Genomic DNA, 111,754 nt, shown 5'->3' on the forward strand with positions numbered 1-111,754 from the left:
CATTAGGCTATATGACGCCTGTTCAGTATCGCCAAGAAGCCCTTAAAATAGTTGTCTGAATTACTGTTGACAATCCACGCAAATTAGCCTTGGCGCCTTGGAAACTCAACTGTGGAATAGGGGCATAACTTGTATCCCACTTTGGCGCGTTTGCGTTGGAGAACTTTGCCCCTGCGAAGTTAACATCCACCGTTTTCTGTCCCATTGCAGCGAGTGCTGCGTTCAGTGGCTCAAGCATTCGTTTGACACCAGCCTCCGACGCTTCGATCAAAAGATTCCAGGCACTTTTCCCGATCCATACGATGGAATCAAACAGAAACTTATAACCCCGCAAAATTGTGTTGGCATAACTGATATATAAGTTCACTCCCCATTCCGCTGCATCTACCATGGCGTTCCATCCCTCGCGCAACTTCAAAGAGACGGTGTCCCAGTTTCGCCAAAGAGCGACGCCTATTGCAATAAGAGCTCCTATACCGAGGATAACGAGCCCGATTGGATTAGCAGACATGGCTAAGTTCAGCGCCAACTGCTTAACGGTCAGTATCGCAATCGTCGTTTGCAAAGCCGTGTATGCACCAGCAACGCCCCATACAATTGGTTCAATCCATGACCAGTTGTTTACAAAAAACATACTGACGGAGTAAATTTGTTGCCCGACAGCCTTTGCCCCTTCATAAACCTTGACCAGTCCTAAAGACAGTTCATCTGTCCACTTCTTACCGGAACCACCGTCCATCATTTGCTGAATGCTTTGCAGATCAGACTTGATTGCAAGAAACAGAGGTTTCGTCAGCTCGCCGAGCATTTGGACGCCAGTCTCTTTGATATTTGCCAGTGTATAAGTGAACGTATCGGACATCTCCTTCATGGAACCCCCGAAACGATCCTTTAACCCCTTCATTATCAGCGGCAAGGCGGTATCAGCAAACAACTCTCCATTCTCGCTCATCTTCATGATCTCTGCTGTGGACTTACCCATTTCCTTCGCCAGCATCGCCCAAGCAGGAATACCACGCTCAGCCAACTGGTTCATTTCTTCCGCGCTGACCTTGCCTTTGGACTTGATCTGTCCGAGTGCAAGAGCGATACCCTTCAACTCGTCAATCCCTTTTCCTGTAGCAGCTACAGAATCCCCGAGAGTATACAGCATGGGGATGATTTCTTTGCCTGCATACCCCATACCGAGCAGCGTTTTTGCTGAGTCTTGTAAGCCTTCGAACTCAAATGGCGACTCCACTGCCATCTTTCGCAGGTCGGAAACCATTGTTTTTGCTGCACTCGCCGAATCAAGTAAGATGTTAAATGATTTCTCCGCTGTCTCCGCGCTTGCGTTTGCCTGGATACCCAGGCCGACCAGGCCAGCTCCTGCAACTGCCGCAGTTGTTGCCACAACAGCAGAAGCTGACTTTATCCCGTCCTTTACTGACTGCCAGGTTTCCATACCCTGCTTTTGAAGAGCTTTAAGCTCTTTCTTATATCGGACAGTGCTCGCTGCGATTCGCGACAGTACACTTGTTACGCCGTCTTTCAGGACAAGTGTTTTTGAAATGTCCTTCGCGCTCAAAAGGTCCCCTCCTAACAAAACAAAAAGAGACGCCTTCGCGCCTCTTCTTTCCTTATTTCGACAAGGGGTTCTTGACACTCATCAGCAGTTTATCCCCTTTACCGTATACCTCGATCATATCCACTTGTCCTTGTAGCATCGCTCCATTTGCATTGACCAGGCCGAAAAACGGGTGTGTCAATTTGTCAGCGATTTTCTTACTCTCTTCCGATTCCGGCATTTCGGTGTGAAGGCTCAACTTATAGTAGCCCTGATCGCCCTTGCTGATTTCAAGTTTCAACTCTTTCTGGTACCAGGTTGTCATCGAGAAGTTGTCATGATAGTCCGTTAACAAATTCTTCTCAAGTTCAGTCAATTTTTCGGTGGTAAAAACAATGGCCTCATCCACTTCGGTAACTGAAGCAGCTTTGTTCATCGGTTCATCTTCCCTGCTCAGGCCAAAAAGACCAAGCACCAGCGAAACAATACCTACTGCCATAAAAGTCTTCATTCGCTTATAAATTCGTCTCGCAGCATCCTTCTTCTGCTGGGCATCCTTTCGCATCCCTACGAACGCCATCACAATCGCAATGAAAACGGCAATGAACCCAATTGGCAATAACAGTACAAAAGACACGTTGCTCCCCCCGTTTTTAGATTTTTCCCGCGTCTTCTCTTATTGCTACCTGCATCGATTGTACCATTAACCTCTTGGTAAGGAAATCCAGCCCTAACAAATACTCCGGAGTAAAACCTTTTTGTATGTAGTGGTGAAGAAAGTAAAAATCTTCATCACCACTACAAATCAGTTTTTTATTTCATCGTCGACCGCCCTGACGCCAGTTGCGAAGCCGGCAAGTTTCAGGGCAAAACCGCCGATCATGGAAACCTCCCCAGGCCGAAAAATCATATCAACGATATCTGTTGGTTCGGTGCAGCCGAACTCACTTTGCAATACCGGGTCTTTCAAGTTTGGTTCGACGACGCAATGATAAACAAGGTATGGGTCTGCCAAATCCTCTCTTTTACTGTCTTGCGCCATCTGCAAAGCCTCCAGAGCTACAGCACGTTCCGGCTCCTGGATCGTAATCACCCCATCAAGGGATGCAACAAACAAGGTTTGTTTTTTTGGCTCCTTTTTCTTGATCTTATCTTTTTGAGCAAGCAAATCAGCAATGGTAATTTTTTTGGACATCATAACCCCTCCTATGAACCCGGAATAGTGTCGATCATATCGTAATCACTGAACTTGAATGGTACTTCTTCACTACCAACTGTTTTCGTCTCAAACTTCATTAATGTAAACTCGTCGAAGGTGACATCATGAAGGGCCACGCGTTCGCTACCAAAAGCGTCTGGATCAGCCAGTTTACCAACCAATTCAACGCGAGGATAAGTGCCTTTTTTTACGGACTCTGACATTTTTCGCTGCACACGAGAATAAACTTTCTTGAGCCTGAAGCTTCCCTCGCCAGACCAACCAAGACCTTTACGGTATGTTGCTGGCTCATTGGCAAAGTTCACATCTTCGTAGGCAATAGTGACCTTGGACTCGAAACTGTCCACTTCCGCCCACAGTTCCCCGTCTACCCACAGCCTCCCATATGTTCCGTTAATGACTCGTCTTGCATCGGGTTTTGCCATTATCTACTCACCTACCTATACATGTATTCTCATTTGCAGGTCTTCTACGGCATCCAAAAACTTCAAACTGCCTGAAAGGAAAACGTTTGATTGGAACGTCTTTTCTTTTATCCTCTGATCGTCCCAGTCACTTGTGTCTGTTCCGATACTCTCCCACGCCTGACGCTGCGCTTCCACGTCCACACCAACGATATTGTCCGCTGCCGGATCAAGCACATCGCCTTCCAAACTGCGGAGATAGGCATTGACTGCCGTGATGAAAAGAACCTGATTGTCATAGCTGTTATTTACCTTGCCAACGTACTGATCGTTAAACGTTCGGGTGATATCCTCTTGGACAATGTCATGTCCCTCAACAATCTTAATTTTTTTAAAGTCGGCAGCTTTTTCTGGTGTCGTTGTAGTTAGGCTATTCACACCGCGTGCAATCTTCACCTTTTCACCGTCGTTTATCAGGATGAGTTTGCCTGCGTCGATGTCCGCATCGGGATCAGAACTCTCCTCGATCGCTTCCACCTCTGGAAGTACATAGTAGGTCGCACTGCGCGTCAGCGGCAAGCCAGCAAGTACCCCTGCGATGCGGGCCGTATATTCGGAGGCCGAGTACGTGTTCGAGCCCACCTTGATCCCTTCAGTTGTGAAGTTGATGATTCCCTCGTGGTCGGCCGTGACATTGGGCAGCACCGCCTTAACGGTCTTTTTGTTCGTGTCACGCCACGTTTTGATCTGAGTTGCAATTATTGAGGCGTCCGCAGCCGTAATGCCCGGGATGGCCAGATAATTCCACCGCCTGCTGGTCAAACGGGTAAGTGCCTCATTGTAATCCGTTGCGGCGACGGCAATCCGCTCGACAATCACCTTCGATGGTGTGCCAAGAAATGTCCGCTTGATATAGTCCAGATTTTCTGCTGTCCAGTCTGTGCTTTTGACTTCGGAAACGTTTTTATACTCTTTTGTGTCAAACGAACCCGTGTCGTCCTTGAGGATAAGTGCCACAATCCCGCGCTGGCTACGCTGAATAGCCGAGACAGCCAATGATGAGAAAGTAATGGATATATCAGGTAGTCCCATCGTCCAGTCCTCCTATAACTTTTTCAAAATTTTGTTGTACTCTCGCTCCAAGATGCTCGGCCAGATCAAGTTAATTTCCCTGGCAGCTTTGTCGAACACATGAAACCCAAGGACAAATCCCAACTCTTTCTTCTCAGGCGCATGACCAACCATGCGGTGCCCATACTCCAGTAAGTGAGCGTGCGGGCTGCGACTGTAAGTTCGCACCTTGTACTCGCCTGACATTTCGTCTACCCATACCTTGCCGCGCTTGATTGACCTGAAATATTCGCCTGTGTCTTCGATGACCGACTGCTTCGCTTTTTTCAATACGATCTTCCGTGCCTGATTGCCGGACAACCGCATCAGTCTTTTTGCTTCTGTCGGAAAATGGTAGATTAAGTCATCCAGGTCTTTGCGGAATCGGTCAAGCTCTCGTGCATCCAGTTGAAAGTCACTCACGGAAGTTCAGCTCCTGCATTTTTTCTTGGTTTGTGCCAGCGTCAGGATCGATTGCCGGGTCGTCGTAATACGAGAAGTCAAAGTCGAAATGCACAACCTTATCGATCACGTCCGCCGTTGCGCTGTCAATCGTGATCGTCCGATCTTCTACAGTAAAGGACAACCCGAATAACTTCTCAAGCCGATCCATGACGTCATACGCCTCTTCCATGTACTGATACCGACTTGTAGGAAAAAACAAGATTCGGCAAGTCATATCCCGAAGGTTGCTGAATTGAAAGCCTTCTCCCCGGTTCGTCTCAAGAGACACGAAAAAAGAAGGGCGAGAGAACCCTTCTTCGACGTCGCTGCTTTGGATCGGGATGGTTGGAAACTCCGCTTTTATCTTGTCGTTAATCGCTTTATTCAGCTGTGCTCGAGTTAGCATGTCATTGTCTCTCCCTACACATCAACTGTAGTTCCCGCCTGTTGAAGTCGGGATGGATGATGTACATGATCTCAAACTCCACACCGTCGCAGCGAATCGTCATCGACCGGTCAATATCAGTTCGGTAGCGTATCCGAATTCGGGTAGTAACATCGGCTTCGCTCCGCTGTGCGACAAAAAACTCCTGCCCTCGTAGGGGTTCAACGCCAGCCCACACCGTCACGTAGTCCTCCCAAGCCTGTTCTCGCGCCCCCATGCTGTTGTCTCGCCAGATTTGTCTGCGAATCGTCGCGCGCTTGTTCAATCGGTTCACCAGCAGTCTCGACTTCATGGCGCCTCCTCCGGCGCGTAAGCATGCTGCAGCTGGGCAAGGATGGACTGGACGGTAAAGCGCAATTTGTCGGACGGCTGCGCGCCGATCAGGTCCCGATTCTCGTACCAGTCGGCACAGAGCACCAGACAAAACAGTTTCGCCAATTGATTCGTGCTGTCAAATTCAACTTCCACGGCATTGTGTAAGTATGCTTCTGCAGCCCACATCAACGTCTGAATGAGCGGCTCCTCATCCGATCCATCTACACGCAACCAGACCTTGGTTTCCTCAAGCGTCAGAATCGCCATCATCGGTCACGCCCTTTTTCCTACGCCGCGGCTTGTCCTCTGGCTCCGCCCCGGCTTCATTTCCTTTCAACAAAAAGCCCTGACTGGCCAGATACTGGACACGCTTCTGGTCATCATCCGGGTATTCATCGCCGATTCGATATAGCTTCATGCTGTGAAATCTTTCACGGAAATTCTTGATTACCGTTGCCACAAACTCACCTCCGTAATAGAGGGCCAGTATTCCGGCCCTCTCATCAAATCATTAAGGCGTTGGCGTGATGTCCAACTGACCGTAGACGGCAGCCGCAGCATCCCACTGGACGTAATCGTCGCGCATGATGGTACGCAGCTCCGTCGTGTCGCGGCGCCATGCGTCACCTCCCTCGCTCGTGCTTGCCAGCTCGAAGAAACGACGGTTGAACAGCACCAGGAACTGCTTCAGATTGCCAATAAACAGCGGTGCATTTCCTGTAGTCGTATCATTTGGCAGATTTCGATTGCTCACTACGGCAATCGGGCGACCCTTAAACAGCTTGCGGCCAGGCTGCGTAATGTCGTCCATCAGGATTGGGCGGCCCATTCCGTCCACCTGATTGTCAAGCCAGTTGAATCCGTCCTGGTTGGTCAACAACACAGCAGAACGGCTGATAGCCGGGTCAAGTTCCACATTTAAAACGGTATTTATCGCCTTGAGATCGGAGAGAGCTTTCGGAGTCAACGTCTGAAGTTTGGCAAGGATATGAACGTTTCGCGTATGCGCGGCCTTCCGGGCAATCCAGTTGGTCACATACCCCAGCAGGTTAGCATCGTTGTCAGCCAAAAGTTCATTGGTCAGCGGCAAGTAGCCAGCCCGCTTTTTGACTTTGTAGCTGATCGGCGTGAATTTCGGGTTATCCGTCGCTTGGATCACCCCGTATTCATCCACGTCTGCAAACGGCGTCATATCAGCATCGGTCTCCAGCACACGGGAACCGGAGAGAGCCGTGACATTTTCGACCGTCACGTATTGCGAGAGATCGTTCCAGTCACGCATCAGCGTATTGATCCGAGTCTGGATGTCCTGCGGCACCACAATTCCTACATTGCCGTCAGGGGCCGCAGGGTTCGTGTTCCCTTCGTTCATCACTGCGCGGCGTTCATACTCTTTGATTACAGAGCGCATCTCGTCATTGATTCGCTGACGGCGAATGCCTCGCAGCACAATGCCGGTGTATTCTTTCTCCAGTTCCTGCATGTCTCGCTCTTCGACGTTCCCGTCGTCGTTCAACTCCTTGCCGCCAAGACCGCGAGCTTCGGTTTCTTCAAGCTCGCGCTGCAGATCCACTTTCGCTTGAAGGGATCGGACCTCGTCCATCTTCTCTTTTGCTTCAGTCGTCTTGTCCTCGGCCAGCAGGGACCGAACTTCTTGTTTCGCGTTGTCCAACTTTTGGAGCAGCGCACGCAATTCCTTGGTCATTTGATCACCTCATGGGATATTTGGCAAAACAAAAGCTCAACCAAAAAGGTCGAGCTCGATCAGCATCTTTTCTTTTTCGTATTGGTCCGCAGCACGCTTCTCGGAAGCCTTGAACTCCTCCAATGACCGTGCTACAACTTCATTCGCCGGATAGGCCGGAAAAGCCACCGGGCTAATCTCATACAGCTCCGCATTCAAGATCAAACGTTTATAAATCCGCTTGTCATCCCGTTTTTCGCTAGTCCACTTATCCTTCGTGACCCGCATTCCGAACGACACGCCGTCCACATCGCCGCGCTGGATCAATTCCCAGGCGTCGTTACCGACCGTTGTATTGGGAATGTCCAACTCAAAGCGAAGCTCCGTTTCTGTGTTCGTCAGCCGCAGCGTGCCGGATTTCGTGTTCCCAAGTACCTGTGCTGTGTCATGGCTCCATAGGCCAACAACGTTCCGGGAGGCAATGCTGTCCTTGAATGCCTCTTTATCGATCGTCTCAACAAAGGTGTCTCCGTACCAATCACGCATTTCCGCGCTATCTGTGTTGTACTTGATCGATCCCGTGATGGTTCGTTTTCCTTCCTCCCCTTCACTTGACCGAATCTCAAGTTTAGCTGGAAGCGCCCGAATCTCCTTCGTCTGAATCGTCTTTTTCTCCTGTGCCAGCTCCTCCACCCCCTTTCCCTTGATATGCCTTGCCAGCGTCGATGATTGGCACCATACTGCCGTTTACCAGCAATTGATCGCCGCCTTCAAGCGGTGGAAGCTCCTCCTTCGCACGCGCCTCATTTGGCGCGAGGAATCCGCCTTGCACGCCGATGCGATAAGCTTCATACCTGGTTTTGATGTCGCTCCGGAGAATAGCATCCACGTTGAAACGGAAAAAGTAGCCGTCCCGGATCTCGTCATCCAACAAAAGCTTGTACGTCAGCTCCTGCTCATACATGGTGAGGATCGGCTGCAGCGTATCGGTGTAGAACTCCTTTTGTTGTTCGGCCACGTTTGTATGCGTCGCCCGGCTCAAGTCGTTGAGCTGGTGCATTTTGATTCCAAAAGCAGACGCGATTTGCCGGATTGTCAGCTGGTTGTTTTCTAAAAACTGCGCATCGTGCATGTTGAGGGCGATCGGCACGAACTGGTAGCCAACCGGCATAAGTGCAATCCGATGACTGTTGCTCAATCCAGAGGACATAGCTTCAAATTTATCCCTAAAATTACGCTTTGCCTTTTCGTCGAGGTCGCCCACATACTGAACGATACCTTTTACTTGTAGCCCCTGCTTGTAGAAGTTGTTGACGAATTTGTTCGCTGATGCCCCATTTTCAAGCGTTGCACGTAAACATTCCAACGGTGACAACCCGACAATACCGTCCAGCGTCACGCCGCCTTTGAAGTGCAAGAGCTCATGCGGCAACAGCTTTCGCTGCTCGTATCCGAGATTAACTTCATACCAGAGTTTGGACCGATTGGTGATGACACCGCTCGCACTCGAGTCGTTGTCCACCACGATTTTTACCCGACCAGCATCCATCGGCCATAACCCGACGATCCGGCCACGCTGATCCACCTCGATCGATGCGTATGCGTTGCCATACATACTGCTCTGTGCCTCGATGCACTTCCAAAAATCAAAGGCGCTCATATACGGATTGGGGCGCAATCGAAGCAGTTGAAAAGCAGGGTGCCGGGTCTGCTTTTGGATACCAGACTCGTCCTCCTGGAAAACCTTCAAGGGTAATTTTGCCACCGATTCGGACCGAATGCGCACACAGGAGAACACCGTGTCAACCTTGAGCGCGTTTTTTCCGCGCACATTTACATCACCAGTATCGATCCCTAGCACTTCAAGCAGACGGCGGTCGTTGACGTTCAACTCCAACGTCTCCCGTTTTTCGGGCAGGCCAATCATTCGCCGCGCTATGTTCATGATCTTCACATCTGCACCTCCCTCCCTTCAAAATCACAAGCGCTTGGGGTTTTACCCCCAGAGCTTGTTCAAAAACGCCTCATCCGCAAATTCGGAGACGTCCAGGCTGATCTCCTCGAACAGCATGGCTGTCGCCATCGCGTCAATCAGCGCAACTGTCAAGTCGATCCGATCGGCCGACTTGTTTTTCATCGGCTTGATATTCTCGTTCCCGTCTACAGCTACCACGACGTTCCCCCAGCACCATCGAGCAACCGGATTTTCCTCGTGCGTCATCAGGCCACGCTTCATCAGCTGCTCGATCAGCTTCATGGCCGGACTCATGTTGGCCATATTCTGCGGGATCTCCACGACATCGATGCCCTGTCGCATGAGCCGCTGCGTCAGCATGCGGCTGTTCCACGGGTCCGCCCCGGCCGTATGCAGGTTGTATTGCTTGCTGCTTGCGACCAGACGCGCCTCAACGAAATCGTAATCGACGACGTTACCTGGCGTAGCGTGCAGATACTTCTGATTCACCCAACGATCATACGGGACGTGGTCGCGGGCGACGCGCTCCCGCATGTTGTCTTCAGGAATCCAGGCATCATGGATGAATCTCCAGTCCGGAATGCCCTCTTGCGGCGGGAACAGATAAACGGCTGCCGTGATGTCCGTCGTACTGGAGAGGTCCAAGCCGACGTAGCATCGCTTGCCCACCAACTCCGCCAGTGACCATTTGCCGGTTGTTTGATCCCAGAGTGTGAGTGGCAGCCACCCGACCCGTTTGAGCGATACCCATTGATTGAGCCGAAGCCAACGAAAAAGACGCTCGGATGCCTCGCTATTGCGAGCAGCCAGCGCCTCTTGTCTGACGGATTCTATGCTAATCGTGTGCCCGAGCGATGGATTTGCCGCGAACCAGGTTGCTTCGTCGTAAATATCGGCGTCTTCCGGCGCACCGTAAATCTTCACGTACCAGTACGGGTCGACAATCTCGCCGGAGAGAATCTTCGTCGCCTTCTCATGGATTTCCCAGCCGATCGAATTGCGGTCTGGGTCATCCCCCGCCGTCGTAATGACCCACCAAAGCGGCTCTTTACGCGCCGCGCCTGCGCCGAACGTCATGACGTCCCACAGGTCGCGTTTCGGCTGCGCGTGCAGCTCATCGAAGATGACGACGGTCGGGTTGATGCCGTGCTTCGTGTACGCTTCGGCGGACAGTACCTTCATCACGGTGCCGGTGACCTTGTTCTTGATCTCTTTACGGCTGTCCGTTACCTTCAGGATCGCTTCCAGCTCCGGCTCCTGCTCAATCATCGCACAAGCGGCCATGTAAACCAGCTTCGCTTGTTCACGGTCGGCGGCGCAGCAATAAATTTGACCGCCTGGACCATCGCAGGTCAGGTGATACAGCGCCAGGCCCGCGATAAGCGAGGTTTTGCCGTTTTTCTTCGGCACTTCTAGGTAGGCGTAACGGTATTGCCGATACCCCTGTTCGTTTACTGTGCCGTAAACATCCCAGAGCAGATCATGCTGCCAGTTGAGCAGTTGGAACGGTTGGCCGTAAAAATCGTCGACGGCGTGTAGCATCTGTACAAATTCAATCGGCTCAAGCGCTCGCTTCGGATCATGGGGCATGGCCGCCAGCTCTTCTGTTCAAAAACTGTGCCATAGCAGATTCCTTCTTCTCCTCCGGCGGCGACTTCGGGATAGATTTGATCCGCGCCGTCGGGTTGAGGAACATCCGGTCTTCAAGTTTGAGCAGCATGTCGCGCGTCTTCATGACCTTGTCGGTCACTCCCGCGATCGACTCGTATATGCGCAGCCGGTCCTCTACTTCCTGGACCTCGTCAATATCCTGTCGCATGCGTTCCGTCATCTTCGCCAATGCCTGCTCCTGGCTGATTAGCATGCAGTACCGATTGATGATCTGCTCGTCCAACCCGTCGACGAATTGGATGGACTTGTAAAGCTTCTTGAGCCGAAGAAACTCGCGGTGTGCAATCGGGTCTGCCTTCACGGCGGGCGACTCCTTGAAAGTCGTTCCGGTGTAAAGGGACTTCTCGGCCTTCTCCCGATGCTTCAGCTCGTCTTTTGTCCGGTGACTTCTCCCCTCCAGATTCAGCAGCTGGACCGGTTTACTGGGTCGTCCTGCCATGTAATCACCTCCAAAAATTTTTCATTTTGGGAAAAAAGTTTGCGCGAAGGGGCCGCGTCGGTCTCCGGCGACGCGGTCCAAAATTTTTGACCCTCCCCCTGCCCCTAATCCTTTACACAAATAAAGCGTTTTTAAGACGGGTACCGCTTCTTGTCCTCCGCCGTCTTCCGGTTATGGTGCGGATGGCATAATGACCGTAAGTTATCTAAGCACAAGCGCAGATGCCAGTATGGTTGCACGGGTTTAATATGGTCCACGACATCGGCTGTTCGGATGTGTTGCTGATCCAGACAGTCCTGGCATAGCCCGTGATCGCGCATCAGCGCTTGCTGCCTTAGCCTCTCCCACTCGACACTGTGATAGAAGTCTCTGGCCTGCTTGTCTCGCTGCTGCAGATCATACTGCTTATTTCGCTCTCTCTTCTGCTTGTTCACAAGCGGCATGTGATCCGGGCAATAGCCTCTGTCTGTCAGGTTGCGACAGCCCGGTGCCGCGCATGGTCGTTTCGGTTTAATCGCCATATAGATCTCCCAGCACAATCCGATCTCTGTGCTGTTTTGCCCACCGGATCGCTGCCGGCAGATCAATGTGATGTCGGCCGTAGCAGGTGTGCAGCGTGATCACGGTGTTCGTTATGCTGTACCTCCACCAAACGCCGTCAAGCTGGAGATACCCTTTCTGCCGGTAGTGCCCGGGTTGCAGTTGATCGCCAATAAGAGACAGCAGCGCTTCCCTGGTCACTGGCTCCACCCGTTGGCAGTATCGCTTATACGCATGTTCTTCTACGCTGAATTGCAACTCATCAAGTCTCATAGCTCCTCTCTCCTCTGGGAAATGAAAGAGCCACCCGAACACCGGATGGCTTGTCCACATCTTTGAATAATTTTCCACGCTATCAGATTACCACGGATTTTGGGGCCAAAAGTGCAAAGATAGTGCAGATGTTTATCTCCATCCAATCTTCTCTGCGATGGCTCTTACAATCTCATCCCGCCAGTTCATGGCAGTGCGGCGGCTGACATGCAGCTCGGCTGCAACTCCATCCCAGGTCAAGCGCTGCGGCTTTTCCCAGTAGCGCAAGCGAATCAGCTTTTTCCGGTCTTCGGTGAGCCGGTCGACTACGCTCTCGATAGCGTCCACGATGTTTCGCAGCTGCTCCAGCTTCTTGTGGCTTGACAGCAGGATCGCTGTCCGGCTTGTCGGATCGCCCGGCAAGCTCCCTCGTCCTCCTCCGACATTCTCGTCCGTTGACCCGCTCGCGTACAAGATTTCGTTTTTCAAGCGGACAATTTCTTTCCTGGTTTCATGATAGGCGTACAGTTCAGACTCCACATGTTGAAAGGTGCCTTTGCGAATTTTTGTGACTGACATTCCGCTCACTCTCCCTTGATCCGGTCAATTCGTGCTTTCACTGCTTGCATCAGCGCTTCTTGCCCTGCCGCTTTCCGCTCCAGTGCCATGACCGCTTCCTCGTCCATCGTCCCCTCTGCTACCAGCCGCATGACCACAATCCGGCGCGTCTGTCCTTGTCGGTGGACGCGGGCGTTCGCCTGTTGGTCCTCCTCCAAGCTCCAAATCTGGTCGTACCAGACAACCGTCTGGCAGCTCGACTCCTGGAGGTTCAATCCATGCCCGGCTGACTTCGGGTGAAGCAGCAGCAGGGGGATTTCGTCGTTGTTCCACGCTCGGATGTCCTCATTGCCGTCCTTGCCCTTTCGCAAGACGCGGGCTTGCGGGAAACGCCGCTGGAGCCGCTCCAGGCTGTGCTTGAAGTTGTAGAACACCATGACGGGCTTGCCGTTCGCCGCCTCGATGATGTCCTCCAGTGCGTCCAGCTTGGCCTCGTGGATCTCCTTCACGCCGCGTTCCTCGTCATACACCGCGCCAGACGCCATTTGCAGTAGCTTGTTGCTCAAGACAGCTGCAGTGTTTGCCACAACATCCGCGTCAGCGAATGGAAGCAGAAGCTCTCGCTCCAGTTTGTTGTACAGCTCCCTTGCCTGGCGCGAGAGTTTAACCGGGATCACCCGGTCAATCCGCTCCGGCAGCTCCAGCCAATCCTCGGCCTTCATGCTGACGGCGATGTCGCTGATCGCCTCGTAAATCCGCGCCTCTGACTCCTTTTTCTGGCGCCATTTGTACACAACATGGCCGCTACGTTCGCCTGGCGTAAAGTACCGATCACGGAAACCAGTGATCGTCTTGCCCAAACGCTCGCCTTGATCCAGCAGGTAGATCGGCGCCCACAAGTCCATCAAGCTGTTGGGTGCAGGCGTGCCTGTCAGGCCAATGACTCGTTTCATCATCGGGCGGACACGGCGGAGTGCCCGGAACCGTTTGGACTGGTGGTTTTTGAAGCTGGACAGCTCATCGATCACGACTGTGTCAAACGGCCACTTGCTGCCGTACTCGCTGACAAGCCATTCGACGTTCTCGCGGTTAATCACGTAAATGTCCGCCTCGGCTTTCAGCGCCCGCCGTCGCTCCGCTACGCTTCCCAGCACTTTGCTGATACGTAGATGCCGCAGGTGGTCCCATTTCTCGATCTCGCGGGCCCATGTGTCGTCTGCTACTCGCAACGGCGCGATCACCAGCACGTGGCCAGCATCGAAATAATCGTTCAGCAGCAGGTCAATCGCGGTCAGGGTGCTCACTGTTTTACCCAAGCCCATCTCAAGCAGCAGGGCTATATACGGCGTGTCCAAGATTCGCTGTGTGGCATATTCTTGGTACTGGTGTGGCTTATATTTCACGCGCGGCTCACCTCTTGGATAAAGCGGTCGATATCCTCGTCTGAATCGAGTTTGTATACTCGGTGCCCCATTCCGCGTAGCGTTCGCGCCCACTTCTCTTGTAGAGGCTGTAGCGGTTTCCCCGGGGCCTTCATCTCGACGTAGACCGTCTGGCCATTGGGTAGGATGACAAGTCGGTCAGGCACGCCGCGATTCCCCGGGCTTGTCCATTTCAGGGCCAAGCCGCCCATAGCTTTGACCTCCCGGACCAAGCGTCGTTCCAGGGTTGATTCTCGCATTTTGATACTCCTTTCTGGTTGTTGCCATTTTGACCTCTACGCACGCGTATAGGCGAAATGGGCGTTTAACCCTATATGCCCATCGTCGCTATATGGGTTATTTAATACCCCCAATACTTTTAAAGAATATACGGCAACCTTGGCAACCATCTGCCAAAAGCCTTGATGCTGTAAGTGTCCGGTGGTTGCCTTCTCCTGGACTGTTACGGCAACCACCCGGCAACGATGGAAACCGCCTACGGCAACCGGGGCAACCCCTTGGCAACCAGCTACGGCAATCGCTCAAAGACTCTTTGGACTCCGTAGCCGGGAACTTTCGCTTTTCCTTTTCGCTCAACCCAGCCTGGAATACGTCGCATGATGTCCAGAATATCCTTACCGTCCCATGGCCGCATGTCACCCCTTTTCTTACCGAGGCATTCCACCCATATCTGGGCCGCGCACACGCGCTGCCGCAGTTGGTCCGAAGGGCCGTCCGCCCACTCGTCCTCGATCGGCGTTTCCAGCCATTCCTGGATAAGTCCTTCCCGTGGGTCGCTCTCCATGTGTGCCGCCTGCTGGCGCTCCGCTTCCTCGCGGGCTTCCTGGTCCAGCTCCAAGGTTTCCCCCGCCTTGAACCAGCACAAAACCTCCGCCCAGATTTGGCTCACCACATCCTCGGTCAAGTGTGTCCAGTGGCTCAGCTCCGCCCGATCCGGATCAACTTCTACAGGCCAGAAGCGGCGATTCCCTGTCGCGTCCCTCAAAAAGTCACGCGTGTTCGTCGTCCCGAAAAATACGCACTTACGCGGGAATTCCGATACCTGCCGGTCATAGGCCACCCGGTATCTATCTTCCGTCTTCGATAAAAACGCCTTGACCTCTTCGACCTCGCTCTTCTTCATGGCCGACAGCTCACCGATCTCGAAAATCCATCCGCTCTGCAGGTGCTCCCCGGCCTCTTTATTCTCAAACGTCCGCAAACTGTCGCTGAACCACTCCCGGCCCAGCTTCGCCAGCAGGCTGCTCTTGCCGGCCCCCTGAGGGCCAACCAGGACAAGCATCTGGTCGAACTTGCAACCAGGCCGATACAGCCGGGTGACCGCCGCCAGCAGCATCTTCCGCGTCACCTGCCGGACGTAGTACGTGTCCGGCGCCCCCAGGTAGACGGAGAAGATCCGCTCCGCGCGAGGCACTCCGTCCCACGTAGCGCTCTCCAGATACGCCTTGATCGGATGGAACGTGTTCTTGTGGACCACTTCCGTAAAAGCGTTCTGGATCAGCTTAGCCGAGCTGATGCCGTACACCTTGGAAAACCAGTGCTGCAGGCGCTTGTCGTCCGCCCCGAGCCACGGCTCATAGTCCCGGCCTGGCCGCTCGAGTCCCCGCCACGGCAGCGGCTTCCGAATGACCTCCGAATTTCCAAAAGCGTCGTAGGCCAGCACGCCGCGCCAAACGTCATGCGTCAGGATCAACTCCACGTTCCCCGCTGTCGGCAGCGGCATGCCGGTCTTGTGGTGCTGCTCCAGTTTGGTCTGCCAGTCCTCGTCGACAGGATCGGCGGCGGGCTCGTCCTCCTCCGCCGCCGAATCGTCGTCAAACGCTGCTGCCATCTCGGCGAAGCCAGCTTGGCGCTCCGCCAGTGCGAGCTTTTTTACCTCCGGCCTGTCCGCCGCCCACCGCTCCATGGCAAGATGACTTGGCTTTTTGGCGTCAGGCGTGTAATCTTTCACCTTGTCATCCAGATGGCCAAATTTATGTACGCGGACCAGGTCAAACAGATTGTATGTCCGTCCGTCTGCGATCGGATCGCTGTCTTGGTGCGAGTACACCAGCTCCTGATCCGGATAGACCTCCAGCCCGTTCGCGGATGAACCATGGACGTAGGTGTACCGGTTCGGCATGGAGCCGGGGACGTAGATGTCCGACAGGAACGTCTCGATCCCCTCCTCGATCGTAAACGCCCGGCAGAATAGGCCAATGACGCCCTGTTTCTCTCGTGGGTCCTGCGCCTTCGAGGCGGATACCCGGCGTGCCTTTTTCTCCTCCGGATGGCGGGGCCAGCTCATAACATCCTGCCAGTCCTCGTACTCGGCCAAGACGTCATCCGCGCTGATCGGCTCCCCTTCAAACTCCTCAAATACAGGCACCGCATCTTTCGAGCAGCTGGGGAAATACATCAAGCGATGGGCCTGAAAGGTCGTCTTATCGAAATAGTGCATGCCGATCTGCTCGGCAATCTTCCGGCTGATGGCCGCGTACTCATCTGGACTCATGGTGCGATCCACCGGAGCAATCAGGCGATATTTTGGCTTATGCGATCGATGGCTGTGGGTCGAGTAGACGACATAGGCTCGTCCACCCAACACCAGCTCCACGGCGAAAAGGAAGTCGTCATCCGCGAAGTCAGCATCCAGCGTAATTAGGCTGCGCGTGTCAACGTTCTCCTTCTTCCGGCGTCCGCCCCGGATGAGCCCGCCGACGAACGCCGGGCCATCCTTCGCCTTGCCTTTTCCGTTTACGTCCATCTTGTCGTACTGGGCCATCGTTTCAGCTGTTCGGCGTACCTTCCGTAGCCGGTCAACGAACTCTACCCACGTCAGGTATTCCGGCTTCCAGTTCGTGTCTGCACGATGCTTGCCGAAGGAGATATCAAGTTCGATGTCGTGCATGGGAGGTTCACCCTTTCAAATAGCAATTGACAATCTCTATTCAAGCTTCCAAGAATTGTTTCGCAAAGCGCAATTGTTGCTCAATATACGGATCATCGTCACTTCCGCCACTTGCAAGCCAATCCCCAATGCGACGATAGATGTCGTCCAAAACTTCGCGAGGTAACCGGGCCGCGATCGCGAGTAATTGATCCATCGGTGACATCCCCATCCCCATCCCCTCCCCTTTCCAAAATTACCGTTGTGTTAAGAAATTTATTGACATCATTGCTGCGACACTTGAAAATTTAGGTAAATTCACACTAATTGGAGGATGACAATGTCTGAAGACTTCTATTGTGACGAAGTATTAAGTGGGCGGACTATCGTAAACAAAGTATTTGAAACTGAGAACGTTCTAGCCTATCACCATACTCGCCCGTTTTATCCCGTACATATAGTCGTAATCCCCAAAAAACATATTTTATCGCTCTTAACCTTGGACCAAGCTGATAACACTTTATTTTTAGAGCTAATGGATGTCATAAAACAAGTTTCAACTCAAGTAGTTAGTGATTATGGGGCTTGTCGAGTATTGACTAACTTAGGTAATTATCAAGATTCAAAACACTTACATTTTCATGTTTTCTTTGGTGAGCCTCTAACAAAAGGGTAATTACTATAAAACTTCTCCCATTTACCACATCGTGTGTTGTGTTACTTACTTTCGAAGAAGCCCGGCACATTCTTGTGTTCGTCACACGCTTGAACTGGTGTTCAGCCTAAGCAGCCTGGCCCGGTGTAGTCCCGGGAGCTGGAGGTCCAATATCTCCTTGTCACCCATCCCTTGATCCCGATAAGCCAGATACTGCTCTTTCGTGATCTGCGGCTCAACGGACGGGGAGCTGGCCATCTTTCGATGCCGCTTCCCGAGGATCGGCCCATACTTCTCAATCAGTTGCAGCCGCTCCTCCTCGCTTAGGAAATAGGTCACCACCTCGCTAGGTGGGCTGCCTTTCAGGTGGCTACGGTTCAAAAGACCTTCTGCTCCGATGATCGATTCATTTTCCAATTTTCGCCCCATCTCGTCTCGTCTCACCTCACCCTAACATCTCGTCGAAGGCCTCATTCACTGCCATTCGAAGATTGTTCACAGCCACAGTAAAGTAGCTCTCCTTGAGTTCCACCCCAACAAACCGCCTTCCCATCTTGATCGCTTGGTATCCCTCGCTACCAATACCAGCAAACGGCGAGAACACGATATCTCCCGGGTTGCTCCAGAGCTCCACACCGCGGGCGATCACGTCGAGCTGCAGTGGGCAGATGTGTTTTTCATCCTTCTCGTCTCGCGCGGACCGATACTGGAGAGTGTTGTTCGGGTTGATGTCCATCCAGACCGGGCTGGCGTATTTCTGCCAGACGAACACGCTGCGCCACATCTCAAACGGCCACGGCTCCCTGCCGGATGCCCGAACCTCTGCTGCGTGCCTGTCGTAAGCCTCTCGGCTAACATCCAGCCCCTCCCCGATAAATTCCTCGAATTCGCCGCTGATCGGCTCTGGGTTGATGCCTGGCTTACGCATCGTGACGAGATAGTCCGGGATCCCCTGCCGGCTCATGGCGCTATCCTTGACGACTTGCTTGTGCAGCAGGCCGAGCGCCTTCGTCCGCTGCTGGGCGACGACCGGGTCCTTCCAGATGCAGACTTCTGAATGGAAGATCCACCCTTCTGCCTCAAACGCGCGGATCAGCTCACCGCGGAAGTCCCGGATGCCGATGTAGCCGTGGTGAGCTTTACTGGTCGGCAGATTCATGCAGTGAAAGCTGATCAGACGTCCCGGGATCGTTACGCGATACAGCTCCCGGATCAGAAAGCGAAAGTGCTCGAAAAACTCATCGTCGCTACGACAATTCCCCATATCCCGGTAGCTGTTGCTGTACGTGTACAAAGAAGCGAACGGCGGCGAGAAAATCGAGTAGTGAATGCTGTCGTCCGGCAGACCGCGTGTGATTTCCACGCAGTCGCCGTTGTAGATTGCAAATTCCGGTTCGATGACCTGATCGATTGCTTTAACTTGCAAACTTCTCACTCCTTAACCAGGCAGGGATGGTAATTGGCCGTTCTGGCGTATATTCGGCGACGTCACGGTCTGCCTGCCGGACTGTCTCTGACGTGATGTCTTTCGTGTATTGGACCATTTCAGAAACCATCTTCCGGAAGTCAGATTCCTTGCGTTTGATGTTCTCCGCCGTGGCCCCCTCTCGGCTGGACGTAATCATATGCACGTTGACCGTGCTGGTCTGGCCGAAGCGGTAGCACCTGCGGATTGCTTGAAAGACCTGTTCAAAGCTATCAGACAGCCCCACGAACGCCATGTCAGCGCAATGTTGCCAATTCATTCCGAAACCAGCGATCGACGGCTTAGTGACCAGCACGCGGATTTTCCCCGCGGCGAAGTCGAGCATTGCCTGCTCTTTGTGGACCGGCTTGTCCGATCCTTTCACTTCGACGGCACCCGGGATGGCCGCGGTGAGCATTTCCGATTCAATATTTAGATCGCACCAGACGAGAAACGGCTTGTCCGTCGCATTGACGATCTCGGCGCAGGCCGCTACTCGCTCGGCAACTGTCTCCCGCCGGGCTCGCTGCCGCTGGGAAAGCGTTTTGGCAGGCTCCCCTTCCACCCCGATGACATGGTCCGTAATCATAAGCGGCGGGAGGATGTACCCGTCGTCCGGGTAGCCAAGGTCAGATGGCTTTTCCAGCACCACGCCCCAGCTGGCCACCCACCGCCAGAACGCGTCCTCTGCGTGGCCCTTCAGCCGCCACTTCTGTGTCTCTCCGCCGTCGTGGACAAAGAACATCGACAGCATCTCGGTCCGGTTCATGACGCCCAGGAACTCCGCGTGGTTGCCGATCTCCATGTAGTCGTTCGGCGCTGGCGTCGCTGTGCAGGCGAGCCGGTACGGCGTAAAGGCAAACGATTCGATCAGCTCAGTGCGGAGCTTGCCGGTGAACGATTTGAGGATCGACGACTCGTCCAGCACCACGCCGTCGAACAGTACCGGCTCGAACTTGTGTAACATCTCGTAGTTGGCGATGTTCAGCCCCGGCCGGACGTCGTCCTGGCTACGGCACATTGTGATCTCATATCCTAGGTCTGCCGCCTCTCGAATCGTCTGGGATGCTACCGCGAGCGGTGCCAGCATCAGCACATCACCACCTGTCTGTTGGTGTATGTTCATGGCCCATTCCGTCTGCATACGCGTCTTACCGAGACCGGTTCCCGCGAAGATCGCCGCCCGGCCCCTTTGCAGGGCCCAGCGGACGAGATCCCGCTGGAAGTCGAATAGACTGGCATGCAGTGAGTCACGCTCTACGGTGAAGCCTGCAGGCTGCATTTCTGCGCGTTTGCTTTCGATGAAGGATACGTAAGATTTCAATAACGGCACCCTTTCTGTATAAAAAAATGGTATTGTGGTACAATTTCTCTAAAAATGACTAAAGGGGAAAAATTATGGATTTTTCTGTTGCCTTTGACCGAATTAAGGATTCCGTTTTCAACCTGTTGGTCTTCGCCCCGGGTAACCGCATTGTTTCTTCAGGTACTGGAGTTTTGATCGGAAACGGTGATTTTGCTCTGACCTGCTCTCATTGCGTAATACCTACACTTTCAAATGGTGCCCGCTTCTCCGGACAGACGTCGGCCCAAATTGGACAAGTGGTTTTTAACGATACAGTGAGGGACATTGCGGTTCTGCAATTCCCAAGACCATTAGGAGCAGGAGTCCCAATCAAGAGCTCATCATCAGTAAAAATTGGTCACGAATGTTTTGTAGTGGGCTTTCCTTCCAACATCGATAAAATTACCGCTTTGTCGGCTAATATAGCTGGCTTTGAGCCATCAAATGGCTATGACCACATCAGAATTGACTCATCGGTAAACCACGGGAATTCCGGCGGCCCACTTTTTAATCAGAACGGAGAATTGGTAGGTATCGTGAACGCAAAACACGGAAACCTATCCGCGTTTTTAACGCGGATACAAAATGTACAACCGGCAGGCTCAGTGAACATTTTCGGGATTGACCATATCCAAACAATTCAGACACTCATTAGTGAGATGAAGAAGAACTTGAATCTTGGAATTGGTTATGCAATTCCTACCGACTACATCGGCTCGTTGTATCAACCTGTCCGTCAACTAATAATCCCTTAATTCCCGAAGTAGCGTCCTATTTAATCCTTCTGATAAAAGTCGCACTCAAACGCCGCCGCTGAAAGCGGCAACCCCGGCGCCCAATCAATCTGGCGCCCCATCACAGCCGTCACATGCTCTAAAGACCCGGCCCCGATTGGCACATCCAGCACAACCTCATCGTGGACGTGCATTGCGATTTTGTAACCCTCTTCGTCCAGTCTCGTCAGGCTTTCCGCCAGGCAGTCCCGCGCGATCGCCTGCACCAGATTCTCCACCAGTCGGCCGCCGTATGTACGGTGGCTCATCCACTTTTTCTTGACCTGATCCATTCCGTCAAACACGAGTCCGTCTTTGCCGAATTTCGGGTCGGGCTTGATTCGCGGATTGACATAGGCCAGGCTCCGGCCACTCGGCAGGTCCGCGAATAGGACGCCGGGGGCGTATCGGTATTGCACGCCGTGTGCCAGCTTGACCGTCGTTTTCTCTCGGACGGCGGTGACGGCGGCATCCTCGGCGGCGTACCACAGCTTGACGATATTCGGGTTGGCTTCGCGCCACTGTTTGACCAACGCGGGTAGCTCATCTTCTGGAATACCACTCTTGAGCGCCCCCATGGCGATCAGCGCGTTCGGTCCGCCTTGATAGCCACAGTTGTGGACCAGCCTGCCGGATACGGTAAATCGATTACGCGGACCGGCGTTCAATATGTCATAGACGCGAGCTTTTCGGCGATTCCCCGCCAGTTCTTCCGTCGTTCGTACACCGCCGACCTCGCTTCCTCGATGATTTGCTCTCGTGTCATTCCCGCTGCGAGCTTCCGCACCACTACCGTCCGCGCATAAGGCCACTCGTCTGGATTCCATTCGGCCAGTACCGTGATTCTCCGATTCCCGCATTGCACCTTCCGTGTCGCCCAGCGGAGATTCCCCGGCTCGTAATGGCCGTCGTTGTTCACGCGATCGATCTCCATATGACGCCCCGGAAGGCCAAGATTGTCGATCACCCACAGGCCCGCTTCCAATACCGACGGGAAGTTGAACCGTATCCCCCGGGCGCCGTAATTGTGGTACTGCTGATCGTTCGGATTCTCGCAACGTTGCTTTGCTGCGGTCAGCCGACGATCCAGCCAAATCGGAATCCTCCGAGGCTGTGAACACTCCTGGCACCCCTGTGACTTCCCTTGCCTCAAGTTGTAGTAGTGAGTCCATTGCTCCGTCCCGCAGCAAATGCACCGCGTCAGCACCATTGGGTCCTTCCACCCACGCTTCCAGCGCTTCTCTGAACTGATGATCACTACCCACCCGAATAGGGTCCCGACCATCTCCGGACTGAAGGAGACGTGCTCCGCTGGCGGCAGCGTAGTCAAATCGTACTGGCCGCGATTCCCCTTCAATCCAGACGATATGATCGGCGGTCGCTGTAAGCCCGTCATAGTCGAAAACCTCCTTCTCTCCGCGATCGATAACGCCATCATGTGGGACCCACTCCTCGCCATCCCAAAGTAGATGGCCAATTGTGACCTTCTCAATCGGCACCAGACCGACATGAGTCAGGACCATCTGCCCTTCGGCGATGCAGGCCAACGTAGCTACCTTCCCTTTTGCCCGCAGCTCGTAATTGGAATGCCCCTTCACGATCGTCTCCAACGGCACTTTGAACATCTGAGCTGCCGTGGCCTCATAAATTTTGCCGTGACCACGGAATACGTCGAGCACCCAATGCTCGTCGGCCAGCCAGGCGATCACGCGGGCCTCGATCGCGGAAAAGTCGGAAACGATGAACCGACAACCGGGCGACGGGATGAACGCCGTCCGAATGAGCTGGGAGAGCACGAAAGGCGGTGCGCCGAACAGCATTTCCAGCAAGTCGAAGTCTCCACTCCGCAGCGTCTCGCGGGCAAGCGCCAGATCTTCAATCTTGTTTTGCGGCAGGTTTTGCACTTGGATGAGCCGCCCGGCCCAGCGCCACGTCCGGTTTGCCCCGCAGAACTGCAGGAGCCCGCGTGCCCGGTCGTCTGCGCAGATGGACCGCTGCATAGCGTTGTACTTGTCGACGCTGGTCTTACTCATCTCCTGCCGCAGCTCCAACACACGGCGAGTCTCGTCATCCGGGGCAGCGTCGAGCAACGCGGGCATGAATTCCTTGGACAACCCGTCTGGCGTTTCCAAGCCTCGGTCAGCCAGCCATTCTTTCAACTGCGTCAGGCTGTTTGGGTTGTCAAGGCCAGTGAGTTCCTTTGCTTCCTCTATCAATCGCGCTTCGTATTGCTCGTCGCAGGCGATAGCCTGGCGAACCAGTTCAGGGTCCAGACGGACGCCGCGGTCATTGATCCGCTGATCCAGCGCCCACAACTTCCATTCATGGGCGGGCACTGGGAAGCGCGCCAATTTCCGGCGGACCTCCCGCTCCACAACAACGTCCTGTCGGTTGTATTCGATGTACTGCTGCCATTTCTCCGGATCATGGTGCGGGTAGTTGCGAGTCCGGCCGCCGTTTGCTTTCGTGGGCTTGCACGGCTCACTGAAGTATTTAATCAGTGCCTTACCTCTCCCGTCCTTCTTCACCGGCAGCTTGAGCACTTCTGCTACGCCTTCCAGGTAGCCGGGGAGGCCGAGGGCGAGGGTATGCACTGCCGTGCAGCGCCACTGGAGCGGATCGCACTCGATGCCAAAGTGCCGGGCGATTGCCGTCCGTTCAAAATTGGCATTGAAGGCTGTTTTCATGACAGTAGGGTCAGTCAGGTCCCGCAACACTCTTTCCGGCAAATCCTCAAATGCGGTCAGGTCGACCACGGTCACCGGATCATCGTCGTATGCGTAGCCGAAAAGCAAAATCTCGAAGTCAGGCGCTTCGACGTATCGATAAACGCCACACTTTTTCAAATCGACGCTGCTGTATGTCTCAAGGTCGATCTGGAGAACAGTCATACTGTCCTCTCCTGGCTTGCCTTCTCGCTAAATCCCACAGGGTATCGCCTTTTTAGCTTGTCGATGTTTTTCATTGCCACTGTTGCCAGATCGATGTCTGCCCACGCAGCCAGCTGCGAAACGTACCAGAGTACATCCCCCAACTCCTTCGTTAATGCTTCTCTGTCAAGCCCGTGGCCGTGGAATACGACTTTCTTAATCATGTCGGCCACCTCTCCGGCTTCTCCCGCAACACCCAGGGCGAAATTCGTCAAAGCTTCTCCCTTTGTGTTTGCCGTTCTTCCAGCTAGTTTTTGGTACGTGTTCATATCCATCGCCTGAACCCTCCCGATTCTTTGGATAAGAAAGGGGAACCCTTGCGAATTCCCCATGCTGATTAGCTCAAAAAGTCATCGTCCTCGCCGTCGTCGTAAACATCGAAATCTTCGTTCGCAAAGTCGTCGTTGACGCTGCTCCGGCCGCCCAGGAAGTCGCCGTCTTGCACTTTTACAACGTTGTTCAATCCCGCCGCGACGCCGCGATTCCCCTTGGCGTCGAACGGGTAGAAGTTCAAGCTGACCTTGGCGTAGCAGCCGCTGTACACCTCGGTACTGTCGGTGATCTCCTGGAACTTGGTTTTGCCGTCCGGCCCCTTGCCAATCGGCTTGGCAATCCCTGGCTTGTTCTTACTGGTGGCATTCAGGAAGTAGTGGCCGACATACGCCTCGTCGTCTGGGCGCTCCTCGTCACCGTCGCGCAGCGGCTTCTTGAGGTTCGCCGGGATGCGGCCGCCCCATTTGCTCTTGCCAAGCTCCACGGCCGCGTCAACTGCCGCTTTGATTTTGCGGAGTGTTTCCTTGTCAGACTTCGGGATCAGAATTGCCGTGCTATACTTGTCATTGCCGTTATCGTCTTGCTGCGGCTCGAAGATATGTACGTAAGAGAGCCGCACCTTGCCTGTAATTACTTTCGTTGTTTGATTGTCGATTGCCATGAGAACATTCTCCTTTGACTGATTTTTCAACGGGCACCGTGGGTGTGGCTTGTCCCGCCACGGCTCTACACCGATACCCTCTTCTTTGCCTTTATCCCCGACCAGGCCGCAAAATGAACGAGTAGACACATAACCAACCGACCTGGTTATCAAATGCCTGCAGTCCTTACACAGCATCTGAAAATTCCTCGTTTGCGAATTCGTCATCGATGCTGTTTAGGCTGTTTAGCTCGGGTCGCTTGTCCGATTCAGGGACCAGGACTGGCTTACCTGGAGGCTTGACGATCAGGCCGTCAAGCATTTTTGCCAGCTTCTTTTTACCGACCTGCTTTTCAAGGTCACCAAGCGGCAAAAGTTTCGTTTTTAAAAATTCAGTAACCCCTGCGCTCCCGAGGCGCCTTACGGCTTCTTCCTCGTCAGCAATCTTTCTATTGCTCCGGCCCTCGACCAGCTTCCACTGCGGGATTTTGTGCCCGGCCTTCGCCTGTTCAAAAGCGTACTCCTCGACGTCCTTTGCCCAAGCCTTGAGCTGCTCTGCGACGAATAAGATCGAGCCGATCTCCGCCAGTGTAAGCAAGGCAGGGTCCCGAAACTCGTATTCCAACGCCGCCATATTCGCATCGGCGCGCGCCCGGCAAGTAGCCTTGACCTTGCACCAGCGGCAGTGATCGCCCGCTTTGAACTCGCCCTCTCCGGCGTCTGCCAGGACGGCAGCAGGCTTGACCACTGTGTCTGCCCACTCCAGTAGACCATCTGCCGAAATGACATCTGTGCTGATGTTATCCAGCCGAGGCTGGACGATCGTCATGCGGATCTCCTGGATGTCATACAGATAGCTGTAACCAGACCAAGCGCCGAGAGCATACAACCGCATCTGCGCGTTGCCTATAGCACTGACAGGTACGCCTTTGCCGTATTTCAGGTCGATGATCTCCAGCACGCCGTCAGAAATGAAGACGACGTCCCCGGTGCCGTAGCCGTCCGGCACCCATTCGGAAAAGTCGAGCTGCCCCTCCAGCAGCACCACCGCGTCACTGGACCGGGCCTTGGCCTCCATGAATCGCTCGTTGACGAGGTCCACGTAGTCCTGAACGGCATTCTCCATTTCAGGGCCGTAATAGGGGTTCGTGGCCTTGAACTGCTCCAAGGCGTCCGCCAGCCGTTTCCGCTCTTGTGAGTTGCAGGGGTAAAGGCTACGGCGCAGCTTGATCTCTGACAGCTCGTGCGCTGCTGTGCCCTCATCGGCGTACTCACTCCGTGTATCCGGAATGTGTTCAGTAAGCCGAGCGCTCGGGGGGCAATTGATCCAACGGCTTGCCCCCGACGCGCTTAACAGGGCGTGTGCCCGTTCTGCGTGTGCTTGGCTCATACCATCGCCAGCTCGTCCATGAATTCTGCGCGCTTCTCTTCCGGCAAGTCAGATAGCGATTTGCTGCCGAACTTGTCCAGAAGCGCCTTGATGGCTTTTTTCCCTTCGGCCGTCTTGCCGATCTCCTGGGCGCGGGCTCTCAACTCCACAATAGTCGGGATGGGGTCGCCTCCGGAATCATCCCCGGTGCCCTCGCTGGCATCGTCAGCCGGGTCTCCCCCTACCTCTCCAACTTCCGGCTCTTGTACCGGAGCAGCTGTAGGCTTATCCGCAACAGGCTCGCTTTGCCGCGCGGAGCGCTGGCGCTTCGGTCTTTCCTCCTGTTGCGCCTCTGCAGGAGCTGCGGCGATGGCTGGAGTAGTTACCGGCACGAGAGTGAAATGGGCAGCCAGGCTGGAAAGCTCTCTTACTGCTTCTGCGGCGTTTTCGCCGTTGATACTGATCTGTACGGACATGGTTATTCCTCCTTGTTTTTGTGCCTCCAGGAATGTACAATGGGGGCAATTAGGATTTGTTTTGTTCTGGACTCAGCGTTGCCGCGCTGGGTCTTTTTCTTTTACTCATCCAAGGAAACGTCCTCCAGGCTGGTCCAGTATTCTTCGCCCCGATCATCCCTGACACGAATGTCGACTCCAAATCGACTTTCCTTGGCGTCAATTACCGTGAAATTCCTGGTAATGCTTCCGGTCTGACCGACCGATAAGGTCTTCCCGTTTCTTTGCTTCCATCGAACCTCACCTCCTCCCCCCTATGTAGTCACGAGGCCGCCAGCAGCCCAACCTCTCTGCCAGCCGTTGCAGCTCCATCGGCTGCGCCACGCTTTGACCTCGCATATGTAGACCTGTCATCAGTTTCCCGATCCGCGTGAGCGGTCGTCAGTGCCGGGAGGTCATCCCCGACAGACCGAGGCCCAGGGCCCCAGTTTCGACTCATACTCGCAAGGTGACAATTTGAATTCCGCTCTCCAGGCAGGAGCGATTGCAATACATTTCGCTGCCGACTTTCCACACCACCTGACCACTGTAGATCGCTTCTCCGCAATGATCGCAGATGTCTACGTCTTGGTCGTTTTCGCTGGTGATAGCTGATTCTTTGAACCCGCCCATTTGTCCACTCTCCTCTCAAAGCTTGTCCAACCAATGAAGCTGTGGTACGCTGAAAGTACCCAACATTTACATTTTTGGAGGTGCCACCTGTTCGCTGCAGGTGGGTTTTTCTTTGAATCGCCCGAGGATGCGCGCGGCCTGCGCCGTTTCTCGGGCTTTTTTGATATCCAGAACCTTATCAGCGGTGATCCGCATTTTAATGGCTACCATGACCATCCCCTGCTGATCGTACCGAGTTGCCGTCTCCTGGAGTGCGGAGACGATCATGGACAGCTGCTCCTCGTCTACGCCGTCCAGCATTTCTTTTACGCTTGACCCATTCACCTATTCTCACCTCCCATTTTTGTAGGATTATCCAACTTTCTGTCGAATTGTTTGTTGTCCAGCATTTCCAACTATTAGCTGAAAGGGGTGAAACTTTGAAAGTTGAACATAGTTCCAAATTTGTACCAATTGAACCGAACCTTAACTTTTGGTCCGTTCTAGTTGCCGTGGTAGGTACTGTAAGTTCGATCGTGACTATCTACTTCGCTTTAAAAGTATGGACTTTGACTGCGACGTTATTAGCGGTAGCCTCTGTCACTGTACCAACATTGCTTATCTTGCTTGTGATTGCTTATAACAAACTAAAAAGCTCTTCGACTCAATACAATAACCTTCAGAAAGAGTATTCTGAACTTCAAAAATTACATGAGGCTTTAGCTACCAGATACGATGATCGGAATCAATTAATTGAGGACTACAAAAAGCTCACAAGTCATATCAGATACTACCTCATTGCCGCTATTTCTGATCCAACCGAGAAGGAACGCCAACAGCTTTTAACCTTAATTGAGCTGATGGATAAGCTTGAATCGAACCTAAGGGAGAGATAATGAAAATGTCAGATTCATGGAAAGTAGTAAAGATCATTGATGAATACAATATTGTAGTTAATGCTGGAACCAACCATGGCATCAAAAAAGAAGACTGCCTTGAAATTTATGTTCCCGGAGAAGAAGTTATTGATCCCGACACAATGGAATCACTTGGGACACTTGATTCCATTAAGGCTTATCTCGAGGTAAAGCATGTGTTTCCGAAGATGTGTATCTGTGAAAATGCTGAAACCAGATTGCTCAATATGATCTCCTTTTCAGCAAATTTCACGAAAGAGGAGCCAAAACCCTTAAACATTGATTCAACGCAAATATCCGGAGGACTCAACAAAACAGACCGGAAAATTCGAATTGGCGATTTGGTAAGGATGTCCAACGATTAAACTGGCCACCTCTTCAAACAATCGACTTTCATATCTTTTGGATAAAGAGTACGAATGGTTTCTCGATGCTTCAAACGACCAATAATTTTTTCAATCTCATATGCTTTGCATGCTTTAATGATTTTCTTTTTCAAATTGCCGTCATCTTGGTGGAAATTGAAGCTTGTCAGAATTTTTTCGGCTTTTAATAACGCTCGTTGTGTGGCTAGCTTTTGGTAATATTCCTCATCTTTTTCAAAAGCTAGCCTTGCCATTAACTTGATATCCATCCCCATTCACCTCCCCTCAAATTGCTGCAAGATCGTCTCCCGCTCCTGACGTAACTGCTCAATGCGCGCTTTGTACGATTCCTTTTCCGCGTCTGTCAGATGCTTGTTGACGGCTAAGTCACGAGCCAGCGCAGTGTGTTCCTGTGTGATCTCCACCAGTCGGTCGCCGTGTTCAGAGTTAACCGCGAGCCAGATGGCTCTTTTGCTGTGGGTGCTCATTTGAGCAGCTAAGTATTCCATGCCTCGTTCCTCCCCTTCACTTGGTAATTCAATTCTTCTTGCTCCCGAATCCACCGACCCAAACTTGCCGTGCTAAACCAGTATCTCGGGTTCTTCGAGCCGTCTGCGCCATATGTCCGATGCGGAATCCGCTTCTCCCGGCACAACCGCCGGAGCGTGTATTCGGACATCTGCAGGTATTCGCAGGCTTCTGTGAAGGAAATTGTGCGGTCAGGAGACACTGCCATTTCCGAGCGCAATTCTTCCCGCAGTTCCTCTTTGAGTTGACTGCGCAGGGCAACGAGCATTTGAGCAAACAATTCTTCTAGTGTCATGGATTTTTGCATCTCCACATCCACCCACCCTTTATGTGGTTTTGCTTCTTTTCCCCGTGATCTCTATTTCCAGATCAAGTGCCTCACAAGCCCTATAAATGGTTGTTTCATTCCAGCGCTTCTTTCCAGACAAGATTTCATGAATGTATTGAGGCGTGTAGCCAGTCATTCTTGCGAGGTCAGACGGTGTTAATTCCTTGTTTTTCAAGGCGCCCTTAATTGCTTCCGTGAAGCTCACGATTACCACCTCCTGGTATTAATATTAATCTAATAGCTTCATAGAAACAAAGAGAAAAATGAAGCAAATAGATTCATTTAGGAGGATTATCCATTAAATTTCGCTATTTGCTTCATATCGCTTAAAATTACTCCATTTTTCAACTATTAGCTTGTTGTTTTTTAAGCTAACAGCTGATAGATTTATAAGCAGATGGTTTCAATAAATAGTGCTTTACGTAGAAAGGTGACTATTAAATGGGGAATCGAATACGTGAGATTCGTAAGGCAAAAGGAATACCGGGAACAACAATTGCTGAGTCACTGGGAATCACGCCACAGTATTATTATGAAATCGAGAGAGGAAAGAAGCGGCTAAGTGCTGATATGGCTTCAAAACTTGCGGACATCCTCAAAACGAATACAGACTATCTGCTTGGTCGTACTGATGATCCCGAAGGCAGTGTAGTACATAGGCAAGAAGATAATCTGACACCCAAAGAAGAACGCGACATCGTAAAAGAACTGGAGCGCATCATGGCAGATCTAAAAAACAATGAGGCACTCGCATTCCACGGAGAGCCGATCGACGAGGAAGAAATGGAGTTGCTCCGCGCTTCTCTGGAGAACTCACTTCGGATTGCAAAAATGGTGGCAAAGAAAAAATTCACTCCGAAAAAATACAGAAAATAACGGGTTGGGGAGATGCACACATGCAGTCTACTAAGCAGACCGTGCAACGGCTCATCAAGCAACATGGCACCAACGACCCGACAACTATCGCGCGCAAGATGGGCATCCTTATTTTGTTTGAAGATTTCAAAAACATTTGGGGTTACTTCAACATGAGCAAACGCGTCCCCATGATCCACGTGAACCGTAACCTGGACGAGCACCTGCAAAGATTTGTCATCGCCCATGAACTCGGCCACCGCATTCGGCACCCTAAAGTTAATGTGCCGTTCCTGCGGGCCAATACCTTTCTGTCTGTCGACCGGATTGAGCGGGAAGCCAACGAATTTGCAGTTGAGCTCTTGATGCCGGACGACCTGCTGTACGAACACCGGCACACCCGCATGACAATCGCTGAAGCAGCAGCTACTTATGGCGTGCCGGTCGACGTAGCTCACTTGAAAAAGTTCTGATTGGTTCTTCGTTTCAGGGAATTCTTACACCCCGAAACCGAACATATATTCTCGTTGAAAGGAGAAAAATCACAATGGCATCCATCGAAAAACGTGGCACCAACTCCTGGCGCCTGGTTGTCGAAGCCGGGTATGACGCCCAGGGCAAACGAATTAAACGGTACAAGACGATCCGAGTAGAGGACAAAGCTCTTCTTAGGACGACAAAGAAGCTTCAGGATTATTTAGAAATGGAGCTTGCAAAATTCAAACTGCAAATCGAAACCGGTGAATATCAGAAACCGGAAAAGATGGCATTTGAGGCGTTTGTTCACAACGAGTGGCTGCCAAAGTTCGCGCAACGGAAATACTCTCCCCGAACGGCAACGATCTATCAGACCCACTTGAAAAATCACATTATGCCTGTATTCGCAAATCGCTATTTAGATCAAATTAAGACAATCCACATTGTTGACTTTATCAATAGCCTGGAGGATAAGGGGTTATCAAACTACACAATCCTCTACATCTACAAAGTGCTCAAAAGTATTATTGACAAGGCTATTGAGTGGAAGTTCATCGATAAAAAACAGAACCCATTTGAAGGTGTGGAACAGTCCAAGGTTCCGAAGAAGAAAATGAATTATCTCGACGAGGTTTCTGCGAAGGGAGTAATTGCCGCTCTTTACAACGAGCCGACGGTCTGGAGACTGTATTTTCTTGGCTGCATGTTAGGAGGGTTTAGGCGTGGAGAACTCCTGGCTGTTGAATGGAAACACATTGACTTTGAAGCGAACACGATCACTATTGAACAAAGCATACCCCAATTCGACGGCAGCATGCCTATCGTAAAAAAACCGAAAACGGAAGATTCAGAACGGGTCGTAATAATGCCGGAATGGTACATGAGGGAGCTTTTAGCGTTTCAGCAGGATTGGGAGAAGAGAAGAAACCTGCACTCGAATAAGTGGAAAGACCGTCAATATGTTTTCTGCAATGAATCGGGCGGACCTTACTACTACACAACGCCTACATCGACGTGGAGAAAATTTCTGAAACGTAATGGCTTTGAACATATTCGGCTTCACGATCTACGACATACTGCGGCTACCCTACTGATCGAAGCTGGCGCGGATCTGAAAGCCGTACAAGAGCGACTGGGGCACTCAAAGTATCAAACCACTGCAGACCTGTATGCGCACGTTACGAAAAAGATGAGCCAAGAGACAGCGAAGAAGCTAGAAAAATTCGATCCCCGAAAAGCCACCCTGTGAATTTCGTCCCCAATCCGTCCCCAATTGATGTTTCTCACCCCATCTCGTCCCCGATTCCCGCGACCAGACAAAACAAAAAAACCCCTGATTTCTCAAGGGTTTTCACGCTCTACTACTATGGAGCGGGTGATGGGAATCGAACCCACGCCGCTAGCTTGGGAAGCTAGAGTTCTACCATTGAACTACACCCGCAAAATGTAATAGCCGGCACGTCCTGTATGTTACTTACATTAAAAATGTTTCATTCCTCTGTTATTAATTATAGCAGCAGCATCCTCCAAGTCAAGGAAAAGATATCCATAGCGGGCTTGCTTGGGAAAAAGGACGAAAAATGGTACGCAAGCCTGTTCACAGGGCTGTTGGTGACGGGGATGCAGGTCAGGGTTAGAAGTAGACTTAATAAAGAGAAAGCACTTTTTTTCAAGCATTTGAAGTCATGTTCAGAACAATCGGTTTATTAGCCGAGAGATTTTTATGCATCGCTAGCGATTTCTCTTACTCCTTTAGAAGACTGATGGAGAAAACTTCGTCAGTGGTAATAATTGCAAACTTCCCTGACTGATCATTTCATGCTTACAACAGAAGTCTTTTCTTTCAACACCGTTCCTCATTCCTTATGTTTGATTCTTCCTGCTCCAAAAAATATCCTTGAAATACAAGAAAAGCCCTCAGGATCTTCATCCCAAGAGCTGCTTGTTTCATATGTATGGTGCCGGTGGAGGGACTTGAACCCCCACGGTTTCCCTCACGATTTTGAGTCGCGCGCGTCTGCCAATTCCGCCACACCGGCATGCAAGAAAAAACTGTAGTTATATACTAGCACATTTTCGCTGAAAAATCAAATGGTGGGGAGAGACGGATTCGAACCGCCGAACCCGGAGGGAGCAGATTTACAGTCTGCCGTGTTTAGCCACTTCACTATCTCCCCAGTTGCGTGTACGTCTGTCGATGTTCACTTGCATCCATCAGAGACGACGCTTTTCAATCTATCATGAACAAGTTGATTCGTCAACCGTTTGGCCTATGGGCTGGCGATGCGCTGCAAAATTTCTTGCGCCCACTGCTGGAAAACGGCGAGAGCCTGCTCCACCTCCGCAAAATGACGTTGCTCCTCACAGGCGTAGTCGGGAAATTCCAGGATGCGGTTTTTGCGAATCAGCACTCCCCCTGCTTCGCACTTGATTTCCAAAAAATACGGTACTGACTCGTCGATGCCGAAGCGATTCTCCAAAAACTCGTAGGTGCGCACCCACTCCAGAATCTGTACCTCTGTTGGTTGCAGGCGCAAAACCTGCTCCAGGGACATAATCGTTTCGTTTCCGTAATAGTGCATGCCATTTTCCGCCTTTCTGCATGAAAATGGACGGAGCCGCAACTCCGCCCAGATATCCGCCTATTCGCTTCTTGTCTTAGATCGAGGAAAGCAGCTCCTTCAATTCCTTGACAATGACTTGCTGATAGCCGGTTCCTTCGCCGTACTGCTTGAGCATTTCTGCACGCGCCAGCTTGAGCTTTTCTTCGTAGTCCGGCGCGTTGCGGTCGGGGTTTTGCTGCTTGAATGCCGTCATGATTGCCTGAACGTGGCTTGGGCGCGGGCCCCATTTTGCCAGGACATGTCCGCCTGTATCCGCGAAAATCACAATCGGGATCGCGCGGCCGCCCATGGTGAGAAACTCATCCATCAGGTCAAGATGCTCTTCCAGAACCATGATTTCGACAGGCATGTCCGTTTCTTTCAAGGCGTGAAGAACGACGGGCAGGTTTCGTACCACGTCCCCGCACCATTCAGCGGCAAGAATCAGGCATCTGAGGTCATCCCGATGTTGCAGCGAGGCAAAAAACGCCCGGTCCTGCTCATCTGCCCAGGCAAACGCTTCCGACCAGCTTTGGTAAGCCTCCCGATTTTTGGTCATGCCTTCGACGAACGCTGTTGGAGTCAGCCCCGTGCGAAACTTGTGTGCGACATTTGCAGCCATTTGTTTGCCTCCCCTATATGTATCAGGACTTGTTTGTCTATCTGTTCCACAGCACTTGCCAAAAGTCCTTCGTCTCTGAAACCGCCTCGACGTTTTTCCTGGCAAGAAGCTGCACGCAATCGCTCGCAGTCGCCAGGCCAACGAAGCGCGGTTTCGCTTACTCGGTTGGGCCAGACTCTGGCTTGTCTGCTTCCTGTTCCTGCTTGGCCAGCTCCATCATTTTTTGCAAAAGAATGTGCTGCGGCATGTGCATCAGCCGCTCCAGGGGAACATTCAAGGCTTCGGCGAGCTTCACTGCCGTTTCCGACGAGATTTGCAAGGGACGCATGAATACAGCTCCTTTCGGTTACGAAATGCGGTCTTTTCAGTATAATACATGGCGTCCCAAGCTGCCAGAGAACGGGAGCGGCAGCGGGCAAAATCAAAAAGAGATAATCGCCTGCTTCAGTCTGCTGGCAGGGATTATCTCCTGACGAACGGGTGCCTGTTTTCGCCTATGCCTTTGGTTTGGTAAGAATACAGGGAACCCCGTTTCCAATCGCACCGGGCTGGGACATGCGCTCCAAATACGCCAAGCCGCGCGCGCATTGCTGCTTGCACGCCAGGCATGTGCCGGAGGTCACGATTTTCAAATTCAGTTGATTGGGATGCTGCCGACTATTTTTCTTCTTTACCTTTTTGCCCTTGGCCATCCGATTCCCTCCCTCTGCCCTGGTTCACTCCAGTCTATGAGGGAGAACAACCCTATTCTTTAGGCAAACATCCAAAACGCGATCGCTACAGGCAAAATGGGCCGACGTTCGCTTGGGCGGCAAAAGAAAACCGCCGGGCAGCGTGCGCCAGCGGTTCGGATTTTTCGTTCCTACTTTTTCTCGCCCAGAAGCTGCCGAAGCTCCCGCTCCAGCGTGCCTGCGTCTATCATTCCGATGATTTTTTTGCGGACGATGCCCTGCGCGTCGATCAGGTAGGTCGTAGGAAACGCCTGGACGAGATATCGGTTGGACACCGAGCCGCTTACATCCATCGGGATGGGAAAGGTCAGCTTGTAAGATTGCACGAAGGCTTGCGCGGACTCGGGGTTGTCACTGCTCGTCACGTTCACCCCGTACATGTCGATCTGTCCGCCGTACTTCTCATAGATCTTCTGCAAATCCGGCGCTTCCATCCGGCATGGCCCGCACCAGGAGGCCCAAAAGTTGAGCAGCAACGGCTTGTTTCTTTTGCCCTCTACCTTGTACGTCTGATTGTCCAGACCTGTCAAGGTAAAGTGAGGCGCCAGGAAGCCTGGTTCCGGTTTCTGCACATCTGCTACGACTGGCGCTGACAATAGGGGCTTTTCCCATACCGCGCTTCCCGCTCCCGCAATCACTAGCCCCGCCAGCAACAGCTTTTTCATTTCGTCACCTCGCCTGACTGATCTTAAAAACCTGTAAAGCCCCCGAACAATTGAATAAGCACGCGGGTAATGTCTGTCAATTTGTCTGTGTACAGCAGCACGCCGAACAAAACCATCACACCGCCGCCGACTTTCATGAATCGATCCGAATACTTGACAATGGCGCTCACTTTACTGATGAAGAACGTCATGACGAAGAAGGGAACGGCAAACCCGATCGTATACGCCAGGGTGTACGTCAAGGCACGGGACGGATCGGTGACTCCAAGCACGATAATGCCGGAGAGAATCGGTCCCACACAAGGCGTCCATCCGGCCGCGTAGGTCATTCCCACCAGTATGGACCCAGTATACCCCAAAGGACGCGATTTTAAATCGATCTTGAACGACCGCATCATCCAGTCCATTTTAAACACTTGCAGCATAATGAGGCCAATCACGACCAGTAAAATCCCGCCCAGCTGCCGGATCAGGTCCTTTTGGTTCACGAACAGATTGCCGATCCACGAGGTCGACAGCCCCAGGGCAATGAAAATAATGGAAAAGCCGAGGATGAAAAAAAACGTATGGAAAAGGGCCTGCTTTTGGAAGACGGCTCTCCCCTTTTTCACTTCCTCTACCGTCACTCCTGTTATGTAGGACAAAAAGGACGGATACAGCGGCAGACAGCAAGGGGAAATAAACGAGAGAAATCCCGCCGCAAACGCCAAAAACACCGTAAGATTTCCAGTCATATGTACCTCCGAATGGTTGATTCCTCCACTATATCCTTATTGTAGCGAATCTTTCCCTTCTTCAAAAGCGAACGCGGCACTTTGCCTTGAATCCGTGACATTTAGGTTGACATAATATTTATTATGTAAAAACAAATCTTGTCCTATGCGGCTACTGGCACACCTCCCCGTACTCTCGTCAAAGCCGACTCATACCTGGGCGCATTTGGTACTCCTCTTCTCCATCCGCAGGATTGCGCCAGGGAGCTTTGCCCCTGCCCTTGCAAAACCCGGCTGCGCCAAGCGCATTTGCGCAGCCTCGTTGCACGAATACGTATCCATTCTTCTCTGTAGACACAAAAAAGAGACGGCAAAATCGACCGTCTCTTTCTTTTCATGCCTTATTTTCTTTCTGTTACTCCTGAATGCTTACCTTGCTGCCATCCTGCAGCATCGTGATTCCAGTCACGACGATCTTGTCGCCTTCTGCCAGCCCACTCGTTACTTCGATCTTGTCGCTGGACGATTTGCCTGTGGTTACCTCTACCTGCTTGGCGATGTCGCCCTCCAGCTTGAACACGTATTGCTTTCCGTCGCGATCAAAGACCGCTTTGCGCGAGATGACGAGAGCTTTCGCGCCGCTCGCTCCATCGGATGGGAACGTCACCGTAACGACCATGTCCGATTTCAGCTCATTGGCTGGATTCGGGATCGTAATCTCGATCGGATACGCTTTGAGGGCGGAATCCATGACAGGGCTGACAGCCGTTACTTTGGCATCAATGGTTTTGCCCGTCGATTGCACGTTCACCTTCACGACTGTCCCAACTTTTACTTTCGTGATGTCCGCTTCGGACAGGTTCGCTTTTACCAAGAGTGGATTGGTGTTGACCACCACCACGACCGGCTGTTGCCCTGCCATTTGGCCAACTGCTCCGTTCACGCTGGAGACATAGCCGTTGATCGGGGACGTGACGGTCGCGTTCGCCAGTTGCTCGCGGGCGTTTTGCAAACTGACCGCGGCCTGCTTCGCCGAAGCCGCCGATACTTGCACGTTCGCTTTTTGCTGGGCAACCTGCAGGCTTTGCTGGGCGTTGTCATAAGCAGTCTGCGCGTTCGTCAGCTGTAGGTTCGCCTGCTCCATTTGCTGTGCGGAGATCGCTCCTTGCGTAAACAACTGTTGCATCCGCTGTTGGTTGCGCTTCGCGTCCGCCAGAGCGACTTCCGCCTGCTTCAGTCCGTTTCTCGCCTGAACCAGTCCCTGATCCGAGCTGCTTCCGGCCTGATTCAAACTCGCCTGGGCCAGTTCGTACGCAGCTTCCGCCTGTTTGACGCTGTTCAGCAAATCTTTATCGTCCAGTTTAAACAGCACTTGGCCTTTTGTCACATACTGACCGAGCTTCACGGGCAGCGCTACGATTTTTCCGCCCATTTTCGGAGAAAGCTGTACTTCTTCGCTCGGCGCCAGCTTCGCCGTAAGACCGGACTCGGTGGTGACAGAGCCGACGCCCACTGTTTCAATCTGGACAGGGGTTGCCGATTCCACCGTCTCTGCCTGCGGCGTTTCCGCTTGCGGGCTGGAACAACCTGCCACGAGGCTTGCGGCCAAAACGGCCAGTATGACGGGTTTTATGCTAAATTTCATGAATGTCCCTCCTCATCCCACAAACGCTTCTTACGTTTCCAAAGCGGGAACGTTTTTCATTTGTTTCTTTGCTTTTCGTTTGTTGCGTCTCTCGCGGCGCTTTTTGCCCAGATCGTCAAACCACGAGGTGACGACCGGAACCAAGACCAGCGTAATGAGTGTCGCAAAGCTCAGACCGAAAATGACCGTAATGGCCATCGGCGCCTGTGTCTCTGTACCCGATCCGCGGGAAAAAGCGAGCGGTCCAATCGCGAGAATCGTAGTCAGCGTCGTCATCAAAATCGGACGCAGACGGATCGGTCCGGCATGGAGAATCGCGTCACGCAGCTCCCAGCCTTTGGCCCGCAATTGGTTCACGTAGTCGATCAACACGATGGCGTTGTTTACGACCAGACCGATCAGCAGGATGTACCCGATCAATACGGAGACGCTGATCGTCGTTCCCGTCACCAGAAGCCCCAGGAGAACCCCTGTCACTGTCGGCGGCACCGAGAACATGATGATAAATGGGCTGTAAAACGATTCGAACTGCGCCGCCATCACCATGTACAAAAGCACGACAGAAAGCAGGATCGCCAGCGCCAGGCTACCGAACGACTCGGCCATATCCTGGCTTTGTCCGCCGAACTCGACTTTGTAGCCGTCCGGCAGATTCAGGCCGTCGAGCTTCGCCGTAATCTCCTGTGTGACGGAATTGAGGTCGCGTCCCGCCAGATCACTCGTAATCTTCACTTCGCGCGTCAGGTTGGAACGGTTGATCGTCAGCGGCACGTCCACCTTGCTGATCGAGGCAACCGAGGACAGCGCGATTTGCGCCCCGCCTGGCGCAGCAATCCGCAGGTTGTTCAGGTAGTTGATGTCTTCCTGATAATTCTCCGGCAGCTTCAGCTTAATGTCAATCTCGTCATCGCCTGTGCGGTACTTCGTGACCGTCTGTCCCTGGAAGGCCGTCCGGACACTGGAGAGAATCTGGCCTGTCGACAATCCGTACAGGCTGGCTTTTTCCGGATCGATTTTGACTTCGAACTCCTGTCTGGACGCTTCCAGGCTGGTGGTGACGTTGCTCGTGCCCGGTACTTTTTCGACCTCGCCCTTGATGATGGCGCTAATGTCCTTGAGAACGGCCAAATCGTCGCCGCGCACGGTCAGCTCGATTGGCGAGCCCATGGACATGCCTTCTGCGGCGCTTACCTTGATTTCCGGTCCCGGAATCATTTTCAACTTTTCCTGCAAATCCAGAACGATCTCGTTGGAGGAACGCTGACGCTCGGTCACATCGACGAGCAGCAGCGTGATCGTGGCCTGGTTGGAAGACAAGGTACTCGCGATTGGCGAACCGTTACTGCCGATCGACGTTGCCACAATATCTTTTTCCGGTACGTTGTTCACAATCTCTTCGACTTGCTTGGCGACTTTTTCCGTCTCGGCCAAAACGGTGCCATTCGGCATCTTGATCGAGATGGAAACCTGTCCCTGGTCCATGCTCGGGATGAATTCCGCCCCGATCATCGGCGTCAGCGCAAGCGATCCGACCATCATGACCACAGAGGAGATCATCACTGTTTTTCTATGGCCCAAAGCCCATGCCAGCAGCTTTTGATAGCCTTTTTCCACTTTTCCAAATCCGATGTTAAACCAGATAACCGGGTTGAACCCGCGATAGTTTTCGTGATTCGCATGATTCGGTACTTTCTTCAAAATGCGCGAGCTGAGCATGGGCACCAGCAGGATGGAGAAGACCAGTGCCGCGATATGCGAGTACACGACTGTCAAAGCCAGCGGTCCGAACAGCTCGGAAGCGATTCCTTCGGTCAGGGCAATCGGCAAGAATACGCAAATTTGCGCCAGAGCGGAGGCCATAACGGCCGTTCCGACTTCTTTGGAGCCGTCTAGCGCGGCTTCCATCATGCCTTTTCCTTGCTCCCGCTGGCGGAAAATATTCTCCAGCATCACGACCGCAAAGTCAATCAACGAGCCAAGGCCCAGCGTCAAACCGGAAAGCGAGATCAGGTTGATCGTCTGTCCCGTCATGTACATCAACAGGAAGGTCGCGATGATGGATACCGGCAATACGATAATCGCGATCAGCATCGACTGCAAGCTGCCCAGGAAGAAGAACAGCAGGATGATCCCGACCAATCCACCGAGCAGCGCGTGCTCCGCTGTTGTGTAGATCGAATCTTTGATGTAAGTCGAGGTGTCCAACGTTGTGGTGATTTGCACGTGTTCGGGCAGATCGGCCTTGATCTTCTCCAGCTCAGCTTTGACCTCGTCGGCCACCTCGATGGTGTTACCGCCGGACGCCTTTGTAATGGAGATCCCCAGGCTCGGCTTGCCGTTTACGTAGCTGAGCTGCGTGATGTCTTCGAGCGTGTCCTGGACTTCGGCAATATCACTCAGGCGGATAGAGCTGCCCCCTACCGAAATCGGCGTCAGCGCAATTTGCTCGACGTTGGCAAATTCCCCCTGGACGCGAATGTTCATCTTGCTGTCCCCTTCACGGACAGAACCGGCGGAGCCAGACAGGTTGCCGCTTGCCAGCGCCTGCTGAATCTGCTCCAGCGAGAGTCCGTAGGCGGAGAGTTTAGCCGGATCGACGATCACATCGACGACTCGGTCCTGACCGCCGCTGATGGAAGCTGCCGCGACGCCGTCAATCCGCTCCAGGCGCGATTGGATCATGTCTTCCGCCAGCTTTTTCAGCTTGTTCACATCCTGCTCGCCCGTTACGGCAAGCTGAATGATCGGCTGACTGTTCGGATCGATGCGCAATACCCGCGGCGCTCTCGCGGAGTCAGGCAGGATGCCCCTGACCTGATCGACTTTTTCCCGCATGTCGAGAGTAGCCTGATCGAGGTCTGTTCCCCAGTTGAACATGAGGATGACCTGGGAGGCCCCTTCAATGGACACGGATGAAATACTGTCCAGGTTGGAAACCGTCCCCAGCGCATTTTCGATCGGTTTGGTCACCAGTTTTTCTACCTCGCTGGGAGAGCCTCCGTCCACAGACGTGACGACCACGGCAACCGGGAAATTCAGCTCCGGCATCAGGTCAATCGCCAAGCGAGGCAAGGAGACGAAACCGAAAATCAAAATGGCCACGGTCAGCATAATCATCGTGACCGGGCGTTTAATCGAGAGTTCAGACAGATTCAAATCCACTCACCTCTTCTAGAAAACTTGACATGGCCAATCGTTGCCCGTCGGCATTCCCATGGTGCCGAAAAGCGACAATTAGCCTGTGATTTCTTTCTTTTGGGAGAACCATTGCTGTAGCGCATGAAGAGATGAAATCGCGTGAGGATCTTCCGGCTTTGCTTCCTGTTGTTCTGACACGCGCTCCGTTAAGGAGACCCACACGATCCGGCGGTCGGTTTGGTCGCGAAAACGACGCACCAGCTTTTCCTGCTCCAATCTGTTGATTAATCCGGAAGTGGTACTGTACGGAAGATCGACGGCCTTGCAAATTTCCCCCATCGTTTTCGGGCCGCTTCCGATTTGGTCCAGTATCAGCACCTGCTGCCAGTTCAGATCGCTACTGTCCAGTTCTTTTTTGGAAATCGACGTAAACAAGGCGCTCGCTTCTCTCAGGAGCTTTGCCAACTGAATCAGTTCTTTCATGAAAGCCTCCCCCACTATCCCTCATCACCATACTCAACCTACTTGCTCCTTATGCTAGCCAAGATTTATTCTACCGATCGTCATGGGACGTGAAGTCTATCAGTCGGTTGATTTCCCGTCAGCGGGGGGTCTATCTGGAGATAGACGACACCCCGTGCTAGAATGAAAGTAAACGAGCATCCGGCCAGAGAAAGAAGGACATCTCTTTGCTGAAACTGAGTATAAAAGCGATTCAAAAACGTTTGCTGATTATCTGGTTTTCCATCCTGATTGTGCTTGCCTTGCTGCCTGATTCGTTCATGCGCGAGACTCCCTTGCAATTTTCTCTTACGATTGTACTATTCTTTTGTTACATTGTGGTGTTCTGGATTTCAAAAAGGAACTGGAAACCGTACCAATTTGAGCTAGTGACCGTGATGCTTGGCGCCATGTCGCTCCTGAAAAGCGTGTTCGCCGGAGGGGAAGGCTTCGGGATGATGCTGCCGCTCGCCGTCTTTATCGGCTTTTACATCGAGGGACGGCGCGCACTGGCTTACGCGAGTTTTTTTGGCGCTTGCACCACGCTGTTTTTGTACTTTTACGGCATCCTCCAATTCCCGCATATCATTCCGTTTATCCTCACCTACATCGGTTGCTATATCGGCGCGCGGGGATACCGGATTCAAAGCGAGGCGTACAAAACGAATCAGACCCATCTGGAGGAGCTGCAACAAGCCCATACCGAGCTGCAGGAAGCGCATTCCCAGTTGCAGGAAGCCGCGCTGCACTCCTTGCAGGTAGCGGTTCTGGAGGAAAGGACGCGGATTGCCCGCGACATTCACGACGCGCTGGGCCACAGCCTCACCTCGCTGATTGTCCAGCTCCATGCGCTGAAATACATGCTGCAGGACGGACCGGAGCATGCGCAGGAAGCCGTGCGCAACATGCTCAGCGTAGCCAAGCAAAGCCTGGATGAAATCCGCACCTCCGTTCATACGCTCGCCATGGATAAGACGTCCCTGGGGCTTACTCCGTTACGCGCTTTGCTGTCGCAGGCGCAAAAACATACCGGAATCAAAATGGAGTTGTTGTCCTCCGAACTGGACATCCCGCTGTCCCAGGAGCTGACGATCACGTTTTACCGGATTTTGCAGGAAGCGATCACCAATACGCTGCGTCACTCCAACGCACAAGAAATTCAGGTCAGCGTTGAGCAACGAGAAGGTTCCCTCTACCTCTCGATCCAGGACGACGGAAACATCACTCCTCAAGACGAGATCAAGCCTGGATTCGGACTGACGGGGATCGCCGAGCGCATTCAGCAATTGAACGGCAGCCTGTCCTTTTTTGCAAAGGAACCGCATGGATTCAGACTCGATGTAATCGTACCGTTGGAACATGTGGAAAAAGAAAGGAGCATACGAACATGACCGATCAAGCCAAAAAACTTCGTGTGGTCCTGGTAGATGACCAAACCATGATTCGCCAAGGATTGGGGTACGTGATCCAGATGCAGCCGGATATGGAAGTCGTCGGAGAAGCCTCCGACGGGGAAGAAGCCGTGGAGCTGGTCGGAAAAATCGCGCCTGACGTTGTCTTGATGGACGTGCAGATGCCGAAAAAGTCGGGGATTGAAGCGACACGGGAGATTATGAGTAGACATCCCGCCGTCAAAGTATTGATTCTCACCACCTTCGACAATCACAATTACGTCGTGGAAGGAATCCGCGCTGGGGCCGTCGGATATATGCTGAAGGACGCCGATTCGCAGGAGATGCTCGACCTGATCCGCAGAGCCTCCCAGGGGGAAGCTCTTTTTCATACCGTGACGGCAGCCAAGGCGCTGGCGGAAGCCCTGCAGGTGCAGCGCAGCTTGACCGATCACAGCTCGGCTCCTCCCGCCTTGCTCGATGAACTGACAGACCGCGAGCTTGACGTCCTGCAACAAATCGCCTACGGGTATCGAAACGATCAGATCGCGCAAAATTTGTTTATTTCGGAAGGCACCGTGAAAACGCACGTGCACCGCATTTTGCAAAAAATGGGCGTCGAGGATCGCACCCAGGCAGTCGCCAAGGCTCTTCGGCTCAACATCGTGAAATAGCCAAACGACTCAGGCAGAAGGATAGAGTGAGACACGCGTGCCGTCGTCCCGGACAACCGAGATCGCCAGCCCCTCCTGCAATCGGGCGGCAGACATGGCTTCCTGGACGGCGGCGACTGCTTTTTCGACGTCGATCACGCGGCAAAAGACGGCTAGCGCTTCCTGGCTGTCATCGCCTCCGTCACTGTGCCCGTTTCCGGTTTTGCCGAGGCATTCATCCAGCAGTTGCTCAATGGCATACCGCATCTCTACGTCTGCTTCCGACAGGTGGCGAAAACTCACCACCAGCTTCCGCCACTCCTCCTCCGCAAGCTCTGCATAGCCTTTTTCCTTCATTTCATCCGCCCACATTTGCAACACATGCGGCGGCTTCCCTTCGATTTGCTCGGCGACGATCGCATAATGGTCGCCGATCTCGCCAACCTGACCGTAATGGACGGCATACAGACGGTCTGTTTCATCATACCACGCTTCCCAGTAGCTCCACCTCTTTTCGTTTTTATGCAACATCCGGATCACTCGTATTTCAACTCCGTTCAGTCTTTTTGTAAATTATTCCACCAAACGACACCGTTTGACAACAATTTACAAGCAGATTGATTCAAAAGCCGTGCAACTTTTTCGCGAAAAAGGACTTCACACCTACATCGGACGCATCAGGCACCGTATCACCATGTCTTTTGGCGGATGCAGATTGCCAGATCCCGTTGTTTTTCAGCGGAAGCCGATTCATAAACGTACCTGTTACCAGTACCCAGTCATTGGCAAAAAAAACAAGACGGATCGTTCCATCCGTCTTGTTGGCCAGACTGCTTTACGAGCTGGCAGAAGGAGAAAGGGGCAAGCGAATTTCGAAGCGCGCTCCATTCAGTCTCGGGGAGTTGTCCGCAAAAATTTCGCCACCGTGATCCGCGATGATTCGCTGGGTCGTGGACAAGCCGAGTCCCGTGCCCTCTTGCTTGGTCGTATAAAAAGGCACGAAGAGATTTTCCAGACAAGCAGGACTCAGGCCCGGTCCGTTGTCCTCCACGACGATGACGACCTGGCTGATCGAGGCATAGACGGTGACACGCACCACGCTGCCCTGGGTCAGCAAAGCTTCAAACGCGTTTTTCATGATGTTCAGGATCGCCTGCTTGATGCGGGAACGGTAGCCGAACACGTACCATTCGCCAGGGGTGATGTCCAACTCCAGCCTGATCCCCCTGCGGTTGGCTTCTGGCTCCAGCAAACGAATGACCCCAAACAGCTCATCCAGCACGAGAAAGCGTTCGGCCACGATTTTGTCATCCCTGTACCGGGCCAAAACCAGCACGTCGTTCAGCAACCCGTCAATGCGTTCAATCTCCGTCAAAATGACGGAAAAGTAGGACTCGCTGCGCCCCGCCTCTCCCTGCTCACGCAGCAGCTGAATAAAGCCTTTGATCGAAGTAAGCGGATTGCGGATTTCGTGCGCCATCCCTGCGGCCAACTGTCCCACGGCCGCCAATGCTTCGCGCCTGTTCAACTCTTCCTCGTATCGTTTGCTCTCGGTAATATTGCGAAAAACGGCAATCGCTCCCCACATTTCGCCCCTGTAAAAAATCGGACTGGTGCTGACTGTCGTCCACTTCGCACGGTATTCTGCCATGTAATGGCCTGACTGTCCGCGTTCGACCACCCATTGGACGAACCTTTCACTCTCGTGCGGCCGGAATGCTTCGTCAATGTTTTGGCCGATAATTTGTTCGCGTTCGACGCCAAACAGCTGGCACAGCGCCTGGTTGGCTTCGATGATTTTCAGCGTGCGATCAATCATCAAAACGGCGATGTCGCTCGAATGCAGCACCAGCTGGACCAGTTCCTGCTCGGCAAGCGAGGCAATTTGTTCCCCTGGCACCCGCTCCAGAGCCGCGCTCGCAGCTTGCCGGGGATGCGGCGGACGACTCGTCTGGCTGTACACGCCCACTACTTGGGCAATCAGCTGATCCATCGCCTGAAAAAACGCGTATTGTCCTCGTAAAAGCTCAAGCTGCTCCGCTTCACTTTGCGCCAGCATGGCCGTGTCGTGATTCATCTGCTCGATAATGCTGTCCCGGCACACCCGCAGGCACTGCACCAGCGTCGCAAGATTCAATCCTTGAAGCAAACATTTGTAAACGATTTCGTTCATTTCTTGTTCAGAAGCTGTCGGATGATCGGTTTCCAGAACTTCCGCCCAGCGAACGAGCAGGTGGACGAGCAAAGCCTCAGTTTGTGTGCGGTCTCCCAGAAGCGAAGCAGAGTAGTCGTGTTTATCAGAAAGAAAAGAAAACGTTTTGGCCACCGCTGCAGGGGCCAAATGAGTAAGATACTTACTTATTCGATTTTTCAAAACGCTCTGACTCCTTTTCTTCTTGCTTCATTGAGACCTTCCTTCCAATATGTATGATAGTGACTCTATTATGGACACAAAACCGACATGATGTAAAGCAGCGTGTCCTGCCAGAACACCGTTTGAAACCGCTTTCTTCTCTCCTTCTATCCTATCACGATCAAGCCGATGTTTGGTAAAAAAATCATTTATTGTTCAACGATTACGAAAAAGCATTTGCCCCGCAACGACAAATGCTTCTTTATTTTCTTAGGAATGAGCCTTCACGATGTAATTACGTAAGTCGGACTTGACCGGACTGTTCTGGTTCGTCCCGGCATGAGCGCGCTTGAACGCCTCGCTTTGCGTCCAGTTTTGGAAGGCTTGTTCATCCGTCCATTTGGTAAAGACGATGTACTCATCGCCTTCTGTCGGGGCGAGGAAGAGAAACTCCAGGAACCCTGGCACTTCTTTCATCCGCTCGCCGCCGCCGGCAAAAGCGCGTTCGAGGTGAGACTGGTAATCGGCAGGAACTTTCAATCTGTTCATGGATACGTACATGCTTGTCCACGTCCTTTCTGAATGGGTTACCCTTCCATTATACACGCCACAGCCAAAAACCAAAAACCGCAGACGCTTCAGTCACGCCTGCGGTTGAGCTGCTGCTCCAGCATAATTTCCATCAACAAGGTGTCCTGCAACGGGTCCTTGGGATCGACCGTCAAAAGCGCGGCGACAGCCGCCATGGCGCAGCGCACAGATTGGTACGAGTAAAAAGCATCGCGCTCCGTCTCGCTGAACAAGGAAAGGTCCGAGCGCTCCTGGACCGGATAAGGAAAGTCGGTTTCTACGCCTGCCCGGTCCAGCACGATCAGCGCCTGCTTGATCGCAAGCAGTGCCGCGCTGACGCTGAGTCCGTACTCCTGGCGCAAGTCATCCCATACCTGAAAAGCGGATCGCTCCACTCTCTCCTGATTCGGTCGTGTGATGATTCCCGATTTCCGCCCTTCCTTCAAAAGCCAGTCGACGAAGATGTCATGGCGCGGTGGAAACGCATACACTTGCAGCTTGATTTCCAGTTCGGTAGGGAAATCTTTGGCAAAGCGCGCATGAGCCAAGGACATCTCGTAGCGCCGGGAAGGATGTCCGGGCACGGTCACAAAAACGGTATCCTGGCGAACAGCCGCAATCTGCAGCTTCGTTCTCGCCGGAATCCGGCCCTGGGGCGCCTTTTCCCGGCGGATATTGCCCGGAATCAGCTCCGTTCCGAACTGGTGGTACTCCAGCGGAGAATCAATCCACGGAATCGGTTCACGGGTTTGGATCTCGTACAGCCCGTTAAACGTCACCCATTCGCCTGGGCGTCGCTGACTGCGAATCAGGACAGCATGGATTTCTTTTTCCGGCGGCAATTCGGTATCCTGATCGTCCGGGGGCGGCTGGAGCCGCTTGTGCTCGATCAGGATGCAGTCGTTCATGTACAGACGTTCAAGCAATTCTCGTTTGCTGACCCATTCGTATCCGATCCGGTAAATCCGATTTTTCATCGGTTCCACCTCCTTTTGGTCGCCAGTATCGGGTTCCTTCATGAATGAGTAATATTACCCTACCATATGTATTTCTCTCTTTGTCCGTGCCGGATCGATCGTACAATCCGCAGCAAGTCTCCCGCTGCTTTCCCGGGCGAGTCGGCCCGGCTGATCGCGCTGATGACGGCGACGCCATCGGCTCCCGCGCGTAGCACCTGCTCTGCATTCTCAAGCGTGATCCCGCCGATGCCCACGATCGGCAAGTCGCTGCCGACAGCCTCGCGGATGGCGCGAAGTCCCTCGGGTCCAATCGGCTCGCCCGCATCCGCCTTCGAGGAAGTGGCGAACATCGCGCCTACGCCGATGCAGTCCGCTCCGCCTTTTTTAGCCGCGAGCGCTTCCTCCACCGTCCCTGTCGACACGCCGATGTACATGGCTTCGCCTACTTTGGCTCTCACCTCGGACAATTGCATGTCATCCTGTCCGACGTGGACCCCGTCCGCCTGCAAGCGAACCGCCAGCTCCACATCGTCATTGACGAAAAACAATGCTTGCGATTCGCGGCACAGCTTTTGGAGCTGCCGCCCCAGCTCATGACGCTCTTCAGGCGTCAGCTTGCTGCCTTTGTCACGCAGTTGCACGGTACCGACTCCGCCCGCAAGCGCCTCGCGAACGATCTCGATGGTCTTTTCGCTGGAAAATCCGCAGTCCTGGGTGCCAATCACGAAGTAAACGCCCATCTTATCTCGAAGTGTTTGCCTGTCTTTCATTTTCCATTCCCCTCCCAATGATCCAATGCCGCGCGATACGCCATAGCGGCTGCCTTCACATCTTTTGCATCGGTGATTCCCGATAGCACGGCAATTCCCGCGCAGCCTGCGGCGAGCACCTCACGAGTCCGCTCCGGCGTAATCCCGCCCAATCCGATCACAGGAATGGCCCACGCCGCCGTTATTTTCATCAGTTCGCCCGTCCCTCTGGGCGCGAGGTTCGGCTTCGAGCCGCTCGGAAAAATATGTCCGTACATCAAATAGTCTGCCCCTGCTGCCACTGCCTGCTCGGCTTCCGCAAAGGAATGAACGGAGCGACCTACTTTTTGTTCCCGCCGCAATACCTGCCGGGCGTCGCCAACCTCCAGGCTGTGGTAAGCAAGATGGGCGCCTGCACAACCTGAGGCGACACTCACATCGACCCGATCGTTGACCAATAGACTTGCGAGCGGAACCACATTCGCCAAAGCCCGAACCCAGTCCATACACTCCCTGGCCGTTCGCTGCTTTTCGCGAATATGCAGGTAATCCATCCCTCCGGCATAGGCCGCCTCGGCCATCCGCAGCACCTCTTCGAGCGTTTGTCTGCCGTTCGTGATGACGTGAAGCTCCCGGCTACTGCGCATCTGTATTGGCACCGTCCCCGGCCAACGCTGTCAAGCATTCCTGCAACCATTGCGTCGTCTTGTCGTCTTTTTCGGCAGGCGCTTGCGCGAGCAATTCCGCGACCAGTCTCCGCACGAAAAACGCTTGCTGCACCGTCAGTGGAAAGGTAATCGTTTTGGGCTTGGTCGCTTGTTTCTCCAGCGTCTCCACTCCGGCCAAAAGCCGATCTCCGATGGATTCGACCAGCTCGCGAAGCTGCTCGTTTTGCTTCAGCTCGTCATAGCATCCGTCGTAGAGTCGGCACAAAATCAAAAACGCCTGTGACGACATGGTCACCGGCTGTACGTCATGCATCGGTTCCGTCATACGGTTTTTCCCCTCCACTCGCTTGAAAAACAAAACCATTATAACACAACTCGTCTGGAATCGAAGCATTTGCTGCGCGGGCCTGGCTTGTGAAAAGCAGAAAAAAACCGCTGAAAGCTCAGCGGTCTTTGGCGGTACCTTCGTTACGGTCATTGTGGTGAGATTGGCGCAGGTTCGTGTTCTGATCGTTGTGATCGAGCGTTTTCCCGCGGTTTTTCCCCAAGTCCTTGCTGTTGTTGTTTTTGCTCATCGGATTCACCTCCTGTGGTCATTTGCCCACAGGATAGCGTAACCCGTTTGGCACGGTTTATTCGTGAACGGTCTGATGCCGGGCTCGTTTCCACAGCGCATGGGCAAGCGCAAAAGGCAGACGCCAGCCAAGCAGAAAGGCCAACGTCACGAAGTAGGTCACGCCGGCAAAAATGAGCGTGATCGGCACGCCCGTCCACCAGGAACGGATCAATAAGCCAATCGGAGCTGCCAGCGTCCACGTGAACAGCATGGTGAGCAGTTGCCGCCCCCAGGACGAGTAGGCACGTTCTGCATAGGTGCGAAACACGAGGATGGCGATGATCCAGCCGATCAAAAACGGAGCCAGCGTCTCGCCTATTCCCAAAAGTGTGACTGGCAAGTTGTGCGCCAGCTTTCCATAGTAGACAAACAGCAAAAAGGCGACCAGATCCCCGGCAAACAGGACGCAGCCGGCTGGCAAGATGCGGAGTCTCATGTACACCCTCTTTTCTACACGCAACTGAGGTATTCCTCAAGGTTCATCCCTATTGTACACAGGAAGGGTTGGACCTACAATCGCCCCGCCCCTTTCTTCACCAAACAGCAACATTTCCAGCCGCTGCTTCACCTCCGGCCACTCCCTGTCGAGGATGCTGAAAGTAACCGAATCGCGAATGAATCCGTCCCGCATCACCATATGATTGCGGAGCACGCCCTCGCGAATGGCGCCGATGCGGGCGATGGCGCGCTGGGAGTTGAGGTTGCGCGCATCGGTTTTCAACTGGACGCGAATGCAGCCAAGCTCTTCGAAGCAGTGGCGCAGCAAGAGCCATTTGCACTCGGTGTTGACAGCCGTTTTCCAGACGGCGGGGGTCAGCCACGTAAACCCGATTTCCAGTCCGCGATCTTTGCGGGAAATGGCGAGAAACCGCGTGCTGCCGATGACCTGCCCGTCCCCGCGGTTGACGATGGCAAAGGGCAGCTCGGTTTGCTCCGCTTCGTTTTGCATCGCCTGCTCAATAAACGCTTGCGCGTCTTCGCGCGTCTGAATCTCCACCGACATGTACGACCAGATTGACGGAAAAGCCCCCGCAGCAAAAATTCCGTCCGCATGCGCCAGACGCAGCGGCTCCAGTCTGACCCGCTTTCCTTCCAAGGTGACAGGCTCGATTGTTCGCATCGTCGTCTCTCCTATACTGTACTGCCCGGCTGCCCGCGCCATACAGTTTCGCGAAATTTTTCCTATGATAAAGGGGGAGGAAGCCGCTGTCAAGAAGCATCAACACCCCACCCGATAAAAAGGTAGCTTCATCGCCTTTGTTCGTGTACAGTTAAAAGGGAATTACGGGGATGTGGAGGTATCTACAGATGCACGCGAACCTTCGTTCGTTCATCGAACAATTGCGCCGCGCCGGACAAGTCGTGGAAATCGACGCACCAGTCGATCCCTATCTGGAGCTGGCGGAGATTCATCGCAGAGTCATTGCAGAGGGCGGACCCGTTCTGCTTTTCACCAATGTCAAAGGAAAATCGTTTCCCGTGGTCACGAATCTGTTCGGGACCGTAGAGCGGGTCGACATGGCGTTCGGGCCAAAGCCCGAAGCTGTCGTCCGCAGCCTGGTGCACGGGATGGACAAGCTGTTGCCGCCAAAGCTTTCCGGCTTGTGGGAGCTGCGCGAGCCGCTGCTGGAAGTCATGCGCACAGGCACCAAAACCGTGTCTGCCTCGCAAGCGCCGGTGACGCAAATTTCAACCACCGATGTCGACATGACCAAGCTACCTGCCCTGACCAGTTGGCACCTGGATGGCGGCCCGTTCGTCACCTTGCCGCTGGTTTATACAGAGCACCCGGAGACAAAAGAGCACAACCTGGGCATGTACCGCATCCAGATTTACGACAAAAACACGACGGGCATGCACTGGCAAATCCAAAAAGGCGGCGGATTCCACTATCATGAAGCCGAAAAACGGAACCAGCCGCTGCCTGTTACCCTTACGATCGGCGGCCCGCCTGCCCTGATCGTCTCCGCCATTGCTCCACTGCCGGAAATGGTGCCGGAGCTGGTTTTCGCTTCGCTCTTGATGGGCGACAAGCTGAAAATGACGGAGGTACCGAACCATCCGCACCGGATCGTCGCGGAAGCCGAATTTGTGTTCGCGGGAGAAGTTCCTCCGCACATCAGACGCCCGGAGGGGCCTTTTGGCGATCACTTCGGCTACTACTCCTGGGAGCACGACTTCCCGGTGTTCAACGTGAAGCAGATGTGGCACCGCAAAGACGCCATCTATCCGGCCACCGTCGTCGGGAAGCCGCGTCAGGAGGACTATTACATCGGGGAATACTTGCAGCGGCTGCTGTCGCCTCTCTTCCCTGTCGTCATGCCGGGTGTCAAAGCGCTCTGGACGTATGGCGAGACAGGCTTCCACGCGCTCGCCGGCGCGATTGTGCGCGAAAGCTACTATAAAGAAGCCATGGCGCATGCTTTCCGCATCATGGGAGAAGGCCAGCTGACGTTGACGAAGTTTTTGATGGTGAGCGATGTGCCGTGCGACCTGGGCAATTTCAAGCATTTTCTTGAAATCGTCCTGGCTCGCTTCCAGCCGGAACGCGACCTGTTGATCGTCAACGACACGTCGAACGATACGTTGGACTATACCGGTCGGAAGCTGAACCACGGCTCCAAAGGAATCATGCTCGGCATCGGCGACCCAGTGCGGGAGCTGCCGCGGGCGTATCAGGGCCATGGCATTCCGAGCATGACCGACATTCGCGCGTTTTGCCCCGGATGTCTCGTCATTTCCGGGCCAAGCTTCAGCGAAAGACCGGAGCTGGGCGAGGAGCTGCTGCCCTATCTCAACGAAAATCTCGCGGACTGGCCGATGATCTGCATTGTGGATGATGCCGCGATCGCCGAGCAGCAAAGCAGCTTCCTGTGGACCGTGTTCACTCGTTTCGATCCGGCCCACGATCTGTATGCCAAATCGACGATTGTCCGCAACAAAATCCGCTACGAAGGGCCGCTGGTTGTCGATGCGCGGATGAAGCCTTTCTATCCGGATGAAGTAGAGACGCTTCCGGAAATTTCGGCTTTGGTCGACAAACGCTGGAACGAATATTTTCCAAAAGCATAGCATCGCCCCCTGCATACGTCTGGAACGGATCGTTCCGGACGTTCTTTTTTTGTCCGGGAAAAAGCTGTACTCAGGGCTTCTGTCCTCCCATATAATGTTACACCTTGTATTCAAGACAACCTGGGGCGATTGTCTGAATACCGGTGATTTTGTCAAAAAAGGAGGAACGAAATGAAGACGCAGGCGGACTCTAACGGAATTGTCACCCTGACAAAAGAAGGGGAAGACCAGATCAAGGACAGCCCGCTCAATAATGAAGGGCTGCGACCGACCACCAAAGCGGAGCATTCCTGGACCGCGTACAACTTTGCCAGCCTTTGGATCGGGATGTCGATCTGTCTTCCCACATACGCGATGGCAGCCGGGTTGATCTCGTTGGGAATGAGCTGGTGGCAGGCGATTTTGACGATTATTCTCGGAAACTGTATTGTCCTTATTCCTATTCTCCTCAACTCCCATGCCGGGACGAAATTCGGCATCCCCTATCCTGTGTTCGCCCGACTCTGGTTCGGCTCCAAGGGCGCCCACATCCCAGCCGTCGCCCGCGGCCTGATCGGAGCTGGCTGGTTTGGCATCAACTGTTGGTTCGGCGGTGCCGCCATCGACACGCTGCTCATGTCGGTGACAGATTGGGCCAGTGTCCCTGGTCATCTGTGGATCGCCTTCTTCGGCTTTTGGCTGTTGAACGTATGGGTAGCCTATCGCGGTCCGGAAGCCATCAAGAAGATGGAAGCCTGGGCGGCGCCGATTCTGATTATCATGAGCCTGGCCTTGCTCGTCTGGGCGCTGACCAAAGCGGGCGGCTGGGGACCGATGTTATCGGCTCCGTCTCGATTCACTTCTACCGGCGAATTTTTACAGGTCTTTTTCCCGGCCCTGACAGGAGCCATCGCCTTCTGGGCAACCATGGCGCTCAATATTCCTGACTTCTGTCGCTACGCGAAAAGCCAAAAAGCGCAAATCATCGGCCAATCCTCTTCCTTGCCGACGACCATGGGCTTCTTCTCCTTTATCGGGGTCGCCGTCGCTTCCGCTACCGTTGTCATCTACGGAGAAGCGCTGTGGGACCCGGCAGCCGTACTGGCCAAGTTCTCGCCATTCGCCATCTTCCTCGGCACGCTCGGCATCATCCTCGCCACGCTGACAACCAACGTGGCGGCCAACATCGTCGCCCCCGCCCGCGCCGTGGAAAACCTCGCGCCACGCCGCCTCTCCTACGAATCCGGAGCGATTATCGCCGGTGTCGTCTCCTTGCTGATGCAGCCATGGTATATCCTCGAAAACTTCGGCAACTACATTTTTCTCTGGCTCGGTACGTATGGCGCGCTGCTCGGCCCGATTGACGGAATTGCCATCGCGGACTACTGGCTCGTGCGCAAACGGCGCATTCACCTGACCGAGCTGTACAAACCGAACGGCATGTACGCCTACAAAACAGGCTTTAACATGCGCGCGATCTGGGCCATGCTGATCGGGATTGCGATTCCGTTTGTCAGCAAGTACATCCCCGGTCTCCATATCATTTGGGATAACGCCTGGACGATCGGACTGCTGATTTCGCTTGCGATCTACACCTGGATGATGAAAAACGACGCTTCGATCATGAGCCAAAAAGCGTACGACCAGATTACTGCCCAGGAAAAGGAGGCGCACGCTTCCTGAAATCCGACTCCGCGCCAAAAAAAGACTGGCACCCTGTACGGTTGCCAGTCTTTTGCTTGTGGCTGCAAAAAAGCACACTACCATTTGAATTGGCTGATCGATTCCTGCAATTCGTGGGACAGCTCGTTCAAATTGTTGCTGGAGCGGGCAATTTCCTGCATCGCAGCGAGCTGCTCCTCTGCTCCGGCGGAGACGGATTGCGTATGGACGGCCGATTCCTCCGACAGCCTGTTCATCTCGTCCATGGCGGAAGCAACCTGCTGCACGCTCGCGGACATTTGCTCGGTAGCTGCCGAGACCTCCTGGATTTGTCCTGCCACATCCCGGGAGGATACCACGATGCGCTGGAAGGTTTCTCCCGCCTCCTGAACGGCGGCCGCCCCTCTTTTCGCCTCTTCGGTCCCTGCCAGCATGACAGAGACGACCTGCGCCGTTTCTTGCTGGATTTCTCCGATCAGGCGGGCGATTTCTCGCGCCGACTCCTCGGATTGTTCCGCCAGTTTGCGAACCTCATCCGCCACGACGGCAAATCCACGGCCCTGCTCTCCAGCCCGCGCGGCCTCAATCGCCGCATTCAGCGCCAGCAGATTGGTCTGGGAGGCGATGCCCGTAATGACATCGACAATTTGCCCGATCGCTTCCGAACGGACGCCGAGCTGCTGGACGAGGTCTGCCGCGTGATTCACGCCTTGGGCAAGCGAATCGATCTGCGCGACCGCCTGTTGAATCCTGCTGTTCCCTTGCTGGGCATCATCCGCAGCCACCGCCGACGCTTCCGACACGGCGCCGGATGTATCCGCAATCCGTTGAATCGCGATGGACATTTCCTCCATAACACGCACGCTTTCCCGCATGCGCTGGGTCTGCACCTCGGCCGATGCCGCAATCTGCTCGACGCTTCCTATCGCCTGCTCGGTTGCCCGCACCGTTTGCGCCACGCTTGCCGACAACTGCTCGGAGGAAGCTGCAACCTCTTCTCCCGCGACTTTTACCTGTTCGATCAAGGAGCGGAAGTTGACGACCAGCTCATTGAAAGCAACCCCGAGCCTGCCGACCTCGTCTTTGGCCAGGTAAGCGACAGGAGCCACCGCCAGATTCCCTTGGGCCAAATCTGCCATGCGGCTGGCGACAACCCGCAGCGGGTCGGAAATCAGCCGGGAAATCAAAAAGCCGAGTGCGCATGCCAGGACAATCGAGGCTCCCCCGACGCCGAGCAAAAGCAGCCCCGCTTTTTCCGAATCTGCCGCGTTTTCCTGTTGAATCGCACTCGCCTGGGAAGACTTGTAGTTCGCCCAATCCAGTTGCTCCTGATTAATCAGGCTGAGCGTTTGGTCTGTGCCCCGGTAGTACGCGTACGCCTCATCGGTCTGATTTTGCTTGAGTAGCTGGATCACCTTGCTCTGGTCCTTGCTGTACCGATCCAGAAGCTCTTTCAGCTTCTTGACGCGCTCTTGCTCCGTTTCGTCCAGGCGAGAGTCCTGGAGGAACTGGAACGTCCTGTCCGCAGAAGCCATTCGCTGATCCAGCTCGGTCTTGTACTGGGCGAGGGCAACCGGGGTCGGAGCGAGAATCATTTTGTAGACCAGCCCGTCAATCGCCTGCATATCTTGCCGCCAGTCGTTGATCCACTTTACGGGAAGCAGTTGCTCCTCATACATGGCCTGCATTCGCTCGCCGGATATTTTCACATGGTAAAACCCTGTCATTCCGACGCCACACAAGAAGACCGCCATCAAGACGATCAAACTGAACATTTTGGCTCTGGTACTGAGGTTACGTAGTAGGTTCATTGCTGTAGAAAATCCTCCCGTGTCCAAAGTAGATAGTTGAAAAACCTCAAATATTGTCTAATCTTACCAAACTCCGACGAATCCGTCGATAGTCTTGGGTGAATTCTCACGATTCGAGGACAGCGAGTAGGGAGATCTCCTTAATTTGCGCGTCAGGCTCATAACAAACATAATAAGTCAGCTCCGGGCTGATCCGGTAGCGAATGCCCCGGTAGCCACAGGCAAGCAACCAGGCCCGCACCTCGTCCCCGGTCCATTCCAGCCATTCCTCGTGCGACAGCTCGGCCGCGCGCCGCTCCAGCGCTTCTGTCGAGTGTCTGTGTCGTAGCGCCTCGCTCCTAAGCTCATTTTCGCCGTAGCGCTCGTCCAGCCAGAACAGCCCCGGCAATGTCAGCTGCTGCTTGAGCACGGCGGCTTTGTCCCCGATGGTTTCCGCGTGACAGATCGCATACTGTGCAGCGACAACCGGATGGCTTACCAGGTACACGCCGGAGCCAAACACAGCCTTGGCGCTGGCTCCATTGGTAAACCGGCGGCGTTCTGCCCGTTCGTAGCGCTGCGCCCTGACTACCCGCAGCGCTTCTTCGTACTCCACTCCCCGATACACCGTCTGCTTCATTGCTGGCCGCTCCTTTTTGGCGTTTTCGCGAATCAAAGTCTTGCCAGAATGCGAAAAAGAAGGAAGACGCATGCCCTACGCCTCCCTCTCCTTGTTTTACGGCAGCAATCTGACCATATCGTCGTACGTCTCCGGGCGACGATCTCGATAAAATTGCCACGTATTCCGCACGTCGCGGATCGTTTCGCGGTTCATGTCCGCCACAATTACCTCGTCCTGGTCGCGATTGCCGACCGCGACAAACTGCCCGCGCGGATCGACCAGGTACGACTGTCCGTAAAATTCCCCCATGTTCCACGGCGCTTCCGTTCCGACGCGGTTAATCGCGGCGACGTAGTAGCCGTTTGCCACCGCGTGTGCGGGCTGTTCGAGCTTCCACAAATACTCGGACAGACCGGCGACGGTGGCGGAAGGATTGAAGACGATTTCGGCGCCGCCCAGGCCAAGCAGCCGCGCCCCTTCCGGGAAGTGGCGGTCGTAGCAGATGTATACGCCGACTTTGGCGAAAGCCGTATCGAACACCGGGTAGCCCAGGTTTCCCGGCTTGAAGTAATACTTTTCCCAAAAACCGCAGCCGCTGCTGCCCACGCCGACATGCGGGATATGCTGTTTGCGGTATTTGCCCAGGTACGCGCCGTCTGCATCAATGACGGCCGCCGTATTGTAATAGGTGCCGATGCCGACCTTTTCGTACACGGGCAAAATCAGCACGGTTCCAAGTTCCCTGGCCAGCGCGGAAAACTGCTGCACAGTCGGGCCATTTGGCACTTCTTCCGCCGATTCATACCATTTCGGGCTTTGTTCCGCGCAAAAATAAGGGCCGTAAAAAATTTCTTGCAGACAGATGATCTGCGCCCCTTTGCCGGCAGCCTCCCGCACCATTTTCACATGCTTTTCGATCGCCTTTTCCTTGTGAAGGTGCACCGGCTCGTCGCCGTGCACGTCATGTTTGGCCTGAATCAGCCCGATCGTCACTTTATCCGCCATCTTGCATCTCCTCCCCCAGCCTTTTGCCTATGGCTATGGTCTGGCAAATGTCGACCGTTTCACGTAGCGGCCCGCCCCCGCATGGCCAACGAACTGCTTGTTGCGGACGACGAACGCGCCGCGGGACAGCACGGAGATGACATCGCCGTAAACCTGCATGCCTTCAAACGGGTTGTAGTCCACATTCATATGGTGCGTCTCCACCGAGATCGTCCGCTGCACAGCCGGATCGAACAAGACGATGTCCGCATCGGAGCCAACCGCAATCGTGCCTTTTTGCGGGAACATGCCGAACAGCTTGGCGACCTTGGTGGAGGTGATGTCCACGAATTGATTCAGGCTGATTTTGCCTTTGCGCACGCCCTCGGAAAAGAGGATGGTCATGCGATCCTCGATGATCGGGCCGCCATTTGGAATCTTCGTGAAATCGCCGCGGCCCAGCTCTTTTTGCCCGGAAAAGTTGAACGGGCAGTGGTCGGAGCCGACCGTTTGCAAAATCCCGTTTTTCAGGGCGCTCCACAGCACGTCCTGATTCCACTTTTCTCGCAACGGCGGGGACCAGACGTATTTCGCCCCTTCGAAATCCGGCTTTTCCAGCGCGGTGATATCCAGCACCAAATATTGCGGACATGTTTCGCCGTAGACGTTCCAGCCTTTTTCGCGCGCCTCGGCGATCCGGCGTACGGCATCGGCGCAGGACACGTGCACGACGTACAGCTGGGCATCCGCCAGCGCCGTAAGCGCAATGGCGCGTCCCGTCGCCTCGCCTTCCGCTTCCGGCGGCCGGGTGTAGGCGTGGTAGATCGGGTCGGTATTCCCTTGCGCAAGCGCCTGCTTGGTCAAGTAATCCAGCACATCTCCGTTTTCGGCGTGCACCTGGACCAAAGCCCCAAGCTCCTTGGCGCGGATCAGCGTCTTGAACAAGGTTTCGTCGTCGGCCATCAGCACGTTTTTGTACGCCATGAACACTTTGAGTGACGTGATCCCTTCGTTGTTCACGACCGATTCCAGTTCTTCCAGCACCTGGTCGTTGGCATCGGACACCATCAGGTGAAAGCCGTAGTCGATGACGGCTTTGCCTCTCGCTTTTTCGTGCCAGGTCGCAATCGCGGAGTGGAGCGAATCGCCTTTGCTGGTCAGGCAAAAGTCTACGATGCTCGTCGTCCCGCCGAATGCGGCTGCCTTTGTGCCTGTAAAAAAGTTGTCGGACGTCACGGTGCCGCCAAACGGCATATCGAGATGCGTGTGCGGATCGATCCCGCCCGGAAGCACGTAGCAACCGGTTGCGTCAACGACCTCCGCATCTGCGACTTGCAGGTCCGCGCCTATGGCGACTATCTTTTCGCCGTCGATCAGCACGTCCGCCTGATACGTGTCTGCCGCCGTCACAATCGTGCCGTTGCGAATCCATTTTTTCATGCCCTTCCTCGCTCCTTTCCCTGCCGTGCCGAAATGAGACAACCCACATTCCTGTACATGCTATGCCGCGGATGTCCCCTTCATGCCACTCCCCCGCTTTCTCACGCCTCGGCGCTGCCCCCGCTCGCCAAGGCGGCCTGGCGCTGATTCCAGGAGAGCGGCGGCTTGCCCGTAGGAATCTCCACCATCTCGATCGTTCCTTCTACCGGACAGACGATCGAGCACAGGTTGCAGCCGACGCAGTCTTCCTCGCGCACCACGAGCCGTTCCTTGCCCGTTGCGGCGTCCTTTGTAATATCAATGCATTGGTGCGACGTGTCTTCGCAGGCGATATGGCATTTGTTGCAGTTGATACAGGTTTCTTCGTGGATGCGGGCGACCACCTTGTAGTTCAGGTTCAAATGGCCCCAGTCCGAATACGTGTGTACAGCCTTGCCGACAATGTCCATGACCGAGGCGATTTGGCGCTGGTCGAGGTAGTTGTTCAAGCCGTCGATCATGTCCTCGACGATCCGAAAGCCGTGGTGCATCGCGGCGGTGCATACCTGCACGCCAGTCGCTCCCATCAGCAAAAACTCGACGGCATCCCGCCAGTTGGAAATGCCTCCGATGCCGGAAATCGGCACGCCGACAAACGGATCGCGGGCGCACTCGGCGACCATGTTCAGGGCAATCGGCTTCACCGCCGGTCCGCAATAGCCGCCATGCGCGCCTTTTCCGTCCACGTGCGGGATCGGCAGCCACTTGTCCAGGTCTACCCCCATCAGGCTGTTGATCGTATTAATCATGCTGATCGCGTCGGCTCCGCCTGCCGTAGCCGCCCTGGCGGTAAAGCGAATATCGGTAATGTTCGGGGTAAGCTTGACGATAACAGGCGTCTGGGCCACTTCTTTTACCCATTCGACCTGCTGGCGAATCAGATCGGGGTGCTGCCCTACCGCCGAGCCCATGCCCCGCTCCGCCATGCCGTGCGGACAGCCGAAGTTCAGCTCCAGCCCGTCGACGCCGATCGCCTCCACTTTTTTGACGATCTCATGCCACGCCTCCTGCTTGTGCTCGACCATGAGCGAGGCGATCAGCGTATGCTTGGGAAACCGCTTCTTCGTCTCCTCCATTTCCTTCAGATTGACTTCCAGCGGTTTGTCCGTAATCAGCTCGATATTGTTGAACCCGAATACCCGCTGCCCGCCAAAAGTCAGTCCGGCAAACCGCGACGTGACGTTGATGATCGGCTCCCCGAGCGTTTTCCAGACAGCTCCGCCCCAGCCAGCCTCGAAAGCACGCTGAACCTGATAGCCCGAATTCGTCGGTGGCGCAGATGCCAGCCAGAACGGGTTCGGGGATTTGATCCCCGCTAGATTGATAGAAAGATCGGCCATGATTTTTCTCCTCCATCTTTTTGGCTGCTAGACTCGTCCTACTCCCCTGCGCTAGTCGAAAAAGCTTCTGGATATTTTACAGAATATTCTTACTACCATTTCTTTAGACAGGCTGCTTCTGGTCGCGGATCGCCTTGTCGATGGCATGAGCGGCACGTTTTCCGTGATTGGCGGCGTCTACGACCATCGCGTCCGTCTTGCCTCCGCCAAAAATCACGTCCCCTGCGGCAAACACCTTCGGATGCGAAGTCCGGTAGGTGCCGTCCTCGACGCTGACGATGCCGTTTTGATGCTGCAAACCAAACTGCTCGATCAAGGACAGATGGCGGTTTTGTCCAATCGCCTTGACGACAAAGTCCACCTCGATGAAAAACTCGCTGCCCGGGATCGGCACCGGACGTTTTCTGCCTTTGGCATCCGGTTCTCCCAGCTCCATCCGGATCAGCTCCAGTCCTGTCACGCGTCCTTGATTCCCCAAAACGCGCGTCGGCGCCACGAGCCAGCGAAACTCCACGCCGTCCTGCTTGGCGAACTCGTATTCGAACTGGTAGCAGCTCATTTCCTGCACCGTTCTGCGGTACAGAATCTGCACATTATCCGCCCCCAGCCGCTTCGAACAGGTTGCGGCGTCAATCGCTGTGTTTCCCGCGCCAATCACGACTACTTTTTTGCCGACCATGTCCGTAGTCAGCGGCTTGGTCTTGGTATTCTCCACCAAGGCAATTGCATCTAATACCCCGTCCAGCTCTTCGCCTGGAATGCGCAAGGAAGGGACGTCGCCCATGCCCACAGCCAGCAGGACCGAATCGTAGGTGGCAACCAGTTCGTCTGGCATGATGTCGACGCCGACCCGCGTGTTCGTCTTGATCGTCACGCCCAATGCCTCGACCTGCTCGACCTCCCAGAGCGATATTTCCTGCGGCAACCGGAAAGACACGATGCCGTATGTGTTCAGCCCGCCTGCTTTTTCCTTTGCCTCGTAGATCGTGACCTCGTAGCCGAGCCGGGCAAGCTCTCGCGCCGCCGACAGCCCGGCTGGTCCCGCACCGATAATCGCCACCCGCTTGCCGTTCGGCTCGCCTTTTTGAAACAAGGCCGCATTGTTGCGGATCGCCCAGTCTGTCGCATGGCGTTGCAATAGCCCGATCAGTATCGGTTTGGAGGCGTGATTGAGTACACAGGCTCCCTCGCACAGCTCTTCCGTCGGGCAGACGCGCGCGCAGCTTGCCCCCACCGGATTGGATTCCATGATCGTTCTCGCAGAGCCGAGCAGATTGCCTGTGGCGATCTTGCGAATGAACGACGGAATGTCAATCGACGTGGGACAAGCCTTGATACAGGGCGCGTCGTAGCAGTACAGACAGCGATTCGCTTCCTCGATCGCTTCCTTCGGCTTTAAGGCGCTTACCACTTCGCTGAAGTTGTTTTGCAGGTCATTCGGGACGCTCATCCATACACAGCCTCCTTGCCAGCTCGAATAAGATGCTTGCTATTAATCAATGTACGGCAGCGTCGATTTATGATTGTTTCATGTCCGATTCCCCCTATGTTCATCGCGAAATCAATCGCCGTAGGCAGTCATGAATGATTTCATGCCCGAATAGGCTTACCGTAAACCACGTCGACAAAGGAGTCTGTCCGCAATGAAGGACTACGCCCGCCAAATCGCCCAGGTCAAGCAACATCTCGCCCAGCTTACCGCGCTGCTGGAAGAACTGGAAGAAGAGCAGCAACGCTATCACGAGCAGCTGGAACAGCGCAAAGCCTACATGTCCTCGCGGGAAATTCTCCAGCTTCTGGAGCAAAAGCAGGTTCGCATCGGCAGCATGGCCACCATCAAGCGCTGGTCGGATCGCGGCTGCCTGGGCGAAGGCGTGGACGAACGGGAAACATTTCCGCTTCTGGCGGGCAAACAGGGGAACAAACGGTTTCTGTATCCGCGCGAGACGGTGTTGGCCTTTTTGTACGAAAAAGGGTTTCTCGCCCCCGCGTACGAAGTGTTGGACCGCGTGCGGCTCCGCCAATCCCGCGAGCGTGCAGACTGGGCCTTGGTCACCGCTGTTTCGCGTCGTGACCTTCGCTTTTTCTATCAAGTCCAATGGGAGACTACAGGAGAGGTCGTGCTGGCGGTACCGGAAGAAGATTTGTTTCTCCCGTAAGGAGGCATTATGGAACTGGCCGTCATCATGCTGGAAAATACCGTGGACAATCAGGAATTGTCCCGACAAATTCGCGATTTTCACAAAAAAAAGGGGCAGCCCCTCGCCATCCGCTTTAGCGAAGCACTGACCCATATTATTTTGGAAGCGCCCTGCCTCTACCTTCCAGACCCGACGCAGCTTGATCCGCGCGCCATTTTGGACGGACACATCCGCCAGACCGCCGGGCACGGGGAAGTCCACCCGCGCTCCAAAGGAAAGACGGTCAACCTCCACCTCGATTCCGAACTGGTTGCGGAGCTGGAGCAAATCCGTGCGCTCGTCAGCAGCAAAACGCAGCAAGAGGTGGTCCGGGAGCTATTCGTGCGCGGCATGCGCGCGTATTTGGCGGAAAAAGAAAGCGGGCAAAGCGAATGACCGACCTGCAGACCTATTTCAGACCTATTTCGATTCACCGTGAAGATAGTTGAAGAAAGGCTGGTCCACCCAAAACTTGTACGTCTCCACGTTCAGCTTGTCGTTCAGCTTTTTCAGGCCCGCCACCACTTTTGGCGATTCTTCGTTCAAGGAGAACGACTGGACAATGTAGCGGCCTTCCTTGATGACATTGTTCGTAATGACCGGATAGTCGGCCAGTTCCGTGCGCGAGTGGTAGAGCGGCTGCCACCAGGAAGCTTTCAAGAGTCCGGTCACGTCTTCCTGATTTCTTTTCGCGTATTTCAGCACCAATGGCTGGAAGCGCTCCTTCTCGGCCTTGCTCGCAAATTCGAAGCTCAGGTCGTATTCTTTCGCGTAGGCGATAAAATTGCCGTTTTCGATCTGCACGACCTGGTAGTCATCTGACTGGGTCGGCTCGCCCCACTCCTTCAAATAGAGGAAGGCGGATGTCTTCGGCTCGAACTGGACTTTGGCGTCGATGCCTTCGCTTTTCAACAGGCCAATCAGTTGAATGGCGTGGGCGATATCGCTGTGTCCGTAAGTAATGGTGCGCTCCGGATCAAAGTGCGGATCGAAGGCAGCGTCCTTTACGTTGTAGCCGGTAATCAGGTTTTGCTTGAGGCCCGTATCGAAGATCTCTTGCAGCTCTCCTGCCTTGATAATCGACGATTCGCTCCAGGCTTGCGCGAGCTTGCCGTAAATGTCCGCGTCTTGCACGCTGCCCAGGTAGTTTTTGTAGTCGCCGTGAAACTCCACGACTTTCCCCAACAGTTGGACAGCCAGCTCTCCGGTCGTGTCCCCGTCTGCCTGGATCGCGGCCAGCGTGCTTGCGGACACAAGCCCGGTGTCAAGGGCAACCGCTATGTCCTGTGCCGCCTGCCGGGAGAGCGCTCCATCCTTTTGGTAGGCAATGCCCGCCGCTTTCAGGGACGCCGCCACTTTGTCCTCGCTGTACGTGTACGCCAGCTCGGCCAAGTCGGCTGCCTTCACAGCCGCACTGATCGCTTCCCAGGCTGCGATTTTCGTCGCTTGCGCCTGCGCTTTTGGAACGTAGCCCTTGGCGCTCGCTTCTGTTTCCGTTATACGTTGGGTAGCGGCGACCACCTTGGCGAGTGCCTGGGAAAACTGCCCGCGCGTCACCGCCTTGTCCAGCGAGATGCCGTATTGCTGCAACAGATAGCTGCCGTACTCCGCCTGAGCCGATACGCTGGCCGCTTCTTTGGCCAGGACGGCAACTGGCGGATTCGCTGCCGCTGCTCCTGCTGTCACCGGGAAAACCAGCGCGGTGATAAGTGCCGCTGTAGTAGAGAGCGGAAGCCACTTGGTTGTTTTACGCATGATCGTTCCTCCTTATCCATCAAGCTTCGCTGTAATAATACTATTCCTATTTATTAACTAGGATATATTGTCCTCTACCATATCACCTGTGCTTACTATGTGTCAATCCCTTCCTGTTCAACAAAAACGCGGCGTTTGTCTCATGCAGAAAAGCAGTTCGCTCCGTCTGTGCCAGCGAACTGCTTTTTCCACTGTTTGGGGTCAGCTCCGACCATTGGTTGACCCGGACAAGGCTCATCCTCCTGTTCCCGATATAGGGGGGCGGCTTTTGTCCCCTTGCTTCGGTGCCTCCTCCGGACGTTTAGAAAAAGCCGCCTCTCGAATGAATGATTTGACCGGTAATCCATTGGGACTCGTCGCTTGCCAGAAAAGCGATCAGACGCGCCGCATCTTCGGGAAGCCCGATTCGACCCATCGGGAAGTGCGGCAGCAGTACCTTTTTCACTTCTTCCGACATCCAGCCGGAATCGGTAGGACCGGGATCGACGGCATTCACCGTCATGTGCAGCGGGGCCAGCTCTGCGGCAAGTGATTCCGTAAAAGCGGAGATGGCCCCTTTTGTCGCGGCATAGGCAAGGTTGCCGGGCATCGGGCCTTTCCCCTGGCCGGAAGTAAGGTTGATGATTCGTCCGCCGAGCGCGCGGTTTGAGGAACGGGCGTTTTTCTCCGCCTCAAGCAAGCGTGCGAATTCCACGGACAGCATGAAGGTCCCCCTGATGTTACACGCACAATGAGCGTCGATCAGCTCCTCATTGATTTGACGGAAATCGGCCTCGACGCTATAGGCGGCATTGTTGACGAGGATCGTCGGCAGCCCCATCGTTTTTTGCACTTCCTCCAACAATTCCGACGCGGCATTTCGTACGGTCAGGTCCACTTTCATATGGGCAGCCTGCACGCCTGATTGCCGCAGTTCTGCTGCAAAAAAATCGGGCCAGCTCTTATCCGCATCTTGTGGATTCATTTCCTGATCGTAGGCATGCAGGTGCGTAAAAAACAGGCTGGCACCTTCGTTCGCCAATGCCCGGCAGATCGCAGCCCCAATTCCGCCCGGACGGCTCGCGCCTGTGACAATGGCAATTTTCCCTTGCAATCTAGTCAATGCAGGTATACCTCCCGTTCAGCCGGAGACGAAAAAGCCGCTCTTTGTATGGAGAGGGATGTCACGCCAACGTGTCAAACGCTTCCTTCATGACGCGGGCGATAAAGTCGATGTCATCGCTGGTTGTCGAAAAAGGCGGCGACAGCGTCAGCACGTTGTTGAAGCCCGGAATGGTGTCGCCGTTGCGGCCGATGATCAGCCCGCGCTTTTTGCATTCGCCGATGACCTGCGTGAGCTTCGCCGGCGCGGCGGGCTCTTTTGTTTTGCGATCCTCGACCATTTCGATGCCCATCAAAAAGCCGAAGCTGCGAATGTCGCCTACATTCGGGTGATCGGCCAGGAAGGCGAGCTTCGCGCGCAATTCGTCCCCGAGCTGCTCGGCGCGCTCCACCAGCTTTTCCTCTTCCATGATCTCCAGGTTTTTCAATGCGAGCGCACAAGCCGCCGGATTTCCGCCAAACGTGTTGACGTGGCGGAAGTGCAGGTTGTTGCCCTGCTCGTTGAACTTGTCGGCGATTTCGACGCGCACCGCCGTGGCCGACAGCGGCAGGTAGGCGCTCGTAATGCCTTTGGCCATCGTGACGATATCCGGCTTGATCCCGAAGTTGTGGTGACCGAATTTTTTGCCGGAGCGACCAAAGCCGCAGATGACCTCGTCGACGATCATCAGCACGCCGTACTTGTCGCAAATCTCCCGTACCTTCGGCATGTACTCGGGCGACGGCACGAGCACGCCCCCGCCGGTAATCGTCGGCTCCATGATGACGGCGGCGACGGTTTTTTCGCCTTCCCAGTTGATGACCTGATCGAAGTATTGGGCGCACTCCAGGTTGCATTTGCCGTACGATTTGCCGGCAGGACAGCGGTAGCAATACGGCGGCGGCACGTGCAAAAATCCCGGGGCAAGCGGCTCGTACTTTTCCTTGCGCACGGCCTGACCCGTGGCGGCAAGCGCTCCCATCGTGTTGCCGTGGTAGGCGCGGTGGCGGGAAATAAATTTATAGCGCCCCGGCTCGCCGTTTTGGTGGTGATACTGGCGGGCAATTTTGAACGCGACCTCGTTCGCCTCCGATCCGCTGTTGGAGAAAAAGACGCGATACTCCTCACCCAGCCACTCGCTCACTTTTTCCGCAAGGCGAATGGCCGGCACATGGCTTTGCGTCAGCGGGAAGTAGGCGAGCTGCTTCAACTGCTCATAGGCGGCATCTGCCAGCTCCTGTCGTCCGTAGCCAACGTTGACGCACCAGAGGCCGGACATGCCGTCCAGGTAGCGGTTGCCGTCGATATCGGTGATCCAGGAGCCTTGGGCGCCTGTCACGATCATCGGATTCGGATTGTAGGGCGACATGTGATGCCACATATACTCGCGGTCTGCCGCAAGCAGGCTGTCCTTGTCATACTCTTGCACCAGTTGATCTTGCTCCATGGCCTTTCGCCTCCTTTATTTGACGAACACGTTTTGCGCGCCGATGCTCGTATCGCCCTCTTCGAACCATCTGGAGGTAACCGTCTTCTTCTTCGTGTAGAACAGGACGCCGTCCTTGCCGTTTGCATGCAGATCGCCGTAAAACGACTCCTTCCAGCCCGAGAAGGCGAAAAAGCCCATTGGCGCAGGCACGCCCACATTGACCCCGACCATGCCGGCTTCCACGCGCTGCACGAATTCCCTGCCCCATTTTCCGTTGTTCGTATAGATCGTCGCGCCGTTGCCGAAGCGCGAGCGGCTAATCGTTTCCAGTCCCTCTTCAAAATTTTTCACGCGCATCACACTGAGCACAGGCGCGAAAATTTCGTCGCGCACGATGACCATTTCCGCGTCTGCCTGGTCAAAAATCGTCGGGCCGAGATAGTAGCCTTTTTCGTGCTGCTTCGCATCTTCCCGTCCGTCGCGCACGAGCGCTGCACCGGATGCGATACCTTTTTCAATGTAGCTGTGCACGTTGGCCAAATGCGAATCGCGGATCACCGGACCGAGATCGACGCCTGGCTCAAGCCCGTTGCCCATCACAAGCGCGTTGGATTCTTCGATCAGATGCGCTACCAGCTCGTCAGCGATGTCCTCGACAGCCACGACCGCGCTCGCCGCCATGCAGCGCTCCCCCGCGCATCCGAACGCCGAGCTGACAATGGTTTTCGCTGCCCGCTTCAAGTCGGTGTCCGGCATGACCAGATGGTGATTTTTCGCGCCAGCCAGCGCCTGTACCCGTTTTCCATGGGCGGCGGCTGTCTTGTACACGTACTCCGCGACAGGCTGCGAGCCTACGAAGGAGATCGCCTTCACATCCGGATGTTCCAACAGCCCGTTGACGACATCGTGGGCGCCGTGCACGACATTGAATACCCCGTCAGGCAAGCCCGCTTCCTTCAGCAGCTCCGCAATGCGGATGCAGGACAGCGGCGTGCGCTCCGACGGCTTGAGGACGAACGTATTGCCCGCTGTAATCGCGATCGGATACATCCACATCGGAACCATCACAGGGAAATTGAACGGGGTAATCCCCCCTACGACGCCAAGCGGAAAGCGAATCGCCTGGCTGTCGATATGGGCAGCGATATTGGGCAGCGTCTCGCCCATGAGCAGCGTCGGCATGCCACATGCGAATTCGACCATCTCCAGTCCGCGCAACAGCTCCGCCTGGGCTTCCGGGAGGTTTTTGCCGTTCTCCAGCGTAATCGTCCGGGCAAGCTCGTCCGCATGCTGCAAGAGCAGACTGTGAAAACGAAACATGATGCGAGCCCGATCCACGACCGGAGTCGCGCTCCACCCTGCGAACGCTTCCTTTGCAACAGCCACGGCCTTGTCCACGTCTTCTCTCGTCGACAGCGGCACGCGGGACAACAGTTCGCCCGTCGCCGGGTTGGGCACGTCCTCAAAGCGGGTTGCCTGCGATTCCACCCATTGTCCCCCTACGTAATTCTTCAATGGATTTCCAACAGCGGCTGTGTTCATCCTTTCCACTCCTTGCGATCATTTGTTTGACAATTCCATTTTATCCAAAAATAAATCCGTTCATCACTAGACAAACTGACAATCATTCGGTAGGATTCATCATACATGATGTCCATTGCCCACCACGGACCGCTTGCGGAGAACGGGCAGAAAAGAGGAGAAGCCTATGCGCAATGACTGGCGACTGACGATCGCCGAGGCGATCAAGCGCCCTGTGTTTCAACATGCCGAGGTTGTGGCGGGCCAGCACGGTCTCGCCCGCCCTGTACGCTGGGTCCACGTCCTGGAAACCGCCGATACGGGACGATTTTTGAATGGCGGCGAGCTGATTCTCTCTACCGGACTCGGCTTCGGGGAGGCGAAGGAAAAACGGCTCGCCTACTTGGCCGAGCTGATCCGGCGCAAAGCGTCCGGCCTGTGCGTGGAGCTGGGCGCGTACATCCCGTCCATTCCGGCGGACATGCTGGAGATGGCCAACCACCACGCGTTTCCGCTCATCGTTTTTCATCAGCCTGTGCGTTTCGTCGATATTACGCAGGATTTGCACGAGCATCTCATCAACCGGCAAATGCAGGCGCTGCGCGACCTCGAAACGTACTCCCGCGGCTTGCAGCAGCTCAGCTTGCAGGCGGCAGGCATCCCCAAGCTGCTCCAGCATTTTCAGGCCGCCGTAAAAACCCAGGTGCTGTTTTACTCGCCAGACATCGCCGCCCAGTACGTCCCGGCCTTGCCCCACGCGGTCCAGCTGGAAATGACCGAGCTGATGCGCGCTCATTTCGCACAGGCAGACACAAGCGACGCCAGCGTGCGCTATCACCCGTTGTCGCTGACCAAGCAGCTGGTCTATCAGCCCGTGATGGCAATGGGCCACCTGCTCGCCTACGTCGGGCTGATCCTGTACGAGCGGGAGGCGGACGAGTATTTGCTGTTGACGCTGGACAATACCGTCTCGGCGATGGCCCAGTTTTTCCTGCGAAAAATGTTCGCCGAGGAACAGACGCGCGCCACGGAAAACCGCCTGTTCGACGAACTCATCGCCAATCGCGCGATGCCCGAGGAGCATATGCGCACGCTGCTCGGCTTGCCCGGCGCAAGCCCCCCGCCTGCGTACTACACGCTGGTCATGTCCTGCGAAACCGCCACCGAGCAGGCAGACGATGCCCTGCCGCCGCACGATTTGACGGCGATTTTCCGCTCGCTGCTTGCGCGGCAAGGCTTTCGGCCGTTCATTCGCTGCACCGGCAATCGCTTTTACTTTTTGCTCATCGACCAAAAGACAACGACAAACGCACGGCGGGCGCTGGAAAAAGCATGGGCGGACATGAAGCGGATCGCGGAGCAAATGCTGGGGGCGGACGCCCGAATTTGCTGCGGAATCGGCCGGGTTGGCAAACGCTTGTCGGATGCCGGCAGCCACCTGGCGGAAGCCGAACAGGCCCTCGCTTTTCAGCGCGAAGCGACCAGTCCTTTTTTCACGGACCTCGGCTTGTTTCGCCTGCTGTTTCACATCCCGCCCGAGCCTGTGCTCGCGAGCTTCATCGCCGATTACCTCGGGCCGTTGCTTGCGCACGACCAAAAGCATGGTTCTGCCCTCGTGCACACGCTGCGCGTCTACCTCGACGCCAACCTGTCCAAGCAGGAGGCTGCCGAGCGCTTGTTCATTCACCGCCAGACGCTCTATCACCGTCTGGAAAAAATCGCAGAGTTGCTCGGGAACGACTACGCCTCCCCGGAGCGCCGCATTTGTCTGGAGATCGCCCTGCGCGCCCGGGACTGGCTGCAAAAAGAAGCGGAAGGCGCGCTGGCGTAAAAAGGCCCGCTCCCCTGCCGTTCACCGTTTGCTCAGCCGCGTTCTTCTCTGCACCCAAAAAAAGACACAGCCCTTCGCTCGCATCAAGAGCAAAGGCTGTGTCTTTTCCGTTTATTCATCGCGCTCGCTACGCTGACGGGAGTCACTAGCGCTTTTTCGTTCGTCCCGGATACTGCAAGTCCAGGCGAAAATTCGCTTCTTTGCCGTCCGCAAGCTCCACCCGCACCTTGTACAGGCCGGACTTCGGCAGCTTCGCCGTCAGCGCTTCGGGATTGTCTGTCCCCGTTGCGGCGGCCAGTTCCTTCTCGTTGTTGTCGTACAGGTACACTTGCAGATCGGCTTCCTCATCCCATTCCAGCGACAAGCTCACCTCTCCTGCAACGAAGCTGCGGATGACGTACTCCTTGTAACGGGTCTTTTTGTTCAGCGTGCCTTTTTTCCGTTCGCTTTTGACCTCGTAGTCTTCGTGGCCTGCCTGGCCGTTATCGTCCTCCTCGTCTTCGTGGCCGCCGTCATCCTCCTCCTTGCCCTTCGCCCATTTGCCTGTCGTAGCGATTGCGTACGGCTGCGGACCTTTCGGAATGTTATAGCCTTCCACCGTCACGGTGTACGTCCCTTTTTCCGGCTCCACAATCCAAATTTGCTCGACGTTGTTGACGTTGTCCACCTGGTCGTTGTACGGCGCTTCGAAAAAGTCGTTTCCGTTCAGACGCTCGCCGCTCGGGGTCGTGACCGTCAGATTCAAGTCGTTGACCAGGGCGCGCCGGGCGGCAAGCGAAGCCGGATAGTCGGTCCAGGCAAGCGTGATGGCAAGCGGCTTCGAGCTGTCCGTCACCTTGACCGCGTACTCGGCTTTTTCGCGCGTCCGCAGCCCATCCTTGACGTCTTTGTAGCTCGTCTGGATCGCCCGCTCCAGGTTCGCCCGTCCGAAGCCTTGCTTGCGCATGTCTTCGCCGAGATCATCCGCGCTCGTCAACAGCATGGCCTTGAGCAGGGCACCGCTCGGCTCCTTCTCCCCCTGCTCGTCCAAAAACTGCCGGACTTGCGCGACGCCGCCCGCGAGAATCGGTGTCGCGATGCTCGTGCCGCTCATATAGGCGTAGTAGTCGTTGAAGCGTCTGTCAAAATTTTTGCTCGGGGCAAGCGAAGAGCGGGTCGACAAAATCGACGTGCCCGGAGCGACAATATCCGGCTTCAAACGCCCGTCCGCTGTCAGTCCGCGACTGCTGTCTTCCCATACCTCGTCTTTGTTATCCGAGTGGTCGCCAAGGCTCGGGCGGACGTTTTCCGACGCGCCGACGGCGATGACGTTTTTGGCGGTAGCCGGACTGCCGATGGTCTGATAGCCAGCCACCCCGTAGTTGCCCGCCGCGATCAGCGCGGTCATGTCCGGATGCTCCCACAAGAATCGGTCAAACAGAAACGAGCTTACACTGTAGGCCCCGTTGTCATCGGCCCCCCATGAATCGGAATGGATCCGGGCGCCGTCCTCGTACGCTTCCTGCAAAATCGCTTCCACGTCGATCACCAGCTTGCCGCTGCGGTCTTCAATCGAGTGAAAGACGAGCTTCGCGTCGGGAGCCATCCCTTTGTACTGCCCGTTCGAAGCCTCGCCTGTGCCGAGAACAGCCCCGGCCACGTGCGTGCCGTGCCCGTGCCGGTCGCTGGCATCGTCTTTTCTGCCCATAGCGTACAAGCTTTTGACCTGGCCTTGAAAATCCGGGTGTATAGACTTCAGGTCGCCGGTATCCAGCCCGGTATCCGCTACGCCGACGATCTGCCCTTTGCCGGTGTAGCCTGTTGAGGCCAGCTCGTCCGCATGGATGATCGTCGCCGCGATGTCGTTGTGCAGTTCATTTTCCGGAACAGGGACGACTGCGATGACGTCCTCCGATTCGATGACTTGTCCAATCGCTTCTTCGTTCATCGTGGCGATGGAGATATGCGGCGCGATCTTTGGCGACTCGATCTCTTTTACATCGGCTTCATCCGCCAGACTGCTGACGGTACGCAGCATGTCCACCTGTTGGTCGAAGCCGATCACCGCTACTTCTACGGCTTTCGTTTTTCCCAGGGCAGATCGCAACTGCGGAGCGAGCTTGGCCTGCGGATGATACGGCATCACTTTTTTCACAAAGGACAGCCGCTCGATTTCGTCGCGCTGCTCCTCGCGATCCAGCTTGGCCAAAAAGGCGTAATCCGGTATGTAATCGCCCAGAGTGGCACCCAAATCTTCCAATTTTTCTTTCCATTGTTCGCGCACCGGGCCAGACAGCTGGATGACGACGAGATCGGTGGCGCTCCTTCTCGACGACGTTTTCTCCATCGCCAACCCTTTCTCAGCTTCGATCTCGATATGTCCCCGTCTCTCTCCCTGCTGTTGCCTGGCCTCTGCCGGAACGCTTGCCAAAAGCATGCTCAAGGCGATTGTTGTCGATACGGTTGCCTGCCATTTTTTTTGCAAAGAAAAAACACCCTTCCCCTCATGGCGTTGTGTTTCCATTATACGGGATTGGGTGAATTGTCAAAAGAGGAGGAAAGCAGATGCATGGGACAAAAACTAGGCTTTTGTCCCATTTTCCTCGCTGTCCCCTGTCAATAGCGGTTCAAAATCGCTCCACAAAAGCGTCATCAAAAGCTCCTGGTCCCAGTTCTCGCGGGACATGCCTGTGAGACGCAGCGCCTGGTTCTGGATCGCCTCCTGCAAAAGGTTGAAGCTGAACCGCCCGTTTCCGTGCAGCCGCTGCTCCTTGGACGCTTTTTCCAGCCTGTGCCCAATCGCTGCGACGGCGCTGTCCTCGATCACATAGCCCGCCTTCTGTGCAGCCTGCTCTAAAATGTGCACAAGCTCCTCCACCGCGTAGTCGGGGAAGTGGATATATTTTTTAAATCGCGACAAAAGTCCCGGATTGCTCAGGAGCAGCGCGTTCATTTCCCCCGGGTAGCCTGCCAGCACCACAACGAGATTTTCCCCGTGTCGCGTCATTTCCTCGACGAGCGTGTGAATCGCTTCCTGGCCGAAGTCCTGCTGGCTCGGCCCGAGCAAGGCGTACGCTTCATCAATAAACAGCACCCCGCCCAACGCCTCGCGCACTTTTCTGCGGGTGAGCGCCGCCGTCTGTCCGACGAAGCCGGCGACCAGATCCGCACGGCTTGCCGTGACGAGGTGACCGCGCTTCAAATAGCCGACCTCCTGCAACATTTGCGCGTACAGCTTCGCTACCGTCGTTTTCCCCGTGCCTGGGTTGCCTGTAAACATGGCATGCAGCTCAATCGCGCTCTTGGGCAAGCCTCTGGCCGCCCGCTCCTGCTGCACCGCGACATAGGCAGTTATTTTTTTCAGCTCGGCCTTCACCGCTTCAAGCCCGATCAACGACTGGAGCTGTGCTTCGGCGGACGATTCCGCAGTCGGCCGGGGCGCTTCGCTGACATCCTCCGGCCGCAAAATGGTGAAGTCGTCCCATTGCAGCGCTTTGCCCGCAGTCGCCCGCCCTTTGGCGAAAATCGCGTCCAGCACCAGATTGGTGACGGTGCGGGCATTGCCGAACGTCTCGTCCACCTGCGCTTTTTCGATGCGCTCCCGTAGCGCCGTCTTGGCCGCATCCGTCAGCGTAAAGTCGTTTCGCGCCGCTACCGCGTCCGCAATTTGCATCAGCTCATCCGCCGAGTAATCGGGCAGCACAAAATGTCCCGCCTGGGGAAAACGGCTGTACAAGCCTGGATTGGCATACAAAAACTGCCGCATTTCTTCCGGATAGCCAGCGAGCATGACCACAAACCGTCCGGCGTACTCCCCGCTCGTCATCGCGGCCACCAGCGTGTCGATCGCGTTTTGCCCGTAGTCGCTGCCCGAGCTGTCCGGCCGCTTCAAGCTGTACGCTTCGTCGATGAACAGCACGCCGCCGTCCGCCTGCTTGATCGCCTCCATCACCCGCTGCTCCGTCTGCCCGACGTAGCCGCCCACAAGATGGGAGCGGTCCACTTCAATCAACTGCCCGTTGGCAAGCAGCCCCAGCTCGTGGTACAGGCGGGCGATCAACCGGGCCAGCGTCGTCTTGCCCGTGCCCGGATTGCCCATCAGCACGAGGTGAAGCGGCAGCTGATCGTGCATGTGCCAGCCTTTTTCCTCGCGCAGCTTCCGGTATTGCAAAAACTGGGCAAGCTGGCGCACCCGCTGCTTGATGTCGCGCAGACCGATCAGGCCCTCCAACTGCTCCAGCGCCGACAGCTTGCCGTGGCGCTCGACTGCGGGAGCTTCGGCGGCAGCATGCCCTTCTTCCTCGGGGAGCAGCTGCGCTTTTTCCTGGGCCTGCCCGTTCAGGGCGCGAATCGTCTCCTGTAGCTGGGTCAACAGCTCTGCCGAGAAAAAGACGCCGGACAGCGAAGCCGCGTACGCCTGGACGCGCTCCAACAGCTCAGCCAGCAGCTTTTGCCGCCTGTCGTACAGGTCGACCAGGCGTTCCGCTGTCATGTAAGCCTGCTCGTCCCCCAGCTTGTGCGCCGTATGCAGCGCTTCCCTGGCAATCGCCTGCCACTGTTCGATTTCCGTTTGGGCGAGCAGCGCTTTTTCACGCAGCACCTCGACGGCCCGCCTCTTGGCGACGACATTATCCGTCTCGCGAACGGTCGGAAACCCGGTTTCAAACGGATGGCTGCGCAGTTGGGAAAAGGCGAGCCGCAGGTATGCCTCCCGTACATACGGATCGTCCGGTCGCAGCGACAGCGCCCGTTCCAGCCACTCCTGCGCCAGCGCGTAGCCGCCTTTTTTCGCCATGCGCAAAACGGACAGCCTGGTCAGGACCGCCGCTTCTGCCCGATCGCGCTGGTCGTCGGGATATTCGGTACGTGCCTCTTCTATTTTTTGCAAAAGGGCCAAACATTCGGCCTCTGTGTATGCTTGAATCTGTGCGGGGTCGACCAGCGCGCCCTCTCTGGCAGGCTGCCGATCTCGCTCGTGTTGTTGTTGCATGCTTTTTGCTCCTCCCGCTTTTGTGTCATTCTTTGTTGTAGCACATTTGCAGGTGGAAGAAAAGGTTACGCGGCAAACTTGCCGCTATGCGCTTTTGCCAAGGCGCAGCCCGCCCGTGTTTTTCGCGGCAAACAGGACCGCGAGCACGAGCAAAAGTCCCGCTCCGCCAAACTCCAGCCAGGTGCCGCCCGCTCTGAGCATCGCCGCTCCCGCTACGGGTCCCGCTGCCATGCCCAAGTAGCGGATCAGATTGTAGACGCCAATCGCGGTAGCCCGTTCCTGTTCAAACACTTCCGACAAGAGCGTCGTATGCACCGGCATCCCGATTCCGAGCGCCAGAGCGAACAACGCACTTGTCACGATGAGTAAGACGAACGATGCATCTGCTGCCGCCATGAACAAAAAAGTCGCGACAGCGTGCATTCCGGCTGTCCAGACGAGTGCTTTGCGCGATCCCCACCGCTTTTGCACACGGGCAGCCAGCTTGCTGCTAATCATAAAGACGATGGATGCGAGCGAAAACAACAGCCCGATTCGCTCGCTGGACAAATGGTAGCGGTGCGTCAGCTCGACGGGGATGAACAGAAGGAAGCAGTAATACGTAAACATTTGCGCAAAGCCGAGCAAAATCACGGCCGCTCCCGTCGGCTGCCGGAAAATATCGCGGTAGGCGCGCAAACGAAAGCTACTCGCGGCTGTCTGACTGTCTTTTGTCTCCGGCAGCAACAGTCCGTTTCCGATGAGCAACAGAACCGCGGTTACGGCCAAAAACGCAAAGACAGCCGAATGTCCGCCCACTCCCCCGATCCAGCCGCCGAGCAACGGGCCGATGGCTGGTCCTATCGCCAGCATCATCTGGTACGTTCCCATTGCATTCGCCCGCTCGTTGCCCGTAAACAGGTCGCCAATCATCGTGGCTGCCACAATCGGGATCGCGGCGAAGCCTACGCCCTGAATCGCGCGAAAAACGAGCAAGGAAGCAATCGAATTCGCCCAATAGCAGGCGACAGAAGCGAGCGCATACAGGGCGAGTGCCGGAATCAGCACCCTTTTCCGGCCAAACCGATCCACGAGCGGCCCGTAGACGATCTGCATCACAGCCAGCATGACCGTAAACAGCGAGATCGTCAGGTTGATCCCGTATTCGCTCGTCGCAAACGCCTTTTGCATGGCGGGCAGGATCGGTATAAACAAGTTTTGGGCAAACGTTCCGAGCAGAATGGTCACGCCCAACAAAACGAGTACTTTTTTTGCATTCATCTGCTGATTCACCTCAACCTCATAATTGTGTCCAAGGAAACCATTCAGCAAAACATGAGGGAGCACCCGTCGTCTCCCTTCAAGCCTCTGCCCAGTTCCGTTCCAGCTCTTTCGTCGCTTCGCTGATGAAGCGAGCGATAAACGCCAGCTCTTCTTCGCTGTACTGATCCAAAAAACGGTACACGCTTTTCTCCAGCCGCGTGTGAAAGCTTGCGTGAATGCCGTTCACCAGCTCACCTGCTTTGGTCAAGCGGAAAAAAACCTCTTTCTGGTTGTCCTCCAGCTGATAGCGCTCCAGCAAGCCTTTTTTCAGCAGCTTGATTGTAATTTTCGAAATCGCGCTCTTGGTAACCCCGATATGCTGCGCGATCGTTGTCACATTCATCCGGGTATCGCTGCCGATCGCCGAAATGACATGCAACTCCGTCACCGAGAGGCTGCCCACATGCTGGTATTCGGGAATGCTGCTTTGAATCTGCCGCAGAAGCAGCGCTCCGCGGCGCTTGCTTTGCTCCTCCTGTTTATGGAGGAGAGTGAGCCACTGATTCCAAATTTTCGTTTTTTGATCCAATTCAGAAGTCAGCTCCTTTGCTCAGAAGATCCTGTTTGTTTCCTAGGAAACATTTTTACTGTATCACGATTCGCAAAAACTGGCAAGCAAAAACCGCAGCCCCATCCTCCCGAGGCTGCAGTTTTTGCTTCTGCTTACCCGTGCACATTTCCCACTTCCACATCGGCGGCAAAACGGGCGCGTGCAGACTCCAGCACTTCGCCTTCCGCGCCTGCCGACACTTTGTAGGTGGCCACCACCTGTTTGCCGTCTCGCACCTGCACGTTGTACTGCGAATCGCCGTCGTACGTGCACTCGCACCGATAGTCCTTGCCGTTGACCTGAATGGTTCCTTCCACTGTGGTCACACCTCCCCTTCTAGTGTGACCCACGCGTTTGCCGCTCATGCCTGATTAGGCAAAAAGCTCGACACTTCTGCCTGTCGCAGCGGACTCCATTGCCGCCTCGATAATGCGCAGGGCGTAAAGCCCGTCTTCTCCCGTCACCGCCGGGGCGGCTCCGGTGCGAATCGCCTCGACAAAGGCATCAATGACGCCACTGGCGGTTTGCGCATCATTGGTCTGCATGGCGCCGATCTGGTAAACCACACGCTCGCCTCCCGCGTTCACCACTTCGATGTCCTTTTGCGGATCGGCAAAAATTTTCATCATGCCGCGCTCTCCATACAGAATCGTGCTGTTGTCCTCATCGCCGTAGTAGCTCCAGCTAAACGACGCCGTACCGACTGCGCCCGATTGCGTTTTCAAGAGGCATACCATATGGTCGCACACCTCGATAGGCTGTCCGTGCTCGTCCTTTTTGTCCAGCACGTCGGCAAACGCGCTGACCTGCACAATTTCGTCCTGCAGCAAAAACCGCAGCAAGTCCACTTTATGAATGCCCAAATCGCCGGCAACCCCGAGCGCTGAACGATCCTTTTTGAAAAACCAGGTGCCTTTTGTCCGGTTGGTGCTCCAGTACTCGGGACCTTTATGCCCAAAGCTCGTTTTGAACGAGAGAATTTTGCCCAATTCGCCTGCCGCGATCAGCTGCCGCGCCTTCTGGTGGGCGGGGACCAGACGCTGGTTGTGGTCGATCATCAACGTCGCTTTTGAAGCACGCGCTGCCGCAAGAATCGTCTCCGCTCCCTCCAGCGTCGTGGCCATCGGCTTTTCGCACAGCACATGCTTGCCGGCAAGAAGCGCCTGCGTGGTAATGATGTGGTGCATCTCGTTTGTCGAGCAGTCGCTGATCGCGGCGATCTCCGGATGGTGAACGACTTCTTCCCAGCTGCCAGCTACTTGTCCGCCGTACCGGGCCGCCAGCTTTTGCGCGCGTTCGGGATTGGGATCGTAGACGAGGTGGATTTCTGTGTAAGGATTTTGGCTATACTCCGGTGCATGACGATGGGTTGCGATGGAACCGCAGCCGATAATGCCGACTTTCAATGTCACTGTCTTCTCTCCCCTTTTTTCTGGTTCCTGTCCGTCTGATGAACGAAGCAAGGATGAAGTCGCAGGTTGTCGCTCAGACGTTTGCCAATATTCTTAATTATACAGATAATGGTTCCGTTTTGAAAACGTCTCCTTTTCGCCAACCCGCGTGTTCTATTCGACCGAGTACACGTGGCGGCTGGGCAGCTCCAGCGCATGCAACCGTCCTCCGAACACAGCGCCGCCGTCAATCCCGATGAGGTTGTTTTCGCCAAAATAGACGTCGGGCTTTCCGTGCAAAATCTCTGTGGGGGTATGACCAAAGACAACGGTTTTCTTCCCTTGGTAGCCGCTGTGGAATTCGTCGCGAATCCACATCAGTATGTACGGATCGGTTTCTGCCACGGGCGTTAGCGGATGCACGCCGCCGTGGACAAATAGGAATTCCTCTGTCTCATGGTAATAGGAAAGTCCGGCCAAAAAATCGAGGTGCTCGCGAACTTCCTCCGTCACTTCCAGCGAGTCCGGCGCGGCCAAATGGGTCTCTGCCGCTGCGTGGCCGTAGCTGGCCAATGTCGACCGGGCTCCGTTGCGAAACCAGCGCTCGATCCATACCGGGTCCTGTTCAAACGCTTTTACCATCATATGGTCATGATTCCCCATCAAGACAATCGCGCCTTGCGCATGAAGCTGCTTCACCTTATCCACCACTTCTCTGGACTTGGGCCCGCGGTCGACGTAATCTCCGAGCAAAATCAACTGATCGCGCTGCGGATCGTAATTCGCCAGCTCCATCAGCGATTCCAGCTTGTCCAGTTCTCCGTGAATATCGCTGATTGCCAATATCCGATGCATCCTACCCCTTCTTTCTTATATCTGTCGGTACGCTGCTCGTTTTTTCTGTTTCATTGTACGCTCCCTTCTGCCCGATTTCTACCCGGGGGAAGTTTGTCTGGCATAAAAAACAGCCACGGCTCCCACGATCCGTGACTGTCGCACCTGCGCTCGTCTATGTGCTTGGCATTTCATTCCAGAACGTGATGTCTTCCACATCCAGGCGGGTGGTGGGATGGCCTGGTTGCGCCGCTTTGCCGACAGCGATCAGCATAACGGTTTCGTAACGATCGGAAATGTGGAACGCCTCTTTGAACCTTTCGTCATGGTAGCCGCCCATCGGCACGGTGTCATAGCCACGCGCTTTTGCCACCAGCATGAATTGCATGGCGACCAGCCCGCCATCCACGAGAGCGACGTCCTTTATCTGGCTGCGTTCGCGATTTTCGTAGCGACGATGGATGTTGGCGATGAGAGTGGCCTTGGTCTCCTCCGTCATGTAGCCGGCGTCGATGGCTTTCTGATAAATCTTCTCCGCCTGCTTGTAGCCCTCGTAGTCGGCCAGCACGGCGATGACAGCAGCCGCCTCGACGACCTGCTTCTGGTTGAACGCTATCGGGAGCAGCTTTTCTTTCAGCGCCTGGTCGTCAATGATGAGAAAGCGCCACGGCTGGAGATTGGAACTGGATGGTGCCAACGTCGCTTCGGCCACCATCTGTTTCAGCTCGTCGCGGGAAATTTTCACTGTCGGATCGTAATGACGCACCGAGCGCCGCTCAGTAATAACCTCAAAAAAACCCTTTTTGTTCATGACTCGTTCCATCTCCTTGCTCCTCCAATCAGAAAGTAACTACCTTTTTGTAGGTCAAACAGGAAGTGTTCAAACTTTATCATAGCTGCCCATATTTTGGCAATCCTTCGAACTGCAAAAAAACGCTTTGGCGCAGACCATGCACTCGTACTGAACACGTACAGGTGCATGGACCAGAACCAAAGCGTTTTGCGATGTGTGCCTAGCCTATTTGCTTACACAGGAGAAAACGCCGACAGGACGGCAGGCTGCCTTACCGTTTCCTTGTTCGGCAGCTCCACGATGAGGGTTCCGCTGTCCCCATCTTCGCCGCCTTCCCAGTGCAGCGCGAATGGCTTGCGCTGGAAAGCGTCGTTCTCATCGAGACTCGCCAGCATCTTTTTCAGCGTGTCTGCCGTCACCGGAACCGGGACGCTGGGGCCTTCCTCCTGCGGAAGCGAGAGCAGCTTGGGGGCGTCTTCAAAATACTGAACTGTATCGAGCAAAAGCGACACCTGCTGCCAGCTCAACGGAGATACAAAAGCTTCAAACGGAGTTGCCATTTTTCCATCATTCCTTCTCTTCGCCAGGCGCGAGATCGAACAAAGTGACAGGCGCGGCTGTCCCCTTCTGTTGCGCACTCGCGGATTCGCCCTCTCCAGAGCCTTTCCCTGGGTCTTCTTTTGATTCTTCTGTCGGCAGGACGGGTTCGAATACAACGGATCGGACGCCGCCTTCCACCAGGTGGCGGCCTATGCCGCCCTGCTCGCTGACGTTGACCAGGCTCGAGTCGACCAGCATCCATTCGTTTTGCGCCGTCCACGCGTACACCGTCTCGTCGATGAAGACGGCGACGAGCTGGTGCGGGTGACTTTTGCGCTTGCGAATCAGTTGTACGCCTTTGCCTGCCCGGCCTTGCTGCGGAATCGCCGCGATGGCTGTCCGTTTGACGACCCCTTCGGCCGTCAGCAGGGTAAAGACGCGGTTGTCTTCTTCCTCGATCGGGAGCATGGTGAGGACGGCATCGCCTGGCGCAAGCGTAATCGCCTTGACGCCGCTGGACGCGCGGCCGGTCGGGCTGACTTCACTCTGCAGGAAGCGAATCCCCATCCCGTCTCGGGTCGCGCCCAACAAGCCGCCTGATTCCCCCGTCACGAACACATGGACGAATTCGTCATCTTCTGCTTTCAGCTTGGCGGCCACCAGCGCGCTGGAGCGATTCGTCTCGTATTCGGACAGCGCGGTCTTTTTGATCAGGCCGTTTTTGCTGACGTGGTACACATAGAGCGGCTGTTTGAAGTTCTCGATAATCGTAAAACCGACGATGCGCTGATTTTTTTCCAGCGGAATGATGTTGACCAGCGCGGAACCGATATCCTTCCACTTGTCGTCCGGGAAAGCGTTGACCAGCGTAGCGAAATATTTCCCGTCCTGCGTGAAGAACAGGGCGGTATGGGACGTATTGGCCTCCACGAAATAGCGAACCTTGTCCCCTTCCTTGACCCCGCACGTTTCCAGGGTTCCGCCCGCCGATTTGAAGGAGCGCGGGCTCGTCCGCTTGATATACCCTTCGTTGGTGAGCGTGACGATGCAATCTTCCGCATTGATCTGCATCGCGATATCGATCTTGATTTCCTCGATTTCTCCCTGGATTTCCGTCAGGCGCTCTTCCGCGTATTTTTTCTTGATTTCGTTCAGTTCGCCTGTAATGACCTGGATCAGCCTTTTTTCGCTGGCCAGGATCGCCTGAAGCTCCTCGATCTCTTTTACCAACGACGCCAGTTCCTTTTCCAGCTTGACGATGTCCAGACGCGTCAGGGAGGCGAGCTGAATGCTCAAAATCGCATCGGCCTGCTCATCTGTGAAGCCGTATTGCTCCATGATGTTTTTCTTGGCGTCGGCCCGGTCTTCGGAATCCATGATCGTATCGACGATTTGACGCAAAATCGATTTGGCGCGAATCAGCCCCTCGACGATATGCTTGCGTGTGCTCTTGCGCTCCAGGTCGTACTGACAGCGATTCGTCACGACTTCCTTCTGGTGGTCGATATACGCGCCGAGCAACCCCTTGAGTCCCATCTGGCGGATGGTTCCCTGGTGAATCACGTTCATGTTGTAGTTGTAGTAAATTTGCAGGTCGGTGTTTTTGTACAGGTAATTCAGAATCGCCCGTTCATCGGCTTCCTTGCGAATGTCGACGACGATGCGGACCTTGTTCATTTCCGCTTCCTTGCGCCCTGTCTCATCGCGGACAGCTAGCGCCCCTTCGATTTTGCGGTCCATGACCAGTTCGTCTATTTGCGCGACCAGCTTGGATTTGACCACTTCGTAAGGGATTTCGGAGATGACGATCTTTTTCACTTTCCCGCCTTTTGGCTCTTCCGTGTGGGTTTTCGCGCGAATGATGAACTGGCCGCGGCCTGTCTCAAACGCCTTGCGGATACCCGACACCCCTTGGACGATGCCTCCGGTCGGAAAATCCGGTCCTTTGACATGCTTCATCAGTTCGTCGAGCGAGATGTCCGGATTTTTCATCTGCGCGATCGCCGCGTCAATGACTTCCCCGAGGTTGTGGGTCGGAATATCGGTGGCAAAACCGACGGCGATCCCGGAAGCGCCGTTTACCAGCAGGTTCGGAAAGCGCGACGGCAACACAGCCGGCTGCTGGGCCGAGTTGTCGTAGTTCGGGATGAAGGTGACGGTGTTTTTTTCAATGTCGCGCAAAAGCTCGTTGGCCAAAGGAGACAGTCTGGACTCCGTGTAACGCATCGCCGCAGGCGGATCGGCGTCCAGGCTACCGAAGTTGCCGTGTCCTTGAATCAGCACCTGGCGCATTTTCCACCATTGCGCCATGCGCACCATCGTCTCGTAAATCGCCGCATCGCCGTGCGGATGGTACGTACCCATGACGTACCCGACTGTTTTCGCCGATTTGCGGTACGGCTTGTCGTGCGTATTGCCTTCCTGGTACATCGCGTACAAAATGCGGCGTTGTACCGGCTTCAAGCCATCGCGGGCGTCAGGAATCGCGCGGGAGAGAATAACCAGGTTGGCGTAGTCCCCGAACCGCTTGCCCATGATTTCCGCGAAGCTCTGGTTTATGATCTGATTGGAAAACATGCTTATTCATCCTCTCCCACTTCGAAGGTAACGTGGTTCTCGATCCACTCGCGGCGCGGAGGCACCTTGTCCCCCATCAAAACCGTCACGAGCTTTTCACAGTGAGCGAGGTCTTCCAGCTCGACTTTAATCAGTTTGCGCGTCTCCGGGTTCATCGTCGTTTCCCACAGTTGATCGGCGTTCATCTCGCCCAACCCTTTGTAGCGCTGTACTTCGGCGCCGCGCCCGACCCGTTTTAACGCCTGCTCCAGCTCCTGGTCGCTCCAGCAGTAGATTGACTCCGTCTGCTTGCCCTTCACCTGCTTTTTCACCTGATACAACGGCGGCTGGGCGATGTACAGATGGCCGGCTGCGATCATCGGACGCATGTAGCGGAAGAAGAACGTGAGCAAAAGCGTCTGGATGTGGGAACCGTCGACGTCCGCATCGGACATGATAATGACTTTGTCGAACGCGCAGTTTTTGATATCGAAGTCTTCGCCGATGTCCGTCTCCAGCACTTCCAGAATCGTCCGGAATTCTTCGTTCGCCAATACTTCGGACAACTTGGCCTTTTCCGTATTCAACGGTTTTCCCCGCAGCGAAAACAGCGCCTGAAACTCGGAGTTGCGCGCCTGCTTTGCGGAGCCGCCCGCAGAGTCGCCCTCGACGAGAAACAGCTCATTGCGTTTGGAATCCCGGTACTGCGGCGGCGTGAATTTTTCCGAAATCGATTTGCGCTTTTTGGCGGTCTTGCCTTTCTTGTCTCCGCGCAGAGCCTCGCGCTGTTTGCGCAGCTCCTCGCGAATTTCAGCGGAGCGCAATGCCTTGTCGATCAAAAGCTTGCCTATTTCCGGATTTTCCTCGAGGAAGAAGCCCAGCTTCTCGGAGACAATTTGCTCGACAATCGTCCGCGCTTCTTCGTTCCCCAGCTTGTCCTTGGTTTGGGACTCGAACTGGACATCCGCCATTTGCAATGACAGCACACCGAGGAAACCTTCCCGCAAATCATTTCCCGTCAAGTTCGGGTCTTTGTCCTTCAAATACCCTTTTTTCCGTGCAAACTCATTGAATATCCGGGTCGTTCCGTTGCGGAAGCCGGTGACGTGCGTACCGCCGTCTGTCGTCACAATCGAGTTGACGTAGGAGACGAGCGTCTCCGCATAGCCGTCGTTGTACTGAAAAGCCAGCTCGACGTAGACGTTGTCTTTTTCCCCTTCAAAGTAAACGATCGGGTGCAGCGTGTTTTTTCCCTCATTCAAGTAGGAAACGTACGATTTCAGGCCGTCTTCGAAGTAAAATTCTTCCCGCTTTTTCTCCGGGCCGCGCTCGTCAATCAGCACCATGCGCAGTTTCTTGAGCAAAAACGCCGTTTCGCGGAAACGGTCGCGAATCGTTTCGTAGTCAAAGCGCGCGCTGCCAAAGATCGCCTCATCCGGCAGGAAGCGGACCGTGGTGCCCGTCCTTTTGGTCGTGCCGATCACTTCCAGGTCGGTAACCGGCTTGCCGACATGCTCGATCCCTTTTTCGTCGACCACGTAGGCAAAGCGCTGCTTGTGGATTTTGCCGTCCCGGTGAATTTCGACTTCCAGCCATTTGGACAAGGCCACGACGACACTGGAACCTACGCCGTGCAAGCCGCCGCTCTTTTTATAGCCGCCGCCGCCGAATTTTCCTCCGGCGTGGAGCGTCGTAAAAATGACTTCCGGAACAGGCCGTCCCGTTTTATGCATGCCCGTCGGAATCCCCCGGCCGTGGTCTTCGACGCTGACGCTGCCATCCTTGTACAACGTCACGATGATGGTATCATTGACGCCGGCCAACGCCTCGTCCTTGGCATTGTCGACGATTTCCCACAGGAGATGGTGCAACCCTCTGCTTCCGGTAGAGCCTATGTACATCCCAGGACGCTTGCGGACGGCGATCAGGCCCTCCAGCACCTGAATATCTTCTTCCGTATAGGTCAGTGTATGTAGTGTGTCTGCTTCCTTCAATCGCGCTCTCCCCTCTACTTTTCGAAAAGCGTCCAAAACAAGCCTTCGTTTTGGTAACCGCACAGGTCATCGCCTTGCTTTTTGCCAAACATCCTTTCTGTCCGAAAGGGAATATTTCACAAAAAGCGAACACTTAATCGCTATTGTACCGTATGCTTCCCATAGTATTCAACGCCAGTCGCAAAATGAGGCAAAAAAACCACCCCGCCCCTAGCGAGATGGCCGATCCTGCACAGTATTCCTCGTTCCACTGGCGTCAGGCCAAATCGACTTCAGCCCAAGCATATGACGGGTTCAGCATCCGTATAGCGCTTCAAGCAACGCAAGGACCAAGACAACCAGCCTTGCTCCTCTTCTTACCTTCATTTCTTGCTTGTTTGGAAAATCCCTGCTCGCCCCGCGCAATTTCTTCCGGCTTTCTCGCGCAACTATTTCCATTCATTGATCCCGTTTTAGCGGGCACCCTATGAGAGCATCGATTCCTGAGGCGACATAGGGGGGAATAACGTTGATAAGTGCAACCAAGCCGTTTGTCAAGTTTCATCGGTACGATCAGGAGCTGGTTTCGGACATTCAGGCGTTGAATTCGTCCGGCTACCATAAGGATGACATTTGGGTACTGAAGTGGAATCCCGATAAAAACCACTCGAATCAACGCGACAATTTTTATAAATACAGTACGCATTTTGAAAGCGCGGTAGGCGATATCGACAGCAAGGCCCACTTCTTTGACAACGGCGGCGAGGAGCTGCGCACCCGACTGGAAAAGCTTGGGCTGACCAAGGATGAATGCTCCGCCCTGGTCAGGGAGCTGCAAGAGACGGACTACACCTGCCTTTTGGTCGTCCGCGACCTGAAAGACAACATCATCAAAATGAACGACTGAGCCGCGACCTCCGGAAGCGGGGCGTTCGCCAAGCGATTGGCGTAGCTCGTGCAAAAAAGCCGCTGCCCGGTTTTCTCAACCTGGGCAGCGGCCTTTGCTTTCTTATTCGCCTTTGTCGATCAGTTCAATGCCTTCCAGAACCTCGTTCAGCTTTGCGTACACAGCGCCTTCCTCGGCTTCTTCCAAAGGTACCATTTCGCCGCCGTCGATCTGGAATACGAAGATGTCCACTTCTTCATCCAGTTCTTCTTCGGCTTCCTCGTCTTCGAGCGCTTCGGTCAAGGCAATATATTCTTTACCGTTCAGGTCGAACATCGCCACTACTTCAAAATCACCCAACGGTTCACCGTTTTCGTCGTCCAGCGTAATGATATCGCCCAATTCGAGGTCTTTGTTATCTTCTGTCAATGCGTTCACGTCCTTATGCGGATATTGGTTCACCATCCCATCATACCGTTTTTTTCCCCCAGAAGCAAACAGGCGAATGGCGTGATCGCATAGCCCCTGTATCCCGAAGGGCGCAGCTTTCTTTATAAAAAAACAACCTACCGCCATGGCAGGTTGTCCGCTTGTTACTCGTTATACGCTTGAAGCACGCCTTTTTCCAGCAAAAACGCTTCTTCGGCTTGCAGAATCGTAATGATCGCTTCACGCTGCACGTACATGCCCGCAGAAGCCAGACGACTCTCGATGGATCGGAGCAGTTCCTCGAAATCAATAATTTGCACTTCTTCCTGTTTGCTCACCAAAAGACCTCCCTTTTCCCACACATCCCCTTCATTGTACACGAACATCCCCTTTCTTCCAACTCCACCATTTTCGCCGGATCGGCTTGAGCAAATACGCGCTCCACACCATCAGGAAGAGTCCGAGCGCGACGTAAAAGCAGGAAAAGAACAGCCACGGCGAAAAGGCGAGCTGCTCGGAGTGGTCCAGCGACTCTCCCAGGATGCCAAACAGGACAATGACCGGATTGATGCTCGCCAGCACTTGCAGCTCAGGCAAATTCCAGACGTTCTGATCCGGGTACCTGTCCGGGTAGCTTTGCTGTAGCCATTCGCCGAGGAAAAAAAACAACAAACCGGTTCCGACGACGAAAAAGAAGGCGATCCCGTACGAGGTAATCGTACTGACCGAGGTGCGCTTGCTCCAGGTGGAGCAAAACACTCCAAGCGAACCCAAAAAGAACATGTGCACGGCCAAAAACAGCAAAAGCTGCGCCATCTGCTCGGGTGACACGCTCCCGTACAGCATGACGATACTGTACAGCGGCATGCAGGCTACGAGCAAAAGCATCGAAAAAGCCAGCGATGTAATCAGCTTGCTCCATACAATCGTGGCAGGCGACAGCTGCGTCGTCAGCAGGATCGGGAGCGTCTGCCGTTCGCGCTCGCCGCTGATGGCCCCCGCTGTCAAGGCTGGCGCGACAAAGCAGACCATCGCAAAATGAATCGTCGCCGAAATCAAAAACAGGCTGCGATTCTCGCCCAGCGCTTCCGCCCTGAGCGGGTCCGTCAGCAAAAAGCCGAGCGGAATTCCGCCCATGACGAGCAGGTAAATCGCCAGAATGCACACGGTTTTTCGGGAGCGGAACCGCTCGCGCATTTCTTTTACGAGAAGCGGATTGAAAAGGAAGCCGTTCATTCCATGCTGCCCCCTTCCGTAATCGCCAAAAATATGTCCTCCAAATTTCTCTTCGCGTCACCGTAGTAGACGACTGCCACCTGCTCGTCGATCAGCTCTTGCAATAGCTCTGCCTTTTGTTGCTCGGTGCCCTGGAACGAAAAGCGGAAGCCGCCTCCGCAGTCCTCCAGCTGGTTCACATGCGGGGAGCTTTCCAAAAGCAGCGCCGCTTTGTCGAGGTTGGAGAGCGCCCGAAGCTGCATGACGCTCCTGCCTGTCTGCCTGCTGGTTACTTCGTGGACGGAGCCGCACGCGATCAATTTTCCCCGTTCCATCACGCCGATCTCATCGCACAGCTCGGCCAGCTCAGGCAAAATGTGCGAACTGATGAGGATGGTTTTGCCCATCTCCCGCAGTTGCTTGATGATCTCCCGCAGTTCGATCCGCGCCCGCGGGTCCAAACCAGACGCCGGTTCGTCCAGAATCAGAACCGCGGGATCATGGACGAGGCATCTCGCCAGCCCCAGGCGCTGCTGCATCCCTCGCGACAAGGAATCGACAAGCGCATCCGCTTTGTGCGCCAGATTGACCAGTTCCAGCAAATCGGCCACCAAGGAGCGCCTTTTGCGGGCGGGGATGTGAAAGGCCCCGGCGTAAAACTCCAAATATTCCACGGCCGTCAAGTTGTCGTACACGCCAAAAAAATCGGGCATGTAGCCAAGCGACTGGCGCACGCTGGCCGGGTCCTTGCGAACGTTGTAGCCGCAGACGTACGCCTCGCCCTCGCTTTGTTCAAGCAACGTGGACAATATCAGCATCGTCGTCGATTTCCCGGCGCCATTCGGGCCAATAAAGCCGAACACTTTTCCCGGCGCGATGGACAGATTCAGGTCCGTCAAGGCTTGCAGAGTGCCGTAGCGCTTCCCCAGATGCACGGTTTCAATTACCATGTTCTCACCCCTTCCACCTGGAAAAACGGTGTCGGCAGCGACAGGCGCGAAGCCGTGCCGTTGGAAAAACGCAGCAAGAGCGTGCGGTTGGCTGTCAAAGCGTCCGGAAGCTCTTCTTCCAGCACCAGTTTTGTCCCGCGATCCACCGTCTGCCACTTCCCGCTCTTCCGGTGGAAGTACTCGATGCGAAAAGGACGGTACGAGCTGTGGTCAAGCGGAACCAGCAGCCGCTTCAGCTCCAGGTTGGCCGTGTCCGTCCGCAATTCAAACGTCATGCTTCCTTTTCCGAGCTGCCAGAGATAGCCCGTGTTCGATTCGTAGTCCCCGGTCGCTTCCATCAGCTCTGCCTGCAAAAGTCCATAGGGCAGCATTACATTCCCGTCGGCTTGCGGCTGGAGCTGTACCGGCTGGGTGACGACATTCCAGTAATGAGCCTGATGGGGCTCCTGCATGTTCATGAGCGGAACAGGCGCTGTCGTCATTCCAATCAGTCGCACTTGACCGCTCTGCGCATAGCCGATGACATTCTCCTGCATCTGCTTGCGCCGCTTTTCCGGCGAATCCGGCTCATCCTGCCCTGGATTTCGCGGCATAAACAGCGATTCCAGCTCGCCGTCAATCCGCTTCTCTTCCCCTTTTTTCAAGGACCCGATCGCCATGCGCTGCAACCCGACCTCGATAAACGCCTGCTCATAGGAGTAGGCTGTCCGGTTTTTCACCCGTCCGACAAGCCGGTTCTCCTCTACGCGCACATCCACATCAAACGCCCCGACATCTCGCAAGACGCCAAAGCCGATCGCCTGTCTCGGAGTCAGGTACGGCAGATGGCGGTAAGACAAGAGCCGCGATCCGTCTGTCAGTCCTTCCGGCTCGTAGTCGTTTCGTCCGTGCGTCAACGGGACAGCGACAAGGGATGGCGCGACGGTTACATCGTAGCCGTCCTTGTCGACCGCCAGGAACGTGGCCGCGGTGCGCGTCCTGGCCAACGTTTCATCCAGAATACCTATTTCCGAAATCGTGTAGCTGACATTCGTTTTTACCACCAGCGGCTTCCCGATCGCGAAAATACCGACCGTCAAGAGAATCGCTGCTCCCGGAATGATGCCCCACGCCCATTCGCGTTTGCCGACTCTTTGTAGGACGAAATAAGTTAGCGGCGCAACCAAAAGCACATAGCCGCCCCACAGCACCACCATCCAGACGGGTGGCGGCGTTTGCACGTCCGGCATGTTTTGGCTCAGCTCCAGCAAGGGCCTGGCCATCTGGTCCGTGTAGCGTTTGTTGTCCAAAACAGCCGTTGCGCCCTGCTGCACCATGACGTTTTGCCATAGCGGCAGGTTGTGTTGCCAGGAGGCCAACGGTTCGGCCGTCACATCGTAGTTGACGAACAAAAAAAGTCCATTGCCGCTTTGTTTCGCTACAAACAGGGGCAGATTCTTGTTGTATACCGCCACGTTGCCGGGAGGGGCGGGCTTGTCGGCTGCGTACTTGCGCAGCGCCTCTGCGATCGGCACGCTCCCTGACTGGCCGGGCTGGACGGGCAAAAGGTCGGCAAGCCGCTGCACCAACGCATCCTGATTCGGCCCTGCCGACACAATGACGACGCCTCCCAGCTTGATCCATTCCTTGATCGCCGCAAGCTGTGCGTCGTCGATGGACGCCCCTTGTTTGCCGCCGATTGCCAGGACGTCAAGGCTGTCGTACATCCACGACTGGTCCGGAAGCATGTCCGGCGCCAGGTTTTGCACGGAAAGCGGCCGATTCCGCTGGGAGGAAGGGGCGTTTGCGGCGAGAAAATGAAACGCATGGACGCCGTCGTCCACGACTCCGATCGTCTGCCCGTCTTTCGGGTAAGGGACGCGCAGCTTTTCTGATCGGAGGACCTGTCCATTTTGCGTGACGTGCACATACCAGTCGTTGAGCAAAAGCTGCATCGGCATGTCAAAATACACCGTCTTGCTCTTGCCTTGTTCCAGCAGTATCGGCTGACGCAGGTTCGCTTGCCGCAGATTTTTGGACAGCGGCTTTCGCGACAGCTCCACGAAGCCCGCCATGTCTTTTTCCTGACTGGTGATCGTCACGCCCAGCCGCACCCACGATTCGTACTTGACGATCCCTCCCAAGGGGACATTCACTTCGATATCCACGTTGCTCTGTGCCCACGCCGATTGTCCGGCAAAGCCAAGCCAGGCGGCGACAAAGACCAACATCCATTTCCTTTTCATGCTTGTTCCTCCGCTCGTTATCGTGACGCCAGCGAGACGACCAGCTCCAGCGGCTGACTTTTACGCGAAAGAAGCAGCAGTTGCTTTCCTTTTGCCGCCCAGTTGGCACGGATCAGCTCCGCCGTATTCCGGTTGTCAACCGGCAGCTCTTCTGTCACGAAAGGCTTGTCTGCCACGCTAGCTTCCATGAGCTGGCCGCCCGGTTCCGTATACGTCAGCTCATGCCCGGAACGCCAGGAAGCCCACTGGCCTTGTCCCAGCGTCGAGATCCGCCCCGTTCGCATTTCCATGACCTGAATCGCCCCGTCCTTGCGAAACGCCAGAAAGCGTCCGTCTGGCGACCATTCTGGCTGCGTCCCCTCGGCCAGCTTCCATTCCTGCAAGGAGATGGTGCTCGTAACCCAAATTTCGTCGCTGTCGCCCATCGAGCGGGTATAGGCAATCGAGTCGTCATGCTGCGACCAGCTTGGCGAGCCGTAGGCGACGCCTTCTTCTTCTTTTACCAGGCGGCTATTGCCCATGCTGTACGTCGTCGGCAACTCCACGATCCACAGGCGGGACATGCGCCCGGCTTGCTCGACGACAGCGATCTCTTTGCCCCGATTGGACCAGGCCAGCGCCACGTACGCGCCTTTTGTCGGCGGCAACTTGACAGTGACTGGCTGTGTATCGCTTGCGAGCGGGATCGTCCGCAGTTCTGACGGATCGGCCAGGTAGGCGATCTGTGTCGCGGACCTGTCAATATCCACCTGTTCCACAGACGCATCGGCAGGCAAGGTAAGCATCTCCTGCCTTTCCACCGTGATTGTGCCGCCGCTCCACCACATGCAGGCAATGACAGACAGCGCGACTGCCAGCGCCGCACCGCCGATCCAGGCCAGCTGGCGTCTCTTGCGCGGCTGTCGTTCCCGTAGCGCCTGCGCCTGGTCTGTTTCCAGCTCCTTCATTCGCTCCAGCAGTTGCTTTTTCAGTTCAGCCTTGAGCTGATAATTGACAGGCACAGAGCGGCGCATTCGCTTTAAATGGGTCAGAAGTTGAGCGACAGTCTGATCTTTGCTGCGACCTGGGGGGTGTTTCTCCTCCTCTCTCAATCGGAGTCCCCCCTTTCGTACATCTTCTGTAGCTTTTGCAGTCCTCGATAGGAGATCATTTTGACGCTCGATTCTGTCTTGCCAAGCACTTCGGCGACCTGACTGATTTTCAGATCGGCAAAATAACGAAGCATGAGGACATCCTTCTGATCCTGCGACAATAAGTCAAGCCGGTCACGAAGCAGGCCAATTTCCTCGTTGGTCAGCGCCTGTCGTTCCGGCTGCCAGGTATCATCCGGCTGGCTTCCCAGAAAGTCCTCCTGATCGACGGGAAGCTCCCTGTTTTTTCGCATAAAGTCCACGTATGTATTGTGAGCAATACGGAATATCCAGGAGGCAAACGGACTTGTTCTGCTGTATTGATCGAATTTTTCCAGCGCTTTTAAAAAGACCACAGTGGTCAGATCATCGGCATCCCACGTACTCTGGACACGGCAGCGCAAATAGCGGTTCACGCGATCGAAATACTCGTCGTACAGTTCCGGAAAGGGACGAGCTTCAAAATAGTCTCCAGAGGCCGGGTCCGCTACTGGCGCGGGACGTTTTATCGCCATTCCCATTACGGTTTCCTCGGTTTCTCCCAATTTGTTGCATCGAGCAGGAATACATGGGCTTCCTTCCTTCCGGCTCCATTTTCCCTAAGTGATACGAACTGTCTGTCAAGAAGTTACAGGGTCCGCCTGGTTTCCCTACCATCGCAACGCACGGGCAAGCTCGCTCACGATATCGTCGATGGCTTCGATCCCGACAGACATGCGCACCAGCCCCATCGTAATCCCGGTCGCTTTTCGTTGTTCCGGGGAAAAAGCCCGATGCGAGGTCGTGACCGGGTGGGAAACACTCGTCTCTACGCCGGCCAGAGACGGTACGAATGGAATCCAGTTCAGCGCCCGGTAAAAGTCGTAAATCTTGCTTTCATCCCGAAGCGTAAAGGACACCATCGCCCCCTGCTTCGGCCTGGCGAAAAACGACGTCGCCTCCTGGCTCGGGTAGTAGACGCGGCTGACAGCAGGATGGCTGCGCAAAAAACGGGCGACCTCGCTTGCATTGTCACATTGCCGCTCCATTCGCACAGCCAGCGTCTTCAGTCCTCGTGCCGCAAGCCAGGCTTCAAACGGACTGAGGGACGCCCCGTAATGGACGACGATTTCCGTCGCACGCGCGATGAGCGGACGGCTCCCGACCAGCACACCGCAGGTCACGTCACTATGCCCCCCGATGTATTTGGTCCCGCTGTGTACGACCAGATCCGCGCCAAAGGTGATCGGCTGGACGAGATAAGGCGTCGCGAACGTATTGTCGACCATCACAGCCAGGCCAAGCTCTTTGGCCTGGCGAATCCAGAAAGGCAGATCGACCACCGTGAGCAACGGATTGGTGATGGTCTCCAGAAAAAGCAGCTTTGTCGTAGGGCGCACGTGACTCGCCAGGCTCGTCCCTTCGTCAAGCACGATGCACTCCAGCTCGATGCCGAAGCGCGACAGTTCGTTGTGCAGCAAAGCGTAGGTGCCCCCGTATATTTCGTGGGAAGCCAGAACGTGATCGCCCGACGAGAGGATCGCGAGCAAGCCAGCCATGATCGCCCCCATGCCGGATGCCGCGCTCACCCCCGCCTCCGCTTGCTCCAGACGGGCAACGGCCGAAGCCAGTTCGACCTGATTGGGATTGCCGTTGCGCGTATACAAATATTCGCCTTCGCCCGCGTAATAGTTTTCGACTTCTTCCAGGCTACTAAAGGCAAACACAGAGGTCTGGTAAATCGGGGTAGCCTTGCTCACCGCTTGCCGCAAAGGCGGGTGTCCGATATGCACCGCAGTCGTTTCGAATCGTTCTCCCACATCCATCATCCTTTTTCTACCATCATACCATGCCAGAAGCCGGACAGACCAGCCGATTGGCATTTGCCTGTCCATTTGTGCTATAATTCGAAACCGAACTACCCAATAGGTAAGAAACAAAGGAAGGTGCACAAGATGAAAAAGTTTTTCACGACTCTGTTCACATGTCTGATGGCAATCGCCTTGGTTACGGGTTGTTCCAGTGCAAGCAACGATTCGGCTCCGACCGAGCCCACACAGACGACTTCACCAGCTAAAAAGCCTGACTCCAAAGAGCCTGCCCAGCCTCCGGGCCCTACAGGCGAGAAAAAGTACGACAAGGCTCCTGCCATGCAAATCGACAAAAACAAGACGTATCAAGCGAAAATCTCCACCACGATGGGAGACATTACGATTGATTTGTTCGCCAAAGACGCGCCGATTACTGTGAACAACTTCGTCTTTTTGGCCAGAGACAAGTTTTACGACGGTCTGACATTCCACCGCGTCATCAAAGATTTCATGATCCAGACGGGCGATCCGCTCGGCAATGGTACAGGCGGCCCTGGCTACACGTTTGAAGACGAGTTGAATAACGGCCACAAATACGAAGTCGGCGTGGTCGCAATGGCCAATGCCGGACGAAACACAAACGGCAGCCAATTTTTCATCGGTTCCGGAAAAGATGTGGAAGGGTTGGAAAACGTACCAAACTACACCATTTTCGGAAAAGTCGTAAGCGGCATGGATGTCGTGCAAAAAATTGCGGGCACGAAAGTGAAGCAAAATCCGCAAACAGGCGAGCTGAGCGTACCGGAGCAACCGATCAAAATCAAAACCGTGACCATCATCGAAAAATAAGACTATCTGACCAGGACACAAAACACCACTGCTTTCGTGCAGTGGTGTTTTTGTTTGGCCGCACCGAAAAACATGCCTTGGCAGCTATTCCCCTCTATCATTCACAACATTCTGATTTAGTAAATAGTTCCGTGGGACCAATTTCCTCTTGCACTGGACAATCATTCCCGCTAGACTTGCAAAAGACCCGATTCGCTTCCGCCCTCACCAGCAAAAAGCGAAAAGGAGTGGTTTCACCATGAAGACACGTGCAGCGCGAATGCGCTTTTTCTTCTTTCTCAACAGTTTTGCCTTGCTTCTTCTGTGCCTGCTCGTCACGCCGACGAGCGCAACGGCACCTCACGTGAAGAAAACAACACCTGTGCCGGTTCAAGCCGCAGCCGCAGCAACACCGGAACAGTCTGTGAAAAGCGAAACAAAAACAGCGATCTCTCACGCACAGAAAAAACGCGATTCCGTGCAGGTCAGCCGAGACGATCGCCGCAAAGTGATTCGTCATGGAAAGGTGAAAATTTCAGAGAGGGACATGGAACTGCTTGCCCGGCTGGTCTATGCGGAAGGCCGGGGAGAACCGTATGAGGGACAAGTAGCGATTGCTGCTGTCGTATTGAATCGGGTAGCTTCTTCACAATTTCCGGATACGGTACGGGAGGTTATTTTCGCTCCCAATGCGTTTTCGCCAGTCCGAAACGGCCAGCTCTCCACCAAGACCAACGAGAGCGCCAGAAGGGCAGTCGCCGATGCGGTGAAGGGAAAGGATCCGACCAACGGCTCCCTCTACTTCTTCAATCCTGCTACCGCCACATCCGAATGGATCTGGTCCAGGCCCCAAACCGTCGTGATCGGCAACCATCGTTTTGCCCGCTAATCGCCAAAAATTTAATAATCGTTTATTTTTATTTTATCAGGGTTTTACTTTTGACTGGTATCTTGTCCATGTAAGCACTTTTTCAACGCATTGAGAAAAAGTACGATGTTCTTCCGAGAATGACATCTTTCACGTAAGCATGGGTAGATCGAACGATTCCATCTGCGTATGCCTACGTGAACAGTAGCTGGCTGCCTGGCCGGATTGGGTGAGAGCAATCCAGTCAAGCCCCAATCGTTCCTTTTCTCAATCGCCCCCAAACAATTGGGCATTCCCCTGCGGGAGTGCCTCTTTTTTTTTGCAGGCGCGAACCAGCCTCCTCTGCCCGGACGCTCTCCCTCCATCGCCTTTTCCCTTGTCTTTTGCTACAATATACCTGTATGGAAAGGAGGCAATCCGTTGCGTTTATACAGTCAAATGACGCTTGCCGAGTTGCAGGAGGAAATGGAACGCCTGCACGTGGAAGCCGAGGAGAAAAAGAAACTGGGTGACGAGTCGCAGCTTGCCATTATTACGCAAAAGTATTTCATGGCGAAGTCGTATTATTTGGGGACGGGAGAATTTCGCATTGGCGGAACGTACAGTGTCGCCAACTACGATCAGCCGTTTACCATTGATTATTTCAACGGCGTGTTTGCCTGGGGCCGCTTTCCTGATTCGGACGAGCAGACCGGCTTTCCGGTCGGCATGCTGGAGCCTTGGTACGACTAATGAATAAAGAGATCAGCGCCTGGCGGCATCTGATCTCTTTTTTCTTGGCCGAACACGGGCCGCGACGCATCTGGATATACTATGGGCAAAAACGAAAGCGAGCCCAATCGCCATGGATGTCATCAATCTTACGCTGCTGCTTTTGCTTGCGCTCGGCATCGCCGGAAACAATGCGACCGTCTCGATCGCGGTAGCGCTGCTTTTGCTGATGCGGCTTTTGTCGCTGGAACGGTTTTTCCCGGTGCTTGAGCAGCATGGCTTGCAGATTGGCATCATCATTTTGACCATCGGCATTCTCACGCCGCTTGCGAGCGGAAAAATCAATCCCGCCGCCATGCTGGACCTGTTCACCCACTGGCAAACGGTGCTGGCGGTCGTCATCGGCGTGTTCGTCGCCTATCTGGCGGGAAAAGGAACGATGCTGATGGCTGGCAATCCGTTGATCGTCACGGGACTGCTTTTCGGAACGATCATCGGCGTCACGTTTTTCCGCGGCGTCGCAGTCGGCCCGCTCATCGCTGCCGGGATTCTCGCGTTCATTCTGCAATTTTTGCCCAAGTAAAAACGTCACCCCCAGCGCTCTTTGAGCGACAGGCCGTAAGCCACGATTTGCTCCGGCGTGACCAGGCGAAAGCCTTGTTGCGGACGGTAGTCAATCGTCAGCGTCTCCGAGCCGATGTACGCGATCGTCTCCGGGTCGAGCAACAACGTCATCTCCTCGACCTGGATCACCTGATCCTGCGGTGTCGCCTCATCGAGCCACAGCGCGTATTCGATGGTCATGCCGCACCCGCCTACCAGTTCGCCGCTAATCCGCACGGGACGCGTTGCTTTTTGCAATTGCGCTACGGCTTCCTTCGTCAGCTTGATTCTCATCTTCTTTCCACCCTCCTGCTTGCTTTTTCCAGCACTTTTGTATGCATCAACTTTCTTTTATTAGCATACAATGCTTGAAAGGCAGCGGAAAGGACGATCATCTATGAACATTTACGAACGAGACGGCATCTTTGTCGCCGAAACGCAGTTTCAATCGGAGCAGGTTGTCATCTTCGCCAAATCGTGGGAAGAAGCCAAGGAAAAGTTGCTGATGCGGCTTTTGGTCCTGGAAATGATTGGGTGAAACAAAAGCAGGTCGCTCCTCATGACCTGCTTTTTTCCCCTCTCTCCCCTCGGTCGCGCCTTTCCCCATGGCAAAACGGCAAGGAGTTAGCACGATCCATGACCATCACAACCATGCCCTCTCTCGACCGCCAAGAACTCGTCGCACAAATCCGACAGCAAACCGCCGAAGCCAATCGCAACAATGTCACCCGCACGCGGGCGTATCTCGATTTTTACCGCCAGCACCAGGAGGTCCACTGGGCGTTGCTTGCCCATCTCGTCTCGCGCAACGGCGGATGGAATATGACCGATCTGAAAGGCGAATGGATTCCCGCCATCATGGACGAAGCGGAGATCGAGCCGTTTTTCTGGATGCTGGAGAGAAGCAACTGGCTGATTTTTTACGATGCCTACCCGCAGCTACTCCTGTATGCCGAGATGAAACGGCGCGGCGAGGACTTGACTTCGCTGCTCGCACCGCTTGGCGTCTCTGTGTTTATGCAGCCGTACTGGCAGGATTTCCTCACGTCAGGCGACAGCTCGCGGCTCACCCGCGCCCTGATCGTCAATGAGCAGCAATATATCGAGCAGCGCGTCGTACATAAACCGTTTACGATGAAACGCATTTTTTCCACGTATGCGTTTTTTACCCAATCGCTTTTTTCTCTCAACCAGATTTTGTTTCCCTACAAGGCGCACCCTACGGACAAAAGACTGAGTATCGCCGGAGTGAACGTCCATCATTTTTCCGATCTCACCCAGCGCATTACCATCGGAAAGGCGTTGTACCAGCTTCTGTTCGCGGATCGCGAGCGACTGGAAAAAATGAGCGCGTTTTGCACGCGCATCCCGCATACCGGCTCGCGCGCAGACTATTGGCCGCATCTGTTCACACCGCACCGCCGCTCGGGGCAAGCGGACGACGGATACAAGCTGCGACTGGATGGCGAGAATCTGATTGCCGGACAGCCCAAGCTGTACAGTCCTTTTTTGCAGGCCGCCTGGGCAGACGTCGGGCACGATCCTGCCGATGGCACAGACTGGTTCCGGTTCCGGGACGAAAAATGGCATCAGGAGGTGGAAAAGCCCGCGCAGCTACCCGCGATTGACGCCGCCTCGTACATGCGGGCTTTGCACTGGATGGAATACGGCGTAAAATTGGTGACAACGTTCACCTGAGACCTGAGAATGGAGGCCACACCTCTATGTACGACGCCCGCAGCGATCTGCTTGCCCATCAACGTGACTACCTGTTGTCCTGCCAGCTTCCTGGCGGGGCTTTTCTGCTGGGACCTGGCCGGGATCAGATCAATCCGTATTTTGCCAATCTGGCCTTGATCGCCCTTCTCCGGCTACAAGAGTGGGAAGCCGTCCGCTCTTACATGGATTGGTACGTGCAGCATTTGAATGCGGACGGCTACATCAACGACTTTCGCCTCGATCGCGGGCAAGAGCTCGACACGGGGGCAGCGGACAGCGAAGACAGCTACCACGCGACCTTTTTCTCGCTCGTCGCGGAGTGGACACATCGCACGGGCGATTGCTCCTGGCTCGCAGCCAACCAGGAAGTGCTCGCCTACATGCTGCAAGGAATAGCCCGGCTACAGCAAAAGGACGGCCTGACCTGGGCCAAACATTCGTTTCGCGTCAAATACTTGATGGACAATTGCGAGGTCGCCAAAGGACTGGACGACGCGCACTTCCTGTTTGCCTTGCTTGGCGACGAGCTGCTGGCACAGGAGGCTTCCGTGCGCGCCGCCGCCTGCAAGACCGGAATTGCCGGTATGTACAGCCGCCTGCGCCGTTCGTACGCGATGTACGACCGCTCCCATCCCGGCTGGCGAAAATGGTATCCGGATGTCACCTCCCAGGCGTTTCCCATCGTCTACCGCTTGTGCGAGCCCGCTGTCGGCTCGATGCTCTATGAGCGGATCACGAAAGCATTTCCCCGCTTCGATGCGTTTGAGACTGGCGACATGTATCCGTGGATGGTCATGGGCGTGTGCGCCCGCAGGATGGGGGACGAAGAGCGCGTAGGCCATATGCTCGCCGTTGCGACAGACTTGTACATATCCGGCCCGCGCCAGCCTTACTGGCTGATTCACGAGGCGGGACGGTTCGTGGAGTTGTTGCTCGGCGAGTAGGAGAATTCGTTTCCTCCATACAAAAAGCGCGAGAGACATTCCCGCGCTTTTACTTGTTTTTCGGTTTGTTATCCGTATCGTGCGAGACGACGAGAAACGGCGTCAGCTCTCCATCCTCCCAGAAAAACGGCAGGACGGCAATCGGCACCTGGCCCTTGGAGGCGAAATCGTACGTCAGGCGGGCGAGCAAATTCGCGCCGACTTCCCCGGTCATGTCCGCGACAATCAGCACATCCTGATGCGGAATGGCTACGCCGAGCGAGTCTCCCTGTTTTTCCTGGTCAAACCGGCGCAATAGCGAATCGAGGAGAATCCGGCTTGCCGCGTAGCCGTCCGGCGGGCTGATAAAATGAATCCGGTTGCCCGCCACCTCCTGCGTTTTCACCGTGTACGGCAGCTTTTGCAAATTGTCCATCGCGTACTGGTGAAGCTGTTCGTTTGTCCAGCCGGACTGAGCGAGCATGCCCGTCTCAATCAGCGCATAGCCTTCTCCCCGGTCAAGCGCGTACAGCACGCGCGTGTCTGCGGTGTGCTCCCGGACGACAAAGCGACCGGGAAACTTCTCGACGAGCGAGGCATGGCGCAGGACAGGGTACACGTTTTGTTCCTGCCCGATCAGCGTCCGTCCTTTTTCCTGCATGGCGGTTGTCCCTCCTTCGTTTAGTCCCACGGCGGCGCATCGTCATCGACGCCTGGCACGCTGACCTGCGGCCGGGCGTAGTGGCTGCTGCGCTCCTCGATCTCCCTGACGACCTCGGCCAACGATTTTGGCTTCACAAATTCCACCGGAGACACGCCCCGCTCAAACTGGAGCTGCTCCCCCTCCAACACGAGCAAATACCGTCCGTTCACCTTGGCAATGTGCAAATTCGTGCCGTAATCGGCGAGCAGCGTGCGAATTTGCATGTGATCGAGCTTGAATTTCAGCTCGACCTCCGGCTGGCGGTCGGTAATGATCTGCATCGCTTCCATGACCGTCTCGTGCTCCCACTTCTCCGCCAGCTCCCGCTTGGGGCTGGCCGCGATCAGTTCAATCGCTTCTTCCTCCCGCACCCTCTCCTCGGATTCCTCGGGATACGTGGATTCGATATGCTGGCGCGCCAAAGAAATGACCTCCTCGGAGACGAGCTGCGTCACCGTTTGCGGATATTCAATAAAGCGCAAAAATTCCTCGAAGTAGCGCGCATGGGAAAACTGATGGATTTTCACATGGTACGGGTCGTTCATCCCGGATTCGATCATGTACGGATACATCAGCGATTTCATGTTTTTCGCGTTGATCGCCATGCGCACGTTGGAAATCAGGCTCTTTTCATCCGTAATGACCGCCGTTTTCTGTTCGAAATCGCATTTCAGTATAAACACGTAGCGCTCATCCAAAAGCTCCAGACGCGTGCGCACGACAAGCAGCACGCCGCCCCGCACCTGCGAGGTCCGCAAGTACGACTGCACCAGCTCCTGGCACGGCTCCTTGCTCTCGCCGGGCGTCTCGGCAGAAAGCAAGCGGTTCAGCAGCGCGTAGTTCGGATTGGAGTCCAGCGGATGTCCCGGCTCCACCACGAATTGGCCCAGCTTGGTCGGCGTCCCCTCTGTTCTTGGATTCGGGTCGACCTTGCGTTTGGCGATGCGCGCGAACTCCCCGTCCAAAAAATCGCGAAGCTCGCTGCGCTGATAGTCATCGTGGCCCAAGTGGCGCGTCATCCGCACCTGCTTGATGCCGTCCGCTTCCTCCGGCTGTTCAATCAAATAAAAGGATACCCAGTCAATGATAAAATTCATTCCCCGTCGCTCCTGTCTACATGTACCGAACCTGATTATAGCAAACCTGTACAAAAAAAGGTCAGCCTTTTTCCATTCGTGGTAAGATGACAACAGGAGGGAAGCGGTTATGTGGACGAAGCTCAAAGAATGGTGGACAAGCGCCTTTCGCGACAGGCCCTATCGCCCTGGCGCGACGATCGGCGCATACAAGATTCAGCACGTACTCGGGATGGGCAGCTACGGAATCGCCTATCTCGCCACCCACACGCCGACAGGGGACAAGGTCGTGGTCAAGCAGGTGAAGCCCAGCCTGCGCCATACCCCGAAAGGCGAGGCCATGCAAGCGTATGAGCGCAAGGTGCTGTCCTCCCTGTCCCATCCGCAATTTCCTCGCTTCGTGGACGCCTTTACGTACCGCGGGGATTCGTTTCTGGCGATGACGTATTTCGCGGGGCCTACCTTGGAGGAGATGCTGTTTGAGCGCGGCATCGTAGCGGATGAGCGCGAGTGCGCCGGTTACATGCAGCAGATTGGCGAACTCGTGGCTCATCTGCACGACCAGGGACTGATCCATCGCGATGTGCGTATCCCAAACGTCATCTGGCAAGACGGTCGGCCGTATTTAATCGACTTCGGACTGGCGCGTTTCATCGGCGACAAGCCTACCTACATGGCCGAATCGCTCAACGCCTACCCATCGGAAAAGCAGTTGAAGCGCGAAGTGGCACCCTCCAGCGATCTGTACGCACTGGGGCACTTTTTTCTGTTTTTGCTCTACTCCGGTTACTCGCCCGAGGAAGATGCCCCGGAGCGCAGTTGGGAGGAGGAGCTTTCCCTGTCTCCGGAAATCCGCCGCATGATTCGCAAGCTGCTCCAATTGGACGAGCCTTATGGCAGTGTTCGCGAATGGTTGCAGGAGCTTGCGCAGTACCTGGCTGTGCGCTCGGCTGGCGACAAACCCTAGACAAAAAGAGCAGGGCACCGCTTGCGGCGGCTGCTCTGCTCTTTCTCTTTCTACCTTTTGTTCTGCTTGGTTCCCAAGCCGCCTGTCTGCTGTACCCGCTTTGCAGAGGAAGCGCTTTTTGCGGCAATGGGCTTGCCCGCTTCCGGTTTGCGGTCTTGCGGTCTGCCTTTTGCCGCTGGCTTGGCGGATGGCTTGCGCTCCGGTCTCGGGTCTTCCAGGGCACCGTGCGACATGATTTTTTCCGTAATGGCAAGCTCGGTCTGCTTGGCGAACTTCTGGATGATAAACCGCTCCTGCGGACTGATGATCGAAAAGACCAGGCCGGCGCGTCCCATCCGGCCCGTACGGCCGCTGCGGTGAATGTACGTATCCGCGTCTGGCGCCGGGTCGTAATGCACGATGCATTCCACTTCCGGTATGTCAATGCCGCGTGCGGACACATCTGTCGTAATCAATACGGGGAACGCACCGTCCCGGAACTGCTGGAGCGTCCGCGCCCGCTCTTCCTTGGACGCGTCACGATGCAGCAGCCGGCAGGCCAGATGATGGTAGTTCAGCTTGGAAACAATCTCGTCTACCTTTTCGATTTGATTGACAAACACGATCGAGGAGCGGACATTGACGAGCCGCAGCAAGCGTCTGAGCGTGTCCACTTTTTTGCGCGGCTCCGACACGAGGTACAGATGGGCGACTCCGGCTGCGCCTTCCGGTGCTTGCGCCCGTACAAGCGCAGCGTCTTTTGTAAAAACTTGGGCAGCCTCGACAATCTGCTCGGAAATCGTCGCGGAAAACAGCAGGCGCTGCGTGTCGCGCAACGTTTTTTTCATCACTTCCTGGACCGGCTTGCCGAAGCCCGCATCGAGCATACGGTCCGCTTCGTCCACGACAACCGTTTTGACTTCGTGTACCTTCAGCTTTCGCTGCTCGATCAGCTCCAGCAGACGGCCTGGCGTGGCGACGACCAGCACCGGCTTTTTCTTCAGCCGCTCTACCTGCCGCTTGACGTCGACGCCGCCGATGATCGGAACGACCGCATGATCGGCTCCCGGCAACAGCTTTTCGGCTTCTTTGGCAATTTGGACGACCAACTCATGCGTCGGCGCCAGGACGAGCGCCTGCACGTCCTTTTTATCCAAGTCGATTTTCGTCAAGAGCGGCAACAAGTAGGCTAAGGTTTTGCCTGTCCCTGTCGGGGATTCGACCAAGGCATCCCGCCCGGCCAGTATCAACGGAATCGCTTCCGCCTGCACAGGGGTGGGCGTTTCCATTTTTCGTTCGCGCAAAATCGCAACAAGCGGCGCGCTCATCTGTAAATCAGCAAACGTGGTGCTCACAAGAACCCTCCTGGCGTATAGTCATACATTGGGTAAGCTTACCACACTTTGCCCCTGTATAACAGAGGGCCTGGCTCGCGAAAGGCCGCCTGTACAGATCGCTGTGCCGGACGTGAAAAACAGGCGAAATCCTGGTTCGGACTTCGCCTGATGTGAGTTACCCGTTGTTCGAGTCCTTGCGGGTTTCCTGCTTTTCCGCCAGGTCGTGACGGTCCCGACTCGTCGTCTGGTTGCGTGTGCCCTTGTCGGGATTGTTCCGATACTCCTCTACTTCCTGTTGAAACGCTTCATCATAGCCGCGCACAGCCATCACCTCCTGCCCCTATTTTCCCCCTGGCGATCCTTTATTATTTGGCTGAAACTTTTTCCCCACTCATTCGTCTTCTAGTAGGAAACAACGAATTTCATTGGCAGATGGATGTGGAGGATTCATGCAAACCTTATCACGCGCGCGAACGCGCAAGCTAGTAACCCGAAAAAGACCTTGGCGCTGGGTCAAGCGCCTGATACTTGCGTCGGTCTTGACTTGCACCACGCTTGCCCTGCTCGGTATGCTTTTTCTGTTTGGCACGCGAAGCGGCGAGGAGCTGCGCGAGTGGGCGGCGGGCACGCTCCTGACGACGCAGCACGACTACTGGGCACCGTACACGTTTTTGCCGGAAGAAAAGCTCAACGCCTTGAAGCAGCAAATCCGCAACCCGGACGTCATCAACTCCGAGCCGGATGAAACAGCCAGGCCGGAAGAGTCGCCGCAGGAGCAGCCGCTGGTCGAAACGCCGCCGGAAAAGCCGAAGCAACTGATCGAGGTGGAAGAGATCGACGTATCCAAAGGCAGTTACTACTTCAAAGGAAAAATCATGTACATCCGCGACCCGAAACGGGTCCAATTGGTCGTCACCAACCGCAAGGACCGCGGCGATCTGCTCGACGAGTTCGTCAAAAAGACAAACGCCATCGGCATCGTCAACGCGAGCGGCTTCTCGGACCCGGATGGTTACGGAAAAGGCGCCAGAGCGTATGGCCTGGTGATCCACGACGGGAAAATCCTCCAGGGCTACAATCCGAAAAGCGGCGAGACCGCCTTGGGCATCACCTATGAAGGCAAGCTGATTACCGGCAGCTATACGGCCGAGCAGTTGGTGAAAATGGGTGTTCGCGACGCGATGAGCTTCCGCCCGCAACTGATTGTGAACGGCAAAAACCTGTTCAAGGACAAGCCCGCGAAAAGCTGGGGCATCCAGCCGCGCACAGCGATTGGGCAAAAAGCGGACGGCACGATCGTCTTCGTCGTCATCGACGGCCGCCAGCCTGGCCACTCGATCGGCGCGAGCATGAACGACCTGGCGGAATTGCTGGAAGAGCGCGGCATCGTAACCGCCATGGCGATGGACGGCGGCTCCAGCTCGATGATGCTGTACAACGGCGAGGCGATTACGAAAACGTCTTGCCCGTATTACCGCGGACGCTACCTCCCGAACGCCTGGGCGGTGATTTAAAACGAAACAGGCAGCCCACATGAATGTGGCTGCCTGTTTGTGTTTACAGTTTAATCGGCGTTTTCGCTTGCTCCAGACTCCATTTTTCCACATCCCACGTCTGCGTCACCCAATCCTCGTAAAACTCAGGTTCGTGGCAGACGAGCAGGACAGTCCCCTTGAATTCTTTTAACGCACGCTTCAATTCTTCCTTCGCGACGACGTCCAGGTGGTTCGTCGGCTCGTCAAAAACAAGCCAGTTGCTCTCGCGCTGCAAAAGCTTGCAGAGACGCACCTTTGCCTGCTCGCCCCCGGACAAGGCGTTCATGTTGCGGTTGATATGCTCGTTTTTCAGGCCGCAGCGCGCCAACGCTGCGCGTACCTCGTGGTTGTTCATCGAAGGGAACTCGTTCCAGACGTCATCCAGCGCCGTAATCGGCTTCGGCTTGACCTCCTGCTCAAAGTAGGCCGGGTGCAGGAAATCGCCTCGCTCCAGCTTGCCTCCGAGCGGCGGAATGATGCCGAGCAGCGTTTTCAGGAGCGTGGATTTCCCCACCCCGTTCATCCCGACAATCGCTACCTTTTCGCCGCGTTCCAGCTTTACGTTCAGCTTTGGCAGCAGGGGATGGGTATAGCCGATCTCCAAGTCTTCCGCTTCGATGACAAAGCGGCTGCTCGCACGCGCCTCCTTGAAAATGAAGGAAGGCTTCGCCGCTGTCTCCGGCTTGTCGATCCGCTCCATTTTGTCCAGCTGCTTCTGGCGGCTTTTGGCACGGCCTGTCGTGGACGCACGCGCTTTGTTGCGGGCGATGAAGTCCTCCATGCGGGCAATTTCTTCCTGCTGCTTTTCAAACGCGTCAAAGTGCTGGCTGCGCTTCATCTCGGACTGCGCCAGGAACGATTCGTAGTTCCCGGTGTAGCGGTTCAGCTTGGTGAATTCCAGATGGTAAATGACGTTGACGACTTCGTTCATGAACGCCGTGTCGTGGGAAATCAGGATGAAGGCGTACGGATATTCCCGCAGATAGTTTTTCAGCCAGACGATATGCTCTTCGTCCAGGTAGTTCGTCGGCTCATCCAGAAGCAGGACGGTCGGCTGCTCCAAAAGCAGCTTCGCCAGCAGAACCTTTGTGCGCTGTCCACCGGACAAGGACGCGACGTCGCGCTCCAGTCCAATCGCGCTCAGTCCAAGCGCGTTCGCGATCTCCTCCACCTTGGCGTCGATCAGGTAAAACCCGCTCGTCTCCAGCTTATCCTGAATTTCACCCATGCGCTCCAAAAGCTCTTCCAGTTCCTCCGGCGACGCTTCCGCCATTTTTTCGCCAATCGCCATCAGCTCCTGCTCCTGCTCCAAAAGCGGCAGAAACGCCTCCTTGAGCACGTCGCGAATGGTTTTTCCCGATTGCAGCTTCGTGTGCTGGTCGAGGTAGCCGTACTGGATCTTGGGCATCCATTCGATGCGGCCCTTATCCGGAATGAGCTGTCCGGTCAAGATGCCCATCATCGTGGATTTTCCGGTTCCGTTTGCTCCTACGAGACCGACGCGGTCGTTCGGTTGCAGACGAAAGGACACGTCCCGAAACAAAATGCGATCCCCAAAGCCATGGGACAAATCTTCCACAATCAAAACACTCATGCAAACTCTTCCTCCTGTTTCCTCTGTGAGGTCTACAACATCATGCTTTCAAAATAAGACGGCGCATACCGCTGTACATAGGTTTCGCCTGTCAAGATCAACTCGTCCAGTCGCAAGCGCAACTCCTGCAGGCTGATGCCGTGCATCGCCGTATTCAGGATCGTCGCTCTCGCCATCAATCGGAGCGTATTCACCTCGTCTGTCAGCTTGTTGCCGAACATTTTTCCGCTGTGGACGATCTCTGAACGATGATTGTACGATTTTTTTACAAACTGGGCAATTTTTTGCCGCTGGGCATACGACTCTCCAAAATAATACGCCATGCGCAGCCGCAATTTATAGGTGATTTCCCCCTTTTTTCCGTCGGGAGCAAACAGCGACTCCAGCGCAATCCACAAATCGAGCAGCTGGTCCTCGTTGCTTTTTTTCTCCAGCGACAGCGCATAGCGGCGAAAAGCAAGCGACGGCAGCTGGTGGTCCAACAGTCGCATGAAAACGTTTTGGGTAGACGCATCAAACTCGTATTTGCTCCCGTCGAGGGATCGCTTCAAGTACGTAATCCCGCACATATTGCCATTCACGGTCAGGACGTAAGGGATCGAGCATGTCCCATCAATCGCGGACAAGTTCAGTTTGTTCTCGATCTCTTCGATCCACGGGCGGTCATCCGTTACTTTCATTTCCGCATGCTCCGCAACCAAAAACAGGCTGTTGCGGCTGACCCGCGAATCGAAAATACGCTTGTTCTCATCCATTTCGTTTCGCAAATAGCGCGAAGCGATCTCATACGGCTGCTCTGCTCCCGAGATCAGGTAGTAAGCATGAGGCAGCTCGATCCGAACAGGCTGCGTGGTTATGGAATTAAATACGGGCGCAATCAACAGTGGCATTGGCTGCTCCTTTCCCATCCGTCAAAGCGCGATTCTTGTTCCCTGAGTGAAACGGATGGTTTATCAACAGTATCGTGTCTTTCTGCCTTTTTGACAACCTAGTGATTCCTGCTAATCGCAAACACACTTCCTTTTAGAATACCAGCAATTCCTATGGTTCGTCACCATCGGATTGCGGCAAACTACGAAAAAAGGAGATGATTGGATGGAACAGGATTATAGGCAGGACGAAAATCCGCACCAAGCTTACAATAACGTGGCAAAGCCTGAGGCGCAAACCGGCGAGCCACTGGCCGGCTCCAAAAAAGTGAAGCAAAAAAATCATTCCCGCTCCATCAAAACGCGGGAAGGGTAAGCTTTAGCCAAACAAAGCCCAAACGGCTCCATCCGTTCGGGCTTTCCTTTTTCTTACAATAAAACGATTGAATTGTCCCACAAGGATGATCTATGATGGATGCAGTATCCATAATGGAGGTTTAGCCCACTATGATGACCATTCCACTTCCGGGCCATGGCCCGCTTTCGAACGCGATCAGCTACAGTGTTTCCCCTTTGTACGAGCTGGCTGCCAGCCTGCACACGCTCGCCCAGCCTTCGCCCCCTGAACGCTTCTTTTCATGGTCAGAAGATCAGCTGGAACAATTTGAATCCGCGCGCCTGACGCAGGAATGGGCGTATTTGCTCCCGCTCTTTCGCTACGGCATCCCCGACACCTTCGATCCTGTTCAGACAAAAGGAGTGATGGGCGTGGACGAGCAATACGAATACTTTGTGATGCTGCCCACCGAGCAATTTGTCCGCAGCGTGACTCCGATGCTTGACCACTGGATGCAGCAGCACGCCATCCCGCAAGTGTATTTGGATATGCAAGAGGATTCCGATTATGTAAAAGGCCGTTTCAGCCTGTTTGTTTCGTCTTACTGGCAACTGTATTTTGAAGAGAACTGGGAGAGCATCGCCCCGCAGTTTGTGAAGGAGGCCGAGCGCATTTACGCCTCGGTGCAAACCATGCCTGCCTTGCTCTCCTACCTGCAATCGATCTGTTCCGCCTTCTCTCTCGATGAAGAGAATCGCCGTCTCACGTGTCCGTACGACGGCCCGGACGATCATGCCGAGCAGTTAATCCTCTACCCCAGCTATTATTATGCCCAGGAGCCTTGTCTCAGCAAAAAGGGTGCCCATGCCCACCTGCTGTACTCCTTCTCCTGAGCGTTCCCACTAAAAAACGCCCTTGGGTCAGGAAGGGCGTTTTTGATGCAACATATGCGCAACGATCAGTTTATCCAATTGTTGACTTATCTTCACGATTTCTGGGTCAAGAAAATTGTAACCTGCTTCTTTGGCTGCACGTTCCAGCTTTTGGCGCAAGTCATCAATCATCTTACTTGTAGTTTCCATGCTGCCAAGCCTCCACCCACGTCAGTCTCCCACTATTTTACATTATATAAGAACAGGTGGAAAGGGTAAGATGTGGAAGAAAAAAGCCTTGTAACCACAAAGGTACAAGGCTTTTTTCACAAGGGCAGCTGTTATTTCATCACGTGGATCGGACGACCCAGTGCCAGTTCAGCCGCTTCCATCGTCACTTCACCCAATGTCGGGTGAGCGTGGATGGTCAGCTCGATATCCTCAAGCGTAGCGCCCATTTCGATCGCCAGTCCGATTTCCGCGATGATGTTGGAAGCTTCCGGACCCACGATTTGCGCCCCCAGGACGAGGTTGGAGCCTTTTTCCGCAATCAGCTTCACGTAGCCTTCGCCTGCATTGACAGACAGAGCGCGGCCGTTTGCTGCGAACGGGAAGCGTCCTACCACATAATCGATCCCTTTTTCTTTTGCTTCTCTTTCGTTGATGCCTACGCTTGCGATTTCCGGATCGCAGAAAACAACCGCCGGAATCGCTTTGTAGTCCACCTCTGCCGGATGTCCGGCAATCGCTTCGGCAGCCACTTTTCCTTCGTAGGAAGCTTTGTGTGCCAGCGCAGGACCTGCCACGATATCCCCGATCGCGTACACGTTAGGAATGTTCGTGCGGCCTTGTTTGTCAACCACGATCAGACCGCGGTCGGTCACGTTCATGCCGATATCGCGAACGCCCAGCTCATCGGTGTTCGGACGGCGTCCAACGGTGACGAGCACGTATTCTGCCTCGATTTGTTGCGCCTCGCCTTTGACTTCGGCTTTCACAATCACGCCGTTTTCTGTCTCTTCCATTCCTTGCGCCAGCGCTTTGGTATGGATGGTCACGCCCAGCTTTTTCAGCTTGCGCTCCACGAGACGCGGCATATCCGGCTCGAAGCCAGGCAGAATTTGATCGGAGCCTTCGAGAATCGTCACTTTGGTGCCGAATTTCGCGAACACCGTACCCAGCTCGATTCCGATGTAACCGCCGCCGATGACAACCAGGCTCTTCGGCAGCTCGGTCAACGACAGCGCCTCTGTCGAGGACAGAACGCGCTTGCCGAATGGGAACGCCGGCAGCTCGATTGGACGGGACCCCGTCGCGATGATGCAATGCTGGAAGCGATAGCGGTTCACGTCATAGCCGTTGAAGACGCGCACTTCGTTTTCGCTGACGAACAGGGCTTCGCCTGGAATTACCTGGATTTTGTTTCCTTTGAACAGGGAAGCAACGCCACCTGTCAATTGCTTCACGATGCCGCTTTTCCATTCCTGGACTTTGGCGAAATCAACCTTGACGTTTTCCATGGTAATTCCCATGGATTCGGTATGTTGCGCATGCTCATACGTGTGTGCAGCATGGATCATCGCTTTGGAAGGGATGCAGCCTACGTTCAGGCACACGCCGCCCAGCTCCGCTTTTTCCACAACCGCTACGTTTTTTCCCAGTTGGGCGGCGCGAATCGCCGCCACATAGCCACCTGGACCCGCACCGATCACGAGCACATCAACTTCTGTCGTAAATTCACCTACTACCATTGTGTCTTATCCCTCCATGACGAGCAGCGTCGGATTTTCCAAAAGCTGCTTCACGTAGTTGACGAAACGCTGTGCAGGTTCGCCATCAACCAAGCGGTGGTCAAAGCTCAAGGACAGATGCAGCATTTGGGCAACCACGATCTCGCCGTTTTTCACCACTGGTTTTTCGCTGATGCGGCCTACGCCCAAGATCGCTACTTCCGGGTAGTTGATGATCGGCGTAAAGAACATGCCGCCGGCGGAACCGATGTTGGTGATGCTGAAGGTCGAGCCTTTCAGCTCATCGGCACTCGCTTTGCGCTCGCGGGATTTTTTCGCCAGTTCGCTGATCTCGCCAGCGATTTGGAAGATCGACTTGCTGTCGGCTGCTTTGACGACAGGAACGAGCAGGCCGTCTTCGGTCGAAGTGGCAATCCCGATGTTGTAATACTTCTTGTACACAATCTCTTGTTTTTCATCATCAATGGACGCATTCAGCTCTGGGAACTTTTTCAGACCCGCTACGACTGCCTTGACGATCATTGGCAGGTAGGTCAGCTTCACGCCGCGCTCTTCTGCGAGCGGCTTCGCGTTTTTGCGCATCGCCACCAGTTCGGTTACGTCCACTTCGTCGAAGATCGTAACGTGTGGCGCCGTGTAAGCGGATTTCACCATTGCTTTGGCAATCGCTTTGCGGATGCCTTTCAGCGGAACGCGCTCTTCCAGTTCGCCCGCTTGCGCACTGTAGTGAACGGTTGGCGCAGAAGCTGCTTGCGCTACGCCTGTTGGCGCCGCTTCTGCTGCCGGAGCCGCTGTTTCCACTGCTTGTGCAGCTGGAGCAGAGGCAACAGCACCGCCAGCTAGGAAGCGATCTACGTCTTCGCGAGTAATGCGACCCAGTTTGCCAGTACCAGGTACCAGTGTCAGCTGAACGCCTTTTTCACGCGCGTATTTGCGCACGGAAGGAGTAGCCAGCACGTGCTTGCGGTCAATTGGAGCCGCAACCGCTGTGGCTGTCGCTTGCGCCATTGGCGTTTCCAGCGCTTGGTTTGCGTTCGCGCTCACTTGGGAGCCGATATCGCAGCCTGGTTCCATTTTGTCAGTTGCCGGTGCTGGCGCAGCGGCAGTATCGCCGTGACCGTGGTCTGGCAGGTTTGGAACTTCGCCCTCGACCTCGAACTCGATCAGAGGATCGCCCACAACCGAAACCGTGCCCTCTGTCACTTTCAGTTCGACGACTTTTCCTTTTACAGGCGATGGAACTTCTACTACCGCCTTGTCATTTTGCACTTCCATAATGACTTGGTCTTCTTCTACGGAATCTCCGGG

Annotated in this window: 120 protein-coding genes and 3 tRNA genes (1 of these 123 cut by a window edge); 26 read left to right on the forward strand and 97 right to left on the reverse strand. The window is 54.9% G+C overall.

Going from position 1 to position 111,754, the window contains the following annotated elements; genetic code table 11:
• Positions 1-22: 22 nt before the first annotated feature.
• The 22 genes from ACTHO6_RS10135 to ACTHO6_RS10240 form a co-directional block, all read right to left on the reverse strand.
• Positions 23-1,567, reverse strand: a complete 1,545-nt coding sequence (locus tag ACTHO6_RS10135; protein WP_440241418.1) for a tape measure protein — start codon at positions 1,565-1,567, stop codon at positions 23-25.
• A 52-nt stretch (positions 1,568-1,619) separates the two neighbouring features.
• Positions 1,620-2,183, reverse strand: a complete 564-nt coding sequence (locus ACTHO6_RS10140; protein ID WP_440241419.1) for a hypothetical protein — start codon at positions 2,181-2,183, stop codon at positions 1,620-1,622.
• Between the two features lie 168 nt (positions 2,184-2,351).
• Positions 2,352-2,741: a phage tail assembly chaperone gene (locus ACTHO6_RS10145; protein WP_440241420.1), complete on the reverse strand. Its 390-nt coding sequence runs from the start codon at positions 2,739-2,741 to the stop codon at positions 2,352-2,354.
• An 11-nt stretch (positions 2,742-2,752) separates the two neighbouring features.
• Positions 2,753-3,190, reverse strand: coding sequence for a phage tail tube protein (locus tag ACTHO6_RS10150; protein ID WP_440241421.1), 438 nt, complete (start codon positions 3,188-3,190; stop codon positions 2,753-2,755).
• Between the two features lie 15 nt (positions 3,191-3,205).
• The gene (locus ACTHO6_RS10155; RefSeq protein WP_440241422.1) at positions 3,206-4,261 is read right to left on the reverse strand and encodes a phage tail sheath subtilisin-like domain-containing protein; all 1,056 of its coding nucleotides are present in this window, start codon (positions 4,259-4,261) and stop codon (positions 3,206-3,208) included.
• A 12-nt stretch (positions 4,262-4,273) separates the two neighbouring features.
• Complete coding sequence (locus ACTHO6_RS10160; protein WP_440241423.1) at positions 4,274-4,702, reverse strand: HK97 gp10 family phage protein; 429 nt, start codon at positions 4,700-4,702, stop codon at positions 4,274-4,276.
• Positions 4,695-5,129 (reverse strand): phage tail terminator family protein, encoded by a 435-nt coding sequence (locus ACTHO6_RS10165; protein WP_440241424.1) that lies wholly within the window; start codon positions 5,127-5,129, stop codon positions 4,695-4,697. Before ACTHO6_RS10165 ends, ACTHO6_RS10160 begins: the two co-directional genes overlap by 8 nt.
• 1 nt (position 5,130) lies before the next feature.
• Complete coding sequence (locus ACTHO6_RS10170) at positions 5,131-5,460, reverse strand: phage head closure protein (protein WP_440241425.1); 330 nt, start codon at positions 5,458-5,460, stop codon at positions 5,131-5,133.
• Positions 5,457-5,753, reverse strand: coding sequence for a head-tail connector protein (locus ACTHO6_RS10175; RefSeq protein WP_440241426.1), 297 nt, complete (start codon positions 5,751-5,753; stop codon positions 5,457-5,459). The genes ACTHO6_RS10170 and ACTHO6_RS10175 overlap by 4 nt, the downstream gene beginning before the upstream one ends.
• Positions 5,731-5,943 (reverse strand): hypothetical protein, encoded by a 213-nt coding sequence (locus tag ACTHO6_RS10180; RefSeq protein WP_440241427.1) that lies wholly within the window; start codon positions 5,941-5,943, stop codon positions 5,731-5,733. The genes ACTHO6_RS10175 and ACTHO6_RS10180 overlap by 23 nt, the downstream gene beginning before the upstream one ends.
• Before the next feature lie 51 nt (positions 5,944-5,994).
• The gene (locus ACTHO6_RS10185; RefSeq protein WP_440241428.1) at positions 5,995-7,188 is read right to left on the reverse strand and encodes a phage major capsid protein; all 1,194 of its coding nucleotides are present in this window, start codon (positions 7,186-7,188) and stop codon (positions 5,995-5,997) included.
• Positions 7,189-7,224: 36 nt separating this feature from the next.
• Positions 7,225-7,851 carry an HK97 family phage prohead protease gene (locus ACTHO6_RS10190; RefSeq protein WP_440241582.1) on the reverse strand — a complete coding sequence of 209 codons (627 nt, stop codon included), beginning with the start codon at positions 7,849-7,851 and terminating at the stop codon, positions 7,225-7,227.
• Positions 7,796-9,112 carry a phage portal protein gene (locus ACTHO6_RS10195; protein ID WP_440241583.1) on the reverse strand — a complete coding sequence of 439 codons (1,317 nt, stop codon included), beginning with the start codon at positions 9,110-9,112 and terminating at the stop codon, positions 7,796-7,798. Before ACTHO6_RS10195 ends, ACTHO6_RS10190 begins: the two co-directional genes overlap by 56 nt.
• A gap of 51 nt (positions 9,113-9,163) precedes the next feature.
• Positions 9,164-10,732 carry a terminase large subunit gene (locus ACTHO6_RS10200; RefSeq protein ID WP_440241429.1) on the reverse strand — a complete coding sequence of 523 codons (1,569 nt, stop codon included), beginning with the start codon at positions 10,730-10,732 and terminating at the stop codon, positions 9,164-9,166.
• Positions 10,722-11,252 carry a hypothetical protein gene (locus ACTHO6_RS10205; RefSeq protein WP_440241430.1) on the reverse strand — a complete coding sequence of 177 codons (531 nt, stop codon included), beginning with the start codon at positions 11,250-11,252 and terminating at the stop codon, positions 10,722-10,724. The genes ACTHO6_RS10200 and ACTHO6_RS10205 overlap by 11 nt, the downstream gene beginning before the upstream one ends.
• Before the next feature lie 131 nt (positions 11,253-11,383).
• Complete coding sequence (locus ACTHO6_RS10210; protein ID WP_440241431.1) at positions 11,384-11,773, reverse strand: HNH endonuclease; 390 nt, start codon at positions 11,771-11,773, stop codon at positions 11,384-11,386.
• Positions 11,763-12,065, reverse strand: a complete 303-nt coding sequence (locus ACTHO6_RS10215) for a hypothetical protein (protein ID WP_440241432.1) — start codon at positions 12,063-12,065, stop codon at positions 11,763-11,765. Before ACTHO6_RS10215 ends, ACTHO6_RS10210 begins: the two co-directional genes overlap by 11 nt.
• Positions 12,066-12,197: 132 nt before the next feature.
• Complete coding sequence (locus ACTHO6_RS10220) at positions 12,198-12,623, reverse strand: transcriptional regulator (protein ID WP_440241433.1); 426 nt, start codon at positions 12,621-12,623, stop codon at positions 12,198-12,200.
• Positions 12,624-12,628: 5 nt separating this feature from the next.
• Positions 12,629-14,005 carry an SNF2-related protein gene (locus ACTHO6_RS10225; RefSeq protein ID WP_440241434.1) on the reverse strand — a complete coding sequence of 459 codons (1,377 nt, stop codon included), beginning with the start codon at positions 14,003-14,005 and terminating at the stop codon, positions 12,629-12,631.
• Positions 14,002-14,283: a VRR-NUC domain-containing protein gene (locus ACTHO6_RS10230; protein ID WP_440241435.1), complete on the reverse strand. Its 282-nt coding sequence runs from the start codon at positions 14,281-14,283 to the stop codon at positions 14,002-14,004. The genes ACTHO6_RS10225 and ACTHO6_RS10230 overlap by 4 nt, the downstream gene beginning before the upstream one ends.
• Before the next feature lie 269 nt (positions 14,284-14,552).
• The gene (locus ACTHO6_RS10235) at positions 14,553-16,934 is read right to left on the reverse strand and encodes a VapE domain-containing protein (protein ID WP_440241437.1); all 2,382 of its coding nucleotides are present in this window, start codon (positions 16,932-16,934) and stop codon (positions 14,553-14,555) included.
• Between the two features lie 40 nt (positions 16,935-16,974).
• Positions 16,975-17,145, reverse strand: a complete 171-nt coding sequence (locus tag ACTHO6_RS10240; RefSeq protein WP_440241438.1) for a DUF6877 family protein — start codon at positions 17,143-17,145, stop codon at positions 16,975-16,977.
• 108 nt (positions 17,146-17,253) lie between these two features.
• Here ACTHO6_RS10240 and ACTHO6_RS10245 point away from each other — a divergent pair, with 108 nt between their 5' ends.
• Positions 17,254-17,589, forward strand: coding sequence for an HIT family protein (locus ACTHO6_RS10245; RefSeq protein WP_440241439.1), 336 nt, complete (start codon positions 17,254-17,256; stop codon positions 17,587-17,589).
• A gap of 81 nt (positions 17,590-17,670) precedes the next feature.
• On the opposite strand, the gene ACTHO6_RS10250 is transcribed toward ACTHO6_RS10245, so the two are convergent.
• From ACTHO6_RS10250 to ACTHO6_RS10260, 3 genes are read right to left on the reverse strand one after another with little or no spacing between them, the layout of a single operon-like run.
• Complete coding sequence (locus ACTHO6_RS10250; protein ID WP_440241440.1) at positions 17,671-17,997, reverse strand: hypothetical protein; 327 nt, start codon at positions 17,995-17,997, stop codon at positions 17,671-17,673.
• Between the two features lie 16 nt (positions 17,998-18,013).
• The gene (locus tag ACTHO6_RS10255) at positions 18,014-18,994 is read right to left on the reverse strand and encodes a DNA-methyltransferase (RefSeq protein WP_440241441.1); all 981 of its coding nucleotides are present in this window, start codon (positions 18,992-18,994) and stop codon (positions 18,014-18,016) included.
• Entirely contained in the window at positions 18,984-20,357 is a 1,374-nt protein-coding gene (locus tag ACTHO6_RS10260) for a helicase (protein ID WP_440241442.1), read from the reverse strand. The genes ACTHO6_RS10255 and ACTHO6_RS10260 overlap by 11 nt, the downstream gene beginning before the upstream one ends.
• A gap of 74 nt (positions 20,358-20,431) precedes the next feature.
• On the opposite strand from ACTHO6_RS10260, the gene ACTHO6_RS10265 reads away from it, so the two are divergent.
• Complete coding sequence (locus ACTHO6_RS10265; protein ID WP_440241443.1) at positions 20,432-21,133, forward strand: S1 family peptidase; 702 nt, start codon at positions 20,432-20,434, stop codon at positions 21,131-21,133.
• 20 nt (positions 21,134-21,153) lie between these two features.
• On the opposite strand, the gene ACTHO6_RS10270 is transcribed toward ACTHO6_RS10265, so the two are convergent.
• From ACTHO6_RS10270 to ACTHO6_RS10300, 7 genes are all read right to left on the reverse strand, one after another.
• On the reverse strand, positions 21,154-24,042 hold the full coding sequence (locus ACTHO6_RS10270) for a DNA polymerase (RefSeq protein WP_440241444.1): 2,889 nt from the start codon (positions 24,040-24,042) through the stop codon (positions 21,154-21,156).
• Entirely contained in the window at positions 24,039-24,356 is a 318-nt protein-coding gene (locus ACTHO6_RS10275; RefSeq protein WP_440241445.1) for a nucleoside triphosphate pyrophosphohydrolase family protein, read from the reverse strand. The genes ACTHO6_RS10270 and ACTHO6_RS10275 overlap by 4 nt, the downstream gene beginning before the upstream one ends.
• Before the next feature lie 62 nt (positions 24,357-24,418).
• Positions 24,419-25,015: a DUF2815 family protein gene (locus ACTHO6_RS10280; RefSeq protein ID WP_007781843.1), complete on the reverse strand. Its 597-nt coding sequence runs from the start codon at positions 25,013-25,015 to the stop codon at positions 24,419-24,421.
• 166 nt (positions 25,016-25,181) lie between these two features.
• Complete coding sequence (locus ACTHO6_RS10285; protein ID WP_440241447.1) at positions 25,182-26,384, reverse strand: DUF2800 domain-containing protein; 1,203 nt, start codon at positions 26,382-26,384, stop codon at positions 25,182-25,184.
• Complete coding sequence (locus ACTHO6_RS10290) at positions 26,381-26,839, reverse strand: hypothetical protein (protein WP_440241448.1); 459 nt, start codon at positions 26,837-26,839, stop codon at positions 26,381-26,383. The genes ACTHO6_RS10285 and ACTHO6_RS10290 overlap by 4 nt, the downstream gene beginning before the upstream one ends.
• Positions 26,840-27,313: 474 nt before the next feature.
• Positions 27,314-27,490 (reverse strand): hypothetical protein, encoded by a 177-nt coding sequence (locus ACTHO6_RS10295; protein WP_440241449.1) that lies wholly within the window; start codon positions 27,488-27,490, stop codon positions 27,314-27,316.
• A 66-nt stretch (positions 27,491-27,556) separates the two neighbouring features.
• Positions 27,557-27,814, reverse strand: coding sequence for a hypothetical protein (locus ACTHO6_RS10300; RefSeq protein WP_440241450.1), 258 nt, complete (start codon positions 27,812-27,814; stop codon positions 27,557-27,559).
• A 95-nt stretch (positions 27,815-27,909) separates the two neighbouring features.
• Between ACTHO6_RS10300 and ACTHO6_RS10305 the strand changes: the two genes are divergently transcribed.
• On the forward strand, positions 27,910-28,365 hold the full coding sequence (locus ACTHO6_RS10305) for a hypothetical protein (protein WP_440241451.1): 456 nt from the start codon (positions 27,910-27,912) through the stop codon (positions 28,363-28,365).
• 5 nt (positions 28,366-28,370) lie between these two features.
• Positions 28,371-28,751 (forward strand): hypothetical protein, encoded by a 381-nt coding sequence (locus tag ACTHO6_RS10310; RefSeq protein WP_440241452.1) that lies wholly within the window; start codon positions 28,371-28,373, stop codon positions 28,749-28,751.
• Here ACTHO6_RS10310 and ACTHO6_RS10315 read toward each other — a convergent pair.
• Genes ACTHO6_RS10315 through ACTHO6_RS10330 form a run of 4 tightly spaced genes read right to left on the reverse strand, consistent with a single transcriptional unit; the run spans position 28,748 to position 29,812 of the window.
• The gene (locus ACTHO6_RS10315; RefSeq protein WP_440241454.1) at positions 28,748-29,020 is read right to left on the reverse strand and encodes a hypothetical protein; all 273 of its coding nucleotides are present in this window, start codon (positions 29,018-29,020) and stop codon (positions 28,748-28,750) included. The two genes, ACTHO6_RS10310 and ACTHO6_RS10315, sit on opposite strands and share 4 nt — an antisense overlap.
• 6 nt (positions 29,021-29,026) lie before the next feature.
• On the reverse strand, positions 29,027-29,260 hold the full coding sequence (locus tag ACTHO6_RS10320) for a hypothetical protein (RefSeq protein WP_440241455.1): 234 nt from the start codon (positions 29,258-29,260) through the stop codon (positions 29,027-29,029).
• The gene (locus ACTHO6_RS10325) at positions 29,248-29,586 is read right to left on the reverse strand and encodes a helix-turn-helix domain-containing protein (protein ID WP_440241456.1); all 339 of its coding nucleotides are present in this window, start codon (positions 29,584-29,586) and stop codon (positions 29,248-29,250) included. Before ACTHO6_RS10325 ends, ACTHO6_RS10320 begins: the two co-directional genes overlap by 13 nt.
• A 19-nt stretch (positions 29,587-29,605) precedes the next feature.
• Positions 29,606-29,812 (reverse strand): helix-turn-helix domain-containing protein, encoded by a 207-nt coding sequence (locus ACTHO6_RS10330; protein WP_440241457.1) that lies wholly within the window; start codon positions 29,810-29,812, stop codon positions 29,606-29,608.
• A gap of 236 nt (positions 29,813-30,048) precedes the next feature.
• Between ACTHO6_RS10330 and ACTHO6_RS10335 the strand changes: the two genes are divergently transcribed.
• The 3 genes from ACTHO6_RS10335 (at position 30,049) to ACTHO6_RS10345 (ending at position 32,188) form a co-directional block, all read left to right on the forward strand.
• Positions 30,049-30,483, forward strand: coding sequence for a helix-turn-helix domain-containing protein (locus tag ACTHO6_RS10335; protein ID WP_440241458.1), 435 nt, complete (start codon positions 30,049-30,051; stop codon positions 30,481-30,483).
• A 20-nt stretch (positions 30,484-30,503) separates the two neighbouring features.
• Complete coding sequence (locus ACTHO6_RS10340) at positions 30,504-30,935, forward strand: ImmA/IrrE family metallo-endopeptidase (protein ID WP_440241459.1); 432 nt, start codon at positions 30,504-30,506, stop codon at positions 30,933-30,935.
• A 74-nt stretch (positions 30,936-31,009) separates the two neighbouring features.
• Positions 31,010-32,188 (forward strand): tyrosine-type recombinase/integrase, encoded by a 1,179-nt coding sequence (locus tag ACTHO6_RS10345; protein ID WP_440241460.1) that lies wholly within the window; start codon positions 31,010-31,012, stop codon positions 32,186-32,188.
• A gap of 118 nt (positions 32,189-32,306) precedes the next feature.
• Here the strand turns inward: ACTHO6_RS10345 and ACTHO6_RS10350 are convergent.
• The 12 genes from ACTHO6_RS10350 to ACTHO6_RS10405 all read right to left on the reverse strand — a co-directional run bounded on the left by ACTHO6_RS10350 (position 32,307) and on the right by ACTHO6_RS10405 (position 41,539).
• Positions 32,307-32,380 (reverse strand) — tRNA-Gly (locus tag ACTHO6_RS10350).
• Positions 32,381-32,895: 515 nt separating this feature from the next.
• A tRNA-Leu gene (locus tag ACTHO6_RS10355) sits at positions 32,896-32,978 on the reverse strand.
• A 53-nt stretch (positions 32,979-33,031) separates the two neighbouring features.
• Positions 33,032-33,116 (reverse strand) — tRNA-Tyr (locus ACTHO6_RS10360).
• Positions 33,117-33,209: 93 nt separating this feature from the next.
• Positions 33,210-33,521 carry a hypothetical protein gene (locus tag ACTHO6_RS10365; RefSeq protein WP_440241461.1) on the reverse strand — a complete coding sequence of 104 codons (312 nt, stop codon included), beginning with the start codon at positions 33,519-33,521 and terminating at the stop codon, positions 33,210-33,212.
• A gap of 76 nt (positions 33,522-33,597) precedes the next feature.
• Positions 33,598-34,164 carry a thioredoxin family protein gene (locus ACTHO6_RS10370; protein WP_440241462.1) on the reverse strand — a complete coding sequence of 189 codons (567 nt, stop codon included), beginning with the start codon at positions 34,162-34,164 and terminating at the stop codon, positions 33,598-33,600.
• 157 nt (positions 34,165-34,321) lie between these two features.
• Positions 34,322-34,492 carry a YycC family protein gene (locus ACTHO6_RS10375; protein WP_440241463.1) on the reverse strand — a complete coding sequence of 57 codons (171 nt, stop codon included), beginning with the start codon at positions 34,490-34,492 and terminating at the stop codon, positions 34,322-34,324.
• Between the two features lie 166 nt (positions 34,493-34,658).
• Positions 34,659-34,856 carry a hypothetical protein gene (locus ACTHO6_RS10380; protein ID WP_440241464.1) on the reverse strand — a complete coding sequence of 66 codons (198 nt, stop codon included), beginning with the start codon at positions 34,854-34,856 and terminating at the stop codon, positions 34,659-34,661.
• A 170-nt stretch (positions 34,857-35,026) separates the two neighbouring features.
• Positions 35,027-35,560, reverse strand: a complete 534-nt coding sequence (locus tag ACTHO6_RS10385; protein ID WP_440241465.1) for a TlpA family protein disulfide reductase — start codon at positions 35,558-35,560, stop codon at positions 35,027-35,029.
• 23 nt (positions 35,561-35,583) lie between these two features.
• Positions 35,584-36,294, reverse strand: a complete 711-nt coding sequence (locus tag ACTHO6_RS10390; protein ID WP_440241466.1) for a cytochrome c biogenesis CcdA family protein — start codon at positions 36,292-36,294, stop codon at positions 35,584-35,586.
• A 394-nt stretch (positions 36,295-36,688) separates the two neighbouring features.
• Entirely contained in the window at positions 36,689-37,918 is a 1,230-nt protein-coding gene (locus tag ACTHO6_RS10395) for an efflux RND transporter periplasmic adaptor subunit (RefSeq protein WP_440241467.1), read from the reverse strand.
• 30 nt (positions 37,919-37,948) lie between these two features.
• A complete protein-coding gene (locus tag ACTHO6_RS10400; RefSeq protein ID WP_440241468.1) occupies positions 37,949-41,074 on the reverse strand; it encodes an efflux RND transporter permease subunit in 3,126 nt (1,041 codons plus the stop codon).
• A gap of 78 nt (positions 41,075-41,152) precedes the next feature.
• On the reverse strand, positions 41,153-41,539 hold the full coding sequence (locus tag ACTHO6_RS10405; protein ID WP_440241469.1) for a MarR family winged helix-turn-helix transcriptional regulator: 387 nt from the start codon (positions 41,537-41,539) through the stop codon (positions 41,153-41,155).
• A 206-nt stretch (positions 41,540-41,745) separates the two neighbouring features.
• On the opposite strand from ACTHO6_RS10405, the gene ACTHO6_RS10410 reads away from it, so the two are divergent.
• Positions 41,746-42,948 (forward strand): sensor histidine kinase, encoded by a 1,203-nt coding sequence (locus tag ACTHO6_RS10410; protein WP_440241470.1) that lies wholly within the window; start codon positions 41,746-41,748, stop codon positions 42,946-42,948.
• Positions 42,945-43,622 (forward strand): response regulator, encoded by a 678-nt coding sequence (locus ACTHO6_RS10415; RefSeq protein WP_440241471.1) that lies wholly within the window; start codon positions 42,945-42,947, stop codon positions 43,620-43,622. Before ACTHO6_RS10410 ends, ACTHO6_RS10415 begins: the two co-directional genes overlap by 4 nt.
• A gap of 9 nt (positions 43,623-43,631) precedes the next feature.
• On the opposite strand, the gene ACTHO6_RS10420 is transcribed toward ACTHO6_RS10415, so the two are convergent.
• The 10 genes from ACTHO6_RS10420 to ACTHO6_RS10465 all read right to left on the reverse strand — a co-directional run bounded on the left by ACTHO6_RS10420 (position 43,632) and on the right by ACTHO6_RS10465 (position 50,636).
• Positions 43,632-44,132, reverse strand: coding sequence for a hypothetical protein (locus ACTHO6_RS10420; RefSeq protein WP_440241472.1), 501 nt, complete (start codon positions 44,130-44,132; stop codon positions 43,632-43,634).
• A 304-nt stretch (positions 44,133-44,436) separates the two neighbouring features.
• On the reverse strand, positions 44,437-45,975 hold the full coding sequence (locus ACTHO6_RS10425) for a two-component system sensor histidine kinase NtrB (RefSeq protein WP_440241473.1): 1,539 nt from the start codon (positions 45,973-45,975) through the stop codon (positions 44,437-44,439).
• 249 nt (positions 45,976-46,224) lie between these two features.
• A complete protein-coding gene (locus ACTHO6_RS10430) occupies positions 46,225-46,503 on the reverse strand; it encodes an antibiotic biosynthesis monooxygenase family protein (RefSeq protein ID WP_440241474.1) in 279 nt (92 codons plus the stop codon).
• An 89-nt stretch (positions 46,504-46,592) separates the two neighbouring features.
• A complete protein-coding gene (locus ACTHO6_RS10435; RefSeq protein ID WP_440241475.1) occupies positions 46,593-47,501 on the reverse strand; it encodes a hypothetical protein in 909 nt (302 codons plus the stop codon).
• Between the two features lie 59 nt (positions 47,502-47,560).
• Positions 47,561-48,253 (reverse strand): thiamine phosphate synthase, encoded by a 693-nt coding sequence (gene thiE / locus ACTHO6_RS10440; RefSeq protein WP_440241476.1) that lies wholly within the window; start codon positions 48,251-48,253, stop codon positions 47,561-47,563.
• Positions 48,250-48,879, reverse strand: a complete 630-nt coding sequence (locus tag ACTHO6_RS10445; RefSeq protein ID WP_440241477.1) for a thiamine phosphate synthase — start codon at positions 48,877-48,879, stop codon at positions 48,250-48,252. Before ACTHO6_RS10445 ends, thiE begins: the two co-directional genes overlap by 4 nt.
• Entirely contained in the window at positions 48,869-49,225 is a 357-nt protein-coding gene (locus tag ACTHO6_RS10450) for a hypothetical protein (RefSeq protein ID WP_440241478.1), read from the reverse strand. Before ACTHO6_RS10450 ends, ACTHO6_RS10445 begins: the two co-directional genes overlap by 11 nt.
• A gap of 118 nt (positions 49,226-49,343) precedes the next feature.
• On the reverse strand, positions 49,344-49,475 hold the full coding sequence (locus ACTHO6_RS10455; RefSeq protein WP_440241479.1) for a hypothetical protein: 132 nt from the start codon (positions 49,473-49,475) through the stop codon (positions 49,344-49,346).
• 57 nt (positions 49,476-49,532) lie between these two features.
• Positions 49,533-49,952 carry a DUF3054 domain-containing protein gene (locus tag ACTHO6_RS10460; RefSeq protein WP_440241480.1) on the reverse strand — a complete coding sequence of 140 codons (420 nt, stop codon included), beginning with the start codon at positions 49,950-49,952 and terminating at the stop codon, positions 49,533-49,535.
• A 36-nt stretch (positions 49,953-49,988) separates the two neighbouring features.
• Positions 49,989-50,636 carry a GNAT family N-acetyltransferase gene (locus tag ACTHO6_RS10465; RefSeq protein ID WP_440241481.1) on the reverse strand — a complete coding sequence of 216 codons (648 nt, stop codon included), beginning with the start codon at positions 50,634-50,636 and terminating at the stop codon, positions 49,989-49,991.
• A 188-nt stretch (positions 50,637-50,824) separates the two neighbouring features.
• On the opposite strand from ACTHO6_RS10465, the gene ACTHO6_RS10470 reads away from it, so the two are divergent.
• Together ACTHO6_RS10470 and ACTHO6_RS10475 are read left to right on the forward strand one after the other, a co-directional pair.
• Positions 50,825-52,588: a UbiD family decarboxylase gene (locus ACTHO6_RS10470; RefSeq protein WP_440241482.1), complete on the forward strand. Its 1,764-nt coding sequence runs from the start codon at positions 50,825-50,827 to the stop codon at positions 52,586-52,588.
• A 171-nt stretch (positions 52,589-52,759) separates the two neighbouring features.
• On the forward strand, positions 52,760-54,250 hold the full coding sequence (locus tag ACTHO6_RS10475; RefSeq protein ID WP_440241483.1) for an NCS1 family nucleobase:cation symporter-1: 1,491 nt from the start codon (positions 52,760-52,762) through the stop codon (positions 54,248-54,250).
• 77 nt (positions 54,251-54,327) lie between these two features.
• Here the strand turns inward: ACTHO6_RS10475 and ACTHO6_RS10480 are convergent, their stop codons facing one another.
• From ACTHO6_RS10480 to ACTHO6_RS10505, 6 genes are all read right to left on the reverse strand, one after another.
• Positions 54,328-56,040, reverse strand: a complete 1,713-nt coding sequence (locus ACTHO6_RS10480) for a methyl-accepting chemotaxis protein (RefSeq protein WP_440241484.1) — start codon at positions 56,038-56,040, stop codon at positions 54,328-54,330.
• A 106-nt stretch (positions 56,041-56,146) separates the two neighbouring features.
• Positions 56,147-56,659: a hypothetical protein gene (locus ACTHO6_RS10485; RefSeq protein ID WP_440241485.1), complete on the reverse strand. Its 513-nt coding sequence runs from the start codon at positions 56,657-56,659 to the stop codon at positions 56,147-56,149.
• A gap of 96 nt (positions 56,660-56,755) precedes the next feature.
• Complete coding sequence (locus ACTHO6_RS10490; protein WP_440241486.1) at positions 56,756-57,646, reverse strand: nitrilase-related carbon-nitrogen hydrolase; 891 nt, start codon at positions 57,644-57,646, stop codon at positions 56,756-56,758.
• A 33-nt stretch (positions 57,647-57,679) separates the two neighbouring features.
• Entirely contained in the window at positions 57,680-59,065 is a 1,386-nt protein-coding gene (hydA, locus tag ACTHO6_RS10495) for a dihydropyrimidinase (RefSeq protein WP_440241487.1), read from the reverse strand.
• A gap of 101 nt (positions 59,066-59,166) precedes the next feature.
• Entirely contained in the window at positions 59,167-60,444 is a 1,278-nt protein-coding gene (preA, locus tag ACTHO6_RS10500; protein ID WP_440241488.1) for an NAD-dependent dihydropyrimidine dehydrogenase subunit PreA, read from the reverse strand.
• Between the two features lie 103 nt (positions 60,445-60,547).
• Positions 60,548-61,894, reverse strand: coding sequence for an NAD(P)-dependent oxidoreductase (locus tag ACTHO6_RS10505; protein WP_440241489.1), 1,347 nt, complete (start codon positions 61,892-61,894; stop codon positions 60,548-60,550).
• Between the two features lie 193 nt (positions 61,895-62,087).
• On the opposite strand from ACTHO6_RS10505, the gene ACTHO6_RS10510 reads away from it, so the two are divergent.
• A complete protein-coding gene (locus tag ACTHO6_RS10510) occupies positions 62,088-62,603 on the forward strand; it encodes a hypothetical protein (protein ID WP_440241490.1) in 516 nt (171 codons plus the stop codon).
• Positions 62,604-62,612: 9 nt separating this feature from the next.
• Complete coding sequence (locus ACTHO6_RS10515; RefSeq protein ID WP_440241491.1) at positions 62,613-63,020, forward strand: hypothetical protein; 408 nt, start codon at positions 62,613-62,615, stop codon at positions 63,018-63,020.
• Between the two features lie 24 nt (positions 63,021-63,044).
• Here the strand turns inward: ACTHO6_RS10515 and ACTHO6_RS10520 are convergent, their stop codons facing one another.
• The 4 genes from ACTHO6_RS10520 to ACTHO6_RS10535 all read right to left on the reverse strand — a co-directional run bounded on the left by ACTHO6_RS10520 (position 63,045) and on the right by ACTHO6_RS10535 (position 68,431).
• Positions 63,045-64,379: a hypothetical protein gene (locus tag ACTHO6_RS10520; protein ID WP_440241492.1), complete on the reverse strand. Its 1,335-nt coding sequence runs from the start codon at positions 64,377-64,379 to the stop codon at positions 63,045-63,047.
• A 301-nt stretch (positions 64,380-64,680) separates the two neighbouring features.
• Complete coding sequence (locus ACTHO6_RS10525; RefSeq protein WP_440241493.1) at positions 64,681-65,481, reverse strand: SDR family oxidoreductase; 801 nt, start codon at positions 65,479-65,481, stop codon at positions 64,681-64,683.
• Positions 65,482-65,542: 61 nt separating this feature from the next.
• Complete coding sequence (locus ACTHO6_RS10530; protein ID WP_440241494.1) at positions 65,543-66,907, reverse strand: aspartate aminotransferase family protein; 1,365 nt, start codon at positions 66,905-66,907, stop codon at positions 65,543-65,545.
• A 15-nt stretch (positions 66,908-66,922) separates the two neighbouring features.
• Positions 66,923-68,431, reverse strand: a complete 1,509-nt coding sequence (locus ACTHO6_RS10535) for a CoA-acylating methylmalonate-semialdehyde dehydrogenase (RefSeq protein WP_440241495.1) — start codon at positions 68,429-68,431, stop codon at positions 66,923-66,925.
• Between the two features lie 166 nt (positions 68,432-68,597).
• Between ACTHO6_RS10535 and ACTHO6_RS10540 the strand changes: the two genes are divergently transcribed.
• Complete coding sequence (locus ACTHO6_RS10540) at positions 68,598-70,241, forward strand: PucR family transcriptional regulator (RefSeq protein ID WP_440241496.1); 1,644 nt, start codon at positions 68,598-68,600, stop codon at positions 70,239-70,241.
• A gap of 145 nt (positions 70,242-70,386) precedes the next feature.
• On the opposite strand, the gene ACTHO6_RS10545 is transcribed toward ACTHO6_RS10540, so the two are convergent.
• The 11 genes from ACTHO6_RS10545 to ACTHO6_RS10595 all read right to left on the reverse strand — a co-directional run bounded on the left by ACTHO6_RS10545 (position 70,387) and on the right by ACTHO6_RS10595 (position 85,170).
• Positions 70,387-72,657: a S8 family serine peptidase gene (locus ACTHO6_RS10545; RefSeq protein ID WP_440241584.1), complete on the reverse strand. Its 2,271-nt coding sequence runs from the start codon at positions 72,655-72,657 to the stop codon at positions 70,387-70,389.
• 144 nt (positions 72,658-72,801) lie between these two features.
• On the reverse strand, positions 72,802-75,210 hold the full coding sequence (locus ACTHO6_RS10550; RefSeq protein ID WP_440241497.1) for an AAA family ATPase: 2,409 nt from the start codon (positions 75,208-75,210) through the stop codon (positions 72,802-72,804).
• A gap of 84 nt (positions 75,211-75,294) precedes the next feature.
• Complete coding sequence (locus tag ACTHO6_RS10555) at positions 75,295-76,470, reverse strand: MFS transporter (RefSeq protein ID WP_440241498.1); 1,176 nt, start codon at positions 76,468-76,470, stop codon at positions 75,295-75,297.
• Between the two features lie 79 nt (positions 76,471-76,549).
• Positions 76,550-77,041: a MarR family transcriptional regulator gene (locus ACTHO6_RS10560; RefSeq protein ID WP_440241499.1), complete on the reverse strand. Its 492-nt coding sequence runs from the start codon at positions 77,039-77,041 to the stop codon at positions 76,550-76,552.
• A gap of 134 nt (positions 77,042-77,175) precedes the next feature.
• Positions 77,176-77,388, reverse strand: a complete 213-nt coding sequence (locus ACTHO6_RS10565; protein ID WP_440241500.1) for a hypothetical protein — start codon at positions 77,386-77,388, stop codon at positions 77,176-77,178.
• 45 nt (positions 77,389-77,433) lie between these two features.
• Complete coding sequence (locus ACTHO6_RS10570; protein WP_440241501.1) at positions 77,434-78,474, reverse strand: Gfo/Idh/MocA family protein; 1,041 nt, start codon at positions 78,472-78,474, stop codon at positions 77,434-77,436.
• A 153-nt stretch (positions 78,475-78,627) separates the two neighbouring features.
• Positions 78,628-79,308, reverse strand: coding sequence for a metallophosphoesterase family protein (locus ACTHO6_RS10575; RefSeq protein ID WP_440241502.1), 681 nt, complete (start codon positions 79,306-79,308; stop codon positions 78,628-78,630).
• Positions 79,309-79,462: 154 nt separating this feature from the next.
• Entirely contained in the window at positions 79,463-80,098 is a 636-nt protein-coding gene (locus tag ACTHO6_RS10580) for a nitroreductase family protein (RefSeq protein WP_440241503.1), read from the reverse strand.
• A gap of 215 nt (positions 80,099-80,313) precedes the next feature.
• Positions 80,314-80,640, reverse strand: a complete 327-nt coding sequence (locus tag ACTHO6_RS10585; RefSeq protein ID WP_440241504.1) for a hypothetical protein — start codon at positions 80,638-80,640, stop codon at positions 80,314-80,316.
• A 7-nt stretch (positions 80,641-80,647) separates the two neighbouring features.
• On the reverse strand, positions 80,648-83,197 hold the full coding sequence (gene parC, locus ACTHO6_RS10590; protein WP_440241505.1) for a DNA topoisomerase IV subunit A: 2,550 nt from the start codon (positions 83,195-83,197) through the stop codon (positions 80,648-80,650).
• A gap of 2 nt (positions 83,198-83,199) precedes the next feature.
• Positions 83,200-85,170: a DNA gyrase/topoisomerase IV subunit B gene (locus ACTHO6_RS10595; protein WP_440241506.1), complete on the reverse strand. Its 1,971-nt coding sequence runs from the start codon at positions 85,168-85,170 to the stop codon at positions 83,200-83,202.
• 508 nt (positions 85,171-85,678) lie between these two features.
• Between ACTHO6_RS10595 and ACTHO6_RS10600 the strand changes: the two genes are divergently transcribed.
• Positions 85,679-86,056 (forward strand): general stress protein, encoded by a 378-nt coding sequence (locus tag ACTHO6_RS10600; protein WP_005836313.1) that lies wholly within the window; start codon positions 85,679-85,681, stop codon positions 86,054-86,056.
• Between the two features lie 102 nt (positions 86,057-86,158).
• Here the strand turns inward: ACTHO6_RS10600 and ACTHO6_RS10605 are convergent, their stop codons facing one another.
• From ACTHO6_RS10605 to ACTHO6_RS10640, 8 genes are all read right to left on the reverse strand, one after another.
• Positions 86,159-86,464, reverse strand: coding sequence for a DUF1292 domain-containing protein (locus tag ACTHO6_RS10605; RefSeq protein ID WP_440241507.1), 306 nt, complete (start codon positions 86,462-86,464; stop codon positions 86,159-86,161).
• A gap of 164 nt (positions 86,465-86,628) precedes the next feature.
• Positions 86,629-86,802: a hypothetical protein gene (locus ACTHO6_RS10610; protein WP_440241508.1), complete on the reverse strand. Its 174-nt coding sequence runs from the start codon at positions 86,800-86,802 to the stop codon at positions 86,629-86,631.
• A 31-nt stretch (positions 86,803-86,833) separates the two neighbouring features.
• On the reverse strand, positions 86,834-87,700 hold the full coding sequence (locus ACTHO6_RS10615; RefSeq protein WP_440241509.1) for an ABC transporter permease: 867 nt from the start codon (positions 87,698-87,700) through the stop codon (positions 86,834-86,836).
• Entirely contained in the window at positions 87,697-88,629 is a 933-nt protein-coding gene (locus ACTHO6_RS10620) for an ABC transporter ATP-binding protein (RefSeq protein WP_440241510.1), read from the reverse strand. The genes ACTHO6_RS10615 and ACTHO6_RS10620 overlap by 4 nt, the downstream gene beginning before the upstream one ends.
• Positions 88,623-90,854, reverse strand: coding sequence for a hypothetical protein (locus tag ACTHO6_RS10625; protein WP_440241511.1), 2,232 nt, complete (start codon positions 90,852-90,854; stop codon positions 88,623-88,625). The genes ACTHO6_RS10620 and ACTHO6_RS10625 overlap by 7 nt, the downstream gene beginning before the upstream one ends.
• A 17-nt stretch (positions 90,855-90,871) precedes the next feature.
• Positions 90,872-91,945, reverse strand: coding sequence for a TolB family protein (locus ACTHO6_RS10630; protein WP_440241512.1), 1,074 nt, complete (start codon positions 91,943-91,945; stop codon positions 90,872-90,874).
• Positions 91,942-92,505: an RNA polymerase sigma factor gene (locus tag ACTHO6_RS10635; RefSeq protein ID WP_440241513.1), complete on the reverse strand. Its 564-nt coding sequence runs from the start codon at positions 92,503-92,505 to the stop codon at positions 91,942-91,944. Before ACTHO6_RS10635 ends, ACTHO6_RS10630 begins: the two co-directional genes overlap by 4 nt.
• A gap of 129 nt (positions 92,506-92,634) precedes the next feature.
• Complete coding sequence (locus ACTHO6_RS10640) at positions 92,635-93,792, reverse strand: trans-sulfuration enzyme family protein (RefSeq protein WP_440241514.1); 1,158 nt, start codon at positions 93,790-93,792, stop codon at positions 92,635-92,637.
• A 126-nt stretch (positions 93,793-93,918) separates the two neighbouring features.
• Between ACTHO6_RS10640 and ACTHO6_RS10645 the strand changes: the two genes are divergently transcribed.
• From ACTHO6_RS10645 to ACTHO6_RS10660, 4 genes are all read left to right on the forward strand, one after another.
• A complete protein-coding gene (locus tag ACTHO6_RS10645; RefSeq protein WP_440241515.1) occupies positions 93,919-94,623 on the forward strand; it encodes a peptidylprolyl isomerase in 705 nt (234 codons plus the stop codon).
• Positions 94,624-94,861: 238 nt separating this feature from the next.
• Positions 94,862-95,491, forward strand: a complete 630-nt coding sequence (locus ACTHO6_RS10650; RefSeq protein WP_440241517.1) for a cell wall hydrolase — start codon at positions 94,862-94,864, stop codon at positions 95,489-95,491.
• Between the two features lie 399 nt (positions 95,492-95,890).
• Entirely contained in the window at positions 95,891-96,202 is a 312-nt protein-coding gene (locus ACTHO6_RS10655; protein ID WP_440241518.1) for a YfhH family protein, read from the forward strand.
• A gap of 112 nt (positions 96,203-96,314) precedes the next feature.
• The gene (locus ACTHO6_RS10660) at positions 96,315-96,764 is read left to right on the forward strand and encodes a DUF441 domain-containing protein (protein ID WP_440241519.1); all 450 of its coding nucleotides are present in this window, start codon (positions 96,315-96,317) and stop codon (positions 96,762-96,764) included.
• Between the two features lie 5 nt (positions 96,765-96,769).
• Here the strand turns inward: ACTHO6_RS10660 and ACTHO6_RS10665 are convergent, their stop codons facing one another.
• Entirely contained in the window at positions 96,770-97,078 is a 309-nt protein-coding gene (locus ACTHO6_RS10665; RefSeq protein WP_440241520.1) for an iron-sulfur cluster biosynthesis family protein, read from the reverse strand.
• A 103-nt stretch (positions 97,079-97,181) separates the two neighbouring features.
• On the opposite strand from ACTHO6_RS10665, the gene ACTHO6_RS10670 reads away from it, so the two are divergent.
• The 3 genes from ACTHO6_RS10670 (at position 97,182) to ACTHO6_RS10680 (ending at position 99,447) form a co-directional block, all read left to right on the forward strand.
• Complete coding sequence (locus tag ACTHO6_RS10670; protein WP_440241521.1) at positions 97,182-97,322, forward strand: hypothetical protein; 141 nt, start codon at positions 97,182-97,184, stop codon at positions 97,320-97,322.
• A 98-nt stretch (positions 97,323-97,420) separates the two neighbouring features.
• Complete coding sequence (locus ACTHO6_RS10675; protein ID WP_440241522.1) at positions 97,421-98,482, forward strand: DUF2515 family protein; 1,062 nt, start codon at positions 97,421-97,423, stop codon at positions 98,480-98,482.
• Positions 98,483-98,508: 26 nt separating this feature from the next.
• On the forward strand, positions 98,509-99,447 hold the full coding sequence (locus ACTHO6_RS10680; protein ID WP_440241523.1) for a hypothetical protein: 939 nt from the start codon (positions 98,509-98,511) through the stop codon (positions 99,445-99,447).
• 49 nt (positions 99,448-99,496) lie between these two features.
• Here the strand turns inward: ACTHO6_RS10680 and ACTHO6_RS10685 are convergent, their stop codons facing one another.
• Together ACTHO6_RS10685 and ACTHO6_RS10690 are read right to left on the reverse strand one after the other, a co-directional pair.
• Entirely contained in the window at positions 99,497-100,087 is a 591-nt protein-coding gene (locus tag ACTHO6_RS10685; protein WP_440241524.1) for a DUF1444 family protein, read from the reverse strand.
• Positions 100,088-100,107: 20 nt separating this feature from the next.
• On the reverse strand, positions 100,108-101,226 hold the full coding sequence (locus ACTHO6_RS10690; protein WP_440241525.1) for a DUF3900 domain-containing protein: 1,119 nt from the start codon (positions 101,224-101,226) through the stop codon (positions 100,108-100,110).
• 109 nt (positions 101,227-101,335) lie between these two features.
• On the opposite strand from ACTHO6_RS10690, the gene ACTHO6_RS10695 reads away from it, so the two are divergent.
• Positions 101,336-102,172, forward strand: a complete 837-nt coding sequence (locus ACTHO6_RS10695) for a serine/threonine protein kinase (RefSeq protein WP_440241526.1) — start codon at positions 101,336-101,338, stop codon at positions 102,170-102,172.
• A 50-nt stretch (positions 102,173-102,222) separates the two neighbouring features.
• Here ACTHO6_RS10695 and ACTHO6_RS10700 read toward each other — a convergent pair whose 3' ends face one another.
• Together ACTHO6_RS10700 and ACTHO6_RS10705 are read right to left on the reverse strand one after the other, a co-directional pair.
• On the reverse strand, positions 102,223-103,506 hold the full coding sequence (locus ACTHO6_RS10700) for a DEAD/DEAH box helicase (protein ID WP_440241527.1): 1,284 nt from the start codon (positions 103,504-103,506) through the stop codon (positions 102,223-102,225).
• A gap of 157 nt (positions 103,507-103,663) precedes the next feature.
• On the reverse strand, positions 103,664-103,810 hold the full coding sequence (locus ACTHO6_RS10705) for a hypothetical protein (protein ID WP_165328990.1): 147 nt from the start codon (positions 103,808-103,810) through the stop codon (positions 103,664-103,666).
• 127 nt (positions 103,811-103,937) lie between these two features.
• Between ACTHO6_RS10705 and ACTHO6_RS10710 the strand changes: the two genes are divergently transcribed.
• Positions 103,938-105,002 (forward strand): phosphodiester glycosidase family protein, encoded by a 1,065-nt coding sequence (locus ACTHO6_RS10710; protein WP_440241528.1) that lies wholly within the window; start codon positions 103,938-103,940, stop codon positions 105,000-105,002.
• Between the two features lie 43 nt (positions 105,003-105,045).
• On the opposite strand, the gene ACTHO6_RS10715 is transcribed toward ACTHO6_RS10710, so the two are convergent.
• Positions 105,046-106,617, reverse strand: coding sequence for an ABC-F family ATP-binding cassette domain-containing protein (locus ACTHO6_RS10715; RefSeq protein WP_440241529.1), 1,572 nt, complete (start codon positions 106,615-106,617; stop codon positions 105,046-105,048).
• 32 nt (positions 106,618-106,649) lie between these two features.
• On the reverse strand, positions 106,650-107,507 hold the full coding sequence (locus tag ACTHO6_RS10720; RefSeq protein ID WP_440241530.1) for a hypothetical protein: 858 nt from the start codon (positions 107,505-107,507) through the stop codon (positions 106,650-106,652).
• Positions 107,508-107,712: 205 nt separating this feature from the next.
• Between ACTHO6_RS10720 and ACTHO6_RS10725 the strand changes: the two genes are divergently transcribed.
• Together ACTHO6_RS10725 and ACTHO6_RS10730 are read left to right on the forward strand one after the other, a co-directional pair.
• Entirely contained in the window at positions 107,713-107,862 is a 150-nt protein-coding gene (locus ACTHO6_RS10725) for a small acid-soluble spore protein P (protein ID WP_440241532.1), read from the forward strand.
• Positions 107,863-107,993: 131 nt separating this feature from the next.
• Entirely contained in the window at positions 107,994-108,716 is a 723-nt protein-coding gene (locus ACTHO6_RS10730; RefSeq protein ID WP_440241533.1) for a hypothetical protein, read from the forward strand.
• A 27-nt stretch (positions 108,717-108,743) separates the two neighbouring features.
• Here ACTHO6_RS10730 and ACTHO6_RS10735 read toward each other — a convergent pair whose 3' ends face one another.
• The 3 genes from ACTHO6_RS10735 to ACTHO6_RS10745 all read right to left on the reverse strand — a co-directional run.
• Entirely contained in the window at positions 108,744-108,905 is a 162-nt protein-coding gene (locus ACTHO6_RS10735; RefSeq protein ID WP_440241534.1) for a Spo0E family sporulation regulatory protein-aspartic acid phosphatase, read from the reverse strand.
• Positions 108,906-109,036: 131 nt separating this feature from the next.
• Positions 109,037-110,446, reverse strand: coding sequence for a dihydrolipoyl dehydrogenase (lpdA, locus tag ACTHO6_RS10740; RefSeq protein ID WP_440241535.1), 1,410 nt, complete (start codon positions 110,444-110,446; stop codon positions 109,037-109,039).
• 6 nt (positions 110,447-110,452) lie between these two features.
• A protein-coding gene (locus tag ACTHO6_RS10745) for a dihydrolipoamide acetyltransferase family protein (RefSeq protein ID WP_440241536.1) crosses the window boundary here: on the reverse strand, positions 110,453-111,754 show its 3' portion. It continues 78 nt past the right edge of the window; 1,302 of the gene's 1,380 nt are visible here — the last part of the coding sequence; its start codon lies beyond the right edge, outside the window — the gene reads right to left on this strand; it ends in the stop codon at positions 110,453-110,455.

Source organism: Brevibacillus sp. SAFN-007a (assembly GCF_051967035.1).
Lineage (GTDB): Bacteria > Bacillota > Bacilli > Brevibacillales > Brevibacillaceae > Brevibacillus.

Excerpts from the sequence above, each read along its gene's own strand:
- ACTHO6_RS10235 (WP_440241437.1), bottom strand. The coding sequence starts at position 16,934 with ATGCACGACATCGAACTTGATATCTCCTTCGGCAAGCATCGTGCAGAC.
- ACTHO6_RS10695 (WP_440241526.1), top strand. The coding sequence starts at position 101,336 with ATGTGGACGAAGCTCAAAGAATGGTGGACAAGCGCCTTTCGCGACAGG.
- ACTHO6_RS10365 (WP_440241461.1), bottom strand. The coding sequence starts at position 33,521 with ATGCACTATTACGGAAACGAAACGATTATGTCCCTGGAGCAGGTTTTG.
- ACTHO6_RS10535 (WP_440241495.1), bottom strand. The coding sequence starts at position 68,431 with ATGAACACAGCCGCTGTTGGAAATCCATTGAAGAATTACGTAGGGGGA.
- ACTHO6_RS10420 (WP_440241472.1), bottom strand. The coding sequence starts at position 44,132 with ATGTTGCATAAAAACGAAAAGAGGTGGAGCTACTGGGAAGCGTGGTAT.
- ACTHO6_RS10165 (WP_440241424.1), bottom strand. The coding sequence starts at position 5,129 with ATGCTAACTCGAGCACAGCTGAATAAAGCGATTAACGACAAGATAAAA.
- ACTHO6_RS10540 (WP_440241496.1), top strand. The coding sequence starts at position 68,598 with ATGCGCAATGACTGGCGACTGACGATCGCCGAGGCGATCAAGCGCCCT.
- ACTHO6_RS10390 (WP_440241466.1), bottom strand. The coding sequence starts at position 36,294 with ATGACTGGAAATCTTACGGTGTTTTTGGCGTTTGCGGCGGGATTTCTC.
- ACTHO6_RS10585 (WP_440241504.1), bottom strand. The coding sequence starts at position 80,640 with ATGGCAACTCCGTTTGAAGCTTTTGTATCTCCGTTGAGCTGGCAGCAG.
- lpdA (WP_440241535.1), bottom strand. The coding sequence starts at position 110,446 with ATGGTAGTAGGTGAATTTACGACAGAAGTTGATGTGCTCGTGATCGGT.
- ACTHO6_RS10530 (WP_440241494.1), bottom strand. The coding sequence starts at position 66,907 with ATGGAGCAAGATCAACTGGTGCAAGAGTATGACAAGGACAGCCTGCTT.
- ACTHO6_RS10340 (WP_440241459.1), top strand. The coding sequence starts at position 30,504 with ATGCAGTCTACTAAGCAGACCGTGCAACGGCTCATCAAGCAACATGGC.
- ACTHO6_RS10545 (WP_440241584.1), bottom strand. The coding sequence starts at position 72,657 with ATGCTTTTGGCAAGCGTTCCGGCAGAGGCCAGGCAACAGCAGGGAGAG.
- ACTHO6_RS10335 (WP_440241458.1), top strand. The coding sequence starts at position 30,049 with ATGGGGAATCGAATACGTGAGATTCGTAAGGCAAAAGGAATACCGGGA.
- ACTHO6_RS10385 (WP_440241465.1), bottom strand. The coding sequence starts at position 35,560 with ATGAAAAAGCTGTTGCTGGCGGGGCTAGTGATTGCGGGAGCGGGAAGC.
- ACTHO6_RS10405 (WP_440241469.1), bottom strand. The coding sequence starts at position 41,539 with ATGAAAGAACTGATTCAGTTGGCAAAGCTCCTGAGAGAAGCGAGCGCC.
- ACTHO6_RS10555 (WP_440241498.1), bottom strand. The coding sequence starts at position 76,470 with ATGAATGCAAAAAAAGTACTCGTTTTGTTGGGCGTGACCATTCTGCTC.
- ACTHO6_RS10265 (WP_440241443.1), top strand. The coding sequence starts at position 20,432 with ATGGATTTTTCTGTTGCCTTTGACCGAATTAAGGATTCCGTTTTCAAC.
- ACTHO6_RS10640 (WP_440241514.1), bottom strand. The coding sequence starts at position 93,792 with ATGATGGATGTGGGAGAACGATTCGAAACGACTGCGGTGCATATCGGA.
- ACTHO6_RS10650 (WP_440241517.1), top strand. The coding sequence starts at position 94,862 with ATGAAGACACGTGCAGCGCGAATGCGCTTTTTCTTCTTTCTCAACAGT.
- parC (WP_440241505.1), bottom strand. The coding sequence starts at position 83,197 with ATGTTTTCCAATCAGATCATAAACCAGAGCTTCGCGGAAATCATGGGC.
- ACTHO6_RS10485 (WP_440241485.1), bottom strand. The coding sequence starts at position 56,659 with ATGAAGCAGACGGTGTATCGGGGAGTGGAGTACGAAGAAGCGCTGCGG.
- ACTHO6_RS10430 (WP_440241474.1), bottom strand. The coding sequence starts at position 46,503 with ATGAACAGATTGAAAGTTCCTGCCGATTACCAGTCTCACCTCGAACGC.
- ACTHO6_RS10685 (WP_440241524.1), bottom strand. The coding sequence starts at position 100,087 with ATGCAGGAAAAAGGACGGACGCTGATCGGGCAGGAACAAAACGTGTAC.
- ACTHO6_RS10275 (WP_440241445.1), bottom strand. The coding sequence starts at position 24,356 with ATGGATATGAACACGTACCAAAAACTAGCTGGAAGAACGGCAAACACA.
- ACTHO6_RS10715 (WP_440241529.1), bottom strand. The coding sequence starts at position 106,617 with ATGAGTGTTTTGATTGTGGAAGATTTGTCCCATGGCTTTGGGGATCGC.
- ACTHO6_RS10730 (WP_440241533.1), top strand. The coding sequence starts at position 107,994 with ATGATGACCATTCCACTTCCGGGCCATGGCCCGCTTTCGAACGCGATC.
- ACTHO6_RS10645 (WP_440241515.1), top strand. The coding sequence starts at position 93,919 with ATGAAAAAGTTTTTCACGACTCTGTTCACATGTCTGATGGCAATCGCC.
- ACTHO6_RS10435 (WP_440241475.1), bottom strand. The coding sequence starts at position 47,501 with ATGAAAAATCGGATTTACCGGATCGGATACGAATGGGTCAGCAAACGA.
- ACTHO6_RS10310 (WP_440241452.1), top strand. The coding sequence starts at position 28,371 with ATGTCAGATTCATGGAAAGTAGTAAAGATCATTGATGAATACAATATT.
- ACTHO6_RS10280 (WP_007781843.1), bottom strand. The coding sequence starts at position 25,015 with ATGGCAATCGACAATCAAACAACGAAAGTAATTACAGGCAAGGTGCGG.
- ACTHO6_RS10295 (WP_440241449.1), bottom strand. The coding sequence starts at position 27,490 with ATGGGCGGGTTCAAAGAATCAGCTATCACCAGCGAAAACGACCAAGAC.
- ACTHO6_RS10505 (WP_440241489.1), bottom strand. The coding sequence starts at position 61,894 with ATGAGCGTCCCGAATGACCTGCAAAACAACTTCAGCGAAGTGGTAAGC.
- ACTHO6_RS10445 (WP_440241477.1), bottom strand. The coding sequence starts at position 48,879 with ATGCGCAGTAGCCGGGAGCTTCACGTCATCACGAACGGCAGACAAACG.
- ACTHO6_RS10550 (WP_440241497.1), bottom strand. The coding sequence starts at position 75,210 with ATGCAACAACAACACGAGCGAGATCGGCAGCCTGCCAGAGAGGGCGCG.
- ACTHO6_RS10220 (WP_440241433.1), bottom strand. The coding sequence starts at position 12,623 with ATGTCAGTCACAAAAATTCGCAAAGGCACCTTTCAACATGTGGAGTCT.
- ACTHO6_RS10735 (WP_440241534.1), bottom strand. The coding sequence starts at position 108,905 with ATGGAAACTACAAGTAAGATGATTGATGACTTGCGCCAAAAGCTGGAA.
- ACTHO6_RS10620 (WP_440241510.1), bottom strand. The coding sequence starts at position 88,629 with ATGGTAATTGAAACCGTGCATCTGGGGAAGCGCTACGGCACTCTGCAA.
- ACTHO6_RS10215 (WP_440241432.1), bottom strand. The coding sequence starts at position 12,065 with ATGAGACTTGATGAGTTGCAATTCAGCGTAGAAGAACATGCGTATAAG.
- ACTHO6_RS10185 (WP_440241428.1), bottom strand. The coding sequence starts at position 7,188 with ATGACCAAGGAATTGCGTGCGCTGCTCCAAAAGTTGGACAACGCGAAA.
- ACTHO6_RS10320 (WP_440241455.1), bottom strand. The coding sequence starts at position 29,260 with ATGGAATACTTAGCTGCTCAAATGAGCACCCACAGCAAAAGAGCCATC.
- ACTHO6_RS10725 (WP_440241532.1), top strand. The coding sequence starts at position 107,713 with ATGGAACAGGATTATAGGCAGGACGAAAATCCGCACCAAGCTTACAAT.
- ACTHO6_RS10460 (WP_440241480.1), bottom strand. The coding sequence starts at position 49,952 with ATGAGACTCCGCATCTTGCCAGCCGGCTGCGTCCTGTTTGCCGGGGAT.
- ACTHO6_RS10680 (WP_440241523.1), top strand. The coding sequence starts at position 98,509 with ATGTACGACGCCCGCAGCGATCTGCTTGCCCATCAACGTGACTACCTG.
- ACTHO6_RS10155 (WP_440241422.1), bottom strand. The coding sequence starts at position 4,261 with ATGGGACTACCTGATATATCCATTACTTTCTCATCATTGGCTGTCTCG.
- ACTHO6_RS10195 (WP_440241583.1), bottom strand. The coding sequence starts at position 9,112 with ATGAACATAGCGCGGCGAATGATTGGCCTGCCCGAAAAACGGGAGACG.
- ACTHO6_RS10170 (WP_440241425.1), bottom strand. The coding sequence starts at position 5,460 with ATGAAGTCGAGACTGCTGGTGAACCGATTGAACAAGCGCGCGACGATT.
- ACTHO6_RS10250 (WP_440241440.1), bottom strand. The coding sequence starts at position 17,997 with ATGGGGCGAAAATTGGAAAATGAATCGATCATCGGAGCAGAAGGTCTT.
- ACTHO6_RS10465 (WP_440241481.1), bottom strand. The coding sequence starts at position 50,636 with ATGCGAACAATCGAGCCTGTCACCTTGGAAGGAAAGCGGGTCAGACTG.
- ACTHO6_RS10675 (WP_440241522.1), top strand. The coding sequence starts at position 97,421 with ATGACCATCACAACCATGCCCTCTCTCGACCGCCAAGAACTCGTCGCA.
- ACTHO6_RS10145 (WP_440241420.1), bottom strand. The coding sequence starts at position 2,741 with ATGTCCAAAAAAATTACCATTGCTGATTTGCTTGCTCAAAAAGATAAG.
- ACTHO6_RS10290 (WP_440241448.1), bottom strand. The coding sequence starts at position 26,839 with ATGTCCGTACAGATCAGTATCAACGGCGAAAACGCCGCAGAAGCAGTA.
- ACTHO6_RS10670 (WP_440241521.1), top strand. The coding sequence starts at position 97,182 with ATGAACATTTACGAACGAGACGGCATCTTTGTCGCCGAAACGCAGTTT.
- thiE (WP_440241476.1), bottom strand. The coding sequence starts at position 48,253 with ATGAAAGACAGGCAAACACTTCGAGATAAGATGGGCGTTTACTTCGTG.
- ACTHO6_RS10470 (WP_440241482.1), top strand. The coding sequence starts at position 50,825 with ATGCACGCGAACCTTCGTTCGTTCATCGAACAATTGCGCCGCGCCGGA.
- ACTHO6_RS10515 (WP_440241491.1), top strand. The coding sequence starts at position 62,613 with ATGGAACTGGCCGTCATCATGCTGGAAAATACCGTGGACAATCAGGAA.
- ACTHO6_RS10450 (WP_440241478.1), bottom strand. The coding sequence starts at position 49,225 with ATGACGGAACCGATGCATGACGTACAGCCGGTGACCATGTCGTCACAG.
- ACTHO6_RS10720 (WP_440241530.1), bottom strand. The coding sequence starts at position 107,507 with ATGCCACTGTTGATTGCGCCCGTATTTAATTCCATAACCACGCAGCCT.
- ACTHO6_RS10510 (WP_440241490.1), top strand. The coding sequence starts at position 62,088 with ATGAAGGACTACGCCCGCCAAATCGCCCAGGTCAAGCAACATCTCGCC.
- ACTHO6_RS10245 (WP_440241439.1), top strand. The coding sequence starts at position 17,254 with ATGTCTGAAGACTTCTATTGTGACGAAGTATTAAGTGGGCGGACTATC.
- ACTHO6_RS10370 (WP_440241462.1), bottom strand. The coding sequence starts at position 34,164 with ATGGCTGCAAATGTCGCACACAAGTTTCGCACGGGGCTGACTCCAACA.
- ACTHO6_RS10635 (WP_440241513.1), bottom strand. The coding sequence starts at position 92,505 with ATGGGAATGGCGATAAAACGTCCCGCGCCAGTAGCGGACCCGGCCTCT.
- ACTHO6_RS10285 (WP_440241447.1), bottom strand. The coding sequence starts at position 26,384 with ATGAGCCAAGCACACGCAGAACGGGCACACGCCCTGTTAAGCGCGTCG.
- ACTHO6_RS10455 (WP_440241479.1), bottom strand. The coding sequence starts at position 49,475 with ATGAGCAAAAACAACAACAGCAAGGACTTGGGGAAAAACCGCGGGAAA.
- ACTHO6_RS10240 (WP_440241438.1), bottom strand. The coding sequence starts at position 17,145 with ATGGGGATGTCACCGATGGATCAATTACTCGCGATCGCGGCCCGGTTA.
- ACTHO6_RS10575 (WP_440241502.1), bottom strand. The coding sequence starts at position 79,308 with ATGCATCGGATATTGGCAATCAGCGATATTCACGGAGAACTGGACAAG.
- ACTHO6_RS10660 (WP_440241519.1), top strand. The coding sequence starts at position 96,315 with ATGGATGTCATCAATCTTACGCTGCTGCTTTTGCTTGCGCTCGGCATC.
- ACTHO6_RS10395 (WP_440241467.1), bottom strand. The coding sequence starts at position 37,918 with ATGAAATTTAGCATAAAACCCGTCATACTGGCCGTTTTGGCCGCAAGC.
- ACTHO6_RS10315 (WP_440241454.1), bottom strand. The coding sequence starts at position 29,020 with ATGGATATCAAGTTAATGGCAAGGCTAGCTTTTGAAAAAGATGAGGAA.
- ACTHO6_RS10150 (WP_440241421.1), bottom strand. The coding sequence starts at position 3,190 with ATGGCAAAACCCGATGCAAGACGAGTCATTAACGGAACATATGGGAGG.
- ACTHO6_RS10520 (WP_440241492.1), bottom strand. The coding sequence starts at position 64,379 with ATGCGTAAAACAACCAAGTGGCTTCCGCTCTCTACTACAGCGGCACTT.
- ACTHO6_RS10690 (WP_440241525.1), bottom strand. The coding sequence starts at position 101,226 with ATGAATTTTATCATTGACTGGGTATCCTTTTATTTGATTGAACAGCCG.
- ACTHO6_RS10345 (WP_440241460.1), top strand. The coding sequence starts at position 31,010 with ATGGCATCCATCGAAAAACGTGGCACCAACTCCTGGCGCCTGGTTGTC.
- ACTHO6_RS10415 (WP_440241471.1), top strand. The coding sequence starts at position 42,945 with ATGACCGATCAAGCCAAAAAACTTCGTGTGGTCCTGGTAGATGACCAA.
- ACTHO6_RS10665 (WP_440241520.1), bottom strand. The coding sequence starts at position 97,078 with ATGAGAATCAAGCTGACGAAGGAAGCCGTAGCGCAATTGCAAAAAGCA.
- ACTHO6_RS10615 (WP_440241509.1), bottom strand. The coding sequence starts at position 87,700 with ATGAACGGCTTCCTTTTCAATCCGCTTCTCGTAAAAGAAATGCGCGAG.
- ACTHO6_RS10200 (WP_440241429.1), bottom strand. The coding sequence starts at position 10,732 with ATGCCCCATGATCCGAAGCGAGCGCTTGAGCCGATTGAATTTGTACAG.
- ACTHO6_RS10475 (WP_440241483.1), top strand. The coding sequence starts at position 52,760 with ATGAAGACGCAGGCGGACTCTAACGGAATTGTCACCCTGACAAAAGAA.
- preA (WP_440241488.1), bottom strand. The coding sequence starts at position 60,444 with ATGGCCGATCTTTCTATCAATCTAGCGGGGATCAAATCCCCGAACCCG.
- ACTHO6_RS10480 (WP_440241484.1), bottom strand. The coding sequence starts at position 56,040 with ATGAACCTACTACGTAACCTCAGTACCAGAGCCAAAATGTTCAGTTTG.
- ACTHO6_RS10230 (WP_440241435.1), bottom strand. The coding sequence starts at position 14,283 with ATGCGAGAATCAACCCTGGAACGACGCTTGGTCCGGGAGGTCAAAGCT.
- ACTHO6_RS10270 (WP_440241444.1), bottom strand. The coding sequence starts at position 24,042 with ATGACTGTTCTCCAGATCGACCTTGAGACATACAGCAGCGTCGATTTG.
- ACTHO6_RS10490 (WP_440241486.1), bottom strand. The coding sequence starts at position 57,646 with ATGGCGGATAAAGTGACGATCGGGCTGATTCAGGCCAAACATGACGTG.
- ACTHO6_RS10325 (WP_440241456.1), bottom strand. The coding sequence starts at position 29,586 with ATGCAAAAATCCATGACACTAGAAGAATTGTTTGCTCAAATGCTCGTT.
- hydA (WP_440241487.1), bottom strand. The coding sequence starts at position 59,065 with ATGAAAAAATGGATTCGCAACGGCACGATTGTGACGGCGGCAGACACG.
- ACTHO6_RS10210 (WP_440241431.1), bottom strand. The coding sequence starts at position 11,773 with ATGGCGATTAAACCGAAACGACCATGCGCGGCACCGGGCTGTCGCAAC.
- ACTHO6_RS10375 (WP_440241463.1), bottom strand. The coding sequence starts at position 34,492 with ATGCGTCCCTTGCAAATCTCGTCGGAAACGGCAGTGAAGCTCGCCGAA.
- ACTHO6_RS10380 (WP_440241464.1), bottom strand. The coding sequence starts at position 34,856 with ATGGCCAAGGGCAAAAAGGTAAAGAAGAAAAATAGTCGGCAGCATCCC.
- ACTHO6_RS10580 (WP_440241503.1), bottom strand. The coding sequence starts at position 80,098 with ATGAACAAAAAGGGTTTTTTTGAGGTTATTACTGAGCGGCGCTCGGTG.
- ACTHO6_RS10205 (WP_440241430.1), bottom strand. The coding sequence starts at position 11,252 with ATGGCAGGACGACCCAGTAAACCGGTCCAGCTGCTGAATCTGGAGGGG.
- ACTHO6_RS10175 (WP_440241426.1), bottom strand. The coding sequence starts at position 5,753 with ATGATGGCGATTCTGACGCTTGAGGAAACCAAGGTCTGGTTGCGTGTA.
- ACTHO6_RS10710 (WP_440241528.1), top strand. The coding sequence starts at position 103,938 with ATGCAAACCTTATCACGCGCGCGAACGCGCAAGCTAGTAACCCGAAAA.
- ACTHO6_RS10625 (WP_440241511.1), bottom strand. The coding sequence starts at position 90,854 with ATGAAAAGGAAATGGATGTTGGTCTTTGTCGCCGCCTGGCTTGGCTTT.